This window comes from Microvirga yunnanensis, assembly GCF_025460875.1.
Genome location: NZ_JAMXFI010000001.1, coordinates 57,672 through 173,014 on the forward strand (window position 1 = coordinate 57,672; position 115,343 = coordinate 173,014).

The window sequence follows — 115,343 nt, forward strand, 5'->3', positions numbered from 1 at the left end:
GGCTAATTTCGAAGCCGATGTTCGTGGTCCCGAACCATATGCTCGCCCAGTTCTCGCGGGAATTCCTCGAGATCTATCCGGCGGCGAACATCCTGGTGGCGGACGAATACAATTTCCACACCCACAACCGCCGCCGGTTCGTGGCTATGGCCGCTCTGAATAATCCCGATGCCATCATCATCACGCACTCGGCTTTTGGGCGGATCGGCATGAGCAACGAATTCTATAAGGAATTCATCGACGACCAGATCCGCGAGTGGGAATGGCTGCTACAGGACGTTGAAAGCTCCGACCGCCGCACCCGTAAGCAGATTGAACGGCGCATCGAGGCGCTGGAGCGCCGGCTGGAAGCTCGTCTCGCCTCGGACAAGAAAGATCAGGTCCTCACTTTCGAGGAACTTGGCGTCGACTTCATCAACGTAGACGAGGCACATACCTTCCGGAAACTGGATTTCGCAACGAACCAAGGAAATATCAAAGGCATCGACCCGGCTGGTTCTCAGATGGCGCTCGACCTCTTTATGAAGGTCGACTACCTCCGCCGGAACAACAAGGGCCGTGCCTTGGTCATGGCATCCGGCACCGCGATCACCAACACCATGGGCGAACTGTTCACGGTGCAGCGGTTCTTCCAGCCCGCTCAGTTGGAGGCCGATGGATTGGGCAGCTTCGATGCCTGGGCGGCTCAGTATGGCGACATTGTTGCCGGCTTCGAGCAGAACGCAGCTGGTGGCTATGAGATCGTGAGCCGCTTCGCCAAGTTCTATAACGTGCCGGAACTTATGCGCCGTGTTCGTAGCTTCATGGACATTCTTTCCAGCAAGCAGCTCGGCGAACTGGTCGAACGACCCCTCATTGAGGGAGGTCAACGACAGATCGTCGTGACGCCAGTCCCCACGGGCTATAAGGAGTATCAGAAAGAGCTCGAAGCCCGTATCAAGGCGATCCGCAACCGCTCCGGCGCCCCGAAGAAGGGCGACGACATTATCCTGACCGTGATTGCGGACGGGCGTTTCTCGGCCATCGATATGCGCTTCGTCGATCCGAACTGGCCGGCGGACCCGGACAGCAAACTCAATCGGATCCTCAGTGACGCCATCGACGCCTATCACGAGACCGCCGACTTCGAGTTCTTCGATCCGGTGACCAAGAAACCCGAGCCGCTGAAGGGGGCAACCTCCATCATCTTCACGGACATTGGCTTGGGTGAGCAATCCGCGATCAATCGCGGGTTCGACATGAAAGCCTGGATTCAGCAGCGACTGATTGACGGTGGAGTCCGCCCGGAGCACATCGCGTTCATGCGCGATCACAAGCAGCATGCCAAGAAGGAACGCCTGTTCGCAGAGATGCGCGAAGGCAAGAAGAGGATACTAATTGGCGGACGTGATATGGAAACAGGAGTGAACGTCCAAAAGCGCCTCTATGACCTCTTCCACCTGGATGCTCCGTGGTTCCCGGCTTCCGTCCAACAGCGCGAGGGCCGCATCGAGCGCCAGGGCAACCAGAATAGCTCTGTTCGTATCCGGGCCTATGCGACAAAAGGCTCTTATGACTCCACGATGTGGGGTATGAACGCCCGAAAGGCACGCTTCATCGAGCAAGCCATGAACGGCGACGACACGATCCGCAGCATGGACGACGTCTCCGAAGCCTCGGCGTTCCAGATGGCTGCCGCCTTGGCCTCCGGCGATGAGCGCTATATGCGCGTCGCCGGCCTGAGGGCTGATGTGGAGCGCCTTGAGCGCCTTCGCCAGGCCCACAACTCTGAACAGGGTAAACTGCGCTCTGAAAAGCGCTGGGCTGAGAAGACCATCGAGTCCTCTACCTCCACGGTCGATGTAATCAGGGAGGCCATCAAACAGCGCCAACCCGTCCCGGCCGGTGAATTCAACGGCACGGTCGAAGGCATCGCCTATGACAAGCGCGAGGCGTTCGGCAATGCGATCATCAAGGCGGTTGCACAACATGTGAACCGACAGACGGTGGGTAACCGCGAAATCGGCAACCTCGCCGGCTTCAATATCGTGTTCGTGGGCATCCGCCCGACGAATTTCACGAAATACGGCGCCGAGGTCTACATGGACCTCCCGGGAGACCCTGATCCGATCGTCACATACCCATTCGATCAGGACCTCGCCCCGGGCGGTATCGCAACCCGTGGCTTGAACCAGGTCGGTGGCCTGGAGCGCCTTCTTTACCGGCATGAGGACGAGATCCAGCGCAATCAGCGCAAGATCGAGCAGATCCGAAACCGCCTTGGCGTACCGTTCGCCGAGGAAGCTGTCCTGCTCGAAAAGCTGGCTGAACTCGATGCCCTTGAGGCAGAGCTCGCCGCCGAGAAAGCGGCGGAGGCCGCAGCCGCTGGAGATACTGACGAAGGCGAGGAAGCAGAAATCCCTGAAGCCGTTTCTGATGACGCAGTTCAAGACGGCATTGAGGAGGTTGCCTTAGAAGTCCCTTTAGTCTCATCGGACCTCAACCAGTTCGAGGAACCGCCCCAGCCTGCCAACGATGACCTCTCGTTTACCCAAATGGCGGTTGGGTATGCACTTTAATTCGGACTGCTGCTATAAGGTGCAAATCGGGCGAACGAAAGTTTGCGAATCGCAACATGAATACATCGATGATTGACGACAGGACCGTCTCAGCAGCAATTGAGGAACGGGTGGCATTAGCACTGCTGCTCGTCCTCAACCTTGTTGGTCTCGCCGGATGGCTCACCCTCGCCATCTTGGCGCTCCTCGGAATCGCCGGGATGCTTCGCTCTCCGGGACGCCGACCCCTCCTGCAGGCCGTCGGTCTGGAGCGGATTACCTGGAAGCAGGATCTCTATAGAGCGTGGCGAGTCCGCTATACCCAAAGCCGAATGGCCGCGAAGGGCAACTTCAGCAAACTCGATACCCTCAAGCGCTTCCGTCGCAACCTGGAATTCTACCAGAACCGCACGTTCTACATCCTGACGTTCATCCTCGCCGCCGTCCCTTACGGCTTCAACATGCCTCCGGTTTTCGCCGTCGGCATTCTCATTATGCATACGTTCGTCGCCACCTCACGGTGGCTCGCTGTACGCGAACATGAGCGGAATGTCGCTGCGCGGAACGTACTTGGAACCGCCTAATCCTATCTCCCAGTGGGAAATTGCCAGAGACAATCTGAAAACCCCAAAAAGCGTTCCATGAACGCTCGACATAGCCAGCTGCTCAACAATTCCCCGCAGTTGCTATCCCGGCTTCAACATTGACGCCGGATCATCTCCTCCAACAGTCACACTGAGGTTGACATGCGTTACCGTCCTTTCCTTTCGCTCGCCGCCTGCGCTGCTATGGCGATGTTCGCAGTGCCCGCATCTGCCGCGGATCTTCCTTTCACGTCCCAACCCGTTCCGGTGCCGGCCTTCACGGCTGTCGGCTCGGGCTATAACTGGACCGGCTTTTACGCTGGCGTGAACGCCGGGTATGGCTGGAACAACAGCGATGACGTGACGGTGTCCGGCTCGGAGGGCTTCTTCTTCAACGACGCAGCCTTCGGCGGCTTCGATACGACTGGCGGCGACGGGTTCACTGGTGGTGCCCAGGTTGGCTACAACTACCAGATTGGCAAGTTCGTGGTCGGCGCGGAAGCTGACATCAACTATGCCGACCAGGAAATCAGGTCCTTCGGCGCCCTCGACTCCGCCTTCGTCAATGAGTCTCTGGAGTTTCGCTCCGATCTCGAATGGTTCGGCACTGTCCGCGCCCGCGTCGGCTTCGTTCCGGTTGACCGCTTCCTCGTATATGCGACCGGCGGTCTTGCCTATGGCTCGGTCGATGTTTCAGCAACTGACACCCTGACCCTCCCGCGCCTCGGACGGACCGAGATCTGGAGTGGCAAGGACTCGGACACGAAGTTCGGCTGGACCCTGGGTGCTGGCGCTGAATACGCGATCACAAACAACCTCACCGCTCGCCTCGAAGGCCTTTATGTGGATCTCGAGGACACGAAGGTCGCTGGCGCTTACACTGGTGACACCGCCGTTCTCGCAGAAGACACCTTCACGGCAAAGGCCGACAACAAGTTCACGGTCCTCCGTGCAGGTCTGAACTATAAGTTCTAATCCTCAAACGCGCCGTTTAGAGGAAAAGAGAAGGCCCGGTGCTTCACACCGGGCCTTCTTTATGCTCGCGCACAAACTCCATCTAGCGCACGCCGTCCATTTCTTCACATCTTGGATTGCCTGACAGAACGCACATTCGCTTAAAGAGCAAGTGGAGTTCTGACCTCCAAGTGTCGACGAGCCGATTCACCTGCAACGGTCTTAGGCAAACATCCTCCCCTTCCTGTGCGGGTAATGCCTCCGCCCGAATCCGACACCCCTCAAGGAAGCTGGTTGGGATCGTAGCTACATTCTTGATATCCCTGAGCGCGCACGTTTGACGTAATACCACAGGTTGTCGCGTAGTGCCGCCGCCCCCGATCATACGAGGGCTTCCGTCTGCCACTAAACCGGGCGGACAAGACGGGCTAGTGGAATCGACATTTTCGTTGTAGGTCAGTGCACAGGCCTTCACTCGCACCTGTACGCATTTGTGGTCAACAACGAAAATATCCCTCGGATCGTTTGTGAGTTCAGCAAAAAACTGGAATGCTTCGACATGGAGCGCATCGCCTGCTCTCAACGAAACAAACTGCGACGCTTCCGCCCTGGTACGAAGTGGCACTCGGCCGAAAGCAGGATCAGCAAGAAACGCCTGCCGTAGAGTATAGGCAGCTTCTGGATTATTCTCGGTTAATGTCTGAGCCGCAGTTGCAGTGACACGATCGAGAAGTCTGTCGCGTATATCAAGCAGTGCACTCCCGCTATTTGGCGTATCAATCAGATTCAGTCTTAGCGCTGATGCACTCGGAAGCGGCACCAGCAGCGGAGAGCCATCGCTTTTCACGAGTTTCAGGTGCCAGCCATACTGGTCGCCGGCCGTGACCAACTCCAGAGGAAGATCCGGGAATAGCTCAATTAGGGCCGCTGGATGCCTCAGCTTAACGGCATGGTCATACTCAAAGAGCCCGGCACCTTTTGCGCGAAGCCCAGCCGCGATGATACGGTCTATGACATTGCGCTCAAATGCCGGATTATCACTCAGAAGACACGAGAGCACCAAATACTCGTGCTTAGCCCACTCTTCTTTCTTGAGGCCATCATCTGGAGCTGCGCCAGCTCTCGGCACGCAGCGCTCGGCGACGAACCTTTTTACCTCGTCGCTTTTGAAGTCAACCAGTGTCCCGAATTTCAGGGCCTTGATCCGCTCTCCGAGCCTCTCAGCAACCAGCCCTCCACTATGCAAAAGAGTTTGCGCATTTGCGATATTAACTAAGTCTAGGTATCTGCGAGGCCAGTCGGTGGCCATAGAACGGGGTATGTTCCTGTCGAGTTGCCCCGCTGCCAGCTCCTCTTCAGTCGCTAGGCGATGACGCGGCGGCCGATTCCGATCGTTCTGAATCAGCTCCCAGTACGGAGCGATGAACATACTGGTTTCAACAATTTCGCGGACTACGCCCGGAGCCAAGGTATACTCAAGCGCGTCACTGGCGTTGATGGGTGCTCCTTCGACGTTAGTATAGCCTGCATAGGAGGGGATATCAGCATCGGCGCAGTTCAATTTTACATCCGGAATGTCTGCGAATTTCCTGGGCGCCGCGCTCAGCACGGATAGGAGGCGATTCTGGCAGTTTGGCTTCTCGGATATCCCCAACGCATAGTAGGTTACATCGCGCATCCTTCGCTGGATCCAAGGATACAAGCTTCTGTTCCCAACGTCTTGGTGCTCAAAGCGAAATGCCTGGTGCACCATCATCACGAGATTTGCCTGCTCCGGCCGAGTTTGCGGGGGCTCGACGATCTTCATTTGGTCAAGGAGCGTGGAACAAGTGCTAAACGTCGGCGTGTCCCGTCCCTGATCAGCATCGAAGTGACGCCGTCGATCCTCAAAACTCTGGAACATTCCGTTTCGCATCCGATAAGGTTCAGCTTGAGCTGTTCGGACGAACTCCGTACACGCGCTAAATGGTTTCCCAACTAGCTCATACAGTAGCTTCTCATTTGCTAGATCTACCTTTGACTCTACCTCTTCCAATCGAGCGAGGATGGCTCGCGTGCTCATTTGGATCTGCTCGGAAATTTGTTCCAGACGCCTTAACGTCTCGATTTGCAAGTCGATAATTTTTTTCAGAGTATCCATTATCTCAGCGTGCCGGCTCGCCGCCGCTGCATCAGGATCTGCACCTCCCCCACCAAAGAGACCGTTCAGGGACTGCGCTGCGCCATACCAGTTTCCTAACGCAATATTGGAAATAAGATTAACAGCAGAACTAGCATCGTTGATGTTCTTCTGCAGGTTGTAGTTGTCTATGGGGATACCAATTCCCTTTGCCAAATTACCAAGAGTACCAAGGCCTGACAGTCCGTTCAAAACAACGTCGCGCCTGTCCATAATGGCGGTGACGTTTCTTAGCTTCGCCCGTAAATCCTCACGTTCGGGTCCTTTGAGTTCGGGTAGGAATCCGTCATCCAATGCTAGTAGCTTTTGATGAGGCGTCATCTCGCGCCACATCGCTGACTGAACTGCGACTGACGGATCGGGAGCGGACATCTGTTTTTCTAGAGCGGCCAGATCAGCTTCTATGCCTTCCCGCAACGCACTAACAGCCCGTGTAGAATTGTCGAGCTCCCCTTGAAGAGCATGAAGGCCCTTGCCGAGTAGGGACATCTCATCCTTCATTGCCGATAAGGAAGCATCTGTATCGACACGGAGTTGATCGAGCTGGGACTGGCTCTGTTCGCTCAGAAAGATGACCGCGTCATTGAGTAGGTCCGTCCGTGCTCCGAGAATGTCTGTTTGGACCTCGACCGGCAACCCAGCCAGAATGCCTCTCGACATCAAATCTCCGGCAGCCCCAAACAGTTCTCGACGCGCCTCAACTTGATTATGAGGCGAGATCCCAACAGATCGCCATTTCGCAAGCACCACCGGATCAGCATCGGCAACGACTCTTCGCACTGCCGATGTTACGGCCGATCGGTATTTCCTTTCATTCGCCTCGGTCAGAGTTTGAGCTATATCGCCGCTATTGGTTGAAATTGCTTGAGTGCCCAATTTCCCTGCTAACTTCGAACCGACTTTTGACGCTGCGGTGCCGCCGCCTGGGATCAGCGAGAAAACAGATGTTAGATCTGCGTTCCCCTCCTTAAAAGACTCGATTCCATGCCGTCGTTTCAAGTAATCCTTCCTCGCGGTGTCGATGCTTTGCATCATGTCGAAAACCGGTTTCGAATACGCGGGAGTGAAAGGAGCGGTCTTGGTTGGTGATAGTGGATTCGAGATCCGCTCTCGATGAACTTGGGTGGCGGCATCCCGTGCTAGAGAGGTGTCGGTTCGGAGCGTCCGAGGGCCGTATTCAGCTGCTAGGATCGACTGAATGACTGGCGAACCGTGCTCAACGCCATGAGCCCGGATCTTAATCGAACTAGTCGAAACCGCTGCTGGTTGCTGGGCCGCCGTGGGTGACACCCATATAAGAGCAGTCGCCGCAACACTAACTCGACTTAAGAAGCGGTACCCAGGCATATCCGTGGCCTCCCTCTTATTAATGGAAATAGACTAGCACATGCTCCACGAGTGCGTTTGATGCTAAAGAGACTGAAATTAATACCTAAGAGATACATTCGGTTACTTGATTTATGATATTAGGACCGATGGCGTCTGAACATTGGGCAGGAGGCATCCCTTGCGCGGTAACCGGACCCTTACATGTTCAGTTTTATTCTTCTTGATTTGCGTGGACCCTTCTTTGGTCCGCAGTCAGGAAGTAATGGTCGTTGATCAGCAGTGTGTCGAAAGCAAAGTGCTGGCTTGTATGAAAGAGTGGAAACTTGCCGGCAAGTCTGCACTATCACCCAGACGCCCAACGTGTCCGGCGGGAACGAGAGTCGTTGAATTAGGTAGGCGAGGAGATTTCACCGATTACGAATGCCACTTCGAAGCGCCGGCTTTTCTTTCCCAAGGTCGCGGCTCCGTGACGGCCGAAGAACTAAGAACATTTCACGAAACTCTGCGGCACTGTAGCACAATAGCGGAGGCCTTTCCGGGATCGTTATCTTATGTGCCGAACGATAGCTGTTTGCGTCCGCTTAGGGCCAATGAGCTTGTAGGAATTTGGCGAGACGAGGTGCGTGCCCTCTTCAAGCAACTCTGTGCCGTTTCAGGCAGTGCTAAGTGTTTGGAGTTAGACACGCCTCGTTAGGTGTTGTTAGAGTTTGCACCTATTTGGTATCGAACGACGCTGAATACTGAGTCCAACGGATCGGTGAGATCGCCCTCGAGAGCAGGAAGTGACCATCGTCTATCGACCGTATGTTAGCCTGCTAGCCGCGCTTTAAGGGATTACCTACCGAGCCTGCGCGGCTGCGTTGACTTTATTTAAGGGTATTCCACTAGGCCCAGCGATAGCTGGGCCCAGGTAATGTAGGCCTCGGCTATCGAGATATCCCATGATCGCGGCCACGGACTGGACGACCAAGATCGACGCTTAGATTAAGCGGCGCCATATTCATAGCTTTGGCCTGGTCCAGCACCTTATCGGCTCCCGTCGGCTCCATCCCCGCAGGGAAGTTCGAGGGATCGGCAGCGAACGCTCCGATCTGGTGTACAACGCTCTTCGGAAGCGTCTCAGCGCCGGTTTCCGGCGAAACCGAAATCCCAGGATCCTTCAACTCGCGGCTGGATATAGGCTTGCCGCGATCGTCCAATTGCGAGAACACAGCCCGGCCATCGGAAATTTCCACCGCGCCCGCCCCGCCCCGCCCGGAGAACCGGGCCTCCTTGCTGACGCGTCCGTCCTTGTTGAGCATGGTCGCCACATCGGTTTCACGATTGCCGACGCCGACGATCTGTTCCAGCGAGCTCTCCCCCATCGCTTTGCTCCCGATTTGGAGAGCCTTGTCGGCCTGGGAGGACAGATCGACTCCGTTCTCCCCCAGTCTTAGCGATCCTTCCGGCAACTCGCTCACGAAGTTGCGCTTCCGTACAACACCGTCCTCGGTCTTCTGGGCATAAGCCGACATGGTTTCTCGGCCGCCCCCCGTGGAAAGTGCGATAACGCTCTGATCCTCTTTACTCCCAGGGTCCTTATGCCCAAGGACGAACGTCTTGGTATCCGTTGGCTCCAATGAGGCTAGCTTTCCTTCTGAGACTAGCCTCCCGCCCTCTGTCTGGCTTTGTCCAGGAAGGTTGATACCGACCGCGCCAGCGACTTCCGCAAGCTTACCGTTCGCCTGCTGCATCCCTGCCTGGTCGAGCCGAACCGCCTGTTCCGCCCACTCACCCTTCTGCGGGGCGACTCCCGCCGCCTTTGCCTGTTCCGCAGCCTGTGGAGTGTCGGGATCAACGCCTGTCAGGTACTTCACCATGGCCCGGCGGGCGAGAATGACCAGTTCCATAGTTCCATATGCAAGGCCAGCATAGGCGCCGAACCGCGCTGCACCCTCGGCGAGTCCCGAAAGCTTGTCGTTCCGTTCCGCCCTCTTCAGAAACGAATTGGCTACATCGCCGATACCGTCGTTGCCATCCCTGCGCGAACTCCGCTCTGGGTGGCTGCTGGATCCAGGCGTTCTCGAATCATCAGACCGGTCGTGGGGCCTCTGATGGGCCGACGGGCTATCTAAATGTCTGTCCGACTTTACCCCGAATCCGTCGATATGTGGTTTCTTTCCTGCCATCGGGCACTCCTATGAACCCACCGCTTTTAACACGAAGTCCGAATTAAAAACACATTTGTACGCTTTGCGGTTCAGGAAAGCCGATTTTAATGGTATGATCAGGAATCGTAGTTGCGTTTGGTTCCCATACTCCCAGTTTCGGATTCTCTGATGCCCGTTGATCACGAACTCCGGCAGGCGATGCAAGATCGCGTGACCACCCAGGCCTCGGAACTCTTGGCAACCGGCCAGAATGTCCTGGTTGTCTCGCCTACAGGGTCCGGCAAGACCAATATGTTCACGGACGTCATCAACAAGACGCTCCAGCGCAAGCCTGATGCCAACATCCTCGTCATGCAGGATCTGATCGCGGTCGCGCAACAGAACAAGCGGCGTGCTGAAAGCCTTGGGCATAAGAGCACTTCGCTCGGCATAGACGGGAAACTCGACCAGACCGGTCAGATTGTCTACGCGCTCCCTGAAACCGTGATGGCAAATATCCGGTCTTTGAAGCCCTATGACCTCCTGGTTGTCGACGAATGCCACCACGCAAGTGAGAATGCCGACTCCCAGCACTCCGCCATCATTAACGCGGCTCGGGCCATCAATCCCGACTTAGTGGTGATGGGAGCAACCGCTACCCACGAGCGACCTGACGGCAAGGAACTCCATCCGGATCTGGCGAATGCGAAGCTCCTGAGGGTTTCCTATCAGGAAGCCCTGAAGATGGGTGCGATCGTACCGACGCGAACGGTCACCCCGTATATCGCCCTCAAAGACGGATCCTCGATCGAGGCTGCGGTCAGCAAATACATCGATCCGAGAAATCCGATCGAAACACAGTCCGGCATCCAAAGCCATGTCCGAAACAACCGGCCGGCGGACTACCATAAGCGGTGCGTTCAGGCATGGGCTAAGGAGGGGGGCTCCACCATGCCAACCTTCGCCTATACCGGCACTATCAAAGACGCCGAGAGTCTTGCCAAAGCCTTCAAGGATGCTGGCTTCGCGGCCCAGACCGTCCATTCCCAGCTGTCTCCCACTCAGATCGACAAGGCTTTCAGCGATTATCGTCAGGGTGCCGTCCAGGTCCTCTGCAGCGTCGATATGCTCATCGAAGGGGTGGACGAAACAAAGACCGCCTGCATCCTTAACGCAAAAGAGATCACCAGCCGCGCCGAGAAGCAGCAAATGGAAGGTCGCGGCATGAGAGCCCACACGGAACGAGACGGTTCCGGGGCTGTAACCTTCGACAAGAAGGAGTGCTTGGTCATCGATATGGGAGCCTCGACCGTCCTTCACGGACGAATGGAGGATTATATTGAGATTGAGGCCTATGTCGTGGAAGGGCCGAACGCGAGCAACTATCGCCCGTGGCGGCGTCTGACCAAGGAGAGCGATCAAACGGAGGTTCTTGGCCTCCATACAGGAGACAAGAGCCTGTTCGCCGTTCGCCCCCCGGGTTCACGCTCATATCTTCTATATGAAAAGACGGAGAACACTGGAGGGCGGAAGCAGGGACAGGTCCGTGACATTAAACCTGCTCGGCCCAGCGCCGTCACAAGGATCGATCTATCTAAGATTGGCCATGAAGCCGTGCGCCGGAACATCTCTCTGTTCACGGTTCTTGAATCAACCCGCGTCGACAAGGGTGACGGCAAACGCACCCGGAAGATGACGAAGATCCTGATCGACAGTTTCAGGGAATCCAGGGGATCGCTGATGACCTTTACCCGCTTGCAAGTCCAGCACGCGAGGAACGCACAGGCTGTTGCAAGATGAATTGAGTGGTTCAGGAGGGCGACAACGCCCTCCTAGAATGATTACGCCGGTCCCACCTGACTATTGGCGTAGCGTGATGCTGAATTGGCCGCGCGAGGGGCTTCCCTTCACGGATGTTCCCACGTCACCGGGCAAAGCTCTTAATGATTAGGAATGCCGCCGCTATGCCGATGATCCACTGAAGGCGATCCAACGCGAGCAGGATCTTTTCAGCGTGTTTGGATGTTTCGCGCGGCTTCGCGTTTCCGAAGATGTCTGGAACAGCCCACTCCTCGCCGACCCGACCTAGGCTCTGGTCTACATCGATGCTCACCAGTTCGGCGAAAGTGGCTTTCTCGCCCGGGATCACGCCGTACCTTTCCAATCCCGATGCGAAGCAAGGCATGTGGAGGGTTAGATAGACACTTGCCGGAGCCGAGTTAGTCCAGAAGTTACTGAAGAGTGAGTCAAATAACTCCCCGCTGAGCCGGACAGAGATGGCTGCGATGTTCTCGTCCGTTGGTAAAATAATTACTTCGCCTCCCCGTTCCAAATCGGGAGAATGGTAGAATGCTATTTCGATCTCACGCAGTTCTCGACGTAATATCCCACCATCGTAGGGGAAGATCTTCTTGTCACATTGTACATTGCGACACACGACCCTTCGGTTGAGAGTGTGCTCGTCGACCTCAAACTCAATTTTGCCTGGAGTCTTCTCAACGTAAGGCCATTTTTGGGTCACGCCCTTCAACTTATTGCCGTCCTTGTCACGCACTACGCTTTCAAAATAGCCCGCGTTTCGAGTGCTGACATCGTGGGAGATCATGCGCAGATGGAGATGTGTTCTGCTTAGGCTGTCAGGCTGCTCCTTCTTCCTATGCAGGATAAGCTTGGTCTCGCCTTGTGCCTCGACTTTGGTGACGTCTTCCAACAACCTTGCGCCCCGTTTGGATCAATAGCTGAGCGAAATCATAGGCATAACCTGCTCGAATTAAAGGAATCAAAAGGCGGTTTCCCCAGGTCTTGGCATACTCTTCCGACTAGTCTGCTGGCGAAGTCCGGCAAAAGCAGTGTTGACAAGCAAGAGTAGGAGCAAATGGTCGGAGTATCCGCCCCTCCGCAAACCATCCTTCTAACCAAAGAAATATCAAATTGATCCCAATGTGTTCTTGAAATTACACATTGAAGCAATCCCCAATGTCCGAGATCGGCGAACAAAAATCATCCCTTATCAACCTTTTGGTCGGTCTCTACATTAAGAAGACCTACTTCCGGATCACACGCAGCCGCGGCGGCGTGTTCTTCCCCAGCCAGGACGAAGTCGCTGACCAGTTTCGTGGCATCTTGGCGGAGGCTCTTGGGCCCCAGCAGGCGCAAGCGATCCTCTCCAATTGCATCGACGCCGCCCGAACCCTCGTCCACAAAGCGATGGGCCAGGTAAGATTCGATCCCGCCTCGGAATGCCATACTGGCTTCTGCAAAGAACTGACCGACCCTGCCAATGCCGACGATATAGAGGCGCTTCGCGAGCGCATGAAGACCGCCAACGATCGGGCGCTCGCCGACGCTATCAGTGCCTTGGCCCAAGCCAACGCTACCCTGCCCCACCAGACCCCACTTCAGGAGCCCGTCACCGACCTTGTGACGACGGCAACTCCGCCCTCTCTCAGTTCGGCGCCGTCAGGCGGTTATGAACCAGTCGGTCGGCTCGCTCTCGACCGAGAGATCCTCTCGAGCGGTGACCGTCTGATCGAAAAGGCCACCAGCGGCAAGTTCCGGAGCCTTGAGAGCGTCTTCAGCAAGCTCGTTGAGGCCGACCGGATCGCAATCTCCAAACCCGCGATCGCACCCTCAGCCCAGATTGTCCCGGCTCACGGCAGCTATCCAGAAGGGCGCCCACACCAGGTCAAAGCCGCGGATCTCTTCGCGGATGCGCTGCGCCACCCAAGCGACGCCGACAAGCTGGATTTCCCCGTTACCATTTTTGAATGGTCCGGCCAGCATCCACGCGTTCCGAACATCGATCATAGTCATCGCTTCGACATCGAGCAGCTTCGCCTCATCCTCTGGGCAATGGACAGAGGGTACAATTCAGTTCTCACTGGCCCGCCGGGATGTGGGAAGACCACGGTGACCAGAGAGGTTGCCGGCAGGCTACGGCGCCCCTGGTACCGGATCCCCATGCACGGTGACATGGGCAAACGTGACATGCTCGGTGGCTTCAAGCAGATCAGCACCCACCAGGGACCAGAAACCCGCTGGTTCGACGGGCTCCTCACTCAAGCGATCACCCAGCCGGCCGTCATCGACGTAGACGAAATCGACCGGGCCGATCCGGATCTCCAGTACATCGCGCACCAACTCTACGAGGGCGAAGGCATCACCATCCTGGAGGATGAAGGTCGCTTTGTGCCTCCCCATCCCAAGGTGGCGCTGCTGGCTACGGCGAACACAAAGGGTCGGGCCGACAGCCTAAACCGCTATCAGATGATCAATGAGATGTCGGAGGCCACCCGTGACCGCTTCTCTGTCTGGGTCGATATGGACTATGCGCCGCCCGATGAGGAGGCCGAAATCCTAACCGAACGAGGCATCATCAAGAGTCCCTCGGCCGCGACCAACATCATCAAAGTGGCGAACCTGATCCGGGCCGCCTACAAGAAGGGCGAGATCAGCACCACCTGCAGCTTCCGTCAGCTCGAAGCGGCTGCCGACCTCGCCTCGTTCTACGGTGACGAATGTGAGGCCGTCCGGCGGATCCTCTATGCCCGGGCCCCTACGCTGGCCGATGCCAAGACAATCTATGAGCTCGCTCATCAGATTTACGGCCCGTCCTGGAATCCTCCGGCTCCTTTCTGACCAGCACCATCATGACCACCATTCCAGGGTACATCCTGCGCCGGGAGATTGCCTCAACGCTCTCGGCAATGGGGAACCGCCGCTTCAACATAACGTTCAGAGGAAGCCGAGCTTTCACTGATGGCGTGCACATAAATCTACCGGCGATCTGGCCGCAGAGTGAATACAGCGACGCAGATGCCAAGGTCCTGAGAGGATATGGGAACCATGAAGTGTTCCATCCCCTCTACAGCACCCTTTCTCGCCGCCTCCCTTGGATCGAGAAGGTCATTGGGCTTCCTGTGGCCGAGATGGACAAATCCCAGGAGCACCGCCTTCGAGTCTGGCTCAAGACGGAGAATTGTCTGGAGGACTGGCGGATCGAGTCCATTGGAGCGAGGGAGTTTCCCGGCTCTCACATCAATATCGGCTATACCCGCAACCACATCGTCTCCCGCGAACTCAACCACCTCCAAGCCCGGGATCCCTCTGTTCCCCCGCGCCTGATCCCCAACGTTCACCAGGTCCTCACCTGGTTCGGTACAATCGCCAATGCCTATCCCTGTGCACCGACGGCACAGGTTGCGATCGAGTTCATGCGCGAGCATGTGGATTCGGAGGCAGTCGAGGTCGTCCAGCATTATTGGCCTGTGATTTCCCGCTGCAGGGATAATCCTGAACTCTACCCAGTTGCGCTCCACCTCTCCGACCTGTTGATCCGCCTTTCCCGTGAGCGAACCCAGGCTAATCAACCGCAAGACAGCCGACAGGAGAGCCGGGGCGACACACTCAACCCGCCCGGGCCCCAAACCGGACGAAACGCACCTAGTGAGCAGGATTCCGGATGCTCCACCGCCCACGGTGGGACAGCGAGCGTCCCTAAACCGGGTCTCGCCGATGACGGTGGTCAGCCTGATTGGCAGGGAGACGACGCGGACCAGTTGAACACGCCTCTGCTCGACATCTCCGATGTGGTTACGAGGATCGTCAGCCGAACTCAGATCGATGTACGGACGTACAACCGATCGGTTGCCCGCGCCGAGGCCTCCGGGCGTTCGCCCAGCCATTATCGGAGAGCATTCTCCAGCCCCCTGATCATCGCTCCAGAGACCCGGCAACCGGAGGACGGAGATGCATTCCGGTCCATCATGGAAAACGCGAGCAGGGATGCTGAAACACTCGCCGCCGCGGTTCGGTCACTCCTTATCTCGCGCCAGCGGAAGGTGGTCCGCCGCCACCGTCTAGAAGGAGAACTCGACGATCAGAACATCATGGGCATCGCCATGCGCGATCCGGATATCTTCCGACGCACTGAGCGCCGTACCGGGACAAGCGCCGCCGTCCAGTTGATGCTCGACGCCTCAAGATCGATGCTCACGTCTGAGGAGCAGCCCAACGGAGGCCAGTCGGACCCCAAAGCTCGAATGAGCCGTCGCGATGTTCTCCTGCGGGCCGCCGGAGCGGTCATCGAGGCTATCGGCCACCAACGCCAGATTGACCTTGCCATCGACAGTTACACCACCGACGATCAACTGAATCCGACGATAGTTCGCCACAAAGCATTCGGAGAGCCCCCTTCGACGATGCGGCCAGCTCTCGGGTCCGTCCTGCGCCGAAGGAACGGCGGAACACCGACGGCCGAGGCCATTCTCGAGGGAGCCCACCAACTTTACCGGTTGAAACACGACAAGAAGGTTCTCATCCTGATCACCGATGGCGAAGCCAACGATCCCATCGCCGCCGAAGAGGCGGCAAACGTCGCCATCTCCTGTGGCGTTCATCTGATCGGCATCGGGATCAGCCAGCAAGCTCCATCCATGAACATCCCCGGGTGGCTCGTCATAAATGATGTGAGTGAGCTCCCAATCCAACTCCTTGAGGCTGTACGCAGGTTTCTCTGGCCCTCGCCTTGGATTAAAAGCGAGGGATAACGCGGCGAACCTGCAATTTAATTCGCGATTCGAGAACGGGTGCTTCCCGGATCGCTGCAGCAATAAGGAGCACAAATGGCCCCCCAGCATACCTTCGTGATCTCGGGAACGCTCAATGAGCAGACCTCGCAGACCTCTGTCTCGCTTACGGGGACCATCGTCCTTGAAGGGGTGACCTTTGAGGTTCGGACCCAGCAAAAGGTGTCCAGGGATAGAAAACGGTATCAGGCGGTATCCGGAAGGAGCGCTGCCGGAGAACTGCTTAAGGGCGCGATCTTCACGTTCGCCCTGACAGATGCCGACAAGAAGGCCAAGCGCCCCTGCTTCAAAGGCAAGCTCAATCGAGGAAGCAAGGTTTACCACATCGCCGGCTGGTACAATTCAACACCAGATGGGGAGGTCATCCGAGTGGGAGAAAACAAACGTAAAGCGACCCCTGCCTCTGAAGAGCGCGCCTGCCCTCCCACGGCCCAAATGGGTGCATAAGGGACACAAAGCCCATCATTCCAGATTTTGCCCTCTCCCCTTTAGAGGGCAAAAACCCCAATAAAATTAAAAAGTTGAACCCGCCAATGCCTGCATCCGCCCCCCAGAACCAAACGGTCGAACGCTTCTGGATTGCTGATACCGAGACCACCGGTCTCAGCGTCGAAGATGGCGACCGGATCATCGAGCTCGGCGCTGTTGAGGTCGTGAACCGCGTCCGGACTGGGCGGACATTCCACTCCTATATCAATCCCGAAGGGCGCCGGATCTCCTATGGCTCATTCGAGGCCCATGGGATCCATGACACAGTGGTTCAGGATGCTCCGCTGTTCGGCGAGGTCTATCCGAAATTCTGCCGCATGGTCGGTGACGCTCCTTTGGTCATCCATAACGCTCCGTTCGACGTCGGCTTCATCAATGACGCCTGTCGGCGGGATGGGTTACCGCCACTCCCGAACCCAATCATCAATTCCATCGACACCGCCTCGCTCATTTGGCCAGGCCGGACGGTGAACCTCGACGCAGTGGCTGGGCGCCTGGGCCTCTACGATCCCGAGCGTGCGAAGAAGCACGATGCGATCAAGGACTGCACCCTCTTGGCGGAAGTCTGGATCAGAATGCTGGCCCTGCGGGAGAACCCGCAGTCTCAGAACGATCTCTTCGCCGGTTCCCAAGCCTCCAAGATTACCTCGCCTGCCGTGGCTGTTCGCGGCTGGTCCACGAAGCTTCTGTGATCTCTGATGCCGAACAACCTTAAAACCGAGTCCTACTACTCCTTCGGCCGGTCTTGCTTGTCGCCGGAGGCTATTGTCAGCCTCACCAAGGCTGCAGGGCAGAGCACCGTCGGTCTTTGTGATCGCAACTCGATGGCAGGATCATATGAGTTCTGCAAAGCCGCCAAGAAGGCGGACATCAAGCCTGTCCTTGGCCTTTCTGTCGAATCCAGCATCCAGGGAGCCGAAGCAAACACGACCCTTACTGGGTGGGTGACCCTCTATGCCCGCAACGAGGCCGGGCTGAAGCATCTCTATAAGGTGGCTTCAAACTGCCATTCAGGTCCGTTGCCCTTGGAGCTTCTGGTCGAGGGACAAGCGGATACGATCTACTTCCTCACGGGGCCTACTGCGGACGGCCTCCTGCCGAACGCGACCCGATCCAGCAACGCGCGAGCCTACGTCCGAACCCTCTTTACCACCTTGGATGCCAGCGGCGTCACCTACGCCGTCGAGCTGGAGCGTCGGCAGAGACCGGAATCCGTTGAGGCTCGTATCCTCGACCTGTTGGACGAGCTCGGCCTGGAACCGGCTGTGGTCGCCACCAGTGAAATCCGTCACGGGACCGCTGCAGACCGCGAGGCCCTTGAGATTATCGACTTCGTCTCCCGTCGTAAGGAGACCGGGGTCGCCGAGGCCCTAGCGGAGAAAGGCAATCTGACTGCTGGGGTGACCTTCAAGACGCCGGCGGAACTTGAGACCCTCTTTGAGGACGTACCTCAGGCCCTCATCAACGCCGATGCCATTTCCAGCCGGTCGGAGGCCTTCGTTCATTCGAGCCAGCCGCGCATCCCTCATATGCCCGGTCTGACCGCTGAGGATGAGATCGAGCAGATCAAAACGAGGGCCCGGGAAGGACTGGCCGCACGGATCTCCCAAAATCCCTACATCGAAGAGAAGAAGCAGGCCTATCTCGACCGGCTGGAATTCGAGCTCGATCACATCACGCGTCTGGGCTTCTCTGGCTACTTCCTCATCGTGTCCGACTTCATCACCTGGTCCAAGCAGAACAACATCCCCGTAGGGCCTGGGCGTGGCTCCGGTGCAGGCTCACTTGTGGCATGGTCTCTGTCGATCACCGAATTGGACCCGATCCGGTTTGGTCTGTTCTTCGAGCGGTTCATCAATCCCGAACGAATTTCGCTGCCGGATTTTGACGTCGATTTCTGCAAAGCTCGGCGCCCGGAGGTCCTTGACTACGTTCACCGGCGCTATGGGGCTGATTACGTGGCGCATATTGGCTCCTACGCCACGCTGGCAGCCAAGGGCGCCTTCCGGGCGGCGGGGGCATCCCGAGGCATGACCCCGGGTGCGGTGGAATCCTTCGTCAGGCTCATCCCTGATGATGCCAAGACCCTTGCTGATGCAGCCCAACTCCCTGCGGTAGCCCGAGCGCTGTCACAGCCGGAGGCCTCAGAGGCTTTCAAGGCCGCCCAGGTCGTCGAGGGATCGGTCACCCATGCCACAAAGCATGCTGCCGGTATCATTATCGCAGACCGCCCGCTGATCGAGACGTGTCCACTTTACCCGCCAGACAAGAGCGACCTCAAAGTCGCTCAGTTCGAAATGGGAGCCGCCGAGGCCACCGGACACGTCAAGTTTGACTTTCTCGGTCTGGAAACCCTCACGGTCATTGAGAACACCCGCCGCCTCCTGAAGGCCGAGGGAATCGACATCGATCCCTATGCGCTCCCATGGGAGGACGAAGCGACCTTCACCATGCTCAATCGCGGCTGGACGCTTCGCGTGTTCCAGATCGAGAGCCCTGGGATGACCAAGGCGCTCCGGGAGATCAAGCCGAGCCGGTTTGAAGACCTGATCGCGCTTGTGGCCCTCTATCGCCCTGGCCCGATGGAGTACATCCCGCAGTATGCCGCTCGAAAGGCTGGCCGTGCCAAGGTGGCCTACCCCCACCCGAAGCTGACCGAAACGCTGGCAGAGACCTACGGGATTATCATCTACCAAGAGCAGATCATGCAGATGGCTCGAATCGTGGCCGGGTACAGCCTGGCCGAGGCCGACGTTCTGCGCAAAGCCATCGGTAAGAAAATCCCCGAAGAAATCGCTAAGCAGCGGACGATCTTTGTCCAAAAATGCATCGAGCAGGGCGAGACGGAGAAGGATGCCAACGAGCTCTATGACTTCGTCCTGCCCTTCGCGGCCTACGGTTTCAACAAAAGTCATGCCGCAGCCTATGCGCTGATCACCTGGATCACAGCCTACCTAAAGCGCCACTACACCCATGAGTTCCTCGCCGCCAACATGGAGCAGGAGATTACCAAGGTCGAAAAGCTCATGCGGACCGTGGACGAGGCCAAGAAGATCGGCATTACGGTTCTCCCACCGGATATCAATGTGTCCGGCGCAAGCTTCCAGATCGAGAGACGGCAGGACGGCTCGAAAGCCATTCGGTATGCTCTTTGCGCTCTGAGCGGCATCGGCCGGGATCTGGCAACTCAGATTGCAGCCATCCGAGAGGACGGACCCTTCAAGTCTCTCGAGGATTTCGTCGACCGGACCTTGGGTACCGTCAAACAATCTGACATCCTGACCCTGATCTTGGCCGGCGCCTTCGACCGTCTCCAGACCCAGAATACCGACATGCCTGTGGCTCCGAAGGACAGCCAGGCCCGTATCGATCTGCGGGCCAAGCACCTCTCTGCTACGGAAGCGTTACGGAAGCAGGCGACAAGCCGGAAATCGGCAGGCGTGAACCAGGGCGATCTCTTCGGCAGCTTTGCTCCGGTACCGCTTAAATTCACGGTCGACCCTCTTTCCACAGCCGATGCAATTGCTGGTGAGGAGAAGGCTTTCGGCTATCGATTTGCAGCGCACCCCATCGACATCTATGCCGACCTGATCGGAACGAACGGGATTGTCTCCCTGACGACGGCCCGCCGAACCATGCGGGAGATCACACCTGACCAGACCTCTCTGAAAGCTCTGGTCGAAATCGTCAGCATCCAGGACCGCAATGTCGATGGAACGGTGATCACCGAGATTCAAGTCGGTGACGCCTGCTCAGCGATGCGGGCTCAATTCTCGAATAAGGTCGTTCCGCCGATTCTTTCTAAGGAACCGCTGATCGCCGTGGTTGAGATCGACTGGTCTAAGGGCAGCCCTGTGATCACACGCTGGTCGCCCGCGAATGCCGAACAGCAGAAAGCAGGCTATGGCGCGGTAGTCCGCTGTGCGGATCAGACATTGGCCGTTCAGGTTCTCGGTCAGATCCGCTCCCATAATGCTCTCAGAACCCAGGCTGAAAATGGTTCACGCCTGTTTATCGCAATTGGGAGCAACGCACCCAAAGAGACGAGCCTCACCATCAAGACCGATGATGTAAGCCTTGGAGCCATCAAAGCCATGAAAGGCGTCATCGGAATAGAAATGACGGGATAGGACCCATGAACCCGACAAGAATTGAGATTCGGCTCTCTTCCACTTGCGGAGAATCCGGCCTCGCCCAGATCCGAGACGTCATCCGGGAGAAGGCACTCCGCCCTCCCGGAACCTCCGGTCTGGTATTTATCGTTCCCACGCCCGAAGCCGACGTTACGATCGACACTCAGGTGCGCCGGATCAATTCCTCACGCGAGCTCATCGCGGCCCTCGAGCGCCTGGATGTGGTCGACGCCGCGACGCTTGTGGACGATCCTATTCAAAACGTCGCCTGATTTTGGAATAGAAGCCAAAACCAAGCACTAGTCCTTTAAAACTGCTCGCGACCTTAACCCCGCGCAGGATATTCTATCGTCAGGCCATGCACGAGCCCCGAATCTAGGTCGATCAATACAAACCGGCGGCTGCTTAATTAGGGTCCGGAACAATCGTCGGGCTATCGGATGGCGGCAAGTTTTCAACCGGAACATTATACTCTCTGAGAATGAAAATTGCCTGTGTCTCTACGTTGTTCGAAATGTTGCTTTGAACGCGGATTTCTTCCTTTATGAGATCCGAACTGGACTTTGCGCGTTTGTTGATCGCATCCAGTTCTGCCAGAACACCATCCCTTGTCGATTGGGACCTTACCGCCGACTGGTCGCTTGCCGACAACCCCTCCGAAGCCCTCTGTACAAAACTCGCAAATGAGGCGCCCTTATAGAGCAGGTCCAAAACCACCATGCTCTCAGCCGATTGCCTCGCTCGTTCGAGTTCTACTCGCAGTTTTTCATTTAACCGGTTCAACTCCGTCAATGCTGCTGCTCGGCTAGAGGCCATCTCCTCAAGTTTCGATCTGACTTCAGCCTTGTCTACGGATGCGGAGAGTTCCTTCACGAGCCTCTCCAGCTCACGTCCTCTCGCCGCAGACCAACTATACTTCGCTAGATTTCGCTCCGCATGGAGACCAAACATCGCTCGGCGAAGCATGCTCAGCGGTTGATGGGTAACAGTAATAGATCCGTCTGGATTCTTTCGAAACCAATAGGCTAAGCTCGCCTCGGCATCCAATCGTTTCCCCTGGTCCATGACGTAAAACGGGTCTGGGTGCTCAGTATGAGAGAGTTCAGCGTCCGCCGGTGTCATACCGATTCCAACATAGTCAAGACGGTCGCTAATTAGACTGCGGTAAACTCCGGAGTCAGTTTGTACCGACTGTAATCGAGCAACAACCAGAACTCCGCCATTTCCGGCATACTTAAGATCATTGAGTATCTTTGGCTCAAGCTTCGTCATCTGATCGCTGATTTTTAATCCCAAGCCATACTCATTCAGCATCGGGAGCCCCATTTTCAAGAAATCTGCGACGCCCTTTGCTGTTTGAGGGCCGGATGGAGGTCCGGGAGGCAGGGTTGGAACCTGCTGAAGCGGCGTAGTCTGCAATCCGTCCTGCGCTTCTGCGACCGGGGGAATTGCAAGTATCCACAACAGCGGCAGAGTTTGATGTATTCTATACAGATTCAATTTGCTTGAGTTGGTCATTGTCGCACCGCATCGGTAAGATCGACCGCAGGGAGGGTCTGTTTCATTCGTCGAACCTGACTGAGGTGCTCTACGACATGCGAGAGACATGCCGTGGCATAGGCGCGCTTCAACCTCTGTAGATTAACTTGATCCAATATAAGCTGAGCATCTTTCCACGCTTTGATTGATGTCACTTCTTTCCAAAGCGTCCCGGATCCAGTCCTAACGTTCTGAAAGACAACGGGTGCAAGAACTTTCCAGCTCCGAAGGTCGCTCGGATTCGTGGATCGGGCTACTCTGACAAGATGATTGTAATCGATTCCGTAGAGAGGGAGATCTTGCCGCACACACTTCGATTGATCTATCTCACCGATTTTCGGATGAGCGAGCCAGGTAGTCCCGTCTGGATTCAAGTGATGGTATATATGGTCGACGTCTTTAATGTTCTCCAGGAAAGCTGCGCCACTTTTGTCGACGACGTCCCTTGTGAACCTCGCGGCGAGGATTGATTTCGTCACTCCCGTTCTCATCCACCCGCGCCCATCCTGGGCGTAGCTTTCCGCGTCCATGTTGTAAATGACACATACATCAGCGGGAGATCCAGAATAGACCTTGTATGCTATATAACTCGCGGCATCACCCTCCTTCTCGAACCTCTCTTTTGCGTCTGAGATGATCTTCGCTTCGTTCACCCCGGCAATCCGAATAGCCTCTGCTACCGAATGTTGCTGCGCAGGATCAGACATTCGATTGAGCCAGTTTACGTGGTGGTTCGCCTCGATAGACAACTGAACGTCTGTGATGATGCCCCAGCCAAACGCCGCACAATCGATGGCGAAGCAAATAGAGCAAACTGAGGAGGGAAGCGTTGATCGTCCCTCGGGCAGATTGACCAACTTGTCTCTCGCAATATCGAAGTTTTCGTACCTGGCCTTGAGACGGTCTACAAAATCACCTCTGTTCAGGTTATCTGCGGCAAGAGACACACCCCGGGTCTTCGCCTCAACCATCAAGTCTTGGATCCTCTGTATGGCCGTGACCACTTCATTGTGGATTACGTATGCTGCTTGCTCGCCTAGAGCATCAAAGATATCCTTCCGAAGTTTTGCAATTTCAGTGACGACGTACTCGATGGATTTTTGAATTGCTGCAAGCTGACGGATCGCTACATCAAGCTTGCCGTTCAATGTGGACAAACTGGCGCCAAGACCGCCATCGCCACGACTTGCATCTGCGATAGTTTTTATTACGCCGATTGCTGCTACTATCACTTCGACGTACTGAGCCTGAGCCGGTCTGGTTCCTAAAGCTGGGACAAGAGGCACAGATGCCAGTCCAGAAACGGCTGTAGATGCAATCAAGTTACGTATGAACTCTCGCCTATCCATAGTTTCGAGCTCCATTTGGCTCTCATGGATAGTGGGGGACAGCGCCATTTTTCACAATTCTATATCCTTTCAGGGGCATTGCTCAAAAGGATTAGGTCACGACCGCTGTCCAGACTCTCGGTCAGGCTAGGCACACAATCCGCATCCAGGGCTTTGGGACTCCGAAATAACACGTGCATCGGCAGAAATAGAACGTACTGTGCGACTCCGCTGCTCGCGCCCTCAAACCCTGAGCGTGGTTAGCCTTTTGATTCCAGAATGATGGCAGAACACGCCATTCATGCCCTCCGTAGTCATTTGCGAAAAACCATCCCAAGCCCGTGACATCGTCACGGCGGTTGGAAACACCTATGGGCAGGTGCTCGCCGCCTAATGACACCTGCTCCGGCTGCATCTCCCAGGTGAGATCAATCCCGCCTGGGAGAATAGCGCGACACGGGTCATGAAATTCGCGTATTCATAGCAGATCCGTCAAAAGGACAGTTCGAGAGAGGATCTGCTCTCTTAGCGATTAGTGAAGCTAACGGACTTCGAGCACGCCGCCGCTCCCGATTTCCGGCAAGCCGAGCCGTGTAGTTCCAGGGTAAAACTGGCCTTCCCACCGCGATTCACGACCTTATACCCGCGGACGTACTCGTTGAACCTCTCAGTCCATTTGTTTGGACCCGTCGAGATAAGAACCTGGGTGAGGCTTCCGGCACTCCCGCTAAACATCGAGTGCATGCCGTCACAGACCAAGTCGCCGTAGTCGATGATCCAGTCCTTGAACCCGTCCCCGTTCAGGTCATGCTCATTCGTGGCAAATCCCTTCCGGAGCTTGAAAACATCACAGGAGTCCAGGTTCCCCTTGAAGGCCTCGACTACGTCCGCCGGGTAGCCGGAAATGTCCGATGATTGCTCACGCGGCGGTGGCGTCGTGCTCGCCTTGATGAACTGCGTCGGAACCCAGCCGCCGTCATCGTCCCCCTGGCTCACGTAGCAGAAGCGGGGGAGGCCCCGTGATGCCGGGTCCTCATCCATGATGACCTTGCCGGCCGCGTTGACGTTATTGCACGCGCTGACCTTGAGCCACTTGGCATCGTGTGAAACCTCGCCGACCTTGTGCGACTTGGGATCCGGCCAGCGTTTCAGAATGAGCTTTTCCCCCGGTGCAATGCCGGTCACGTCGACGATCTCCGGATCGGCCGCCAAGGCTGCTCCGGTTCCGATGATTAAAGAAAGTGAGAAGGCGAGTAGGGTACGCATGGTTGATTGATCTCTGTTGGTGCCGGCCTTGTAACAGTTCCCAAGCGAAGCGGTAGATGTGGCGTCACCAATCCACTGCTTCCTTGATAAGGGGGCGTGGGCACGGCGCGCCTTCTTGGTCTGTTCAAACATCATTAGCAGCCGAGTTTAGTAGCGCCAATCCGAAATAAAATGTAGTCTGCGACGCCCATGCTCTCGTCCCCAAACCCCGAGCATGGTACCGGTTGATTCCAGAACGATAGCAGAACACGCGATTCATGCCCTCCGTAGTCATTTGCGAAAAACCATCTCAAGCCCGTGACATCGTCACGGCGGTTGGAAACACCTATGGGCAGGTTCTCGCCGCCCAAGGACACCTGCTTCGGCTGCAGCTCCCAGGTGAGGTCAATCCGGCCTGGGAGAAATGGACTGACGATCTCCTCTACCCGCAGGGAGGCCGCTACGGCTATGTTCCCGGAGAGGGTGGCGGCAAGAAAGAGGCACTCGACAAGATTAAGCGAGCGCTCTCGTCCGCCGACGAGGTGATCATCGCCACCGACTGCGATCGCGAAGGCCAGGGTATCGGTCAGAGCCTTCTGGAATTTCTCAAGTTCAAGGGGCGCGTCCGCAGGGCCATGTTCACGGCACAGGACCCGACTACCCTGCAAACGGCCTTCAAGTCGCTCAAACCCAATTCCGAATATCAGGGCATGTACGATGCCTTCGTCGCCCGTCAGCAGGGCGACCAGATCTACAATCTCTCCCTGACCCGCGTTGCGACCAACAATCTCCGCCCTGAGGGGAGCAAGAAGCCCGTTGGGATCGGGCGCGTCCGAAGCCCTACCCTCGGGATCCTCTGCCGGCGCGAACTCGAGATTCGGAACTTCCTTCCGAAGGAGTATTTCGAGGTTCGGCTGAACGTCTTTGGGGCCTCGGGCAGCGCGGACCTTTTCTATCGTCCCTCTGATGAGAACCGCATCTTTATCCGAGGCACTGCCGACCAGATCGCGGGGGCGGCGAAAGCCTACTCCGGCCCGGTCCACGTGAAGACCGAACGGAAGGAACGGTCGCCAGCCAAGCCGATGGACCTGCCGACGCTTCAGAAGCGGGCCTCTCAATGGGGCTGGACGGCAAAAAAGACCCTCGACACCGCTCAGGACCTCTACGAGACCTTCAAGATCATCACGTATCCACGATCCGAGTCCCGCTACCTTAATGAGAGCTTGATCCCACAGGCAGCTCCTCTCCTCGCAATGCTCAAGGAGGTTTCCGATTATGCCTCCTACTCGCTGAAGGCTCCGGTGATCCGGAAAGGCAAGAGTGGGGTGTTCTCGGACAAGCAGCTTGAAGGCATCTCTCACCATGCCATCATTCCGAACATCAACTGCCCGGGCGGCTTCGCCAAAACGGTCGGCCAGCTCAATCCCGACCAGAAGCGCCTCTTCGACCTGATTGCCCGGACCTTCCTCGCAGCGATCGGCGAGCAGCACATCTACGACCAGACCAAGGTTTGGGTCGACGTGCAGACCCCTCTGGTGCCCCCTGGCAAGTTCACCTTCTCGGTGACCGGCTCGGTTCCCGTCTTCGCTGGCTGGAAGGAGATCTTCGAGGACAAGTCGGACGAGGACGAGGAGGAAACCAAGCTTCCTCCCCTGAAGAATGGCGAGCCTGTGAGGGCGCGTGAGACGGAAGTTCAGGTCAAGATGACCAAGCCGCCCCCGCGCTACACCGAAGGCAGCCTGATCGAGGCCATGCAGGAAGCGTGGAAATTCGTGGACGACCCCGCCGAGCGGGAGCGTCTCAAGGAAGCCAAGGGTATTGGAACCCCTGCTACCCGTGACACCATCATCGAGGGCCTTAAGCTTCAGGGACAAATTACGGTTCAGAAAAAGAACCTCGTCCCGACCGAGCTTGGCATGCAGCTCTACCAGATCCTGGCCTCTGCAGCGCCGGTTATCGTCGATCCCGGCGCAACGGCCCGCATGGAGGCACGCCTCGACGATATCCTGAGCGGCAAAGCAAGCGCCGACCAGGTCATCAAGGAAATCTCTAAGGTCGCCTATACCCTCATTCCGAGCATCAAACAGAAGAAGGGGTCAGTCACCGCAGCAGTGGCAACTCCTCCAACCAAAGCAATGGTTCAATTCGCCCAGACCATCGCCGGCCGGAAGAATATCCCTCTCCCCCGCGAGGTCACAAAAAACTTCAAAGCCTGTAAAGCCTTCATCGACCAGCACAATGGAACACCCCAAACCGGGGAAGGAAGCGGCGATTGGCTCCTCGACAAAGCCCAGAGACTTGCCCAGGCCACGAACACGCCACTGCGCGATTCCATCAAGCAGGATCGCGCCGCCCTCAAAAAGTTCGTCGACGAGGCTGACAAAAAGCGCGGGTCGGAGCCTGCGAGCGACAGCCAGATGGCCTGGGTCAAGAAACTCGTCGATCAGGGCGCCACTCCGCCAGACGGATACCCGGACGCCGTGTCGAAGACCACAGCCAGCAAGTTTCTCGACGCTGCGTTTGCCAAGAAAGCCGCCAATGGTGGACCCGGCGCGAGCTCCAGTTCTAACCGGCCAAGCTCGGGGAAAAGACCGGCAGGGAGTCCGGCTCGACGCTCCACAGGAGCAAAGGCATAAGAGCCGCTTGTAGCTCACCCGATTCTACCTGGAGTAACGGCATGGCCACTGACCGTGATGACTATGATGTCTTCCTTGATACCTGGGAGCCAAGCAAGCGCCTAAAATATGCTACCCTTCCCTCCAACCTATTTGACTCCATCGCCAATCAGCGACTGGTCGAAGACAGTACGGGGCAGGCTGATGTCGAACGTGAAGCTTGGGCTCCAGGCACAAAGGGAATGACGGACCAGGAAGTCCGCTTGAGAGGCTCCGGGTTCTTCGAGGCCCATCAGCCAGAGTGGTCTGCCGATTTCCGAGATCGCCTAATCAGCGAAGGCCTCGACCCTACTAAGGTTGATCACTTTTTGAGGTGCTTTGCCGAAGTGTGGGTCGACGGATTGAAAGATCGACAGAACTCCGACGCAATGATGGCAATCAAAGCATCAATCCGGGACCACGACATACGCTATCATCCCGAAACAGCTGGCAAATTCGTTATTAACCAAGTTCCATCTGATATTCAGCCTCTCTTCAGGCCAGAGGAGATGAAGGCCATATTTCGGGTGAATTCCAACCTCCTCGAGGTACACATCGCTCTTTACCACGACCACATTCATGGCGAAGGCGAAGGCTCGATTAACAGAGAGTATGTCCGGCGAGGGGTCTTGATGGGTCATCCAGGCCAGGTGCGCCGAGAGCTACAGTATCTGAGCTCCTATTCGCTAGCAGTGACGCCGGTTGAGCAATTCTCACAGACCAGAGCCTCCAAAACTGCAGCCAGCGACGTTCCAACCATATTCTCCGCTCCACTGCCTGCGGTCCAAACACGAGTGGTGGCTTTCGCTCCTCACATTTCGGGGATGTCCCTAGGCCAACTCGAATTGGTTGTAGCCCCTCCAGTTCAGGCGCAGCCGCTTAAAGATCTAGAGATCCACAGAGGTATCCATGAATTCTGGTTCGAATAAAGAATTGCGGGAGGCTGATAAAAAGAAGGCCGGGGAACCCCCGGCCTTTATTCTTTAGCTCTCGCTTGGAAGGGTAAACATGCCCTCTATTTCGCTTTGGGCTCGGGCAAATACATCATACGGGTGGGCGTGCTCCGCCGTGATTTCCTCGAACATCGTCGCCATCAATTGCTTGTTGCCGCAGAGTGCAAACAATGTTGCCGCATCGTTGACCGCCTGGACTTTGCCCTCGTAATCCTGATGATCCGGGCGGCTATTATAGATCTGGACCGACGCACCGTAGATTGAGGACTGGATTTCCTTAGGTGTGAAGCCTTCCGGAGGCGGCAAATCACTTTCGGCCGGGGCCAGCCTCTCTGCAACGTCCTCTGGGTACGCTGGAGCCGGTTCCTCGTCCCCTGTGGCGCTTATCGGAACCAGGTCTTTGACATCGCTGAAGGTCTCGTCAGCCATTCGCTACCTCCTTTTTGGCTGCTAACTTTAATTCGGAATAGCACATTAAAAGGCATGGCGCGACACCCGTAATGCGCGATATTGGCGTTCCTCTGAGCCAAAAAAGGGCAGAACAAACGCCATGATTCGAGAGACCTCCCGTACCCCGTTCCTGCGATCCAGCTTCGAAATCGTCTATGACCGAGGGGTTAGTTCTTCTTCAGATGGCAATTACGAACCAGCGCTCTTGAGCGCCCGTGCCGCTTCAGCTGAGATCCTTGCGAGGTCCATGAGCCTCCTCGTCAACCGAAGTGCCACTGCCCAGAACGAAAATGACGTTCTCGATATGCGCTATGTATATGCGGGTCTGGCGCTATCCGACGAGAGCAAAGTCGCCAACGCTGCCCAAACGCAAATCATGCGCCACGCACGGTCCGCACTGTTGGCCGCCGATAACACAGACGGCGTCCTCGAGCGCACCCAGTTTGCCCTCTCGTCGCTGTCCCTTCCCGGCAAAAGACCCCTCATGGTTGATCTGCCACCAGCAATGTCCGGCCTGAGGGAACTCGTCTGGGATTCCAGTGTACGAAAGGCAGCAGCAGGAACGGCCCTTGATCCAAACCTTACCGCAACTGCACAAGCCCTCGCATTCGCTGCAATCTGCAGGCCATGCCAATGGTTTAGCCCTGATACAGGCATCATCGTACGGGCCGGCTGCTCGATCCGCCCCTCAGGGCGGGGGTTCCGCCTTACCCCTCCTTGGTCCCACTCCCTTCTGCGTCTGTCTCATGAGGCGAGCACGACCGTCATCAAGGCAGGATTTGAGCGTGGGCTGACCGAAATGGAGCTTCTGGACACCCTCATCACTCTCAAGGATGTGGCCAGCCAGTCCAATCCCCAGGAAAGCCAAACCGCTGCGACGGAGCGCGGACGTGACTATGTCGTCTACGATTATGCGGTTGAGGCGTACGCCGCCGTCGAGCAACAGAGCCAGATATTCGCCGACCCAGTCCTGACCCTAGCGGCAGCCACGGCAGCGGCACTCACCGTTAACCATTGGAACGCTGAATAAAGGCTCCGCCCCCACAAAAAACCGAGTTGTCGTGCGGTAAAAAGATATAAAAGGAGGGCAACAGCAGTTTAATTCGGCGAACACGAATCATAATGGAAATCGGATACGGCTCATGAAGAAGAAGAACGCACTGTTTTTGGGAATTGCAGCCGTATCGGCTTCCTTCGCTTTCATCATCTCGAACGCCATGACGCCGGAGCCGCCCGCCCCGGCGCCTGTGAACGCCGTTCAGGCTCCGGCTGCGCCCGATCCTCGAGAGTTGACCGAGGTTCTCGTCGCCAGTGAGGACATTAAGATTGGTCAGCAGATCAATCCGGCTCTGATGACTTGGCAGTCCTGGCCGAAGACCAATATCCCGCCGCACGCGATCACCCGCGATAGCCAGCCTGACGCCCTTACCGTCTATGAGAAGGCTACTGCCACGGCGAACGTGATGAAGGGTGAGCTCATCGTCGAAGCCCGCTTGATCCGCACGGACAAGTCAGGATTTGTCGCAACTTCCCTGCCCGAAGGCTATCGCGCCTTCTCAATCCGCCTCGATGCGGGCGGCGCCAATGCGGCCGGCGGAATGATCCTGCCCAACGATCGGGTCGACATCTACGTTACCGGTCAGGCTCCCCTCCCGGGTCGGACTGATATCGATTCCACGGTTCTCATGGAGAACATCCGTATCATCGCCATCGACCAGAACATTGAGAAGGCCGAGGGCTCTCATGCGATGATCGGAAGCACGGCGACCCTGGAGCTTACGCCAGAGCAGATCGTCTCGATCAATAAGGCGCAGAGGAATGGAACCCTTACCTTTGCCCTCCGCCCGATGCAGGAAAAGCAGGCGCAGACCCTGCGAGCCTCCGCCGAGGCAGCCCCGGCAAAGCCGGCCGATATCCAACTCATCCGCTTTGGCGTTGCGTCCACGCTGAACTGATACCGCTTTTCAAATTCGGATAACAATAATGACAATTACCAGGAACCCGAGCGCACGGAACTTTCGAGGCGCTCTCACTCACGGTGCCGCATCACTCATCATTGCCGGACTTAGCTTCGGACTGTGCGGTCCTGCCAGTGCTGCCGATCCAGTGGCGGATCCCCTGGTAGGGGCTACCGCGGTGAGGGTGGCCAAGAGCTCCATCACCGTCGGGATCGGCAAATCCACCTTTCTCGATCTGAAGGCCGATGCCCGGGACGTGATTGTCACCAACCCGAGCGTCGTTCAGGCGACCATTCGCTCTGAGCGCAAGATGATGCTCCTAGGCCTTGGTGAAGGTGAGACCCAAGTCTATGTCATGGACGCCGAAGGGCGCCGGATCACCAGCTACACGGTGCAGGTTTCACGCGACACAGGCCGTCTCGAGGAAATCCTGCGGGAGGTCATCCCAGGATCGACTATCCGGACCAAGATGATTGGAAACTCTGTCATCCTGTCCGGAGAGGTGGATTCCGACATTCAGGCCAAGCAGGCGGTCGATGTGGCAACGGCCTACATGACCGCCGGGGTTCGGTCCCCGGACTCGGCTGCAGGCGGTGCCGGCATCTCCTCCGGCGCAGCCGGGGAAGGATCCCTCGGCCCGGTCATCAGCGCCCTCACTATCAAGGGGCGCGATCAGGTCATGCTTAAAGTCACGATCGCGGAGATCCAGCGGAACGTGCTCAAGCAACTCGGCATCAAATGGACTGGCTCCTGGAGCCTGCAGGACGCGACTATCAATGCCGCGTTCTCGCCTGCCTATCCAGTCGCCGGTTCATCCCTTGCAAAGGCCACCCTGGGAGCCACCTGGCCGGGCGGTGACACCATCAACCTTGAGGCGATGGAACAGGCTGGCGTTGCCCATACCCTGGCCGAACCGACGCTGACGGCGATCTCGGGTGAGTCTGCCAGCTTCCTGGTCGGCGGCGAAATGCCAGTTCCAAGCGGAACGTCCTGCAGCGGCGACGGTAATTCAAGCTGCCAACCGACGATCACCTATAAGAAGTTCGGCGTGAGCCTGAACTTCACTCCGGTTGTACTCTCCGCAGGAAAGATCAACCTCAAGGTCGGAACCGAGGTCTCCGAAATCGACCCCAACAATCAGATCATCGTTCCGGCCGGGAACAACCAGAGCCTTGCCATTCCTGGCTTCAAGGTCCGCAAGCAGGACACCACGGTCGAAATGCCGTCAGGTGCCGCTTTGGTCACAGCTGGTCTCATCCAGCAGCAGACCAAACAGGCGGTCAACGGCCTGCCTGGACTGATGGATCTGCCGATCCTTGGGACCTTGTTCCGCTCCCGCGACTACCAGCGCCAGGAAACGGAACTCGTCATCATCGTGACCCCCTACCTCGCAAAGCCCATCGAGCCTCAGAAGATCGCTCGGCCCGACGATGGCTTTGCCCCAGCCTCCGAGCCAAACGCTGTGTTTCTCGGCCACATGAACCGGAAGACGACCAGCAAGAGAGAGGCCAAGCCGATCTTCAAGCAGCCTGGTTTCATCATCAACTGACGCCGCCTGACCATTCCCGAAGGATTTCCCATGTTCAAGAAACTCACCGCGGCGGCATGCTTCTCCCTCCTGGCGGCTGGCTGCGCCGACCGCGAGCTTCCCGCCTACGCCCTTCCTTACGCTCCCGACGTGCGGGACCGCCACCCGATCGTCCTGAAGAACGAGCTTACGGACCTCGACATCTATCCGACACAGATCAGTGGCTTGGACCTTCGCCAGAAAGTCGATCTGCGGGACTTCGCACGCTCCTACCTTCCGGCAGGAAAGACGAATCTTATCGTCTCGTCGCCGTACAAGGCGCAGGCGGCCGACAACGCTGCCGTCGACAGGTTCGCCAGCGTTGTAGTGAAGGAACTCGTTTCGGCGGGGGTGCCCCGCGCAGCCATCGAGATGAAGAAGTATCAGAGCTTCAACGAAGACCGCATTGAGCCCGTAAAGGTCGCTTTCGTGCAGGTTGCGGCGGGCGTCCCCCACCCCTGCGGGGACTGGCCGGAGGACCTCGGCGCGGGCAGCCCAGTGGTCGACATGGAGAACCTCACGTCCGCGAACTTCGGCTGCGCCCACCAGCAAAACCTTGCTGCTCAGATGGCGAACCCCATGGACGCGGTTCGTCCCGCCCGCGAGACCTCACCCGACTCTACCCAGCGTGTCCTGATGCTGCGCCGCTACGTCGCCGGCGAGGCCACCCCGTCCAAGCAGACTTCGGGCGGGTTCCAGGACAGCGATACGTCGTCTTCAGGCTCGAACTGATCTCGGTAAGGACCAAGTGATGAACCACATGAATCCTCTCCTTAACCACTCGATGGCCACTCCGCTGGCACCTGTTCCGCGGATCACCATCGATGCGTTCTGCCAGACCAAGCCTGTTGCCCGCTTTGTCGCCGATGCCTTCAAGGATCCTATCCTGACCCGCGCCAAGACCGATCTCCTGGAAGGCGGTCTGCACGATGCTATCGCGTACTATTCCACCGGAAGCGGCACTCCCAGCGTGATTGTCCTGGAGATTGGCCCGGACGAGGACAACTTCCTGCCCGTCCTGGACGAGTTGGCTACTCACTGCGCCGAAACCACGAATGTCATCGTAATTGGCCACCGAAACAGTGTCCGTATCCATCGGGCTCTTCAAGACCGAAATGTGCGTGACTACCTCGTGGTTGAGGAGCTCGACCGGTTTGACATCATCCGGGCGATCTCGCGGATCTATTCCGAAGATTCCGGCGTGGGGCATGGGCATGTCACCGCTGTCATCGGCAGCGTTGGGGGCGCCGGGGTGACGACGGTAGCCTCCAATTTGGCGGCAAGCCTGGCCAGCATTGTCCCGTCATCGGTGCTCGTCGACCTGAATTTTGGCTTTGGCGCCTCTGCGTTCAACTTCAATCAGGAGCCGAAGCAGGACATCTCCGAGGCCTTGTCCACCCCGGAGCGGATCGACGCCAACCTACTCGAGCGTCTCCTCGTCCAATGTGACGACAATCTTGCCATCCTGCCTGCCCCTGCAACTCTCGATAAGACCTGGGACGTTCGTGAGGATGCTGTCTCCCGGATCATCGAGACACTACGCCGAGACAACACGAACCTTGTGCTTGATATGCCGCGCGTCTGGACGAACTGGACATTGCTCGCGCTGCAGGTCTCTACCGAGGTGATCTTGGTTGTCACGCCATCGCTTCTCAGTATCCGGAACGCCCAGGAGACTGTGGCAGCCTTGGATCGTATCGGAAAGCGCCCTCGCCTCATCGTTAATCGGCATAGCGGCCCGAAAAGCTCGGACCCTTCGATCGCCGACATCACCAAGGCGTTGAGCGGATTGGAACCCGATGCGGTGCTCGCGTATGACCGCGATTTGCACCATGAGGCTTCTGAGAACGCTCGGATGCTGGCCCAGGTTCAGCCAAACAACCCGACAGCACAGAGCCTTAAGGAGATCGCACGCTCTCTGGCTGGTGTTGTTACATCAAACGCCGTTGAGCAGGCCGCCAGTCCCCCTTCGTCAGGACTTTCGTCGTTGATCGGGCGTCTTTCCAAGGCTCTCCCGAGCAGAGCCAAGTCCAACTGAATTGAACCAATCGAATTGAGATCGTCATGGCGTTCGGCACCAAGAAATCTGAACCTCGCTCCGTCAACGAAGTTGCTAGACCAATAGCGCCCGTCGCCCCAAGGACAGCGCCGGCGGGCTTCGGCAGCTCAGTGCCTCGTGCGCCCGGGGGCTTCGGTCAAACGCCCAAGCCCGGCTCGGGCACCGTTGTGGCTATCCCCGCGGCAGCCAACCCACAACGTTCCCCTGCCCAGATCAAGTCGAGCGTCTCGGCCTTGCCAGCCAACACGACAGTGATGTCGGCAAATTACTTCGAGTGGAAGAAGCGGGTCTCGGATCAACTCTTCGGCAACCTGGATCTAATGCAGCGTCTTGGAGCCCTCGATAGCTCCCAGGCAGCAGAGGAAATCCAGGAAACGGCCAGGCAGATCATGGCCGAGTTGGAGATCGCAATCTCGAAGGTGGAACAGGACCAGATGCTTCGCGATCTGGTCGATGACATCCTCGGCTTCGGCCCCCTCCAGCCGTTGCTCGATCGGCAGGATATCGCCGACATCATGGTGAACCGGCCCGACCAGGTTTACATCGAGGTTGGCGGCCAGATGGAGCTCGTGCCGAACTGCCGCTTTATCGATGAAAGCCACGTCTTCAACATCGCTCAGCGACTTGTTGGTCAGAGCGGCCGCAGTGTCGACGAAGCCAATCCTATCTGCGAAGCCCGCCTCTCAGACGGCTCCCGCCTTAGTGTCGTCGTTCCTCCGATCACAAAGTACACGACCATCACCATTCGTAAGTTCAGAGCAGAACGCCTGACACTCAACGACCTGATCAAATTCGGGACGATTTCTCCGAACGCGGCTGAGTTGCTCAAAATCATCGGCAAGTGCCGGCTCAATGTCATCGTCTCGGGGGGCACCGGTTCCGGTAAGACCACTCTCCTGAACTGCCTCTCGGCTTTCATCGACGACAAGGAGCGCATCCTGACAGTCGAAGATACGGCTGAACTCCAGCTTCAGCAGCCCCACGTGGTGCCCATGGAGGCACGGCCGCCCAGCATTGAGGGTGTGGGGGAGATCAATATCGAGAAGCTTGTGAAGACCACTCTGCGCATGCGCCCAACCCGCGTTCTGATCGGTGAGGTCCGCGGCGAGGAGATGTTCTTTCTTCTCCAGGCCATGAGCTCGGGCCACCCTGGCTCGATGGGTACTCTTCACGCCAATGATCCGAAGGGTGCACTGACAAGGATGGAGTCATTTGTGGTCATGGGGCGGCCGAACCTCAATAAATCCGACGTTCGCAAGATGATCCATGAATCTGTCGACGTGATTGTTCAGGTCAACCGGCTGCCCGACGGCACGCGTCGCATCACCCACATCACAGAGCTTACCGGGATGGAGGGCGACGTGATTTCGACCCAGGATCTCCTGGTTTACAAGATCGAAGGTGAAGACGAGCGCAGGCGCATCATCGGCCATCACGAGTTTCAAGGCGTGGTAAAGCCGAAGATCTACGAGAAGGCGGCGTTCTATGGCGAAGGCGAAAGGCTGATGAAGATCCTTTCGGGCGCGGCATAAGGTCGAGTTCTCATGCAAACATCTCAATTGATCATCGGGCTCTGTAGCTTTGTTGCTATCGGTTCCCTATCGTATGTCTTTCTGTCACCGAAGATCTCAGATGAGTCTGTGGCGGCCACCCGCCTGTCCAAACTCACCAAGGACGGTGCTGCCGTCAATGCCAAGGCAGTCCTTGACCGGCGGCGCCGGCGCGCAGTGGTTCATAACCTTGAGGACCTCCAGGCGGAGGAGAAAAGCCGGAAGAACATCCCGATGGATGTTCTCATTCGGCAAGCCGGCTTGGATTGGACGACCCAGCGGTACTACCTGATGATGGCCTCCGGCCTGGCTATCACGTCCATCGCTGTGTACCTCCTTTCCATGAGCCTCTTTGCGACCGCCATTGCGGCTCTCATTGCGCCTATGATCTGGCCCAAGATGTACGTGTCTCGGCTCCGGGAAAAGCGCATTCAGAAGTTCCTTGATCAGTTTCCAAGTGGCCTTGATATCATCATCCGCGGCCTCAAATCCGGCCTCCCGATCCGGACCTGTTTGGTCACCATAGCGACGGAGGCTGAAGAGCCCCTTCGGTCCGAGTTTCAGGCTGTCATGCAAGCCCAATCCCTTGGAATGACGATCGCTGACGCGGTTGCCCGGATGCGTCTGACGGTCCCTTCGCCCGAAACTAATTTCTTCATCACCCTCATCGAGGTGCAGCAGGCGGCCGGCTCAAACCTCGCTGAGACGCTTCAAACCCTGTCGAATATGATGCGTGCCCGGAAACAAATGCGGGAGAAGATCAAGTCTCTCGCGGCCCAGCCAAAGGTGTCCGCATACATCATTGGGGCTGTGCCAGTCGTCGTGATGGTCGCTGTCCAGTTTATTTCACCTGAGTACTTGGAGCCGTTATTCTACACGACTCTCGGACACGTGGTACTTGGCGGCTGTATCCTCTGGGCTGGCTTCGGTGCCCTTCTCATGAAGTCGTTCATGAAGATCAAGATCTAGGAAACGCTGCCATGCACCAATTGATCATCATTGGATTGATTACGATTGCACTTACGACCGTCGGCATGGTCGTCATGCAGATGTTCGAGCCGGAGAGCGTAGGCAACGTTCGCCGGCGCCGCCTTGAAGAGACTGCGCCGGATAAACTTCGGTCGGCGGGACAGACCGACGGCATGGGTCGTGTGAAGTTCATGCCCGGCCGCCAAGTTCGGACCATCGTGACCCGGCTCAATCTCGCTCGATATCTCGGTACGGAGGACGCCCGGGATCGCCTCGTCCAGGCGGGCTACCGCTCCCCCGCCCACGAAGTGAGCTTTCTGTTCGCCCGGTTCATCGCGCCTGTTTCCTTGATCGTCCTCACGACGTCCTACCTGTTCCTGACCGGGGCCCTTGCCGGGAACCTGCTGCAGCAGGTGCTGGTGATTATGTTCATGGGATTTGCAGGCCTAAGGCTCCCTGAGATCTTCCTCAGCCGAACGATCCGGGCGCGCCAGGAATCGATCAGATTGGCTTGGCCGGACGCGCTCGACCTCCTGAACATTTGTGTGAGGTCCGGCATCTCGGTCGAGCAATCTATCCGCAAGGTCTCGGACAAGATCGGCCACCAATCATTCCCGCTGGCGGAGGAATTCAGGATCCTGCTTGCTGAAATGGCCTATCTGTCTTCCCGCCGTCAGGCATACGAGAACCTCTATAAACGGGTCGAACTGGGTCCGATCCGCAACTTTGCATCAACCCTGATCCAGGCTGAGTTGAACGGTACACCCGTTAGTGATGCTCTGAAAACGTTGGCCGACGAGGGGCGTCTCGAGAGAATGAACGAGGCAGAACGTCGGGCAGCCGCGATGGGGCCGAAACTCACGCTTCCGATGATCCTGACACTCCTTCCGGTGCTCATCACGATCATTGTCAGCCCATTGCTCATCAAGGTCTTGACCGGCGGTCTCTGACTGCCCGCTTCACGGCCGGGACCTTGCACATTCCGCGGTTCTAGAGGGGCTTAAAGCCCCTCTTTCCGCAATAGAGTGGCCAAATAGCGTTTCATAATTCGTTAAACTTGGCCTATAATCCCATCGAACAAATCGCTGGCGAGTGACCTGGCCGGCTCTGACCTCCCAATGACTAGGACAAGCCATGGATATCCGCCGCCTTTCAGCGGGGTCGGGAGCTCGCGCGATCCGATCCTTCGCTAACGACACCCGGGGCAATGTCGCTCTGCTTTTTGCCCTCACTCTTCCCGTCCTCATCCCGGCGGCTGGAGTCGCCTACGACTATTCTCGTATTTCCGCCCTTCACAACGATCTGCAGGGGTCGGTTGACTCGATCAGCCAGACGATGACCCAGCGGATCAATGCCTGCCTAGACACCATCCGTACCGACAACGGTGCTGGCGGTTACACCCTCGACAACGGATGCCTCAACGCGGGCCAGTACGGAGCTGATCGCCGTGCATTCGACCCGCAGTCGGAGGCCGAGAAGCTCCTTGCCTCGAATTTCAGCCAGAAAGGCTTCGACCCAGCTAGTCCCCCCAAGGTTGTGGGATCGGTCGAGATCGACAAGTATACGGGCCGCTACGTGGTCAACGCCCAGGTCGGGTACAAGTGCGTGTTCATGTCACTCCTCAAGAAGGATTGCACGGTTTCGGCCTCATCTTCTGCCGTGACTTCGAACGCCTTCGCCCAGGCCGACCAGCTGACCCTCACAGGTCCTGCGACCGTCGAAATCTGGGCTGGGCAGACCTCGCCTGGACTACCGTTCAATTTGCAAGCGGCCAAAGGCTGGCCCGGCTATACCTATAGCGTGGGTGCGAACATGCCGGCGGGCCTAGGGGTGAACCCCACCACGGGTCAGGTGAGTGGGCAGGCCCAGGCCATTGGTTGCACTTCGCCGTGCAACGCTCAGACCCTCCCGCCCACCACCTTCGGTGTCACGGACAGTGGCGATCCTGCTCGGGGCGGCATCAACAAGCAGACGGCGTATCACAATGTCGTCTTCACGCTGATCCACCCTCTCAGCCTCTCTTATACCGGCGACAACTTTCAGACGATCGTTGCCTCCGGCCAGTATACGTACACCAAGACACCCGTTCGCTCGGGCGGAAAGGGGCCTTACACCTATTCCTGCTCTGGGCTTCCTGCGGGTCATCCCAACAACCCGTTCACGTGCGACGCCTCCACTGGCGTGATCAAGGGTCAGCCTCTTCTTACGGCCGGGCAACAGGCGATCGGCGGGACCATCACGGTGACGGTTCGTGACGGCCGGGGCCTGACCGCGACCACTCAGCTTCCCTACAACTTCAGTCTGCCGGCTCTGTCGGGGCGGGCACTTAAGGTGATTAAGGGCGAACTCCAGGACGACATCAACGTGACCGGAGCCTTCGAAGGGACCGGTGGTTGGGGAACCCTACGAGCCTACTGCTCGGGCCTGCCTGCAGGTCTTGCATGCGCCGGAACAGGCACAGACAGTCGCTTTGACGGCACCGTTTATGGACGCCCGTCAGATAAAAACAGGATGTCTGGATCGTTCAACGTCACGATCGTCGACGACACCGAGCGTACGGTTACCTTCCCGGTGTCGTTTTCGTTCAGCCCGAATGACAAGGTCTCGCGCTACGACTGCGGGAATGAGAAATGGATCGCCTGGGTAGACGTCATCTACAATTCAGTGCACTGCAAGTACGGCTGTGGCTACCAGCGTCGGGTTTACGTTTCATGTGGATCTCAGACGGACCTCAACATCATGGGCGCTGGTCCCTATAACGAGGACGTTGGTCCTTATGGCAAAGCGTTAAAGTCGCGGTACATCTCCAAGGCACAAATGGACGACGCGCGCCAGTTTGCCCGGTCGGAGATGTGTGAGTTCGTCGACTATCACCGCGACGTCTTGTGGGGGGGGCGCCAAGGCTCATTCTGCGGCAGCGTCCAGCTCAATGATGTCTCGAGCATCGCAGAGTTCAACAATAGCGCTCCTCCTCCCCCCGCGCCGCCCTACTGCGCACATTGGAAGCGGGACAATGGGTGGGGTATGACACGTGCCCAGGGCGTACAATGTTTCGACGGAAATGGTAATCCCACGAGCTAAGTGACAAGCGAAGGGACACGCAACAGAGGGGAGGTCTTCGGACCTCCCCTTTTTTATTCGGATAGATCACCCATGGCTCTCGATCATCATGAGCATCAAAGATCCTCTCCGATAATCCTCCGGCGCCGGTCCCAGTTCCACCCTTTGACTTATTCCTGAACCTCAGTCCTCAACCTGCCAGCCGTCTATTCCATATAACGAAGGCATTCAGGAATCCGAGTGCATGAGGCCAGCAAGAGAATCTTAAAGCTAAAGCCCAACCATCCAACTCGGTCCGCATGGCCACCCAATATGCGGGGTGCACCGGCGCCCTCCAAAACCGATATGTTATCTCGGCCGCTAACGGGAATGAACCAGAATAAGGGCTGGTCTGAGCAGCTGTCGGCAATTGCTCCGGAAGCGCTTATAATGGAGTCTCGAACATGCCGAGAGCCTCTCATTAAGCCGGCTCCGACCCTGATCCGATGATTGAGGGAAATCCCGCATTTCTTCTCGCGTTGGGATGCCTATCCTCACGGTTGAAAGGAGACATAAGCATGAGCATCCTACCACTGAGCAAAGAGCCCCAGCCCGACCAGGCCGAGTTCAACGCTTTCTTCCCCTCGAAGTTTTCGCTGAAGCAGTTCACCAGTTCCAAGAGCGATCTGGACGGCGCCACCTATCCGCAGCCCTACCGTGGCACGCGCCGTATCCTCGTGATCGGCACCGACGAGCGCTACGTGAAGATGGAGAACGGTACCCTATTCTCGACCGGAAACCACCCAATCGAGACGCTCGTGCCGATGTACCACCTGCACGCAGCTGGATTTGAGTTCGACATCGCCACCGTGTCCGGCAACCCGGTCAAATTCGAGTTCTGGGCGATGCCCGACGAAGACGAGGCGATCACCGGTCTTCATCGAGCCTATCTCGAGCAATTCCATAAGCCACTAAAGCTGTCGGATGTCGTCGCCGGACTTGGTCCGGACAGCGACTATGTCGCCATCTTCATCCCCGGTGGCCACGGCCCGCTTGCCGGCCTGCCGTTCAGCGAGGATGTTGCGGCGGTGATCCGCTGGGCCTTCAACACCGATCGGCACATCATCTCAATTTGTCATGGTCCCGCGGCTTTCCTCGCCTGCGCGCGGGAGGGGGACACCGGCAACTTCCCCTTCGGAGGCTATACGATCACGGCGTTTCCGGATTCAACCGATCGCGAGACGCCGGAGATCGGCTACATGCCGGGCCAGCTCACTTGGCATTTCGGCGAGAAGCTGAAGGCGCTCGGTGTCACCATCGCCAATACTGAACCGGACAAGTCGACGCACAAGGACCGGAAGGTGCTAACAGGCGCGAGCCCGTTTGCCGCTAACGAACTCGGTAAACTTGCGGCCGAAACGCTGCTCGCCGAGGTCACGGAGGGCTGACCATGAGCCAGGCGGCGCTTGGTCGAGTGGTAACGACAATCGCCGCAATCGAGCGGAGCGCGGACATGTCCACGCTCCGCCACGCGGTCCGGGCTTTCGCTGGCCCGCTCGGCTACGATCGCTTCGTTCTTTATGCCGCTCCGCCGCCGGGCGACGGCATCGTCGAGCGGCTTCTGTGGCTGGAGGGCGATTGGTTCGGCGGAGGGGACGAGGTCGACCCCGAAACCTACTTGGCGCGATGTCCCGTCAACAGGCACGTGCTGGAGACCGATCATCCGTTCTTCTGGACGAAAACCAGACGGGCGGGTCACGAAACCTATCGGATTGTGCGGCAGCCTCATGGTCCAGGCATCCATGGGCTTCAGGTGCCGGTATTCGGTCATGTCGGGCTTGTTGGCGCGGCAAGCTTCGGGGGAATGTCGATCGATAGTTCAACTGATGCACGACTGGCTCTCACGCTCATCGCCACGGCCGCCTTTCGGACGGCATTATCGCTAAGCAATTCGAATACATCCCCATCCTCACCAAGCCTGTCCGCCCGTGAGTTGGAGGTAATTCGGTGGGTCGCCTCCGGTCGGCGCCAGTCCGATATCGCGACACTCCTAGGCCTGTCCGAGCGTACGATCGAGAACCATCTGCGCCGCGTCCGTAAGCGTCTGGGCGCGGCCAGCACGGCGCAGGCCGTGCACATTCTGGTGCGCGCGGGCGAACTCGAAGCGTAAGATTTGGCTCGGACTGGGCTGAGTCGTGGCCGGAGTATTCGGATACGCTCGAATGAAAACGGCGGCACCATCACTGGCGCCGCCGCACAGGAGAGTTCAGGTAGATTTGGGTCTACCGCCCGAACCCTGCGGGTTTAGCCGCATCGCCCAGGTCTACACGGCTCTGGTGTTGTTGGTGCCATGTTCGGCCAGGCGACAGTGAACGTCTTCGACAACCCTCTGGAATCACGTACTGTAATAGTGAAGTTGTGTGCAGCAAGGTTATCGGAATACACAAATGTTTGTGTACTCGCACTGCCTCCAGTGGCCGAATGATTGCTAGTGATATTGGTTATCGTAACGGCCTCCGAGAAGATGATCCGAAGTGACTCCCCAGCTGCACCGGTGCTGACGATCGTCACGGTCGACGCCGCTGGCGTGAAATTGTAGGAGATCGGCTGCGAGCTCGCCTGTCCGGCCGAGTCGTAGATCGTCACCCAGATCGTTCCCGATCCTGCTGCTGACGGCCTACCTGTCACCCATGCTGTGCTCCCATCCCAGCCCAAGCTCATGCCAGCCGGGATGCCCGACGCTGACGGCGACTTACCACCCCAGCCTCCACTCGAGTACACGTAACGGGTATAGCTCGTCGTGCAGCAGACAGCGGTGCCAAAGTTTCCATTGGTCGACGTGTAGAGCGGCGGCGGATTGTAGGTGAACCACATCCCAACCGAGACACGCTGCCCAGCATCATCACGGATGACCACGGTAATCGGTCCGCTGCCCGGATACGGAGCCGTGCCGTGAATGGCCCACTGCCAGTAGCCGACCAGTTGAGGGTAAATCCCAGCCGGCCCGGAAACGCTCTCGACGGTCAGATTGCCCCAACCACCCGATGCGGCGACATCGCCTCGGACGTACGAGCCCGCCTGACCAGCTTGGTTGCTCACCAGCCATGCATTCAAGGCCGGCGGCTTTACGTTCCAGTACATCTGGAAGGTGAAGGTCTGGTTGTACGAGTCTCTGAACGTGATCGTCCCCCAACCCTCGCCCAACTGCTGCGGAACGCCGTTGACGCTTCCGTCATAAGGGGTTGCCGCGCTGCCAGGACCGCAACCCACACCGGCCGGGAAGCCAGAGCAGGTGACCGTGATAGTGCCCCAGCCGCCACGTGCGTGGATCCCCATCGCGCCATAGGAGTTGCCCGTACCGTAGAAAGAGCCATCACCCCATCCACTAAGCGCCGGCGGCTTAATATCGTAGACGAAGGCGTCATCCGTCACGACCGTCCCACGGGCATCACGCACTGTGATCGAAACCTGATCGTAGACACCAGGAATCTGCGGGGTGCCCTCGACAATCCCGGTTGACGCGTTGATCGCCAGGCCCGGAGGCGCGTTCGCCATCGAGTATGTGTAGCCCGGCTTTCCGCCCTGCCGCTGCGGGGCGGGGCTCCTGAAGTATGTTCCCACAGTTCCGACGGCACTGGGTACCGTCAGGCGCAGGGTGTGAATGAGATAAATCTGGAATGTCTTCTGGGAACTGGTGTTTGCGCTCCCTGCCCACAGGTCACTACTGGAGTCCTCGGCCTCAATCGTGACATTGAGCATTTCGGGATCGCAGGCGCCAGTGGTGCATGTCTCCGTGATCGCGCCCGACACATCCGCATCAGCGCTGTTCGGAGTAAAGTTAAGACCCGGAGGCAGGGTCGATTTCAAACGGATCTGGTATGCCGGAATCCCATCTTCCGCCCGCACCGTGAAGCTGTTGAACTCTCCTACTGCGAACTCAGTGACCGCGGGGCCGACAAGCCGTACAACTCCGGACGCGCACGTGACGCCTGGGTTCTTATGAACTGTGACACCTGCCGACGTGGCACCCAGGCTAAACACCGATGGGACGATACCGCCCGAGTCTGAAGCGCCTGGGGTGGCCGCGGCAACGCTGTTCACCACACCCCAGAAGCCAGTATTGAAGGAGTAGCGAGCCGATGCCTTCACGGTGACGAGGTTATCCACGTCGGGTGCGCTTTCCGAATACTGGATCATCTGCGTCTGGCCGTCGACAGACTGGGGCGCCAAGAACTGGCCCATTAGATCCTTGGCACCGCCGGAGGTGTGGAAGTTGCGGACAAACGCGCGATAGCTGCAGTAGTCCCTTGGGTAAGGAACCAAGTTGTTGACCGCATAAGCGGCTGTCTGAAGCTTTTTGCTCAGTGAGGCGAGTGTCGAGACATAAGATCCACCCAAGTAGATGAAGAGCATCACTGGCAGGATCAGCGCGAACTCTACGGCCACCGACGCCGTGTCTGATTTCAGAATTCTACGGAGAGCACGAATGGGCATCGGGAAACTCTTGAGACCGCCGTGAGGCTTAATGGATGGCGTTGTTGTATTCAGTGAGAGCCCGCATGCGGAACGCAGACGCGGCCATCACGACACGCTTTCCTGAGTCCGTTGAAACACCCGGGCCGACCCACGCCAGGTTCGGCACTTCGAGCGCCGCGCGAAGCATCACGATTTTTCCAGGAGTTGCGCCTGACTGATCGGTGAATGCCCCTCCGTTCACGTTTCCATTTGTGACAAGGGACGGCATAGCGTCGGTCCCGTCTCCCTTCAGTACCCTTAGGTCGAGGAAGAGAGCGCCGGCCTTGCACTTTGCTTCACCGACCAAAACGAAAGGGGTTTGCTCACACAGACGGTCCTTGAGACAGGACTGGTTGTAGGGAGAGGCAGCTCCAGGAGCCAGCCCACACAAGGGGCGCCCCTCATACATAAGCTGAGCCACCTTCTCTAAGCCCTTATCCAGCGTAGCGCTCGTCCAGTAGAGCAAGCCTATGTAGATCAGGCCGAGGATAGACATGAAGAATGGAAGGGCGATCAACGCGAACTCGACCGCAACAGACCCACCTGTTTCTCGAATCATACGGGACGATCTCAGCGATCTCGCCAAGCTTTTCATGGTCATGCCTGCTCCTGCTCGCGACGGCTGTCGGTGATCATTGCGCCTCAGCGGAGACCCCTTCCATCTTGGGCGCGGGCCGCGCGGGGATGACCTCCATCCCGTCATTGCTTCGGCCTGGACGCGGGCTCGACCCGGAGGGTTTTGCCGGCGGGGAGGAAGCCGGAGCCGAAGGGGCAACGGCGGGAGCGGAGGCTGCGACTTGGGCAATCGGGCTCGGAGCCGAGCCTGCCGAGGATTGCGCCGCCTGCTGAGCGTTGCTCGTCAAGGTGCTGATCTGGCTGCTGACCCCGGAGAAGGACCGCTCATCGTCTCCGATGACTGCGATCGGCTGGCACCTTGGATCACACGACACTGTCACCTTATTCGACGTTCCGGATTGGACGCTCACTAGCGATTTGCGATCGTCACCGACGATGAGGTCGGTCTGAGCGATAATCTCGCTATGCTCATTGAGAATGATCAGATTGGTCTCACCAAAGCTCCTCCCGGTCACCACAGCCAGGCCGGACTTGTCGAAATTCACGTGGGCAACGGATGGGTTACCGATCACGACCGTCCGCATACCCTCAGGCATCTTCACCAGAACCGCCCGGTCCATCGAGGCCCGCAGGGTTGGCCCCAGTGCAGGAACCGCGAGACGGTCCTGGGCCTGAGCCGCCCCGACTGAAACGCAAATCAAAAGTGTGCTGGCGATGATTCGAGTATTCGCGAGAATTCTCATCAATTGGTGCCTTTTGCTCAATGAGGACTGTGGAGGGATCGCCGCGTTCAAGCAGCGATCAGGCTAAAGTCCTTCTACACGACGAAATATAAGGGGGAAAGGGGAGCCGTAAGGCGGAAATCCGAAATGAAACGCTAATCTTTCTTGCGCGGGATTCGGTGCAGGATTAAAACGAATGGTGAGCCGGTCACAGAAGCCAAGAGCAAGCGCTGCGGCGTGACGGCGGCCAACCCAACTATCCCCAGCAGGGAATGATTCCCGTCGATAGCGGGTAATGACTCCCCAAAACATCAACAGGACGTCGTAGAACCATGAAGAACATCATCTCGCGCACCGCCGCTGCCACGAAGCGTCTCGTAAAGGACGAAGATGGCTCCGCCATCATGGAGTATGGCCTTCTCGCAGGCCTCATTGCTGTCGTGGCCATCGGTGCGGTCACCACCATGGGCTCGCAGCTCAAGACCGTATTCACCAACATCGGCACCGCTCTGACCACGGCCACCGGCAACATGAAGGCTAGCTAATCGAGCCTCGTTGCGGATGAAGGCCTATAGGTAGCCTTCTGCCTTGGATGCAAAAACCCGGTCTTTGAACAAAGGGCCGGGTTTTCTTTACCCTAAAGGTTTCAGGACCATCGATATGCTACAGAACATGCAGGTCGGCACCTTTGTTATCCTGATGTGTGCCGCAATCTTCACCGATGTTCACCGCATGAAGATTCCAAATATCCTGGTGGGGCTTTGCCTCGCCGGGTTCTTTGTTTTCGCAATTCTGAATGGAATGGCCCTGAAGGACATCCTCCTGCACGTAGCGGCCGGGTTCATTATTCTGCTTGTCGCAACCATCCCGTACAGCTTCCGAGCCATGGGGGCCGGGGACGTCAAACTAATCGCCGCTGTTGCGCTGTGGTTTGGCCTCGGCGAGGAACTGATTACGTTCGGGATCCTGTTCTCATTCTACGGAGGCCTTCTGGCACTTGCGATCCTGAGCTACCGCCACATGCCCCTGCCAGCGTTGGTGAAAAGCTGGAACTGGGCGGCCAACCTCTACAATCCTTCCAAAGGCGTCCCCTATGGAGTGGCGATTGCAGCAGCGGCGATCACGTTGCGCACAGCAGTTCTTTGATTCGAGAACGGATCTGGCTCGCCAACCAGACTGAGACGTTCCGCTCCCGCATCACGGTGTAGGTTTAGACCCTACCAAATCCCCAAATCCAAAGAAGAAGGGCGGCCCATAACTTGGAGCCGCCCTTTTCAGTTTCCGCTGGTAGCTGCGTCGATCATTTCCTGAGGTATTCCTAGAGGCTTCCCTTCCATCGACATCAATCGCTCCTGTGGAGTCGGCGGATGTTGCTCGGAGATCCTTTTGAGCTCACCAGGCAGAAGCCTTGTTCTGACCTTGTAGTGCTCGCTGACATACATCAGTGCCCGTGCCACAAACCCGTGCCAGCGTTGGTCGAGGGCATAGGTTCCCTTCTCCCGGTCCACCACCACATCACAGCCTGCAACGGCGGAAACGGGCTTCTCGATAGGTCCCAGCTTGAATCCATCGAGCGCATCAGCGACCGGGGCAGGGACGACAAAGACCAAGTGCGGGTCGGCCAAGGCGCTCCGGTATGCAGGATCCTTACGGCAGGCCGAAATTCCTTGCTTGAAGCAGGGCATTGTTGCGGCCAGCTCTTCCTCCCCCACGATCCGCACCACCTTGAGGATTGCGGCATCCTCGGTAGCCGCCTCAATCACCGGCCTGCATTCAAGTGGCTGACCGACACGCCCCTGCCGGCTGTCGATCTGACACCCACATGCCATGTCCTTTAGATGGCCCTTCACATCCTTCCGCTTTGTGATCCGATCCATGATTGAGAGAGAGACCTTCAGCGGGTCAGAGGCAGTCCGAGAGACACCCTTCCACTCGCTGCGGGACGGCGCCACCTGAGCATAGGAGGGTCCCGCGGCCGCAAAAGCAAGGACGAGTAGTCCGATCCTGGGGCCGGGCCTTATCCCTGCTGACCCTTTGGCTCTCGGCATACGGTGTTTCGAGGTCGCCGGCATAATGTTCATCACGAGTTAGCTTCCGAACTGCCGTCACCAGAGTCGATCTCGGGGAAAAGCAAACGGTAGACCCTCAGGTTGTCGCGAGCCTCCTGGATCCTGACCTCGAGATCGCCCAGAGCCTCCATGCGCGAAGCCAACGCCGATCCGTCGAACCCACCAGGGCGGATTAGGGCCTCGCCACGACCGACATAAAGGTTGTCGACCTTAATCCTGGCCGTGAGTTCCGGAGCCATCGGGGCCAGCTTCGGATCGGACAATGCAGGCACTCGGGTAAGGTCAACCTCCATCACGGTCTGCACGGCTGGAGCGAGCGCAATGGGTGGCTCATGCTTGACCCGCCCATAGGCCACGACTTCGCCCTTTCGGTTCACCAGGTCCACGGACACCTCAACTCCCGTCATGGGAACGTCGAGAACGTTGAAGATTGAGAATCCGATGTAGGGCTTGCTCTTGGCCGTTTCTGACCAGAAATAGCGGGTGCGGGCCAATGATACCTTTCCGAGGAGGTTCCGCCGGCGCTCTTCGTCAAATTGCTGGCTGCTGACGTCCCGGCGCTCCCGCCGACGGTATTCGCGTATCCAGTCGAGTTGCTCCTTGAGAGCGCGGGAGTCCTGGGCAACGTACACCGAGACGATGGCAGCAGGGCTCATTTGGTCGAACTTGCCCACTCCGCCTTTGAGGATCGCGTCCAGGTAGGCAGGAGTGCCGAATGATGGCTCGGTTCCACGATCGGACACGAGACGCAGCCCTTCCTTGCCATTGAACTCGTCCGGCGGGGCCTCAAACGAGACCGGGTTAGCTGCCCGATACAAAGCCTTGAGAAAGGCCTGAGCCCGCCCGCGACCGTCCTTATCCTGGGACGCGAGATCCTGAGCGACCTCGTTAACACTCTTCGAAAGCTCCTCGTGATTTGTCCCGGTAATACCCGGATCGCCGCACCCCGACAGTATCGCCGATGCGAGGCAAACTGCTAAAATCCGAACTGCACTTCTTGATTTGCGAATCATAAGTGTAGACCACTTTCTAATGCGTCTCTTCTTTAAGGGCTGTATCATGCGTATACCCACCAGTCATCGCACACTAATTCGCGCTGCCGGTTTTTCGGTTGTCGCCACCGCACTTGCTCTTGGGGGATGCCAGACCCAATCGGTCTCGCTTCCATCAAATGAGCCGCTTGTCACCACAAGTCCGAAAGTTGGAAATATCGGGCAAAGCCAACTGCCGGCGATCGCAGCGGCCACGGGTAAACGCGAAATCGATGTGGCGAGTAATTCGAATTCTTGGGTGTTGCGCCGTCTGAATGCCGATAAGCAACAGAGCCCCACGGGCGCCCAGGCAGCTCCGGCCGTTAACCCAGCGCCAAAGCCGAAAGCCGCTCCTGCGCCCGCCTCCTCGACCCGCAGCAAGGGGCTCCGTGACGTCTCCCTCGCCGAGATCCCCCTCTTGGATCCGACCCACTACGACCCGAAGCGGCTACGATAACGAGAGGGAGCTTCCCTCCTCGAATCCAATTCTCCGCGCAATCCCATTACCAGGTTCACAGCCTCCCGCGCATTTCCGAGCGACTTCATCCTGATATTCACGACGCCGCTCGTATCGAGCGCGATGTCACCATACCCCATCATCCGACCATCAATGGACTGGTTAAGCTCCGCGCCAATGATCTCTCTCAGTGAGGCAGATTGTGCGTAGCGGCGGATGAAGCCCGAGCGCGCTACCACACGGTCCGGATAGATGATGAACTGGGTGGTATGCCAACGAACATAGACAAGCAGGACTGCTATCACCCCGGCTGCCACACATCCTGTGTAGATCAACGTCCATGTCGCCGGGCTGAGAAGGCGCCAAGGCTGCGTAAGTGCCTGAGCATAGGCAGCTGCGATTACCGAGACACCCCCCACCACCAGCGGACTAATGAAGACAACCTTGGACAGTCTAAAGACCCTCAGAGGCCTGCTTTTGTCGTGGAACTCCTCCGACATCCCTTCGTGGAGATCGGCATCCATGCGGCTTTGCATCAGTGACATCTTTCTCAGTGCGGCTCTGAAAGTTTTGCAAATCGACAGAACGATTGATCGTTCACGCCGAATTTAAGGTGTATTATACCGCTTGCTAAATCGGGAACAATATTGAGATTCAACGTCATGAAGCGCCTGCAGAAACGCAAATCAAACTCGCTCTCCCCGCTGATCGGGGCCAGTTTAATCGTGCTGTCCATTGTGAACCCAGTTCACGCCGTCGAAGGTTCAGGCCGCTTTGGGACAGGGCCGAGGATCGCGCAAGCAGCAGCCGCGGGAGAGCCGCAGGCGCGAGCTCAGTCAAGGACTGCGGACGCATCCCTGTGTCAGGATACCCTTGGCCTTTACCTGGACGTCTCTACCAGGAAATTTGAATCCAAGGTCGCTGCCGAAGTTCTTCTGGAGACGATCGCCCGTCATGAGTCCTTGGCCAGGCTCATTGCAATGGCGACGGCAGCTGGCTGTGAACTGAGACCTTTTCTTGAAGAAGAGGTCAGGCGCAGCAGGCACTGACCACGAACCATCAGATCCCGCAAAGGATAATTCCAATGAAGAAGCTTTTAACTCTGACAGTGGTTGTGCTCGGAACAGCCACTTTGTCGGCTTGCGCAGACCGCACGCAACTTCCGAACTATGCCCTCTACGTGCAAGCTGGGCCATACGTTGACTACTGCTGGATGTACTACGATACGCCGGAAGATTGTTTGAAGCCGACGGTAGCAAAAAAACAGCCGGTGAAGAACACCGGCCGTCGTGACAAGGTTCTGGTTCGCAAATACTGAAGCAGGCCGGACTAAGCGTTGCGCCCGCTCAGGAACCGCGACAAGAGCGATACCTTCGCCTCTTGCCGCGGTTCTTCTGTTTCCGCTGTACGTACCTCGAGCTTGTAGATCACGCCAATCGGCGCCCGTTCATGCACAACTTCGTAGATCGGGATCGGCGGCTGGGCACGGAACGCGGACTTTGGTTTGGCAGCAACCGGCTCCGGCGGCACCACCGCCTTCTTAGCTCTGGGCTTATGCGGGCGCTCCGGAGCGGCAGGCACGGAGGATACTGGCTCTACCTTCGGACCTGCTCCGTCACCTTCATCCTCGAAGATGTTGTGCTGCAGCCGGTAACCGGACGCGATTCCGGTATCCACCTTCTCATCCCGATACCTGTCCGAGTATCTTTTGGCGGCAGCCGTCACATCCCTCCCTAAGTCGGCGGCAGTGAACGCCCGAACAATAAGCCCGCAGGCAAACCTTGGTGTCATCCAGTTACCGAGCCGGATTACATGCTGAGCCTCGGGCTTGCGAACCTTCCCTCGGCTGATCCGAAAGTCGGCTTCGTCGGCCGAGACCCTCGCGACGCCCATCATCTCAGAGCGCCACATCAGAGCCGTCTCAACAGCAACCCCGAAGTGGCCGAAGGGAAGAATGGTGAGGCGCGAGAGCGCCCCTCCCTGTCGATGGACCTCGATCGTCAGGGAAAGATCTGATCCGCTCTTCTTCACGTAATAGGACGCACCGGCCGCCTGGTCCCGGCACATGGCGACGTCGGCTTGAGCATCAAGAACCCAGTCCTGCATGGCTGCCCCTTACCTCATCATCCGAACGGCGCCGGAGCCGAGCGACATCGCGCCCGACCCCATCAGTTTTGCGCCTCCGCCAGCGATGCTCATACCCGAGCTTGCCTTGTCCTTCAGGTCGGCTTCAGTCTCCTTGCCCGCGCCGGTCAAGCCACCCTGGAACTGGGTAATCTCTTCCGCAAGCTGGAACACGATGCTGGCCGCTTTGGTCGCGAGGCCCCAAGCCCCCATCAGATAGAAGAACGACAGCCAATTAGCCTCATCCCCACCGCTGCCGGTGCCAACGAACCAGTTGAACCCACCCTGGGACATGGCGTTCAGGAATGCTTGGCTTCCGTCTGCCGTGACGCTGGAGCCGAGCGCCTTCGAGAACCCGAAGTTCATGATTTCATTGCAGATCACGAACACGAAGCCTGAGGCGGCAAACACGGCTCCCATGTAAAGGAGTGACCGCAGACCCGCATGGGCGATGCTCCGAGTGGACTGGAAGATCCAAAAGAAGAGGAAAACGGGTAGGAGCGCCAGGGTCAAACCCGCACGAACGAGTGCGTCCAGGTACCGTAACCCGAAGGTGATGGTGAAAAACAGGAACGCCACCGTCATGACGAGGCCGGCGACGATGACGGCACCAAGCGCGCCCCAGGACGGATTGTTCATGGACCTCGGAGCCTCGGTAATGAGCCAGGTGCCGGAGGCAATCCCCGCGACGCCCATCGAGTGGAACGACCAGAGCATTTTACAGGCGATCTTCAGGTGCTCCCTCGCCATGTCGGACAGCGACCCGGATCCAGTTGTGGGGTCAGCACAGGTCCGATCCTGCAGTTTCGCCTTTGTAATTTGCCCCGTCTCGTCGACGAGCATCTTCCCGACCTGGGTTCCGAGCAGAAGCGGCCCGTCCACGAAGAGGACTTTTGCAGGATGCTCACTTCCAGATCCGGTGTTCGTCTTAAAGGCCTGTGCTGTCAAAGGCGTCAGGAAAAGAAGAAAAATAACCGCAACGCGGCCTATGTACTTGAAAACGTCACCATACGCCGAATTGAAATCTTGAGCCGCGGGGGCGCTGATGATCAGGAAGACCTTGATTACCAGAATGATCTGCGTAACGACCACGGCGAGCGCCACGATCTCTCTTGTTTCGACGAAGAAGGAGAACGTCTCGCCTGCAAGCCCCATCAGGGCGCCGAAGATTGCGGAATAAGTCTCGCAGGACCAGCAGCTTGCATCTAGCTTCGAGACCACCTCCCGGACCCAACTGCCGGAACTCGCGAGTTCGTTCTGCAGGTTGGTCATCATAAGCTGATTGGTGATCTTATCGGCCGAACAGTCCGATGATCCACTCATCACGCAGCTACCGTAAGCGTCCACGAAGTCCTTAAGCTGCTTACCCTTGCTGAGCAGCGCTTGGCTGTTTTCGTTGAATTTCTGCTGGAACCACTCGGTCGTTCCCATCTGAGGGGGCTGCCCTGGTGGCGTTTCAGCGTATGCGGAACCGAGCCCAAATGCTGACCCAAGCCCAATTACGAGGGCCATCACTGTCAAAAATCCCCAAAACGTCATGCCGCCTTTAGCCTGATTGCGCATCCGCACGGTCGGCATGATGGAGTTCCTTCCGAAATACATTGACGATTCGCGTTTTAAAATGGTCACAGGGCGACCTATAATACATGATTGCCGAAAGCGAGAGAGCTAAAAGCCAGCACGGCGGTGGTTCAGCGGAATTCCGTTCGGCATCCCAGCGACAGAGTCACTGCTCCCTTCTGCTTCGGTTCCCACTCATTCATCGGTAATGCCGCAAGCTCCACTCCACCCCGGCCAGTATCCCAGCGAGAATGACGCCCTGCAGCGCGCCTTGCAGGCAGGGGATGACCTGCCCGCGGTCTACTCTGCCGGCGAATGGAACACGGGTAAGAACTATGGAGCGATCCTGCTCCTGGATGGAGAAGCTGACGACGTCACCGCATGGAGGGTCCTTCTAAAGTCGCCCCGCTTCTCGCCGCTCGCTCAGACTCTTGGGCTCAAATATGACCCACAGCGACTTGCCTGGCGCATACCTACTCTTCGGGAGGTCGGCCTCCTGTGCGGCTTTGCCCCTGAGGCAGACCGGCGCAAGCTCATGGCCAAATGCCCTCACCTCGACGTCTTGGAAGAGCCGATCGCAGCGCCCTGCGTTCACTATATTAGAAGTCGTGACCTTTTCATCTTCGTAGGGGCCTTCAGCCATCGCGGCTGGGCCAAGAACACTGGCTGGGCATTCAGCGACAGCGGATCGCTCTGGTACACCGACTCTGCTCTCAAGGCGGCTGGCCTCTATAAGCTCGCCACAGCCCAGGCCCGGGCGAAGATCGAGGATGAACTGGCAGGACTGAAACTTCTCGCCGCCGTCAAGAAGGGCCTAACGTTTGGCCGCCCCTGGATGACGTATGATCCCCGAAAGGAGCGTCTTGTTGTCCATGGGGAGGAGGATCTGCAGTCTGCCCTCGGGCCCTGCGGGTTCAGGGCTCGTATGTCGCTGGGTACACGCAACGCCTTCAGCGGCAGGTTCACGACCCGAAACCTCCGGGCTGCATGCGACTTGGCCCAACTTGCCGATCCAATCCTAGCCACCGGGCTGGCAGCGATCGCATCGAAGCTCCAGTTCCTCGATATCGGCACTATCGACATCTCGGCCCTTCTCGGCCAAATCGTCTCCACCGACAGCAGCGACAAACAGAAGAAATCCGAGGCTGACCGGGCCCTCAAGATCGAGCTCCGGTATGTGAAAAAGCAGAAGCGCTTCTTCACGACAAGGGTTGAGGCAGCCAACGACAATGCTTGGACCGTAGCCAAAGACGCTGTCTGGATGACCACCGACCCGGTGGCGGCCTCCAAATACCGGAAGTGGGGAGACGACGAAACTGAGATCGCGATCCAGACGTTGATCGCGGAGGAGTATGCGGCGGCAGCGGCAGCAAGAGTTCCGGCGCCTGTCCCGGCTCCTCTCAAGGGCCAGAGCTATACGCCGGATCAAATCGCAGGCATCAACTTCGCCACAACCCGGCCTTGGGCAGTCCTCGCGGACGACATGGGTTACGGGAAGACAATGCAGGCGGTCGGCGTCATTGACGTGCTTCGTCCCCGCTATGTGCTGATCCTCACTCTTGCTTCAGTCACACCTTCATTCGCGAGAGCGGTCACAGACTGGGTGTCCTACCAACCGCACGTTAACCTGTTTACCAATCTTACCAGAACGCCGGTCCAGCCAGGTGTGACGGTTGCTTCGTACGAATCCATCCTTAACAATCCGGAACTCCTCGATTACCCTTGGGACTACGCGGTCTTTGACGAATTCCATAAGCTGAAAAACCAGACCGCAAAGCGTGCTAGAGCCGTCATCGAACGGCTCGGGTACAAGCTATCGGGCGGCTTGTTCCTGTCCGGAACGCCACTTACCCGACGGCCTCAGGACCTCTTCACGCCCCTCCATCTGTCTCTCCCTCAGGCTTTCGACGACTATGGCCGCTTCTCGAAGGTTTATGGCCTTGGCGATCTGGACTCCGACAATGAGGAGCGGCGTGAGAGGCGCAAGACGCTTGGCCGCATCGTAATGGGCAGCATCATGCTGCGGCGCCTCAAGAAAGGCCTCCCGCCCAAGCGACGACGGCCGATCGAACTCGACCTGATGGACCCCTCCCTTGTGGATCTCCTCAAGGAAGAGAACCTGATTTTCGACTCCTATAAGAACACCGAGAACAAGGTCGAGAAGAAGAAGATTATGACGAAGCTCAATGCGCTCCGGCGCAGGACGGCTTCGTTTAAGATTCCCTATGCTGTCGAGTGGGTGATCACCAAGTATGAGCAAGGCGAGCCGGTGCTGGTGTTCGCTCATCACCAGGAGATCATCGACCAGCTTGCAGACATCATCTCGGCATTCGGGCCTAAGGTGGCCAAACTCCACGGTGGGGCTAACACGCCCCGCAAGCGTCAGAAGCTCATCGACCAGTTCCAGGCAGGTCAGATCGACGTCATCGTCGCAGGCATCCAGGCTGCGGGAACAGGGTTAACAATGACCCGAGCCGCTGAAGTTCTCTTCGTAGAACTCGATTACGACCCGTTTGCCTTGTTGCAGGCAGAGGATCGCTCCCACCGCCACGGCCAGACCAGGCCGGTCAACGTCTGGTACATGGTCATCAAGGGGTCGATCGACGCTTACATCTGCAGCATCGTCGACACCAAGCTCCGCATCGCCAATGAGATCTATGGTGACGAGGAGAAAATCTATAGCGCCGTCGGCAGCGATCTCGCCATGGCGGCTGCCGCCTAATTGCCCCCGAATTAAACCGCTGATAAAGTCCCCGCTAATTCAAAAGACTAAGAGCGGGAATTTCGATTCTCGAATCATGTCACCAGGACGATCCATGCTTAACCGCCGCCAAATCCTCACCGGTCTTGCTGCATCGGCAGGCCTCGCCCATAGCACCCTCGCCCGTGCCCAGGTCGCATTCCCCGTCGGCACTCAATTGATCCCGTCGCTTGCCGGGCCTGAAACTCTCGAGATGCCCTCGTTTGATTTTGAGCCCTCTGCAGAGGCCCCCGCTCTGCCGAATGACATGAAGAACACTGATCTTGCTGCGATCACCGACAAAGCCCCGTTAACCCAGGCAGGGCTTCCCGCCCACCGCGGGCTCTGGCTGGTGAACTACAACACCAATGAGGAAGTTAAGACCGTCTTCTGGAAAGAGGGCGTGTACGATAAGCCAGCCTACTCCCAGCTCTGCCACATGCTCAGGGATTGGCGGGAGAAAGTGACGATGGCCATGGACCCCAAGCTGTTTCACCTGCTCTGGGCAGTCCAGCATCGCATCGGCTTCCAGCAGCCGATCATCGTCACGTCTGGATTTCGCACCAAGACGACAAACGAGATGCTTCGCGCTGAAGGATCAGCGATCAACTCGCTTCATATGCACTCACAAGCATCTGACATCGTCGTAAATAAGGTTTCACCCACCGATATTGCCAAGTATGCTCAATCTCTGGGTGTAGGTGGTGTGGGTTTCTACTCTAAATTTGTGCATTTAGACACCGGCCCTATCCGTACATGGGAAGGATAATGTCGCGTCGCGCATAAGTTGCGACCATGGACGCATAAAGTGCGACCAGATAGCGAGCTTATCTCACGCTGTTCCCGCAAAGACGCGTCCCTCGTGCCGGTCGCGGAAGCGAACGAGCCCCTCGCCTTTCCCCTCTGCGCAACCATCGCGCGTGAGTGATCCCGGGCACCCTTGCAATTACCGACGAGCTAGCCACCTTCATGCCGACGAGGCTTGCGGCCGGTCTCGCCCGCAACTCGCCACAGGACCGGGAGAGGAGCCTGCGTGCCGATGGACAGCTCCTCACCACTTTCGTCGCCGCCGAATGCCGTCACGCCGGGCATGGCGCTCAAAGTCCAGATCGCTGTTATCGGAGCCGGTCAGGCGGGGCTCTCGGCGGCCTACCATCTCAAGAGGCTGGGATTGGCGCCGCACAAGGGGTTTGTGGTGCTCGACCAGTCTCCAGGGCCAGGTGGTGCCTGGCAAGACCGCTGGCCCTCGCTGACCCTGAGCACGGTCAATCGCATTCATGACCTGCCAGGGATGCCCTTTTCGGAGGTAACCGGCACGAACAGCCCGGAGGTGCGGGCGAGCATCGCCGTCCCAGCGTATTTCGCGGCGTACGAGAAACGTTTCGACCTGCCGGTCTACCGCCCAATGACGGTGAAGGTCGTCTGCGACAGGCACGATCACTTCAGGGTCGAGACGGACCGGCTCCAGGTGTCCGCACGCGGGCTCATCAATGCCACGGGAACGTGGGAAAGCCCTTACGTTCCCGACGTGTCCGGAGCCGACCGGTTCAAGGGCAGGCAACTGCACACGAAGGATTACCGCAGCGCCGAGGAGTTCACGGGTCGACATGTCATTGTCGTGGGGGCTGGCATCTCGGCGATCCAGTTGCTCGACGAAGTGTCTCGCGTCACCGCGACCACCTGGGTGACCCGGAGAGAGCCCGAATTCCGGGATGGTCCGTTCGACGAAAAGGCCGGCCGCGCTGCCGTCGCATTTGTGGAGGACCGGGTGCGCCGCGGCCTGCCACCTGCGTCCGTCGTCTCGGTGACCGGGATTCCTGTCACTCCCGCTGTAGAGGCCATGCGGGCACGCGGGGTGCTGACCCGGCGCCCCATGTTCAGCGAGATCACGGAGGACGGGGTTCGCTGGTCAGATGGGACCGCGCTCCGCGCCGACGTGATCCTCTGGTGCACCGGCTTTCGCAGTTCCCTCGATCACCTGGCGCCGCTCATGCTGCGCGAGCCTGGTGGGGGCATCGTCATGACCGGACGGCTGGCGACGCAGGTCGCGAAAGATCCGAGAGTACATCTGGTGGGGTACGGCCCCTCCGCCTCGACCATTGGGGCGAACCGGGCCGGCCGCGCCGCCGCGGACGAACTCATGGCCTTTCTCGACCTTGCGTGAGCATTGCCGGCCAAGCATCCGATCCAACCCCTCGCCGTGCATTGGCGACGAGCCTGATCTCAACTAGCGTGTTCCCTACTGCCCCAGGCCAAAGAGCGTTCCGTGAGATTATCGATCCGACTCGCATCCACCATTGCCGCCGCCTCCCTTCTTGCATCGACAGCAGGTGCCAGCGAAACTGCCATGGAGTTGGTAGAGGCGTTCCAACAGACCCTTCCTGACACACAGACATCCGCCTCTTTAACCAGTGCTGAAGTGCCCCTCATAGGCTGTCCTCAGGATGGACAGATGGGGTTGCGTGAGCCGCCTGCCCTTCCAAAAGCGGCAAGGCTCCTCATCCCCGGCGGAACGGCTCAGAAACTGGCCTATTACACAGCCAATCCATCGGGGCGTGGCGGCGTTCTCGGTCCAAGGGGATGGTCCTGCAGAGCCGTGTCAGGAAGTGACGGAGACGTTTTATATGTCACCCCTCCCGAGGCACCTGCGAACTTCGACGACCCCTGGATGGGACCGCAGATCGTCCGCCGGTTCTCGGAAGGCGGGACCTCAGGACGGTTTGCCGTCGCACGGGTCATCGCCCGGGTATTCCCGCAGGCCCGCTCATTTGCTGAAGGCGTCCGCGACGAAGGGATGGATGATGCGAACGCCTATGTCTTTGCACCCTGGCCATCGGACAAAATTCGCCACCTGGCTCAGGATGTAGTGAGCTATTCAACTCCAGCCGGACAGAACGGGCTCGGCACGGATGGCGAGGAGCCGGTCTCGCCGCTCGCCACTCAGGGTCTCGTGTTCCTCATCGGCGATCCTGCTGTCGAGCCGTCCGTCCGCCTCCTGAAGATCCGTCTTTCTGGCAATGATGCCGCGCTATACCCAGCGATTGCCGCCGAGATGCTTGCTGCATGGACACCACCGGAGACACGGGGATCCCCGGCCCCCGAGCCGACGACACCTGGATCGACAACGGCTGTGGCCCTGGTGAACGAATTCTATGGAGCACTCGAGCGCGGGGACGGTCGAGCAGCGTCGGCTCGAGTGATTGCAGAGAAACAGGCGAGTGGCCCATTCACAGCTCAAGCCCTGACAAAGTTCTACGGCACCCTCGACGAGCCACTGAAGCTGCTGTCGGCCGACGAGGCGGGTCCAATGCAGGTAAAAGTCCGGTACCGCTATCGAACTGGGCGGAAGCCGTGTAACGGCGAGGCAACGGTGAGCCTTGTCCAAACCTCCGAGGGGGTCCGGATCGAGAGGATCCGATCCGCCTCTGGGTGTTGATGCAGACTACTGCCAGTGCAGCCGAGCCGCCTGCCCTAACCCTGACAGCTATGCGGAATGAACTGGTACTCTTTGAGCGGCCCGCCGGTGAGCTCCTTCACGATTGGCGAGTCGTTCCGTAGGTCAAACACGAACATCGAGGCGTTCGAAGTCGTCACGAACGGTAGTTTGTCTGCTGGCAGGACCGCATCGTCCGGATTGGCTTCTTGAGTCTCCCGAGACCCGGTTGCCTCCGCCGGGCTTCCATCCATCCACTCGCGGGTAACTGTATAGGTCTTCCCGGCCAACTGCCCTCTGACTAGGACTTGGCCGATGACGCTCGGAGGTCCCTTTCTCAAGGCGCGGGGCCGGTCTTCGACCTTCTCATCGGCCGCATCCAGATACACGAAATGGAAGCTGTAGTTTCCGCCGGCGGCTTTTAGCTCTTCTCCCTTTTCTGGATCGCGGAAAATCACCCGATCCAAGCGGCAACGGAAACGTTCCGGCAACCGGATCTCGACCGTTGAGGTCGCATAGCAAGGAATCCCGGTCAGAATGTGCTCGGCATATTCGAAAACCCCAGGGACATAGTTTTCGATCTCCTTAGGGTAAGGCCGATCGAAGAACGCTCGGCGTGCTTCCTTGCGCTTTTCGGCTTCCAGAAAATCCAGCCTCTCCAGCTCGCAGGTCGCATCAACCCAGCCCGGCTTGTACCGGATACGCCCCTCCTGCTTCGGCGAGCCGGCCTGCCCATAAGCAGGAAGCGCTCCAAGAATGGCCGCCACCGCTATGATCAATACCCTGGCCATCCGAACTCCACCCATCGCCCCTGAGCCTGGATTTCATCACAACAGGCATTGGATTGCCTAGCGCCAACTTTCGCAGAGGCACCCTACCCTTTGCGGCCGGCGGAAGACCTCACCAGAAGAACGATGCCAACGATCGCCATCCCCAGCCCGACTCCAAACGCGAGATCCGTCTCGACCGTCCCAGTGATCGTATCAACCCGGGAACGGCGAACGCCGCTTAGAATGTGATAGCCGCCTGTCCCCAGTCCACCAACGACAGCGCCAATGAGCAGCCCAAAGACCGGGTCCGGTCCCCTATCTTGAGACGGTTTTTTACTCATAACCGATACCTGGGCGCGATACTACTTCCGATAGATACTATCTAATTCAAGTTTATCCAATCTTAATTCGGGAGCCATCAATCTTAGGTACGGCTGCGAGCGTTCTTTCGCGTGCGGAGCGGGAGACCCCTGCCGAATTTCGAGAAAACGACATGCAGGATCTTTGCCTGCACGGGGAGCAATACAAACCCCAATAACTTCATTCCTGGGCACCCGCTCTGAAATCAGATGCCCACACAGGAAATCCACATCCTAAGTCGATGTGCACATCACGAGATTTCTCAATCCCCAAAACTAGAGAGCACAACATGAACGACAAAATCCTGGCTCTTGTCTCCCAGGGCGAACAGTCTCACATCGCCGTCATTCTTGCTCAGCGCACGCTGGACAGGCTGCAGTTGGAAATGGAAGCCGCTCGCTCTGCCCTGATTGTCGCCCAGACGAACTATGATGACCTCGCAGTTTCCGTGACCGGCGAGACCAACCTTCCGCGTCCTGCATTCGATGACATGATCCAAAAGCGTGTCGGAGCGCTTATCGAACTCGGTCTCGTCGGAGGTGACATCGACCTATCGGCGGCCGCCCCTTCCGTGCAGCCCGCAGCGCCGCTCTCCGAAGCCGCTCCCGCCGCTCCGGTCTCGTCAACGCCCGCACCCAACAACCCGTATGGGGATGACGTTCCCCGCTCCCGCTCGGCCTATCAGAAGGGCTATGACGACGGGATCACCGGCCAGGTAAAGGACATCAACCTCTACAAGCGCCCCTCAGCCCAGACCGCCTACGCACAGGGTTATGATGCCGGCGCCAAGGACAAAGAGGGTGAGGCCGCCCAGGATGCAGTCGCTTCTGCTGCGCTCCCTGACGAAACGCCGGCCACTGTCGATGCCGCAGAGATTGACGTTCAGAGCGACATCGAGGCTCCCGCCGAAGGCATGACGGACCTGCAGGAGCAGGCCGTGTCCTCGCAGGACGAGGCGGTGACCGCGGCAAGCTCCGAACCGCTCGACACTGTGAACACCCAGACAACTGCCCCTGTCGCCGATGGCTCGGTCCAGGAGGGCGATGAGATGGTCACCTTCTCGCCTGACGGAATCTTTCTGACAAAGGCTCGGGATGAGGGTGCTCAGGCAGCCCTTGCCAATGAACCCAAGAGCTCTTGCCCCTATGCTCCGGGGCCGCTGCGCCAGAGCTGGGAGAATGGCTACGAAGAATCGGTAGACCAGCGGCTCCAGCAGATGAGCTCTCCCGAGGCTGACCTGAACCTAGCCCAGGATGCTTCCGTCATCGTTCTTGACACGGCATCTAGCCTCACGGCCAGCCAGTTCGCGCATTCTGACCAGCCCGATGAGAGCATTTTTGATGATGACGGTCCTTTCGGCGATCATGCCGAGATGGCCGATCAGGTGACCATCGTCAGCGCAGACAACTTGGACATCCCGCCCTTCCTGCGTCGTGGCGCGGAGGTTCACTGAGCCCCAATGCGAAGAGCCGGAGCCCCTAATGGGCCCCGGCTCCTTTTTTCTAGGACGGCAAACCTGACTGTCTGATAGAGTGTGGTAGTGGGGGTCTTCTGTACCTGATGGGAGGTGCGGGATGACCAGACTCTCAGGGCGCCCGCGGCCGGAGCGCGAGCGCGTGCTGCGGCCCGCCTGTCGGCTGTGCCCGGCCTGCAAAGCCCCGATGCGCATCCGCTACGAGAACCACCGCACCCTTGTGACGCTGACCGGATCGATCCGCTTGCGGCTCAAGATCCGCTGGTGCGAGACCATCGGCTGCGACCGCTTCCACAAGCCCTATCGGCCCGAGAGCGAGGGCGCCTTGGCCTTGCCCCAGCATGAGTTCGGGCTGGACGTCATCGCCCTCGTCGGGGCCTTGCGTCACCGCGAGCATCGCAGCGTGCCCGAGATCCACGAGGGGCTCACCACCCGCGGCGTGGCGATTGCCGAGCGCAGTGTCACCAACCTGCTCGACCGCTACGATGAGCTGCTCGCCACCCGGCTGATGGAGCGCCGCCCCTTGCAGAAGCTCCTGGCCCAGCAAGGGCGGGTCATTCTGGCGCTCGATGGCGTGCAGCCGGATGTCGGCCATGAGGTGCTGTGGGTGATCCGTGACTGCCTGTCCGGCATCATTGTGCTGGCCCGCAGCCTGCTCTCCGGCCGGGCCCAGGATCTGGCGGGGCTGCTGCGCGAGGCCGTGGACGCCGTGGGCGTGCCGGTCGTGGGCGTGATCAGCGACGGTCAGACCTCCATTCGCCACGCGGTCGCCCAGGTACTGCCGGGCGTGCCGCATCAGCTGTGTCAGTTCCACTTCCTGCGCGAGGCGGCGCATCCGATCTTCGAGGCCGACCGGCATGCCAAGAAGGAGCTCAAGAAGCAGGTCCGCGGCATCCGCGGGATCGAACGGGCCGTGGAGGAGCGGGAGGATCCCGAAGCGGCCATCGTGCAAGGCTATTGCGCGGCCGTGCGCAGCGCAATCACCGATGACGGGCGGGCGCCGCTCGCCGCCTCGGGTCTCAAACTGAAGCAACGGCTCGAGACAGTGGCCGGCAGCCTGGATCGGGTGCCGCAAAAGGGGGCTTCGCACCGGCGCTGACGCGCTTGCACCAGATGATCGTTCGCGCGCTGGAGCGCACCGCCTCGCTGTGGCCGGATGTGGAGTACGCCTACCGGTTCGTGCACGCCGTGGCGCATTGGCTTGGCAACCCGCACGAGGAGAGCGCCGCGATGGTGCGGCGGCGGGTGAACGGGGTTCTGGGCGCGATGCAGCGGCATCGGGCCAGGGCCGGGACGCTGGCCGGCGCCTTCGATCATTTCCAGAAGGTCACGCGCAGCTATCGCCCTGGCCTGTTCCACACCTATGCGATGCCGGACCTGCCGCGCACCAACAACGATCTGGAACAGCTGTTCGGCTCCCAGCGCTATCACGAGCGGCGCGCGACCGGGCGCAAGACAGCGTCACCCGGTGCGGTTCTGCGTGGCTCGGTCCGGCTGATCGCCGCTACCGCGACCCGCGTGCAGGCTCCGACAGCCCGCGACTTGGGAGCCGCGAACCGCGAGCACTGGAGAAACTTGCGCCAACAGCTGGAAAAGCGACGCGTCGCGCGAACGCTGCGCACCCGCTTTCGGCATGATCCCGCCGCCTACCTGGCTGCTCTCGAACAGCAGGCCTGCCAGTTAGCTTTGCCATCCTAGCTTTTTTTAACCGCATCCAGCAAAACCACGCCTGTCGTCGGACAACCAGGCTGAAGAGGGCCCAAATCCCTCTCCTTTCGGCCTCTGCCCGATCCCGCGCCGCGATTAACCCTTTGGCGCTTGTGATCCTGCCTTTACGGGCCAGTGTGACCAGATCGGGAAGGCTGATGGACACTCCGAGAGGGTCGGAGAGCGCCGCCGGCCCAACCTCCTGTTTCGCCTGCCGGATCACCTCGATCGCCCGAAAGGCTGCGCCAAGATCAACGCCTGATCCTCCTGACGCCCGACTAGCCGTCGCCGTCAGCCTAGAGAGAAGATCGGGAAAACGCTCAACCATCAGTTCCCGATCCTCTTCCGGCAGCTCCTTGATCACAGAAACGACTTGGTCGCTTCCGCCCTCGAGAACCGCCTGCTCTAGGAGATGAAGCAGAGAGCGTTCCCGCTCCCTGCACATCTGCTCGTGACGGACCAGCGCTTCCCGATAATCCCGATCATGGCTCTCGTAGAAATCGTTCACGGGGTCCATCGGGCGATCAGCCATTCAAACTGTATTCGTCCACAGTCTTGGCGACAGCCAGATCATCGGGCACCAGCTTCGCTTCACGGAATGCGCTCACTGTCTCGGTCAGCCAGCCCGAAAAGTCCTTCTCGGCGGCCGATGCCATGAAGGAGCTAATCCCAAACTTCGTCGTATAGTCACGGAAGTCGAGCTCCTTCATCGCCTTAAGGGAAATGCAGTTGCCCTGGATCTTCTGCCACACTGAACTCTTGCAGCGCCCGAGTTTCACCACCGTCACGTTGTGGTCGGTCACGAACTTCATGAGATCGCGGTACTCAGATGTTTCTGACAGGCTATCAAACTTGCCTTCGTGCTCATTGAATACCACCACATAGCGGGCGATCGGCAGGAACTTGCGGTTCGTCTCGGCAAGGCGGATCAGGTCCGCAGCGTCTACCAAGCTCTGCGCTTGGGCTGTGACGGGGATGATCAACCAGATTGGGGGAGCCGTCTCGAACACCCGGCCGGCATCAATCTCCAGGGCCCAATTCCAGATCGACGGCAGGACGTTTGCGCCAACATCAACCAGAACATTACCCTGCTCAAGGGCCTGGCCCAGACGCTCCCAGTACTGGAGGCCCGCGGCTTCATCAGAGCGGATGGACGTCAACGAAACGCCGATGCCGAGCTCCTCGACCGTTTCTTGCCCTTCCAGGAACCGTGCAAGCTTCGACTTCGTGGCGCTGCCCTCATCTCCGGCCGTGTCTGCAGCCATCACGCGCAACGGCTGCCCGCGCCCTTGGAAGATGTACTGGATTACCTGAGAGATGAGGGTCTTACCCTGGCCGCCCGTGCGGGTGCCGACAATGAAGGAGGGTTTCTGACCGTTTGTAAAAGCAAGGGTATCCATAGCTAGCCTTTCGTGAATGTTTGATCGTCTCGGGATGGGGCGCTAGTTTTCGTCGACCCACGCCAACAGGTTCTGGAACTCGAGAGGATTCTCTGTCTGATTGTAGATCAGCACGTCGAGGAACTCGTGCGCCCTACAAACCTCTAGAAGCTCCGGTTTCGGGTCGGGGCATTCCGCAATCAGCACGGTGCCCTCGTCATAGCTTTCGTCCATATAGTGCCGAACGAAGATCCGCATTCTGCTTGGGGCGGGGGACAGAATTAGCCTTCCGCCCAGCAGCGATTCCTCCGGCACATAATCGCCGAAGAGAATGATGGTGAACCGGCCATCTACCCTCGTCTGGATTTCGACCCGATCTGTCACTCTATAGGGAGCGAACTCCCGCTTAAGCAGCGGCCCGACGGGATCAGACATCCCACCAGACTCCAGGGCCTGAGCCGTCATTGAGGACCTCCGCTTGCTTGCTGGGCCTGAGCCGGCGCCCTGATGCGTGTGCTGCCAAGACGCATCATTCTCTCGACATGAAGGCGCTGACGCAGAGCCAGGGCTGCCTCATGGGCACTCTCCCGGACATCCTTCCAAAGCCGCCGGAATCGAATATCGTCTGGCTCTACGGCATCGGAAGAGGTGACGTGGGCGAGAGCCATGAAGTCACTCGTTAAGCCACCCTCTACCGCGGCGTCGGGCAGCCCACCGAGGGCAAAGTGCTTCGGAAGCTCTGACGTCTTCTGCCGGCGCGAAAGCGGTGTCGCATAAACCCGGTGAACGTCAGGTCGCCTCAGGCATCCTGCGAACATCTCCACCAGACGGCTGCGCCTTACCTCCAACGCCTCCATCGTCTCTGGAGTCATCAACATTCGTACTCTCCAAATTCTCGAATCCTGGACAATTACGATTCGTAAAACGTCCTGCATTCTATCCCGTGATACCGCACTTTAAAGCGGTAAAAAAGAACTGCAGCTCGCAAATTGCTAAACCATCCACTCTGGTCTAATTCATAGACAGCAACCCTATAGGAGCCATCCGATTATGCCTTGCTTCATTATCAGCGCCGACGGTGAGAAAACCGCCTTGGCCGCTGCTCCCCGAGATCTTGATGAAGCCTGCTCTGCTTTGAACTCCAGCGGCATTGAGATTGTTAGCGGCGTCGATGAGTACGAGGGCGAGCCCGCCCAGATGATCGTGGACGAAGACCACGCCCATAAGAAGCTGCCGTTGAACCCGTCGGCAATCGCCATCCGTGATGTTGCTTATGCAGCACGGGGTATCTCTTCGGGTGACCCCATCTTCGGATCGGCATTGATCCTGACGGGACCAGACCGCCTGCGCTGACCAGGAACTGCACATAAGAAAGGAGGCGCCAGATCTCTCTGGACGCCTCCTATTGCCGGGAAGAGAAGCCTTTTTAGGCGGCCATGCCTTGCTGCTGCTGCTGCGCGCGACCCCGCAAAGCCTGCATTTCAGCAAACTTCAGGCGGCTTGAGTCGATCGCATCCTGCAGAGCCGAGGACATGGCATCGCGCTGCGCGGCCTTCGAGAGAACCTTGACGTTCTCCTGCAGGACCTTGGTGTCGAAGTAGATAACGCCGCCGTCCTTTTCATGGAGAGCGTCCTTACCCGTCGTATTCGCAGTGCGATTGACCGCTGCATTCATGTTGAATGCAAGGAAGCGAACCTTGGAGGTCGGCTTCTGCCCCTCCGGAAGCTGCTGTTTGGCCGCGATCGTCTTGGCCATCTCGACCTCGCTCTTCGCGTAATGCAGCTTCAGATCGCCATCCTTGGTCACCACAGTCTGGAAACCAGCGAGGCTCTTAACACCAGGGGCACCCTTAAAGTCCCGCTGGTAGTCGAGCTTGTCACTGATCACCTTCGCAGCCGCTTTCCGGCCTTCAAGGCCTTCGGGACTACGATCGGACATCAGCGCAGCATGCGAGGTCGCACCTTCGAGGATCTCCGAGACGGTGGGCTTCTTCACTTCCGTGTTCTGGTTGTCAGCCATTGCTGGACACCTTTGGCTTTGACCGAGCATTGGGCTCGGTAGGTTGCACAGGACGCACCCAGCGGACGAACCTCCACACCAGGCGTACAAGTGCACTCGTCAATGACGAGCAAAGGAATCCTAGCATAAGTTTCATGAAGCACAATTCGGAAAACAGCATATTAATGCAGAAATGCGCTTTTTAGTGCGGCAGCACCAGCGTCCGTTGGGGATCAGCTCAGACCAGCGGCCCATTTCACCGCCGCCCGCTTAACGCGAGCCCACGTGCGATCAGCCCGCACAAGAGGCACCGCCAGGCCCTGTCGCCCGCGGCGAAGGATGCGCGCGTGGACGCGCCGGTAAGTAGAGCGAACCATTTTCCAGTGGACGCCGCAGATCCACTCGCCCCAACCTTTTTCTTCAGGGACTGTCTTGGCGACCATTCGGCCGCAGTGAGGGATGCAACAGGGAAATCGGTCGCCGAGGCTGACCGGATCCCACAGCATTGTTGCACCCCTCTTCTTAGATGACCGACGGTTACGCGGCGGGCCGTACCTGCTGCTCATCCCCTGAGACCTTCTCCAGGCCGCGATCGAGCTCACTCGGTTTCATAAGCAAGTCCGGCTGTTCAATGGCCTGCTTTGCGGAGAAGGCGATGCCCATCCCCGCCTCTACGTTCCCGTGAACCATGATGAAGCGCATCCGGACCTTCTCGGTCTGCACCTCTGCAAGACTGCCGACCTGGGTTCGGGCCTGTTTGAGCGAGATTGCCATAGAGTTCGACCTGCAGAGCAGCATCTCGGCATCCTTGACATACCAGTCGTTGCGGTTCTGTCCGTAGATGAAGCAGAATGCGTAGGTGATATCCTTGGTGCGGTAGATTGCCTGAGCCGGGCCGGTTTTCGGTCTCGTCAGGACCGTCTCGGCGTCGGTGACCATTTTGTGGTTTCCCGCATTCTTCTTCTGCGAAAACACCTCAGCCAGTAGGCTGATATGAGCCTCGATGCTGTCGCTCGTCAGGTTTGCATCTGCCTGCTTTCGCAGTTCCCGCTTCTCCACAGCATGTTCCTCACCAAGCCGGTTGAGAGCGGCCATCTGGGATTCCAAGCTCGCCAGCAGAGCACTCTTCGATTTGCCGTCGATCCGGTAGTTTTCCACCTCCTGCGCAGAACGGAGTATATTTGCGAAAACCTCAGCGGCATCCTCCCCGCCTGAAAGCAGCATGTTCTTGAGGCGCGTTTCTCCTCCTCCCGAGAGCGTGACCCGGTCCTGGAGCGACTTGGCTCTGGCCAAAGCGTCCTGCTTGAGAGCCATCACAGAGTCGTACAGGGGATGGGTCGACACATCCGTCTGCCGGCGCAGGGATTCGATCATCACCCGCTGCTCGAGCGTCTTCACCGATTTGGCGACGGCGATGAAGCCGTCGAGGAGGTCACGGTCGTTCTGATCCAAGCTCGATGCTAGGACATGCCCCATTCCCCTCTTGATCGAGCCCGGGTCGATCGCATGCACGCCAGTCAGCTCGGTCACCACCGGGGTCAAGGGTTCAGCGTAGACCCGCCCCGAAGCCTCCAGGTCCTTCCGGAATCGTTGAGCCAGTTCGTTCAGGCTTGGCACAACCTCGCCGAAAGCCTCGGTGAGGCTTTCAAGTCGGTCCCTGCAGCCAAGGAGGAAATCGTAATCATCTTTCGTGTCGATACCCGCATTAAGCTTCTCCTCGACATCCATCATGAACGTTTCCGTCTCTCCCTGGACGAGAGACGAGGTGAAGCGTACTGAACAGATGCTGCGGCGGATCCCGACCTTCTCGTATAACTCATCATCGACACGCTCTAGGACGGTCATGAAAACCCGCTGGAGACGCGGATCCCCTAAAACCTCGCTCCAACGGGCCCGCAGCAATGCCCCGACCCGGCCGCTGAGGAGGCTGAGCGATTTTGGCCGGAAGTCATAGCCAGCGATGGCCCGCAAGCCATTCTCCAAGAGGTCTTGATCCTCCAAGATGGATGACACGAGGCTCTTTTCGTCCTCAGTAAGGTCTCCATCAAGCAAGGGCGTCGGGATGCTCGGCTTCTCCGGCTCCTTCACCGCCACATCGTCCTCCTCGGTCGGGGGCACATGGGAAACGGTAACCACAGCCGCCTCCTCGGGTTGCGGCTCCTCGACCCCCGGGGCATCAATAACGATCGTTGTCCCCATTTCCCATTCCGGCGGTCCGGCGACGTTCACCACGGGCTGAGTAGAAACCGCTTCGACACTGTCTAAGACCGGCGTTGCGAACTCATCCGTCGGCTCCGCCGCTGGGCTCATGAAGTGGTCGTAGATCTCACGTTCGATATCGGCGTCTTCGTTAAATGTCGCGGAGAGGATCCACCCGTCAATCACCTCAGGATGATCGATTTCCGTCAGACAATCGCGCGAGAGCTGGGTGGTGTTCGTAATCATGTCGGCCAAGGTGCCGACCGCCTCCCGGACTGAGACCGGATCGTCGCTGATCGCCGCTTGCTCGGACAACAGGTGATAGGCATCAACCAGTTTGCGAGCATCCATGAACGCAATTCGACGGGCGTCCCCGTCCACGGTCTCTTCCGCACCGAAGTTCATTTCGCTTGAAACCTCATCCCCCAATGGACCTGCCTCAGATCCAAGTCCATTATCGCTCGCGAAAAGCGAGTCATCGAAAGCCAAATCCTCAGGCTCCCCGGAACTGTCGGCCCCTTGCCCTTGATCCTCGCCCTGACCGTGGGCCTCAACCTCCGCTTCATCGCCACCGTCCTCGTCCCAAAGACTGGCGTCAGGAGTGAGCTCGATGTGTTCCTCCACGGGAGAAGGCTGCGCAGTTGCGGCCCCAGCGACCGCCTGTGCACCTGGCGCGGGAAAGGGTGCGGCGGTCAGAGGTGCCGCCGCCGGTTCAGGGTCCTCATCGTCAAACACGAACCGCTTCGGGCGTCCGGATTGTCCGAGGGCCGGGACGTTGATCTCTCTAACCTGCGTCCCGCTTTGCCTCGTCTCCAATGCCTCAATCTTATTGTCTATCGCCGCCGCACTCTTGAGCAGTCCGCGCCTGAGAAAGTTCATAACCATGCCGATGATCCCTGCGAAAATTGTGGAGCCGATCAGAACGGCACCCGGGGTTTGCGGCGCCGCCCAGCTGAACGTGAAAACAGTGGCGGAAGCCACGAGCAGCGGGAACTCGATCAGATCCCGCTGAATATGCTTGAAGAGGGCATCCAGGCCCTTCGACCCGGGGAAACCGAGGACAAACCACGCGATTGGGGAAGCAAGGAGGGGGATTCCAACTTCCCTTAAGACAATCCCATCGGCTTTCCAGACCCCGACCAGAACCAGCCAGAACTCGCTGTGGAGCGGTAGAAAGTACGATCCGGCTTGAACCCAAAACGACCAGACGAGAAACCAGATTGTGGTCCAGGCCACAAAGTTTCTACCCAGCCAAAGACTTTGGTCGACAATCAAAGCCAGGACCAAGCCCCACAGCAGGCCCCAACCAGTTCCAAGCAACAGACAGATCGGGACCGCCCCGACTGCTGCGATCGCGATGCCGCGATACAACCGGCTCAGCCCCCCATGCCCTGGAACCCGCCGTAGAACTGTTCGCACGGCCGAGACCGCTGAAAATGGACCCGCGAAAAGCCGGCTGTCGGCAGGTTTAGCCACCGATGTCATGACCGTCCCGGACCCGAGTACGGTCATGACCGTGGGCCATGCGCGAGAACACCTCCTCCGCGCCCCGCAGCGCTTGCTTCTCGAAGTTCGGCCCCATGAGGGCATCGAGCCCCTTGGAGCCTGCCTTTGAGAGAACGCTATCAACGTCCTTGAGGCTGGCTGGTGCTGTACCGTCGGCCCCGTGGAGATGCATGCGACCGGAGAATGCGTTTAAACCCTCGGGGGTCACGAGGTTCACAGCGCCCTCGACCGCCTGCTTGCCGACGTCGGACAAAGTCCCCTTGATTGAGCTCAACAGGCCTTTTGAACCCGATGCCTGGTCGGTAGTATTAGGCCTGTTGGTGGGTATCAGATCGTTGTCCATGGAAACCTCGGAAACGTTGCGTGCGCGGGCTTCAGGGCAATCCGGCTCCCGAATTATGATTCGAGAACGGCTGTGCCGAGTTACGCGGGTAAAATACCCCCGCCTAATTCGGTTTGCTATCTTAATATGTGTGCTCCACACCCCCAGGGCCGGCCACGCGGAGGTCACAATCCCCTTCCGTCTCATCGAGCCGGACCCGCAGGTTCAACTGCGCCATATATTAAAGGAGTACGGAGTTCCCCTGTGTCGAGCGCTGCATGCTGCCGAAGCGGACCGGTGCCGACATCCCGCTGCCCTTAGTGATGTCATTGAGGTCAGGGGTCTCAACAATGTCGGATCTGCCCATTCTATTCTCGGGGCGGTCATCGATACCGACCGGCTTTCGATCAGGAACGGTCTCACCCCAGTGTCCCTGCCTGAGCCTGGGTCTCCAATTCGCGTCCAGGCGGTGCCCCAGAGCGTATGGGACGGAGATACCATTCTCGGGCGTTCCATCATCACGGTCGTTCCGGTGCCCGGATCCGGAGATCTCACAAGAGATAAGATCAGTCTCATCGAGGCGCTCGTGAGAGCGCTAGGAACAATCCCCCACGTCGTGGCTCCTCGTCCTTCGTCCCCGAACTCCAAGTCCCCACGCACTGACAACGATAAGAGAGCAGGGCAGCAGGATCTCTATTTCGGCATGCCCTGGTGAACGCTGACCCTGACCGGTTCCGGTCAGGGAGACACTTCTTGAAGCTATGGCTTTGAGGTGAACAAGGGGTTCTCTGAAACCCCAAAAAAGAACGGCGGCAAAAGCGGCCGTGCCAAGAACAATAATAAGAACCAGCACGGACTAGACGCTAGCCTAGACATCCCCGCGCTGGATCCAATAAAAAGAATAAGAAACGGATCCTGCCATGACTTTCAAGGAAGCTCTCCGGGTCGAGCTCAAGGCCCTGGCCCCCACTGTCGCCTTCATCGTGATCGCTCATGCGATGATCATGTGGGTCTATAACGAAGGCGTCTTTGGCGCCCTCGGGGTCCTGCTGGCGCTCGGCGCCGTCAAGATGGCCCTCGTCCTCGGCTGGACTGTCGTCAAGATCGGGGTGTTCCTCGCCGCTCTGGCGGCAATCGCCTACGTCTTCACAATGGTATTCTAACCGGGAGAGACGGTTTCTCGTCCCTCCCCGGCCGATACAAGAAAGCCCGCTCTTCTCCGAGCGGGCTTTTTTTATTTCCTTCGATTGTAGGGGCGTTTCGTGCGCCCGTCGTCTTTGGAAGGACTGGCCTTCTTTACGCTCTCATGCCCTCGGGATTTTAAGGCTGCCTCGCGGGTCGTCCGGCTTGCGGCTTCGGCTTTAGGCGGCCGGCCACGGCGCTTGGGAGCCTCAGGAGCGCTCCGGTCGAACAGGTCTCCGTCTGGATCCGCGGTACGCCCACTTGAGACCGTCGCGCCAGCGCTGGAACGGGCTGCAGCACCCCGTCCGCCCTTGCCTGACTTGGACGAGGTCTCCTCCGAACCCTTCCGCCCTTTGCGCGATCCCTTTGCACCGCCTCCTGAACCGGCGGCTTCACTCTTGGCCGCAGCCGCCGACGTTGCCTGACCTCTGACCGCGCTGGCCAGGTCCTGCATCTGCTCGGCCAGCTTATCGACCTTGGCGTCCGTCCGGCTCTGATCCTGTGTGAGCCGCTCCTGTACATCGATGAGGCGCTGGAAGATCCCCTCCATTCCAGGAGGCAACGCTGGCTCTTCCGGTGCTTTCGTCTCCTTCTTCGCCTTGCGCGAAGGAGCCTCACGCGACGAGCGAGCCACCGGAGCCTCAATCTCGTCGCTGCTGATGTGCCAGGGCTCCTGCTGGAGCTCTTCAAGGTAGTTGCCGCCAGAAACGTGGCCCCTGACCACGATCCGAGTTCCTGTCAGGCGCTGGAAAGGAATTCCCAGACCCTCGGCAATCTTCTCGAGGACCAGAACAGTCACATTCGAGGTCATCCGAAGCAAGCTATCGAGATGCCGGTCGCTGATGCCGATCTGCTTCGACATCTCCGTGGTTCCCCACCCCATCAACTTCTTGATGGTCTGAAGGTTTGCGCTCACATTCTGAAGCGTTTTGCTTTCAGAGAAATCGTCTTCCGAAAACGACCTACGGGTCATCCGTTCCCCCAAATACCACATTCAAACCCAGAACCGTCACTGGCCGGGTTGGATTAACAAATCCCGATCCAGTACAAGTTACGGAGCGATCTAAAGTTGCGCGCTCGCTGGCAATTTCCGAAGCTCGCAAGTTTACCGCTTTCTCGTTCCCTTTGTTCCCATTTCGAAAATCCGAATTTTGATTTGAGAACGGGTTTTACGAAGCACAAGAATTCGGAAATGGCAAGCTGCCACGCTGTCAACTATCCCGAATCGCAGTCGGAATTTCAAAACAGCCTATCCGGAAAGATCGCAATTAAGAGGCGGGCTTTTTAACTCTAATTCTGGCAATCCGCGTTTTAATTCGTTTGCCCTTGACTCAACCCACCTTGCCGGTGTGAATCCACTTGGCCCATCAGATTCGGAATTTAGGCGTTGGCGCGTCTGGAGCAAGAGTCCCGGGTCGGTATTCACATCTAAAAGTCGACCCGAAATGCTTGGCGGCATTTTCTCGGATCGATCCAACACACGAGGACATGAACGGCTTGAAGAAGGCCTAAGAATCAAAAACCCCGCCGTTGGCGCGGCAGGGGTTTTGAAGAGGCCGGTATCGAAAGGACTGAACCCAACGGGACCGGACTAAGAACTAGATTGGCGTCAATGTTCTTAGACCCCCCCGACATCCCTGTCAACTGGAAACGTCGTTTCGGCGATCGGTCTCGCTTGTCCAAAAACAATCGGGGTCAAGACCATGAATCCGCAAGGATTGCGGCCGATGTCGGCTGCCCACGCCCGTGTCGAACGGGCCGTGACAGAGAAGTTCGTTAACGAAAAGCCAACGACCAAGTCGGCAGTGCTCTACGCTCTTAAAAAGGCGGCTCCGGCCCTTAAACTCCGCCCCACCACTTGGCGGCTCCTCAGCGTCCTTTGCGATCTCTCACATCCGATTGACTGGGAGGATCGCAAGATCGGCCCCGTCGTATGGCCGTCCAATGCCGCCCTGGCCGATCGCGTCGGTGTCGATGTGCGCAGCATTCAGGTTCACCTCAGACGCCTGGTCCAAATGGGCTTGATCACCCACAGCGACACCCGCAAACGCTTCGGTACGCGCGTCAACAATCGCATTGTTCAGGCTTGCGGCATCAATCTTACTCCCCTGATGATCCGTCGGGAGCAGTTTCTTGAGCTGGCCGAAACTCATCAGGCCGAACTCGCGGAGCGGAAGAAGCTAGCTCAACTCATTTCTGAAACCAGGATCAGAGTCATCCGCCTGATCGCCGGCGGCCAGGACAGCCAGATCGCCGGTCCCTGGGTTGAACTCGCCGCAACCTTCGCTCGTCTCGGGGAGCAGTACGGCATGACGCTGAGCCGCCCCACCCGGACCGTGAAGGCCTCGCTGGCTGACCTGCACACTCTGCTGTCGTCACTCATCACACTCGAAGTCTCGGCTCAATCGGCTTGGAACCAGCATCTCGATGCAACCGAATTGGTCGAAGATTCTTCGCCCGCAGGCGACAAAGGATTCACCCAGAATCCTAATCTGATTCATAAAAAGGATGACTCTTTGAATCAAAGGGCTGCCGAAGATGTGAATGGCATCAAGGCTGCGCCCTACGCGCCAAAGTCAGAGATCCAGCAGGAGCGTACCAAAGGCCTACCCTTGGACCTGAATCAGGTGCAGCGAGCCTGCCCCGCCCTCTCCCAGTATTATCCTGACGCCTTCTCGTCGGTTCATAAGCTGGCATCTAGCATTCACCAACTCAGAGGGCTCCTTGGGATTTCTGGAAAGCTATGGGATGAAGCCCAGCGGTCCCTCGGCCCGATTGAGGCTTCCTTGAGCCTTCTGGTCATTCTTCAGGGGCATGAAGATGGGCGGATCTCGAACCCCGGCGGTTATCTGCACAGCATCGTAAGCAAGACAGGCTCGCACCAGTCCAGCATGGGGGACGTCATCGCGAGAATGGCAGCAAGCCGGACGCACGATCCCAGGCCTTCTGTTGTGTTTCCGCTGCTCGGTAAAAAAGAGGCGGAACGACATGCCGGATAAAATCAACGGCTGTCAGTTCCGCCCAGTCAGACGGGCGTAGACCCGCTTCGACAATGTTGGCTCACCAGGAAGAGGCGACATTGCCGGGTTCCCCATGAACATGCCACCGAGATCGGGAGAGCGCAACGTCTGTCAAATCCAAGCGGAAGTCAGGACGACGGATTGAATAGGGTTCAATCGTAGCGGGTCAGCGCGAAGACTTCCGAGAGCACAAGATTGAGTTCACGGTATACTTCTTACGACGGGACAATATCTAATCCCCTGTCGGGATCAGTCTCAAAATGTTGCAGAACTGCCTTTGTGCATACTGTCTCCTAATCGAGCCGCAAGTAGACGGAAACGATACTCCACTTGCCAGCCTGCTCTGCCAAAACTCGCGCCCGAGACTTCAGATCTTCGTTGGTTCGTTGTCTGGCTCAGTCCGAAATAAAATGCGGGATATACGAAGGGGAATGGGCTAGTTTTGAATATGTATAAACAAGCTCGGAGCCTCGCCATTTATCGCTTCGGCTTGCAAGTTCATCAAGTGTCGACCCGCAAACAAAAGACTTCATCGGCGTTCAACGACAAACAACCTGACAGAAAAATATTTCTCTTAACGTGTTGAGAGCAGGTCAAGGCGACCGCCGAAACCCACGATTTACCCGTCCGACAACAAGAATCGCCACCAGGACATTCTCGAATCATGCTCACATATCTAGTCGCCGTTCAGAACGCAGCGGGTGCTGTTCCACTCTTTGCTTCTCTCGATGGAGCGGCCGCGCAACGGGCCGCCGTGGGTCTGAGCCAAGATCACCCGGAAGCGCTCATCACAACGACCCCGGTCGAGTTTTCTCAATCATGCTTAATCGGCTCATCGCTCCTGATGCTCCAGTCCCAGATCCGGCTGGATCAAGTCGATGGCTTGGTTGAACTTTTGGCCTCTGGGTCAGACCCAGATCCTGCTTCCGATGCTCGGATCGACTTCCACTTCTTGCCCGACCAGATCGCATTGCCGCCAATTGAGGCTGCGAATTAGCGTGCGGAGCGCTTTGGACCCGTTTCCCTTCGCACGTGAAAATGCGAAAAGGGGCGAAATAGAAAAACACGAATCGTAGGTTTAACCGGGACATTGTTATGAGACACAGCCTCATCCTCCGTGCTGCGCTGATTTCGGCCGCTGGGCTTTTGGCCTCCGCATGCACCACAACCACCGGGAGCCTCGGCCTTTCGGGCCAGCCTTCCCAGGGCCAGATCCGCTCTGAAGCGGAGCGTCTGGGAGAGGCTTACCGTTCCCAGCCGGACAACCCGGAGGCTGCTCTGGCCTATGCCAAGGCTCTCAACTCCCTCGATCGCAATGAGGAAGCGGCTGCCGTTCTCCAGCAGACGGCTCTCCGCTTCCCGAACGACAAGGGGGTGATCGCGGCCTACGGGAAGGCCCTGATCGCCGTTGGCAAGACCCAGCTCGCCTCGAATGTACTGGACCGAGCCCATACCCCAGATAACCCTGACTGGCGGGTTCTCTCGGCTCAAGGCGTGATCGCCGATCAGTCCGGCGACCACAATCGCGCTCGCTCCCTCTATACGGCTGCACTGAAGATCCAGCCGGAGGATCCGATGGTCCTGACCAACATGGGCCTCTCCTATGCTGTGACCGGCGACATGGCCTCTGCGGAACAGTATCTCCGCAAGGCTTCCGTTGCGCCTGGTGCTGACCAGAAGGTCCGTCAGAACCTCGCTGTCGTCCTCGTGATGACTGGCAAAGAAGCCGAGGCCCGGGACCTCCTGAAATCGGACGTCGCGGCCGCCGAGATCGACTCGCATATTGCCTATCTCAAGAGCCTTGGTTCCCCGAATGCCCGTTCTGAGGGCAAGGCTGCAAAGCGGGCATAAGATCATGAACCTGACACGCTTTTGGCCCTCCAAGTCTGGCGCCGCCTCTAAAGATGCCCACCAGCCGCAGCCGTCGAACCCAGCTGGGTCCGATATGATCGACGATTCCTTCATTCTACTCGTCGGCGGCCAACTCCAACCGACAGCCGAAGATCCAACACCTGAGCCGGATGAGGACGACACCCACGCAAACGATTTCGTGGTCCTGGCCGGAGGCTTCACTGGCACGCCATTGGGCGAGTCTGGGCAGAAGGTCGAGGCTCCTGCAGAGGGTGACAGCGCCGACGACGTGGTTGAATCGGTGGTCGACGCCGACCAGGCCGAAGGGGGCGCATCTGCCGAGGGTGCTCCCGCAGAGTCCACCGACCCGGATAACCCGGTCATCGACGTCCACGATCCTTATCTCGAAACCTTTGCTCCTCTCCCCGACCAGGTTGCTGCCGACGCCGCTCCTGCCCTTGCTTCTGTCACAGGGAATACCCTTCCTGGCCCATACCATGCACCAGAGGCTCGCAACGCGCGTCGGTGGCCGTGGAGCCGAGCCGCTGCCTCCGAGGTCAACGTCTCCTACGATCACGACTGGGGAACAGGGATCTCGGTGAACGAAGAAGAGGCGCTGCGACAGCGCCTGATGAACAAGAACCAGCCGCCGAAGAAGCGCCGTGGCTCCCTTGTTCTGATCGGAACCATGGCAACGGCCGCAGCCCTCGTTCTCGCCGCAGGAAGCCCGACAAGGTTCCTCGAGGTCGTGCCTAGCGCCAAGAAGATCGTCACGCGGGTTCAGAATGATCTGATTTCGCGGGTCTCGCTAACGTCAGATTCGCCTGCCGAGCAGACCCGCGACAGTTCGATGTGCGCGCAGCAGCCGTCTATGGATGGATGCTTCACGAACAACGTCATCCGGGCTGCCGCCTTCGTCTGTCCGACGGCCATGCATCCTGTTGCCGTAGAGTTCGCCAGCTCGCCCGTCCGGGCCGCCGTTGGACTCTCGCATCGCGCCTCTATGGCGCCGTCGACGGGGTTCGCCACGATCCTGAGCGCTGAGACGACCTTCGACTTCATGACGCGGGATCTCAACTTCGCAGTGGATCTCATCTCGTTCCGTCGAAACGGCAACATCGCAGGCATGCTCAAGAACGTTCAGCCTCGCCAGCAACTTCCGGTTCAAGTGGCGAAGGCCGACGGCATCATCGCTCTTCGCGGGAATGAAATCGAACGTCTCGCGCTTACCCCTGACTGCCGGATCGCGATCTTCGAGAATGGCATCCCCCCAGAGTATTTCGCTCAGGATGCAAAAGTGAATAACTCGCCTGTTCGCATTCCTGTGAAACCTCAGACCCAGGCTCAGGCGGATTTAGGTCGACGCTGACCTAATCCGCAGCCTACCCCTCTCAATCCCCAGAAGAAGCCCGCCACAGGCCAAGGGTCACTATGAATTTTGCTCTTTATCTTCTCGCAATGTTATCGCGTGTACTGCCGAAGCAGGTGGCAACTAAGAAGAAAGCCACCGCACTGCACCGAGAATGGTCGAGCCGAGCTTTAACCGATCACCTCTTTGTCGCCGATCTGAAAGCGATCGAGCGGCTTTCTCTTATTGTCAGCGATGGGAAGCCGTCTATTCAGTGGCCGGTCTTAACGATCCTGATGGACCGTCGCTATCCAGCATTCGCCGAGGTCCTCTCCGCCTTCACAACGGAAGACCGCAAGGTTCCGTTGTTCCGCCCTGCTTCCGCTGACGGCGCCGAGGCGCAGGGCATTCTTATCTCGGCTCTGGCCTTTCTGCAGAATTCTATCGATGCCGCCAACTGGGCGACTGATGCTAATGTTCTGGCAGGCGAGCTCGCGTCCCTGCCGTGTGCCATGCTGAAGATCCTCACGATTGAGGACGGAGCGATCAGCCTTCAGCACAACCTCCATTCTCTGTCGATCGCCCTCGAGAACGCAGCTACACCTCACACCGAGCCTGCGACGGCCACGCAAGACAAGCTGGCATCCGCTCTCCTCCGGTATTATGCCATTCGCCGCCTCGCCCCGTCGTCCATTCCTGGTTTTGTCTCGACCTACCATCCCGGCGAGGATCTCGACTATGCGGCAGCACGGATCGAGCACGTCCTGTCATCTCACGGCATGCTCCCGCTGACGATCCAGCGCCACTACCGAGAAACCCGCGACGTCATCATGGACATCGCTATTCTCGCCGCAGCCTATGCGGATCTTCCCGCTGCTATCCTCGTCCCGACCTATCCGGCGCTCTTCGAGGCCTCCCTGTCGAACGAGCCTATGATCAGCCCCGATGATCCCGAAGTCGTCAAGGGATACGACATAGGGCCGAACCTCACACACCTGATGCTTGGATCGATCATCACTCACGGCAAGACCCCAATCATTGGTCCAGCCCGCTCTCAGATCCCGCTGATTGCGACAATCGCAAATCGGCTGACCCTCGCCTATCAGCCGCCCCAGCCCTCCTACGAGGAGCGCATCGCCGAGATCAAAGCCGTTGCCCAAACCCTTCCGGGGCAGGACATGCCGCAGACCGATATTGCGGCCATCGCACGGCTCGACCTGACTCCAGCCCAGCGGCGCCAGGCGGTCTACTCGACTGTGATGACCGGCTCGGCCCAGTCCGCCCTAGAGGTCATCGCCAGATCCTCGGCCTCCGTCACGCCCGCGATCGCAATCGCCGACCTCGATATGTCTTTGTACGTCTGCAAGCAGGACTTACCGGATCTGATCGAGAAAATGACCACAGCGCCCCGCGGGCGCATGCCGGTCCTGATCGACGGGGTGGCCGGTACGGGCAAGAGCGCCTTCGGCCGCTATGTCGCCCACCAGATGGGCTACCAGTCCAAGGTCTATCGCTATTCGGATCTGACAAGCCGCTGGCTCTCTGAATCCGAGAAAGCCGTCGACAAGATGTTTGCCGATGCCCGAAAGCACAACTTCGCCATTATCATGGACGAAGTTGAAACGATGTTCTCTGACCGGGAAACGGCGACCCAGGATTACCAGAAAACGCTCACCAATGCTTTCCTGACCCACCTCGACAGCCATGATCTTCCGGTCTTCTGCTCGACCAACCACAAGCGGGACATCGACCCTGCCATCCTGCGCCGCTTCGTGTTCAAGCTCGAATTCGAGGCCCTTACCCCGGAACTTGCGGCGAAGGCCTTCAACCGCTTCTTCAACATGCCAGCCCCGGCCGACATCCTACAACTCACCAACCTTACCCCTGGTGACTTCGACGTGGTTCTGCAGAAGGCTTCGGTTCTCCGAATTAAGGATGACCCGAGCTGGTTTGTCGCAGCTTTGCAGGAGGAGCTTTCCCACAAGAAAGCGAAAAGCCTCAGGATGGGCTTCATACATCATTGAAGTTGAACATATTTTCTTGCTAGACGGGTGTGTCCTCTAGGCGACGCACCCGTTCGGATCGGCTCGAATCATGTGGTTCAGGGGTGCTTTATAATTCGGGCGACCTCTTACTAATTCGTTTCTGCCTTGACGGTTCGAGGCCCGGACGGCATAATTCGGCCACATTGGAGCTACGGCAAGCCGCTAGATGATCCGGCGGTTTTGGCAAGCTTACCATTCTATGACGGAATGGGAGTCAAAGGCTGAGCTTCTCCTGTGAGACTAACAAATAACAAGCTCACAGGCTTCACCAGGATCAGGCCTCGCCCCGCGCGCAGTTCATGATCATCGATGCACGACACAGACGCCCGTCCTAAGCGATGGAATGCGAAAGCGGACGTTTGCGTAACCAAGGTCGATATGATGAAAACGTTGCAACCAACGGCTCTTCACAAAACCAGCGGCTTCTCCGCGGTCATCGCCTCTCAATCATCGGGCGCTCCAGCCAACCAGATCAAAGTTAATGGTATCTGGAACGACGAAACCGTCGAAAAGATAAAGCAGCTCGTCGGCCGCAAGCTCACAGCCGAAGCTATCGCGGCCGAGATCTCCACGCCCGAAGTTCCGGTTACCCGCTCCCAGATCCTCGGCATTTGCTGGCGCCGTGGTTGGCAGGTGGGCCAGAAGCGTCCGTCACGCAACCACATTCCCAAGCAACGCACGATTGGGAAGCGCATCCTGAAACGCGGCCAATCTGACGTACAAGTCATCCTGGCCCTGCCGGATACACGTGAGCCCCGCTCCGTTGAAGAAACGCGGATCGTCCGGAAGGCAAGCACCCGGAAGCCGTCGGGCAAAGCTCTCCTCACGCTGCCACTGTTTGAGGCCGCTGCAACTGCCGATACTAAGCTGAATACGTCAGGCGCGGACTTTATCCGGCACTACAAAAAACGTGCTGAGAAGGCCAAGGCGCCTGCCAAAGTGGCAGAAGCGATCCAGACTGTTGTTGCTGAGACTGCGCCAGCCCCAGCACCCGTCGCCGAGGTTGTCAGCATCCCAGCCGTTGTGAACGCCGCGCCCGTACCAGCCTGCGTGCTGGAGAAGGCTGCTCCCGTCGCTGAGGCCAAGCCGGAACGTGACCTCTCGAAGTGCCTGACGATCTTTGATCTTCGGGACCGCCATTGCCGCTACCCGGTCAGCGGCACCGGCGTCTCCATGCTCTACTGCAGCGAGCCTGCGATCAGCGGCAAGCCGTACTGCGAGCATTGCGCCTCCATCGCATATGAAAAGCCCGAGAAAGTTACCGCTTCGAATAAGCCTCCCAAGCGCAAGGTGTCCGCTTTCTCGATGCGAAACGGGATCATTTTTCGCTGAAACCTCAAAGCCAACAGAAGTTGGTCAACGCCTAAAGCAATCCCCAAAAGTCTCTCAATCCGACCCTAAAGTCGAAACCTAGGAAAGACCCTCCGATGAAGTCCATCAATGAAGCCCAGCTCCTCGGCAATGTTGGCCGAGATCCAGAGATCCGCACGCTGGGCAACGGCGAAAAGGTAGCCAACCTGCGTGTTGCCACGAACGACACCTGGACGCAGAACGGCGAGAAGAAGTCCAAGACCGAGTGGCACAACGTCGTCATTTACAATCCGAACCTCATCGAAACCGTCGAGAAGTATGTCAAGAAGGGCGCTCCGATCCTTCTGAAGGGACTGAAGATCCAGTATCGCACCTTCACCGACAAGGACCAGGTGGAGCGGCAGGTCACCGACCTCGTCCTCCAGCGTTTCGGAGGCGACCTCATCCTGATCCCAGCCGGCAACGGCAACGGCTCCGACAACGGCGGCAGCACCGATGGCTTCGGTGGGAACGAGGACGATCCCTGGAAGGACTAGAATTTCATTCTCCCTGAAGCGAGGAGCCAACTTAGCCGGACGACACCCGTCCGGCTTTTTTCATGTCGGGATCTGGTTGAGCAAACTGAGTACCTGACATGAAATCTTCCGAAGCCACTGCGGCGCGAGCCCGCGCCCGACGCGTCGAAAAGGGCATCCAAACCGAGGAGTGTGCCCGCGCCTTCACCGCGCGACCCTCGCTTCAGGGGCTATTACAACTTCCCTTGCTCGAAGAGCTGGAATCCCGTGGCGGACGGGCCAAGCCGAGCGATCTCTATGAGAGACTTGCTGATCGGCTTGATGTTCCTGACGATTTACGCTCCCAAAAGCGCACCTGCGGGGATGGACAGACCTATTCCGTCTTTCCGCAGGCGGTGCGATGGGCTCGCCAGAACGCCGTGATGGCTGGCCTGATTCACAAAGGCAATCGTGGCATCTGGGAACTTGCCGATCCCGGATATGCCAAATTGAAGAAGGTTCGCCGCGGCGTTGCCGTCCTGATCTACTCACTCGATGACGGGGTGGCACTTTGGGCCCATGCCGAGGATGCAGCGAGAGCGATAGAGCCCGGCTCTCTAGCCCTCGTGTTTACGTCCCCGCCATATCCGACCGTTTCTCGCGAATATGGGAGTTTCTCCGTTCCCGATTGGCTCTCCTGGATGCGGTCGCTCCTCGCAGTGTGGAAGAGCCTCCTAGCCACTGACGGGACAATCTGCCTGAACCTTATGGATACGTTCGTCAGCGGGACGCCCAATCTCTCGCCATACGTCGAGCGGCTTACCCTCAGCTGCGTCGACGAACTCGGGCTCCATCTTTCGGGCCGAAGTGTTTGGCACAGCCCAACGAAGATGGGGAACATCCAGTGGGCCTCGAAGACGCGCCTCCGTCCACGCAACACCCTCGAGCACCTCCTGTTCTTCAGCAAGAGCCCTAACCCCAACTGGGACACCCGCCGACTGCCGGTCGAGCCCTATGCCGCCTCGACCGTCGCAGCTTGGGATCGGGCGCAGAAGCGGCCGTCGAGCAAGCGGCCCTGCGGCTACAACATCAATGAACGGGCCTTTGCGCCAACCGGTGACGGCCCACTGCCGGGCAACCTGATCGTCGCCGCGGGAGCGCCAGGTAACGATCAATTCAGCCGTCGGTGCAGAGAGGCCGGACTCCCTCCGCACCCGGCGCGGTTCCCCGAGGCAATTCCAAAGCGGGTGATCCTGCTTACAACCGAACCAGGTCAGATTGTCTACGACCCCATGGCCGGATCGAACACGACCGGAAAGGTCGCCCTCGATCTCGGCCGGCGTTTCATCGCTTCCGAGCCATCCCTGACCTATCTCGGCGCCTCCGCCCTCCGGTTCGATCAGCGGCCAGATTTCCGTCGCCACCCTCTCCCTGAGGGGCTTGCAGTCCCGACCGCCTGACGCACCCCCTTTATCGCTTGTCTTCAGAAAGGCAGCCCATGTTTCCCAAGTTCCCGCTAAACGGCGAGTTCGACCTGAACGACGTCGCCACGATCCTCGAGGCCCTTGAGCGATATGCCAAGAGCCCCGAGGCCAAGGCTCATGCCTTCCGCCGCGACATCTTCCCGGCGGATTACGGCGGGGCTGGCGCAGCGGTGACGCCGCTTCGCATTCCCCAGATCATGGAGATGGTTCGGATCGCCGCTGAATCCGCCACCAGAGTGGATCGCGAAATCGCTGTCCATCACTTCTCGGACGCGATCGAGAAAACGGTTCAGCGCCAGCCAGAACCGATGAAGGCTCTGGCCGAACAATCGCAGCTGGATGTCGACCATACTGGGGGCGGATGCCTTGCCTATGCCCGTCACTATGAGGACGGATGGTATTTCTGGCTCACTGCCGAAGATGGGGCGTCCCTCCCCGACAACCCAGATGATCCGACCTGTCTGATCGGCGCATATCATCCCACTGACGAATGGTGGCTGAATTCGACCGCTACGCCGCGTCAGGCCTTGACCGTCATCGGGACCTTTGTGGCATTCGCTAAGACGCGCTACGCCGCCGGCCAGGACGCTACAATCGCGACCTTGCGCGATATCCTGACCACCGCCCGGTCCTCGGGCTACTTCGTTCCCGAAGAGGCCGAGGCCATCGCGGCAATCCTTGCCGAACCGGAAGTGTCCCAGGCGGCCGAACTGCCCCAGTGGAAGCGGGAGTTCCCCGGATTTCAGGCAGCCTGGATTCCCGAGCTTCCACCGTCATTCGAGGATTACTCCTGGCACAACGATGCCTGCCCGAGGTTCCACGACATTATGCGGGATCTCGTCTTGTGGGTGGATCATCCCAACCCCCAGGATCGTGAACTTCCAGAGAACCTTCGTTTTGGTGTCTGCCGTGAGCTCGACGACGGAACCATGGAAGACCTCTACGCGGCTGACGAGTGGATCTTGGTGAGGGAATTCCTGGACGGCTATTCCCCGCCTGCAGGGACGGCGCCGAACTACAATACGCTCCTGATGCTGGCAGAGGCCGCGAAGTGCAAGACCGACGACGATTGGGGGTCCGAGCGGCAGATCGACGCCGAAAACCGCTTCTTCAAGGCAGCCCTGCAGCGCTTCCCCGATCACTTCGCCGACACCAATGACGACTGGCAGGAGGCGATCCACAAGGCAACCTCCGATGAGATCATCGAGGAAGCGATGAGCCGGATCGTGAAAGAGGTTGTCCGCCAAAACCCGAAGCTAGCCTCCCTGCTCGACAAGAAGGACTAACCACACTCAATCAGCAGCAGCATGGAGCGCCGTACGAAAGAGGCTTCCGCTCCGGCGGCACAGCCTGCCAACACGGAGGACAGGACAAGGATGGTTCCACAAATCGACTTAGCCGACCTAATCGCTAAGACCGGGGGTTACGGGCTGCGAGGTGATCAGTACGACACAGCTACAGTCGCCCTTGCCACCTGGCACCAGGTCGAAACCAACCGCGCCGGCGTGATCGTCGACCATGAAGAGATCCTCATGGCCGAAGTCGGTCAGTCTCAGGCGAAGGTCAAAGTAGCCCAGACCGGCCGCGGCCATTGGCTCACCGGCTATGACTTTCGCAACAACATCGGCGGTGCTGGCTGCGCCCCCGGAGTCTGGGATCGCATAGCCTTCAACGAGAAGGATGACGCCATCAGGTTTTACGCCAACAGCGCCAGGACCTGGTTTCAGAGGCAAATTGAATCTGGGAACAGTTGCCTCTCAGAGCGGGCCCGCGACGAGGCGGCCAAGATGATCGACCTCCTGATGCGCGTGATCAATCCGCCGCCGCCTGCCCCGATGCAATTGAGCCTGTTCTAGGACAAAGCAGGATACTGCCGATGACATCACCAATTCCTCGCTCTAGCCGGATTGAGGTACGCAACCCGATCCTGGCGCTTCCTGCCTTTAAGGCAGTCTACAGCCTCCCCGACGATACAAAACTCGTCCTGGCGAGCCTCCTGGATAACCTCTCAAAGGACGCGGAAGCCAAAGCCCAGACCTCTTGGCTCAAAAAGAAAGGGCCTATGGCGGCATATTGGAAAGCCTGTGCCGTCTACGCCAAACATATCGCACGGGCCATCAGGAAGTCCTGCCGCGCCGGCGACGTCCACAGTTCGCCAAATAGTGAGAAACTGACCCCAGAAAATGAGAAACTTCTCAAAGATAATAAGAAGTCTGGGGCATCGATCAGCAAAAAACACTCCTTTGAGGCTCACAATGAAAACCAAGTCGATCCCGCCCGTGCAGCTTAATTTCCGCGATGAGGCCTACGGATTACTCTGGCGCCCGTCGCGTTTCGCTTCGGCTACATGGGTGAGTTTTCTGAAACCCGTCGCAATAAGATTCAAGCGAAGGTCCGCAAGCACGGGTTCTCGTATAATCACCACCGGGAGGCGTGGGTGAAAGAGGATGTCGCGGACCCTGCTGCAGAAGCCCAGAGACTTGTCACGGCTCTCGCAAGTGCCGGATTCGTTGTAGAAACAAACCAGTTTTTTGCTGGATTGACCACAATAAGGCAGCCTCCCGCTCAGGATCTGGCAATCCCGGCCTAAAAGCTCAAACGAGCCGCGGCGCAGGCTGATTCATTGCATTTTAATTCGGTTTGCGTTATTCATAACTCGCCAATAGGAGCGCAGATTATGGATTTAGCTATGGTCACCAAACCGAAGCATCTGGAAGCCGCCCAGATCGCGTTGCTTCAGCAAAATCAGCAGACGCTCCAGGCCGCCCAGTTCGCCCACCGGTCCGCCCTTAATGCCGTCGCCGCCCGGACGCCCTTCGGACGCGACATGCTCCGGCATCTGGCAGCCGGAAAAACGATCGAGCAGGCTTTTGGGCTGGCGGCTACCCACTATGCCAAGCTTCATGCCCGTGAAGGCCTTGGCCGGGTGTGCAACTCGATCTCGCAATTTGCCAAGGATCTCGGCCTCTCCTTTCCGAGGAACAAGATGGAGAACCTTGCCCGTAACGTGAAGACGGTCGTCGAACGGGAGCGGGAGGCTGGACGCCAGCTGAACTAAGGCCTTCCGCCCTTTTCTTAGTCCAGATCACCCTTGTACTTTCCAGATATCCCGGTCGCAGACAGAGAATGTCCAAACTGCTCCCACTCCTCGTCGCCCTCACGATGGCAGCAGGATCTGGATATCTGGTGTTCTTCCGTTCATAGGCGGAGATCTCAAATGCTCCTTGAATCTTGCCTCTTAGGCCTTTCCGTCGGTTTCGCTCTTTGGGTCACACACAGGGCTGTCCGGCCACCGCGCCAATTGCAGCCGGTGCGGATCACCCGACACCAATAACCCAAGAGATCCGATAACGCTGGCGACATTTCATAGCCCCCAACCAATGTCCCGCGTAGGAAAGGCCGCTCCTCACTGAGCGGCCTTTCTTTTTGATGTCTTGGCCTCGCTACTACCCAGCGGGCGAAATCCGAATTAAAAGTGGTGACAACGACAGAGCTTTTGCGAATCCATGAAACATCTCCTGCTGCTTATCTACGCGGCCCCTCTCGTCATCGTCTGGCTTTGCCTTCGCATCATGGGCATCGGCTCGATACGGTTTCTCAAAATTCGCCTTCGCCCCAAGGCTCCGGGGGTAAAAGCAAGCGCCCCGAAGCCAAGCGGCCGCCGTCGAGCACGATCATCATCGTCCGGCGGTGGAGGTGGAGCCATTTCCGGAAAGGGTGTAGCAGGTCTCAATGGCTTGTCCGGCTCCTCGAAGCAAAGATCCGCCTTTGCTTCTACCGCCCCAGCTGTTCAGGACCGATCCGCTGATATCATCCGAAAAGGGCTGAACACCCAGATTGCTTCGGAACGCACTCAAGCCGAGAGGCTTCGTGGAGAGCAGCGTCGGCTCCAGGAAGAGAACCTCCGCACCCAGGAAAACACCCGTCTCCAGGAGGAGGCGCGCCTCCGCGAAGAATTGGAGCGCGCCCAGGAGGAACGGCGCCGGGAAGAGGAGCGCGTGGAAGAAGAGAGAGGACGGGCGTACTCCTAAACACAACAAGGCTTCGGGTGCGCACAACCTAGCGAGGCAGAAATAAGGGAGGCTTAAGAGTTGGAGCTTAAGTCTCTGTATTTAGATCAATCGAAGGCTTGGGGTATCAAATGCCGAGAATACTTGAGAAAAAGTCTATCACCCTTCATTGGGGAGGCTCGTTGGGCAATTCAACGTCCCGCGGGACGGCGAGCTTCGGCACGATCACTCCTGATTACGACGTTCTTCCTGCTCAAGTGGAGAGCGCAATCGAGGAGCTCAACGACGATGACTGGGACATCAAGTCCATCACGCCTCTCACGGAAACGGCCTACTCTTCCACGATCCTTCAAAACAACGCTGACCCGCTCGGGATGGGTATGCTCAAAGCCAATGCTGGCTCCGAGACGATCACTGGCACCTACACAGCGGGGGTGATCATCGTAGCCCAACGGTGGCGGGAAATCACGGAGGCCGAGGCAGCCGAACGACAGCGCGAGAAGGCCGCACGACGTTCGGCCGAAGATGCGATCCTTGCTGCCGAAGCCGAGGAAGCCCGGCGGAACGCAGGCCCAATTGCATATGATCGCATCATGAGCCTGCCGATCGAGCGCAGGGGTGGCATCATGTCGAATACTTGGCTGTTCAACGGCCAAGAGTACCATACAAAAGGAATGGCCGAGGACGCCCGTCGGAACATGGCCCACAGCGCTAAAATTCAAGCAGAGCGCGACAGAGACGGAGTTGCCTAAGCGCCTGCAACTTAGATCTCACTCTCTAAAACGCGAAACACCCGCCGACGGCGGGTGTTTCGTTACTTGTAGCTTGCCAGAAGTCTCGCAGACGAGACTCAGAGGATGAAGTACGACTTCGCTAAGCTGATCGCGTCATCAAGGTGGATCGAAAAATCCGCCTGGCCGTCGCCATCCACGTCTCCGTAGATGTAGGTATCTGAAGCGGCTCTATCGAACCGCAGTTCTCCGGCCTTGTTGCTGAAGGCATTACTGCCAATAAAGCTGAAGGCTTGGTTTCCTTCGCTGGTGAGGTCGGCGTCGATGGCTCTCAGATCGATACGGTCCTTCTGAGACTTGGAAAAGTCAAAGATTGTGTCCCGGCCGCCGCTGTCGACGGTCGAGTCCGTGATAGACTTGAACACGAACGCGTCCTTCCCGGCTCCGCCATACAGCCGGTCGCTCCCTCCGGAACCCGTAATTATGTCATTCCCTGCGCCGCCATTGATCTTGTCGCGGCCGTTCCCACCGGACAGACGATTGGCGGCAGACGTTCCGGTGATAGCGAACCCGAGCTCAATCGCGATTGTGTCTCCGTCGTCAAAGGCCAGACCGTCAGCGTTCACATAGAGCGCATTCTTCGTGAAGCTGACGTTCTTTCTGGTAATCTCCAGCGAGGTATCCGCCGCGACAATGTCGACTGCATAGAGCGACTTGCTCTTACCGTTGCCAAGCGCATCGAACTTCAGGCCGTATCCGTTGAACCCGCCCCTATCAGGCACGTCTGTAAAGGTACCAGAATAGCCGCTGATGACCTTGTAGCTGAAGCGACTTCCAGAAATATCGAATTGGGCTGGGACGACATTATATATGCTCCCATTCAATTCGTAGAACTTCGAATTGTTGAATTCGATCTTCCCGGCAGAGATCTTGGTAGTCGCCGGCTTGGTGATCGGGTTGTCGCGCTCCGGCGAGTAAACGGTCAGCTGTACTTTTGTTCCATTAAGCATCTTCAGCCCCTAGGCACGCTTGTGATTAGCCCCCCTGCCCAGATAGCTGAAATCCAGTCTGTTCTCAATGAGATTTGGCTGATGCAGCAGGCCACACAATCAAACCCCAAAAGGTAAATCGTCATGCGCAGCGGTCTCACTCGTGTCGAACACCAGCCCATCCCTGACGCCGATGCCGTCACTGCACTCGCACGCATTCTCACCGCGATGAATGGCCCTTCCCCATCAACGTGCGACACTACAGATGCACCCGAAGGAGAGGACGAGGAGGATCTCGGATACCAAATCGCAGCGAACGCCATTCTTGACCAGCTCGCAGCGAAAGGATTTGTGATTTCACGGTCCGTTAAGGACACGACCCTCGGCCCAAAAGTTCGTGATACGGCAGTAGCGCGGTTCAGCCTTTTGTAACCGTCCGATCCCAATCACGACTTTTCTTTCGGCATTCAGCAAGACCCGATCCGTTTTTAGCTGCCATTCCGGCGCGAGCCGCATTAAAAAGCGGAAGCGCGAAATAGGAATTCTCGAATCATGGCTGCCTTTTTCGATTCAATATACTCACTGGTGCTCGCCCTTCCGTTGACCCTTGCCGCCTTCATCTTCGTGCTTGGCGTCGTGATTGCCGTCCACGAAGCAGGGCATCTATTCACGGGCCGGGCATTTGGCATCAAGGCCGAGGTCTTCTCGCTCGGGTTCGGCAAGTGCCTATGGGCAAGAACTGACCGGAAAGGGACGGAGTGGCGGATCTGCCTGGTACCCCTCGGCGGCTACGTCAAGTTCGCAGGCGACAAGAACGCCGCCAGCCAGGTGTCTCACGAGGCAGTGGCCACTATGACCGAGTCCGAGAAACGGGCTACTTTCTTTCACGCCTCTCTTCGTGCCCGTGCCTGCACCATTGCGGCCGGTCCACTCACAAACATTGCTCTCGCGATCCTCGCCTTCGGGGCGATCGCATACATCCAAGGAGCGCCTACGCTGAAGGGGCAAGTCGGCAGCCAATCCAGGAACCCCTGCAGAGAGATCCGGTATCAAGCCGGGAGACATCGTAACAGCCGTCAACGGGGCGCCTACGCCGGCCGCAGAGGACATCATCGCTGCCGTCCAACAGAACCGCGATACTCCAATGGTGATGACGATCCGGCGCGGGTCGGAAACCCTGGATGTCGCTGTTACGGCCGTTCTCAAGACCAAGCGAAACGCCGATGGATCGGAAACCGAAACCTATCCCGTCGTAGGGTTCAGCTTTGCTACAAGCCCGGACAATGTATTCCATGTCCCGATGAGCATTGGCGATGCCGTCCTCCATGGCTTCACCATGACCTATCGGGTAGCCGAAGTTACAGCCGTGTCTCTGAAGCGGATGGTTACCGGCGAGGACGGGATCGAGAACCTTTCTGGCCCGGTCAGGCTGGCGGCGGTCTCAGGCACCTATGCTGAGGATCACGGAATCGAGGGGCTCGTTCTGCTCATTGGCTTCGTGTCCGTATCAATTGGCTTCATGAATCTTCTGCCGATTCCGGTCCTGGACGGTGGGCATCTTGCCATGTTTGGGTACGAAGCAATCGCGAGGAAGCGGCCAAACAAGAAGGTCGAACAGTTCAGTTATGGCGTCGGGTTGGCCTTCGTCTTGTCACTGATGATCTTTGCGACCTTGAACGATGTCGCTCACCTGTTCTTCAGGTAGGAGTCCTCCGATGGATCCTAACGCAACATTCGTCGCGGCCTGTCGATCAGGCGACGCTGCCCTAAGCGAGATCGATCGCTGGGTCGAACGATGGCATACCGGCTCAAATGATCATGAGCTCCATGAGTTCCTTGGACTGTCCATCGAAGAGTACATTCGGTGGGTGAAAGAGCCGGACTCGATCGATGCTATCATCTGGCCTAAGCACGGATAACTGAATTAGACGGAGTGAGGGCTTGAGACGTTGTGGTCTCGCCCTCCTCGGCTCTTCAGGCACTCGCGCAACGCCGGCGTCGTCTAGTGCCATCAGGCAGGTCGCCTGCCACCTCATGACACCACCTCCGAGAAGCTGCTCGCCATGATCCCATGACAAGGGAGGACCACCCATGCCTGACAACAAGGCTCTACTCGAAGCCATTGATGTCCTGAAAGACGCTGCATCGGGTTATGCTAACGCCACAAAGGTCGAAAAGGCCTCAGATGGCCTCCTTGACATTCTTCTGACCGACCGAGCACTCCCGGCAAAAGTTCGCCTGTACCTGGAGATCCAGGAGATACGCAGAGGCTTCCACGATCAAGCCCGTATCCGTGGGCTGTTGGCCCTATTCGGCCGGCTCAACGATCCGATCCCGCGACGACGCCGATTGCGATCGCGCAGCCGCAAGAGGCCAGATCCCAGACGATAAAACTCAAATCAAAATCGCTCTGGTAAAAGCTGTTCGGGCTTGTCAGCCCGGCCCATTTCGAACGGGGATATGCATCGAGAATGAGTAAGAGCCCTCGTGGTGGTACTGCGGTGATGGCCCACCGCCTCGGCCAAGACGCCGACCACGCCCTACCCGACGCGGAACAATGGAGGAAGCTCGACCTCTTCCCGACGCCGCCGTGGGGAACAAGAGCCCTTTTCAAATACGTGATGCCCGCGCTTCAGCTCCCGCCGCGCATAAGAACCGTATGGGAGCCGGCCGCGGGATTTGGCCATATGAGTACCCCGCTTGCCGAATTCTCGCAGATGACGCTGGCCACGGACATTTTCCCCTATGGTCCGCACCTCGACGCCCAGATCGATTTCACAAAGGCTGATCCGAACACAGCACTGGTCGATTGGGTGATTACCAATCCGCCCTTCGATCACGCCTACGAATTCCTTGAGCAGGCGCTGCGGACCGCCCGAAAGGGAGTAGCCTTCCTCGTCCGCCTCGCATGGCTGGAAAGTCAGGGGCGATATAACAGCCTGTGGACGCAGACCCCTCCTTCTGTTGTCGCAGTTTTCACCGAGCGGCTTCCAATGTGCCTTGGAGGCTGGGATCCAAAACTCTCTACTGCGACAGCCTACGCCTGGTACGTTTGGACGCGAGATGACCAGGGCCAATGGCCGCGCGTGCAGACTCAGCCATTCTTCATCACGACGTTCCTCATCCCGCCGGGTTGCAAGGAAAGCCTGACGTTGCCGACAGACGTTGTGCTTGCCGAACGGTTTGTGCCCGGATGGATCTCCCCTTCAGAACGCAAACGGCAAGAAAAGCTCCAGAAGCAAGCAATACGGTTAATTGCTGCGGAGTGATCTCGTTAACCAAACAATGAATCCAGCAATAGAAGGCAGTTGATAGTCTGCCGCGGCGATAGATTGCGCGGAGTAAACGGGGGATAATGTGCCTTAGAAACTGTAGTCAACGTGTGAACAACTTTCGATCTGGACCGGTGATCTGAAACAGGGACTAATCCCCAGGAGCATCACATGATCGGACGTCTCGCGAGCCGCCGTATGTCACTTGAAGCGACCCTCTCCGTGATCGGGACTGCCGGTCGCAAAGATGATGCCGCCCGCATGTCCGGGTATCTCTACGAGCTCATGATGCGGGAAACATTTCGGGCCATAAACGACTTCGACATCCGGCATGGAATTTCCGGTGGCGCAGCCTGGGCCGATCACTGCGCGGTCACTTCGTTTCTGCAGGGCGCGCTCGAAAGCCTTACGCTCTATATCCCGGCCGAGTTCGACGGTCGCCGCTTCATCCCGGATGCCAGCATCCAGTTCAATCCGGGAAAGACGTCGAACTACTATCATGAGATCTTTTCCCGCACGTTGAACCGCGACACGCTTCGGGACTTGGCGGTGGCGCAGGAGCGGGGCGCCCGCTTCATCGTGAACCCCGGCTTTAAGAATCGGAACAGCGACGTCGCGAGATCGACCGCGATGCTCTGCTTCACCTTTGGCACATCGGCAGCCGCTGCCGTCGATTTCCGCCCCGGCGATGCTGGGTTCAGCGATAGCCGCGCTGGCGGCGTGAAGGACGGCGGTTCCGCCGATACCTGGACGAAGGCCACGTCGCAGTCCGTGAAACGCCACGTCAACCTGTTCAGGTTGGCGCAGGCCCTTGTTGCGTAAATATGAGTGAGAATTTCGCTATGACACAATCAGCCGATTGGACCATCTTCCGACGCCCGATGTGGGAAAACGAGACCATGCATGTCTTGTGGTACCGGGGCGAATCCCGCATCGCGATCTCAGAAGAGGAGAAAGCGCCGGGGAACAGTCTGTTGGCCAATGTGATCGTCGACCGACTCAACTCAGGAGCTGAGATCGACGAGTATCATGAGAGCGGAGACTGGATCATTGACCGCCCGGTGGGCACAGATCCTGACGACAACGGTGTCCTGATCCTGGACATCGACGGCGATGTCCGGATCGAAATTCTCGACTCAGAAGACGGAGAAGACAACGTGCGGCTCGCCATGCAAGTCGCGATGATTCTGAATACAACCGACTTCTCCAACCTGGCCTCTATCCCTCTCGTCCGCATCCCACCAACAGTACCCTCTCCCTTTGGCGAAACGCTTCCAATTCGAAATCACGGATAAGGCTACGGCGAATGCCGTGGTTAGGCAGCTACACCGGCATTCGTCCGAGATTGGCGTGTCGGTGCGGCAGGTCCTTATCCGGGACAGAAATTCCCAAGAGATTCTCGGCGTGGGCATCTTAGGCCGCCCTGTCTCCCAAATCCTCGACGATGGTCTGACCCTCGAAGTCAGTCGGACAGCGACGGACGGTACGCCGCACGCCTGCTCGGCGATCCTCGGGGCTCTGGCTCGTGAAGCGCAATCGATCAGGATTCGAGGTCATGCGGTTTACCGCCTAACGACCTATACCCGCATATCCGAGACGGGAGCCTCACTTCGGGCAGCTGGCTGGCGACTGGACATTCAGCACCACTCGCGGTTCGTTCGCCACGGGCTTGGGGTCAAACGGACGATCGTCCCCATCGAGCCTAAATCTTGGGCGCACAAGTCACGTTCCCGTCCCGCGCGACCTCTCGGTGAGCCCCGCCTACGATGGATCAAGCTTCTCCCGACGGCTCACAATGACAACGCCGCTTTCGAAATGGGACGTGCGGCGGCTTCTGCCCGAGCAAAGATCTCAGCCAATCCGTTCTCGTTCCCGGTTCTGCGAAACGACGGCGTATCCCAAGTTGACTTCATCGGCGCCGATCTTTGGGAAATCTGGCGGGAAGGCTACCGGATGATTGCGTCGCCTTAAGATTCTGGCTTCGCCTTGGGCGAACGAGCGCAACACTCACCAGCGCGGGCTGTAATCTCCCCAAAGCGCCACCAAGTGCGGCCAAGCAAATTGAGCAAGCGATCACTGCCGACGAGGCCCGCCATTCAAACCAAGCAACCCCATAAAGGAGGATCGCGAACCATGACGCAGTCCAGCCGGTTCACCGCCGATGATGCCAGCCATAGTCCCCTCTCCTGCCCTGGATGCAAGAACAGTGGTCGGATCGATATCGCCGCTTTAGTCTGGGTCCGGCAAACGCCGGACGGGACTGATCCCGATGCTTCTGAAGATCAGAGCCATGACTGGGACGATGGCAGCCAGTGCGTCTGCCGATGCTGCGGCCACACTGGAACCGTAGAGCAGTTCAGGATATCGACATAGCTTCTGATTTGGCCCGTGGATGAGGCTCCGCCAAATGGTGATCCTCATCTGCGATCACGCTATTGATCCCTCCTCGTACGATAAACCCGCAAATCAAAAATGCTCAGAACCTCATTTGCTCTTACGGCACTCGTTCTATCCGTCAGCCCGCTTATGGCTCAGTCCGTTACTGGCCGAGCCAGCGTGATCGACGGCGACACAATCGAAATTCGGGGTGCCCGGATCAGATTCCACGGTGCCGACGCCCCGGAAAGTGCCCAGACATGCCAGGGAGCAGACGGGAGAGCCTATCGATGCGGTCAACAGGCCGCGCTGGCTTTGTCTGACAAGATCGGGTCCTCGAATGTGACTTGTCGGCAAAAGGATATCGACCGGTATCAACGCATTGTGGCTCAATGCGCGGTTAATGGTACCGACCTCAACGGGTGGCTGGTCGAACAGGGCTATGCTCTTGCCTATCGCCAATACGGAACGGACTACGTTCCTCAGGAAGAAGCCGCCCGGAAGGCGAAGCGCGGTCTCTGGGCTGGATCCTTTACCCCGCCATGGGATTGGCGCCGCGGAGAGCGGGAAACCTCAACCCCTGTGCCGGCTCGTCCGACAACCTCTAGCCCAGGTTCAGTTGCCGGCGGCTGCAAGATCAAAGGAAACATCAGCGCAAAGGGCGAGAAGATTTATCATCTGCCAGGAAGCGGCAGCTATGAGCGAACCGCAATCAATGAGGGGGCAGGCGAGCGCTGGTTCTGCTCAGAAGATGAAGCAGTCGCAGCCGGCTGGCGGGCCCCCTGAGGATAACTATCCTTTCTCGTCCGCAAATCAGCAAAGGAAGCGGGCAAAGACTGCGGTCTAACTCGGGTATAAAACGTGTTATGATGCCTCAAAGGGCGACCGCACCTAAAAATGCGGAAAAATTGTAGTTGGGGCATTAACCGTGTTGAATTTCAGAAACTCCGGGAAGGTGGCCGTAGCCGCCTTTATTCTCTCGTCCATTTCAACAGCCGCGCTGGCGGTGGAGATCCGTGAGCCCAGCCCGAGCCATGTCTGGGAAGCCGCCGAGGACCAAATGTCTGCCGCGCTCGGAACCCCGGACACCGATGACATCGTCTTGACCCTAGCCTGCAACCAAAAAGGCTCCATTGACGTCATATTCGCCAATTACGCGCCCATGCCAGAAGGCAAGCAGGGCGATGGCGGTCCCGCAGGAATCACGCTCCGACGCGGCGGCAAGGAAGTGAGCCTCAAAGGATCGCTTGTTGAGAACGTTAGTACCGGCGAATGGGACCTCTCGGTTCAGCAACCCGTAAGGCATGCCCTCTTCGACCTACTCAAAGGTGACCTCATTGCTGAGATCGAAAAGGATGCTCAGTATCAGAAGCCTGGAGGGCAACGAGACTGGATCACGCTTAAAGGCGCTAAGGCAGTCATCGAGAAGGTCCAGGCTCGCTGCTCCGGTGCAACGCCACCGAGTGGCTCAACCATGTCCTTGAGTGCCGCCCCCAAAGAGCAGGTTGCGCCCAGCCAGAGTTCGGCAGCCAAAGCTCCTGGCAATGCGGAATTCGGCCGCTATGCCCTCGCGGACTCCTACCGCGGACCGGTCAAATTCCCCGACTTCAAGGGCCGGGACCGCGACGCCAACAGCTACAGAACCAGGATCCGGGAAGGCATGAAGGATGGCGCGAACTTCGCCGGGCGCCTCGCGATGATCGAGATCGGATGCGGCGCCGGCTGCCGCTTCGCGTACGTGGCTGATGTCGCTACGGGCCAAGTCTACAACTTCCCACTCGGCGGAGAGGACAACATGTACCTCGACCTGCATTATCGCCTGAACAGCCGCCTGGTAGTTGCTTTTTGGCAAACCGGCGGCCGCTGCATGAGGGAAGACCTGGAATGGGCCGGACAAACCTTCAAGCGCCACGGTGAACGGGACATCGGGCCCGAGGACGTCTGCTTTCAAATGCAGCAGCAATAAGCATCCCTCCCAGCCGCCACTCCAAACGAGCCTTTCGCCATGAAGCTTCTTTTCAAATCGGCAACCGCCGTTCTTCTCCTCGCCTCTACCTCTGCCCTGGCACTCTCCGATGCAGATCGGGAAGCCGCCATCAAGGCTGCAAAAGCTGGGTCGGTCGGTCGCTACATCGAATGCGGTATCGAGATGGGAAGCCCGGTCGAGCTCGACGTCACGCCGATGGATCTGAACGCCGACGGGGTGGAGGAGGTCATGATTACGGCCAGCCACGAAAATGGCGGCGCGGCATGCTTCAGCCATCTTGGAAGGAACAAGACCCTGATGATCAGGAACCGTAAAGGCGAATGGATCGCCAATCTCGGCTTCGATGCAGAAGACATCAAACCTCTGCCTGACCGGTCCAATGGATACCAGGATCTCGAGGTGGCCCGTGCGGGCGATTGTCGGCCTGTCTGGCGGCACAATGCCACTGAGTACCACATCTATAAGCAGTGCCAGAATGGCAAGCTCGTCATAGCCTCATCATGGAAGGCCGGAGGGTCACAGCCCAAGCGCCTTGAAGATACACTTGGCTGGGATAACGACGAGTTTTATCTGCACAATGGCTCGGGGATGTACGTCAGTATGGGAACCGGGATAATCCGGTACTCTACCCCGAAAGCCTCGATTGCCGGCACCGTTCAGGAAGGCACCGTTCTGTTTCGTGGCGAGTTCAAGAACGCGCCGGGCCTTGAGGCCCGGGGAACCGTCAGCGGCACTGCCTACGTGTTCAAGAAGGGGTGCGAACCGGCTCCATATCCCGTTTCCGGAACGTACGATGCATGGTCAGTGACCATGAGGGGGGCCGCGCCACGCCGCGCCAAAGATTCCTGCGCAATTTTGGAAGCGACAAAGAACAGCCCCCATTCGGTCCTTAGGTTTGAGGCACCCTCGGACTACTGAGGGACCCTCATGAAATCGACCTATCTTCCCCCAGCAGCATACTTGGCCTTTGCCGTCTATGTTTGGATTGATTTCACACACACGGCTCCGGATGGGTTAGGCAATCTCGGTCTGCTGCTGGCGACCTTTCCCGGAGCTGTGATGGGGGTAGCCCTCACATGGGCTCTGGGCCAGACCGGCTTTGTGCTTATTCCAAGTGGATTGGGCTACTACACCGCACACGCAGTTTACTTCTGTCCGGCGGCTCTGGTTACAGCTTATTTGGTCTACGTTGTCTGCTCCGCGCCAGGGTGGGTTTGGCGACGGGTAGTGCGCGCACGCCGAACACGGACTTAAACCGGCTACGAACTCGGGCTTTCCGTAGCGATCACCACTTCTCGCGGATCCTTATCCTCTCTCAACCCCAGAAACGCCGGATGACGCAGGATCCGATCCCGGGTCCATTCGGTGAACTCGACTTGCGCAAGAAACTTAGGTTTTACCCAGTGCACCTTTGCACGCATGTAGGTGCCCTTTGGCAATGTCGCCGTAGGTTTGGCCTGTTCTATCTTCCCTAGGCGCTTTTGGAAATCGATTAGGAATTCCCGGGAATACCCGGTGCCAACCTTCCCGGCATACCGGATCTCACCATCGGGAGTATAGTAACCGACGAGCAGCGCTCCGAAGCCGACACGGGACCGCTGCGGCTCAGTGTACCCGATGATGATGAACTCCTCGGTGTTGAGGCACTTTACCTTCAGCCAATCATCGCTCCGCGTCCCGGTATAGACCGACTCCCGCCGTTTGGAGATGATCCCTTCCAGGCGCAGCTGGCACGCCTGCTTGTATAGCGCCTTCCCTCCCCCGACCCGATGCTCGCTGACCCGGATTGTTCCGGGCGCCTTGGCTAAGAGCTTTGACAGTCTGCGCTTACGCTCCTCCAGCGGAAGGCCTCTCAGATCCTCGCCGTCAAGGAACAGCAGGTCAAACGCCACATAGACCAGATCCGCAGTCTGCTCCTTGGACAAGGCATCCTGCAGGGCCGCAAAGGAGCTGATCCCGTTATCGGCCAGTTTCACGATTTCGCCGTCAAGGACAGTACCTGACCGGCCAAATCGGGTGAATTCCTCAGCGAGTTCTGGGAACTTTACCGTCCAGTCCTGATCATTCCGGGTAATCAGACGGGCCCTTCCGTCATCCAGCCGGGCCAGCATCCGGTACCCGTCAAACTTCACTTCGTGAAGCCAATCGTCCGTATCCGGTGCCTCTTTTTCAAGGACGGCCAATTCTACTAGGATACGGCTCGGCAACGATGCAGCTGCCCGCCTTGATGTCTGTAATGAGGAGCGCGACTTGACCATTTGGTGAATCCAACAGTCGCCGCGGTCAGAGGTTCCGCGGTAACAATCCTGAAAGCCGCAGAGCATTACTGCCTGCGGCTTTTTCTATGCCTGCGTCATCAAACCCGCCTAACTGGAGGGCGGCAGCCCCTCTGAGACTCCGCCTATCCGAATCCTTTAGTGGATTTTGCCCTGGCGACCCCCGTTACGGGTCGGGAAGACATCGTGTTGAGATAGGTTGTTCTTGAGCGACTGGATACTGAAACCCATTCGAAGGTCAACGGCACACGACCAATTCCCCAAAAACGTATCCCAATTTTTGCGCTCGACCTTCGTGCTGCCCCTGGACAAGATGCCACGGACGTCCCTTCGCATCGTTTGCAGTGGAAGTTATCGCCACAGCCCTACCGTTCTTAAGTCGGGTTGCGATCTTGCCATTCGGAGAGTTTCGAACACTCACACCCGTATCTTCGGCATCGTGAACGACGCAGCTTTTTTGCTTCAGATCCGACGTCCTAGCGCCGGATGTTACCGTCTCGGAAGCCGATGCTTCTTCTGGCTGATCTTTATCTCCCTTGAAGCGCACACGACGCGGTCGTGCCGGATCCATTTCCGCAAGCTTCTCGTCAATCCAATCAGCATGACCGGCGATGTCTACAAAGGTCGTAGCACGCGCACATTTAGGAATTTCGCTTGGGCTGCCCCAATGGGCGATGGCGGCTTGCAGGTCGTTCGGCATCCATCCAGACAGAGCGCCGGTAACCTGGATTCCAACAAGGTAATGATTATTCTTCCCCTCCACTTTTTCGTCCGCGGCGGAGATTGTGATCGGAGAACCCGAGTCTCCCTCACAAATCAGAACCCCTTTTGGGAGGGAGACTCTATACCAGTGTGGCGCGTTCTGATGGCGAATAACGAGATCCAATGTGGCGAATTGGTAACCAGGTTGCTGGACATAGAGGCTGTCACGGATATGCCCAAAGTTGTAAAAGGTAGGCGCGTTTTTGGCAAAACTATCCGGCACGAAGTCTCTTGGAGCGGCAGTGACAGGAACGGCGTACTTCGAGCGTGAGGCCAGCAATATGACCGCGATATCGTGGTAGCGGTCTGTCTCCACCATAGCGACATCCCCAAGAACGGCATTCATCAGTGGATGAACCCTCCACGACTTGGCAGCGATGACCTCGCCCGCGAGCGGAGAAAGGCTGGTTATGAACTCGACTTCCACCCCCTTCACGTCCCTAAGACAGTGTCCCGCAGTGATGATGACATCCTTTGCGATCGCGGCCCCCAGGCATAGTTTATGGGTGGTGGTGTGGTTGTTTACGTACCCTCTGACGGTAACGAGGAACCTTTGGGCAGAGCCAAGAGGGTCCTTACTCAAGTCGGTACCGTTCACGATAGCGAACGCTGGATTGCCGATCACGAGGAAGCACACCATAAGGCAGAGCATCCTCGCGCGGGACGCAGTCAACTTGAACATGACACTCCTAAGACCAAAACGCGAGGCCGATAAACTTTTGCGACCATAATGACCGGTCGAAGTGATTGAAAGCATCTCGTGAAGCCGATCAATGGCTATTCAGTAGTGTCGATGAAGATCTGCATCCCATTCGTAGCGCGTGGCCGCCAGGTACGGGTCGATGCTTAGGGGCACGTCCGTCTCGTGCGGCGCCTCCAAGGATTCGTATCCGACTCTACCCCCGAATCTCGAAACCCGCCGTTTTGTCTCAGGAGGTCTGTCGTTCAACACTAACGGGCAGACTTCGGCAGAAACTGGAGAATCCCCTCGGGCCGGTCGATCGTTGGCTGCTCAACCCGATCCTGAACCTTATAGCCCAACGTCCGCGCAAACTCGGCGGCCCCTGTCATCATGGAATCGAAGATGCGGCCGTGACACACGGCAAAGTATTGAGCCATCGAGATCTCGTTGGCGTGACCGTAGCGGCCTTCATCATCCAGGGTCAGGAAGTCGACGAGATACTTGCCCTCAAAGGGTGTAATGACGGCCGGCACCTGCTTTGAGCAGAACACGAAGGTCCTGCTCGTCCCTGGCGCCCGGGTCTTCTTCTTCGGATTCTGCATTGAGTGGGACCAGGTTTCACCCTCGATACGGAAAAGCACCCCAGCCGAGTGGAACAAGATCGGTTCGGAATACTCAATCGTCGGGGTCATGCACTCGCCGTGCTGGCACCAGTCCGGCAATGGTTTTGCGATGGGCTTGCCAGGGAGACGAGTAGGCGATTGCGCGCCAGCCCCAAGGGACATCCCGACAAGGATCATGATGGTCAGAAGCAGTCTCATTTCAGTATTGAACCCCTGCGATGAATTTATACATGCCTCTTAGGCAATCCCGAGTTCCTTAAGTGCATCGGCAAGTTCCGGATGCATCTCAAAGCGCATGTGCCCCGTCTCCAGCTCTTTATCGCCAAGCTCTTTCACTAAGGCGCTCATATAAAACTCGCGGCCGTCCTTGTATCGGTCGAACTCCAATCCGATCGCTCTCCCGACCCGGGCGCCCAATTTGCCGTACAGACTATTCGTTGTTCTGAAGACGTCATAGCCCGCTGCCGCGGCAATCTGCGTAGCCGTTAGCGGCTCAGCGGCGTTCGCTTTAAGCATACTGACCTCGTACGGCCGGAGCGGATTGGATTTGAAGTAGCGGAGGTACTGCTCTGTCGTACCGACCCATGGCATTCTCCGCTTCTGGGCCTCGCCGCTCTGCCTGGCATCAACAAACGCCTGAGCGAACCCGAACGCCTCATCCAGCGTCTCACCATCCACAATACCGAGGCGGTCCTTGCCCTGCAGGATCGCCACTTCCGGCTTCCCACGGATTGTCGTCCCCTTCAGGACGCATCCTTTGTATTTCTTTTCCATGCCTATCCACCTGCTTGTTCAAAACACTTACCAAATCCCCAGCGTCTCAACCGCTCCCAAGAAGCAGGTGATCGACGCCAGAAGGACAAGCGCCATGCCCCTCATCTCTTGCACCCTGACAGGCGTCGATCAACAGACAGATCTCTCACAGGTCGCCAGTCTTTCGGCTAGTTTCCCAAGAGCAGAATTCGCGATCCTCTTTTCCCCCGAACGTTCAGGACTCCAGAACAGGTTCCCAAGGCTGCCGTCCATTCTGAACATGCTCGACGCCGGTCCAATACGATGGGCCATTCACCTCTGCGGAAGGGCAGTGCCAGAATTCATCGAAGCGGCAATTTCCGGGAAGGCTAAGGGATTGAACCAGGATGCTTTTCGCCTTGCCGTTCATCCCAATGTTTCCAGGATCCAACTGAATTTCGCATTTCGGAGATCGAAATTTGCGCTCACGGACCTGGATTCAGCTATCCATTCCATTTCCATTCCGGTGATCACCCAGGAGCATCGGGCCAACGCAGGGGTTTCGCTCTCAATCAAAGCACCGAACCACCAGGTTCTCTTTGACGCCTCAGGCGGACGAGGGATCGAGACGTCACAATGGTCACCGCCCGTCGATGGGAAAGTGTGCGGTTTCGCTGGCGGCCTGGGCCCCGAGTCCCTCTCCCGTGCTCTCCCAGCCATCAAACAGGTTTGTAATGGCCAAGTCTTCTGGATCGATATGGAATCGCGCATCCGGGACGAAAACGACTGGTTCGACTTGGATGCATGCGGGCGGGTTCTGGAGATTGCCCAAACCGCATAGTGCAGCGGGTCCAATGTCGGACGCCTGACCAAGAACGTGAAAAGGCGGCGGTCGCTATGACCGCCGCCCATTTTTATAAGGGGCTTGGCAATCCCGGGCGTCAGTTAGATGCTTCGACGGTTTGCCCAGATTGGATCAAGACATCATCCATCCCTGGCCCGAACCACTTGTCTTTGATCCCTTCAAGAATGTTCGAGTAATCGTCTGTCCAGGGTGCCCGGGACAAGTCCGGCTGAATCAGTTTCCACGTCTGGGCGATGGCTCCCAAATCCTCGCCCCTATGGCCGATCGCGAGCGTAATACTCGCTCCAGTCGCCTCCCCACTGGCCTTCGTCGCACCGGCATAGGTAACCAGGCCCGCCTCGGCCGCAGCTCGTGCAACGATTGCTCGCAGGTCCAGGTGCCGGTTGGAAATGTGCATCACGACCACGCCATTCGGGCTCATCCGATCCAGATAGGAGCGGATTGCCTCGACAGTGATCAGATGAGCCGGGATCGAGTCCGACGAGAAGGCGTCCAAAAAGACGAGGTCAAAACGATTGGTCTCTTTTTGCAGCGTAAGCCTTGCATCGCCATGGACGATCCTCGAATTGGGCGCACATTTCGCCATGAACGCGAATTGGGACGGATCGGTCGCAATCTCCGTCACCACTGGGTCGATCTCGAAGAAGGTCCAATCCTCTCCCGCCTTGATCGAACAGGCAATGCTGCCGCTTCCCAGCCCGACCGCTGCGACGCGATTTAGCTGTCCCCCCTGGGCACGTCGAACCGCCTCGATTCCAAGGACGTTCGATCCAGCCGAAGCGTAATAGGTCAGGGGCTGGGGCCGGCCGGCTACTGGCTTGCCGTCCGAAGTCCGAAGCCTCATCGCCCCATGGATCGTGCTGCCGTGGCGAATGTACCGGAACTGCCCGTCCGGAGACTCATAGACCTTATTGACGCCAAAGAACGACCGGTATGAGGTTGTCCCAACCACCAGATCCGACAGAACCGTCACGGTAAGAGCGCAGGCAGTTCCAACAAGGACCGCACCGACGGCTTTTCGCCAGGTGAGGATCAGGAGGATGATCAGCAACACCCCTGTGATAAACAGGATTGTTTCGCTCAGCCGATCGACCAAAAGGAGCAAAACGCCACATCCCACCAGCAGGATAGCTGCAGCGATACCCGGATAAGCCTCCTTAAAGGTGAGCTCCCTCCAAGCAACCTTCCGCCCGACGAAGAGAGCGGCCACCAGGAGGATTGGGTACTCAAGAACCCCGGAGAACAGGAATGGCGCCAGCAGGCCGCTGAATACGCCACCCAGCACCCCACCGGCGGACATCCAGACATAAAACGAGGTCAGGTTCCGGGCCGTGGGGCGACGCTCGTAGAGAGCTCGATGAGCGATAAAAGCGCTGATGAAGAAAACCCCTAGGTGGAGCCCCGCCAGGGCCAGTGTCTCCGCACCTTTCAGCAGCATCAAGAAAACGAAGGCGATCCCCCAGACCTGAACTGCCTTCAACTTTCCCGACGAGGCGAACGACCTCTCGCGGAAGGTCATGATGAAAGTCAGCAGGAACAGGGCCAAGGGCAGGACCCAAAGGAAGGGGGCAGAAGCCACATCGGTCGCAATATGGGCCGTGACGGCGACCAGCAGACCGGACGGCACCAGGGCAATGGCCATCCATGCCAGACGGTCCGACCATCCCACTGTGGCTCCCTCAATGTCATCCGTGGCGACAATCCCGCTAATCACTCGTCCCCGGCGGATCAGGTAAAAGCCACAAAGAGTGACGCCCGCTGCCAGCAGGCCATAGAGCGATGCCCAGAGAAGGCTTTGCTCGCCCAGCCGCAGCCACGGCTCGATCAGGAGGGGATAAGACAGAAGGGCGAGGAAAGACCCTGCGTTCGAGGCGGCATAAAGGAAGTACGGATCCGCAGATTGCTTGTCCCCGACCTGGCCAAACCACGCCTGGAGCAACGGGCCATTTGCCGACAAGGCGAAGAACGGCAGCCCGACCGACGCAGCGAACACGCCCAGTAGCCAGAACGCAGTCGCGCCTGACGGCTCCGGGTTTCCGAATGCGATGACCGTAATCGGAAGCCCTGCCATAGCCAGGGCCAGCAATTTCACATGGACCGCGACAGCAACGCCCCGGCGCATCCGCGTCACCAGCAGGTTTGCATAGGCATAGCCTGCCAGCAGCAGAGCCTGGAAAAAAACCATAGCGACGGACCAGACCGACGGAGAGCCCCCCAAGATCGGGAGCACCATCTTGGTGAACATCGGCTGCACACCGAAGAGCAGGAAGGAAGACAAGAAAATGGTGGTGGCAAAAAGGGGAAGCATCGTCGAGGCGCCCGCGTGGCTGGAATTGCGTTTATCAAGAAAAAGGCCGAGCGTAATGCCCGGCCTCCTTTCACCATCATGAAGTGACGGCAACTCACCATTTGAAGTTCACGCCGGCACGAACGACGTTGCCGGTGTTGTCGCTGCGAACATGGTAATCAGCGACCTCGCCCGCGGCTCCGACATCATACTTCGACGTGCCGAGATTGTAGTAGAGATACTCGAACTTGCCCGTCAGATTGTTCGTAATGGCATATTCAGTGCCTGCGCCAACCGTCCAGCCAGTGCGGGTCTCATCACCATTGCCGCTAATGGGCTCGAGAGGAGTCACCACGCGGCCAGTCGTCACCGTACCCTCAACGAGAGCGCTGTTCTTCACGTCGCCGAAGGCCAAGCCACCAGTTCCGTAAACGAAGAACCGATCCGCCGCCACGCCAAGGCGGCCGCGCACGGTGCCTAACCACTCAAGGCTGTTCTGGACCGTCACCGTTCCGTTGACAGTATACCCCGTGCCCTCAACCGTCCGCGGCATGGACAAGGCCTTCACGTCATCGAGGTAGCTGATGTCGCCTTCGATGCCGAACACGAGCAGACCCGTCTGCCAGTTGTAGCCAGCCTGGGCGCCGCCGATAAAGGTCTGGAAATCGTCCTTGGGACGAACCCAGCCGCCGAGCTCCGACACCGCGGTGTCGCTGCCGAATTGGCCCTGACTCTCGCCATACGCCAGGCCCGCATTGCCGCCGACATAGACACCGGTCCACACGAAACCCGGCTTCAGACTCTGAACAGCGGACGGCAGAATGGACGAGAACGACGGGGCAGAAAGATCAGCGGCCATCGAGGAAGTGCTGGCAAGAGCAAGCGCGATTGCAGCGGCGAAACCCTTCAGATGATTGTTCATGATTTGCGAAACTCCTGGTGTTCGATAGGCCGCTGTTATCCGATCGCCCCGCCCCTGTCTGCAATAAAACGGGCGAAGCCGAATTAAAAAGGGGGAAAGCCGATCGGTTTGGTAAAAGGCCTCACACCTTCCCTGAAGAGCCATCCAAATCTGGATCAATCCTCCTCAAAACCCCTGAAATTCCAGGGAATTCCTCTCGCGCCAGGAGGCGCTCCTATGGAGACATTTACGGTCACCGTCGCCTTCTATGATGCCTGGAGGGTCCAGACACTCGTGACGAAGGCAGAAACTCCCCTGAAGGCGGGGGAGAGCGCTATCCGTCTAGCCGACGGCCGACGGGTTGAACGCTACAAACTCGAATCGTGGGATCCCAGTGCCAGCTTCGTTGCCGGTATCCGTCCTGGCGGCAAACTGTCGGACAACAAGTTTGAATTGGATCCGGTACTCCAGGGCCCCATTCCGTTCCGCCTATCTGAGGAGTTTGCCACCGGGAGCCCGTGCTCGCGTGAGACGGCGCAGGGTTTGGTCGAGACACTGGCGATGCTGCGACTTTGGGCTGCCGACCAGCTCGGCGGCGCTGCGAGATGTACCCGCCTGCCTGATGACCATCCAATCAAACGAGCTTCGAGAGCACTCCAGGCCGCCAAGCGAGAAGGGCTGACCCTGTGAGCACGACTGCAACGCCGCCTTTTGGCGCTCCGGCCCCGGGCTCTGGTCGCAGGATGCTTGGGTTTCAACTCGCTGATCCGTCCGGGCACAACATCCAAGGCGACGACGAGGACCCTCTCAACCTCACGTCGTTTCAGATCATGACCCCCGCCTATGCGGTCGCCGCTATAGCAAAGCTTGGAGGCGATTCCCGGTATCTCCTGATGCCCATCTTTGAGGGAGACATCGAAGAACCCAGCCTCATCGGCCCTAGTGACACGGAGATCAGCGAATGACCAAACTCTTGAACCTCGACGAAATGCTCGACTGCGCCAAGGAAATCGGCCTTCCGCAAGCTGACATCTGGGCGGGTGAACTCGAAACCATCGGTTCGACTATGGCCGCTGCCATCGCGGATAAGCTCGGGGTGATTGCCGGTGATGCCTCCGCCGAGGGTGTAGCCTTTGCTGGCACCTGCGCACCATTCAATCCGGCCTTTGAGGGGCAGCCATGCCCCGACGCTCTGGACCAATTTGATCCGGATGGTGACTGGAGTACCGGGGGCGCGACGGACGAGGGAGACGGCGAGAATGCTTGAAGACCATCTCAATAATGCCCGTGCCGTTCTGAAGGCCGCTGGCTTCTCGAACTATCACAACTATCGGCCCTATGAGGATTTCGACCGCTGGCTCAACAATGACCAAGCCGTTGTGATCACGCTCAACCGGGACGATGGGACATTCTACGCCCTGTACCGGGCTGCCACAGTTCCAGGGGGTGAGCTTGAGACGTCTCCGAACCCGGTCCAGAGCGGCGACCTCCAGTCACTGACTGCCGAGACGATCACTGAGATCGTCCGAGGTTTCGACACGACATTCGTCTCTCCGCCCAAGCCCGCGCCCGCTCCGCCGAAGCCACAAAGGCTCGACCTTAAGAAGGGAGCCCGGTACCGGGTTTCCAAAGAAGGGTCCCATTTGGGACGCTGGGAACCGCATCCAAGCGGAGGCATGATAATGAAACAGGTCGAGCTGCCCGTTGGCGCGGAAATCACCTTCCTTGGGCAAAACCAAGGTCCTGGGTCCGACCCAGGATATGTGCAGACCTTCTCCCATGGCGAGGAAATCGGAGACTTTTGGCCAACAACGGTCATGGGCCTCGGCATTGAGGCGGAGTGGCTTGAGGCGATTTGACGAGATTTCGGTAGGTAGATCTACCTTTCGCCCGCAACAGTAATCCCTTGTCCACCGATTGCTGCTCGCCATCCCTCGACAATTCACATGAGGTCTTCAATAAGCTCGCTGCAGTCGGTTTAATTCGCTGCACGACGATCAAAGGTGTAAATCATGAAGTTGAAGTTTGGCCTCGCTTTGGCCGCTCTTACCATCGCGACCTCCCCTGCTATGGCAAGAGATCCGTTCGCAGGCGGGTATGGAGGCAATGACGATGTCTGCGCAAAGAATGTATCGTGCAGCTTGGAAATCGATCCAGTCGCCGGCGGGAAGTCGTACACTGTTGTCTTCGAGGCGGAACAGCAGGGTCGCAGCCCAGACGGTCTCATTACCCGCAAGACCCTCTGCAAAGTCACCGCGCAGCTGGCGCGGGACGGTAAGCGGCTCAAAGGCGCATTCCCGGATGGCAAGCCGATCGAGATCGCCCTGGCAGGGCCTGCCACTGTAGCGGTCAGCAAAACCTCAACCCGTCCTTGCGGCGTGCCGTTTCCGATTAGCGGCAAGTACGAAAACTTCGTGGATTACTGAGCTTCGGGTCGGTCACCTGATCGGGTGGCGCTTCCATGTAGCCAACGTGACTATCAGGCGAGGGAGTGGAAAACACCCCTCGCCTTTTCATTTCCGCTGAGTTGAACGTTCCTCAGCGAAGGTCTGCATCTCCCAAAGCCCTGATTGGCTGAGAGCGACAATTCAAAACCCCAGGAAATCTCCATGACCTACCCTGTGTTCAAACCAGCGGTGGAATACCCGCTGCGCGCCTTTTTGGACCTGTCCACCGCGCACCTTCGGCCAGAAACGGTTGCACATCTGAATACGCTTGAGAACGACGAGTTGCCGTTCTCGGGCGGGGTCACCCAGCACGGCTGGCTGGTCTATGCCCCACACGAGGCGGACCTAAAGGCCTATCCCAAGTGCCCGCCAGAGATCGTCGACGCCATGAAGAAGGCCCGTGAGCTCGGCGCCGATTACGTTCTCTACGACAACGAGGCTGATCCGGATCCGAACGTTCTTCCGGTTTTCGAGCACTGAACCGTCCTACTCCTCTTTCGAACGAGGTGCTTTCATGACGCCCCGACATGTTCAATCCGCCGCCGACGCACTGGCGCAGCGCGGAGCCATTATTGCCCATCACGACGAAATCGCCGCATCGCTCACCGTTGGTTCCAGAGTTCAGATCTTCACGCCTGATGCGACCAATCAGACGTGTGAGCTTGTGATCGAGACCAGCGATGATCTCCAAGCCGTTTTCACTGCCCTGCGCGGGAGATTCCAGACCCGGCTTCAATCCCTGGATGCGCGCCTCCATGACCTTGGCGTCGACACCTCGCAACTCTCCTCCATCGACTGAGCTACGTGCCGCCAGGAGTTATAGACCATGTTCCAAGAACAGATCGCCAGTCGATCCGACAACCCCTTCCTGATGCTGCGGGCAAAGCTGCATGACCGTCTCGGTCCCCAGGGCCGCGAGACAGTTCGGGCAAAAGCCACTCAGGCCGTGTTCGATGCTGAGCTCCGAACCGAAGTCGATCCTTGGGTTGAGTTCGCACATGAAGGTTACAAATTCCGCGTCCGGAATGCTGGCGACGATCTCGAAGTCGAGTTGATTGGTGAGCCGACCCTGAATGAGGCCCTCGCTGCCCGCGGGCTGTCTCATAAGCGGGATGCTCTAACCGGCGCCGACGGGCGGCACACGATCAAGGACGCCTCAGGCACTGTCGTCGGCCGCTACACGGCAACAGAGGCCTGGGCCGAGGTAATCAACGACACCAAGCGTCCTCTGCCCGATTTCGATCCTTCCAAGGTAAGGATCGAGCGCCACCGGATGAGCGTCACGCAAGGCGAGGCCTCGGTGTTCTATGATGAGCGGCTCCTCAATCGCTACGGCGACCAGATCAAACTTCTTGAAAAGGAAGCCACCGCGCCGGCTGGGGCCCAAGTGATTGGCGGTTACCACGGGTACGGCGATCAAGAGTGGATCGATGCGGCTCGCCGCGTGATCACGCGCGGCTCCTGGTAGGGGCCTGCCCCATCCCTCATTCACACTAGGCTATCGATGCCCCGGATTTCTGCTACCGTCCTTCAGACAACCTTCGACTTCGATCTCTTCATCGCAGATCCTGTTGTCGTAACGCCTGCGGTTCAGTCTCCGATCTTCGGGGTTGATGCAGCACCGCTTATTCCTCCCGTCAATGACAATCAGGTTGCTCTCACGACCGAAGCCCTGTTGGAGGTTTTGAAGCAGAAGCTAAGTAGGTCGCCATAAGACTTGCAACGCGAGAGCCTCGGGTGTTTGCTGGGGAGCATGCAACACCATGATCACTCTCCCGAGACGTGGCTCGATGAGGCGGATCGCACGCGGCTGGCTGCCGCGCTGGCTGGCGCCCGCGAGGCTCGTGTGTATCGCCGCCTCGAGGCGCTGCTGCTGGTGGCCGAGGGGCATCCCGTGGCCGAGGCAGCCCGCCGCTGCCGGGTCAACCGCTCCAGTGTGCATCGCTGGCTCGTCCAGTACCGGGCCGAACATGAGACCACGGCCCTGATCGACCGGCCGCGCAGCGGACGTCCCCGCCGTCAGCCGAGGCTCACGCCGCAGCGCCTGGCCGCCGCCCTGGCGCGCGATCCGCGCCGCTGCGGCTATCAGGCCACGAGCTGGACGGTGCCGCTGCTGGCCCACGACCTGGCCGCCAAGGGCCTCGCGGTCAGCCCGCGCACGCTGCGGCGCCGCCTGCACGAGGCCGGCTATCGCTGGAAGCGGCCGCGCTATGTCTATGTCGCGCGCGCGGCGCATCTGGCGCAGAAAAAGGGGGGATCACCCGACGTCTGAAAGCCGGCCGGCACGGGGGAGATCGGCTGCTGTGCCTCGACTGGTCCCTGCTGCGGCTGTTTCCGCCGCTGCGCGCCACCTGGGCGCTCAAGGGCACCCAGGCTCTCGTGCCGATCACCGGGCGCAATGCCAAGCGGGTGCTGTTCGGGGCGATTGATCTACGGACCGCTCGCCGGGTGGTGCTGATCCGCACCCGCGCCGGTCAGGCCGATGCCCAGGCGTTCCTGCGCGCGTTGCGGCGCCGCTACCGGGGCGCCGGCTGGCTCTGGCTGCTGACGGATCGGGCCAGCGCCCACACCGCCCCGCAGACCCAAGCCCTGGCCGCCCGGCTGCGCATCCGGTTCGTGTGGTTGCCCCGGCAGGCGCCCGAACTGAGCCCGATGGATCAGCTCTGGCGCGAGCTCAAGCGACTGGTAGCGGCCAACCGGCAGGCCGCGTCCATCGATGCTCTGGCCGCCGAGGCCGCTGAGTGGGTTCTGAGGCTGACGCCGCAGCAGGCGCGCCGCAAGGCCGGCATGCTGTCCAAACGCTTCTGGCTCAGAACGCTGTTGCAGGACTTTTGGCGACCTACTTAGTCATTTTCGCATCTGGGATGAGCCGCATCGGCGATCTGGAAGCGGGAGCGTTCGTCTGGAAGAATCTGAAGAGCCGCGGGATCGGCGTTGAAGCAGGAGAACTGTCGAGCACTGCCATCGAGGCAATCGCCGAAGCGGTCATTCTGCACAAAACCCAGATCTTCGTGGACTCTGGTGCTTTCAGTGAGTTCAAACGCTCCCTCAAAGGTGCTTCGCGGCCTCAACCCATAATCTGCGACCTCTTTTCAGATGAGACCGAAAGACTCCTCGCCGGATGCCCGACAGTGGACTTCACCCGAGTTTGGCAGCGATATGAGTGCATTAAGGCGACAATCGCCTACTTCCTCAATGGTGACAGCGGCATCGACGGGTCGGCCACACCCGACGAGCCTGACTACCCTCGTCCTCTATTCGTAATGCCGGATGTAGTAGGAAATCAGAGCGTCAGCATCGCTCTGGTGGAGCGGTACCGGTCCTGGATTCTGGAAGAGATCAACCAGGATCAGTCTATCCCGATTATCCCGATCCAGGTCGGCGACCTGACACTCGCTCAGGCATACGCCAGAATTGTTGAGATTCTGGACAGCGACAGATGGGTGGTCGGAATTCCATCGAATGAGAAGGCGGTTACACCCGACGAACTCCGGGACTTCATTCGGCAATCAAGGCCCAGCCGCGTCCATTTCCTTGGCGCAGCATCATCGAAGACCCTTGAGCCGAAGCTGCGGATCCTAGCGGATGTCGGCCATGATCCCTCTCACTTGACCGCGGACGCCAATATTTGCCGGTCCTCTGTTTACGGGAAAGACATCGACAAGAGCCGATTCCGTGCCATCGTCGAAACGCTCTACAGGCGCTCCGCTGAAGCTCAATCGATTGCCGGCGAGCATCCCACCTGGAGGAAGACTAAGCCAGGCGACCGCCTTCCGGATGGAACGTGCCTAGTCCTGAAAGGCCTGAGGTGTAGCCTTCAGGCCAAGCAGATCGCCACTCAGCACAAGGGCGGCAGAGTCATTCCCGACGGCCCGCTCCGGTTTGCCGTCACGGCCGCGTAGCCCCTTTTAGCACCCTCGTCGACACGGATCATCTCATGTCCCGAAACTCTCCCGGCGCCAGCCAGATGGCGTTCGACTTCGATGCCTTGTTCTCCCCGCAGCCAACGATGCCCGAGGCTGTGAAAGAAGCAGTTAAGGACGCAGTATTTGCCTACAGGAATCCGATCGAGCCTCCTTCCGGAGACGCTCAATCCAAACCGTGGGCTGACCGCTTAGAAGGTGTCGAGGACAAGACCCCTCGGATTCTCGAAATCGACGGCATCCGTGCCATCTGCACTCCCGACCGATGGATGTGCTTCTACGCCATCGACCCGGGCAAGCCGTTCATCAGCGAAACCGGCTTCATGTCCGGCTGCAGCAGCCGCAAAGGATCCTCAGAAGAAACCTTCCTGGCCCTGCTCACCGAGCGACGCAAACAGCACAAGGGCAAGCTGCCGATCCCGGCGACGACCTATAGATTGCCCGAACCAGGGGAAGATGGCCCGCAGCCCGCAACCGGTGCACTCCTCGCGCTGAAGAAGCTCAAGACCGACCCATACAATGCCGCCTTGATTATCGAAGGGAACGGTCAATGGGGCGATGGCAAGTGTTCCGAGCACGGAAAGCCCGACCTTCTGAAAGAAGGTACCCTAGGCCTTCTGCCTGACGGCTTTGATGTCGAGGTCGATGCCAAAGGGCACGGGTTCGCCCTCGTCGCTCCGAACGGTCGCCGGTGGCCAGATGCAGGATCCTACTTCCCAGCTCTGCATAACATCCGGTGCGCCGTCACACGCCAAGCCCGCGACGATGCGGAAACCGGAGCCCCCTTCTTCTACGAAACCCTTCCGCAAGCAGCTTGAACGACAGGTCCTCGATGCAGACTGATATCACGCTCAACACACAAGCCAATCTGCTGAAGACCGGCGATCAAGTCACGGTCCAAGCCGAAGGGCTGACCCTTCTCATCAGACGTCAGGATGAGGGTATTAGCGTTTATACCTATGGCTCCGGCGCCGAGGCCCTCAAAGAAGATTGGACCCTGTTCACGGAAGCCGAACCAGCCGACAGTGCATACGAGGCAGCCGCCCGGGCTGCGGGATGGTCGCAGGTTTCAGCCCAGGACGAACACGACGAGGCCTTCGTCCTGCAGGTCGAGGGTCAGGATGACCGCATCGAATACTACGGCGACTGGGAAGAACTCTGCGTTGCCGAAGGGATCGAGGTGAAGCCCGCTGCATTGCCGTCGGATTCAGCCGCGCCAGCACCCGCCCGTGCCTCGAGTTGGGCCAGCCGGCCGGATCTGGCACAGGCCGAAAGCGAGGGCTGGTGGATTGCGGAATGCAGCGGCCTCGAAACTGAAACCGCCCGCCTGGAGCGCATCGATGACGCCGGGATTTTCACGGGCGATGCTGCGGCGTGGGTTCATGTCTGGGGCCAGGCCCAGAGCGGTAGCGCCTATCATCAGAGCGTCCTGAATTGGCTCAAGGAGAATGCTCCGGTCGAGTTCAAGCGGATCAGCGACCACCAGGAGGCCCTTGCCGACAAAACCACCTGGGCGATCGTCAACGATGCTGGCGATTTCTGGTCCAACGACGATGGCTGGGTCGACCAAGAATCCAAGACCCTCTTTTACGCCCACGAGAAGGTCACGATGAACCTGCCGATCGGCGGCAAGTGGGCCCTGATCGGCTAGAACAACCTTCCTTTGTTATTCGCCTGCTAAAGAATACCCCTTATGGGACTGGCCCATGAGCCAAAGTGCAAAGTCTGTGAGCTACTCAGCCAAGTCTGTTCCTTTATAATCCTGTAAAAGGCTGGGAGCATATTCCGCGGCTCAGGGGGAGAACATGGGGGCAAAGAGAACGCAGAACCTGGTTGAGCCAGAGGCCCATCCCGCCGCCAACGAGAATAGAAGAGGGTCAAAGCCTGCGCTGTCAATGCAGGAAGCTCTTGTTCTCCGGCTTATAGCCGGCGGGGTCCCAACAAGTGACATCGTAGCCCAGCTCGCTGTCAATGAACCAGAGGTCAAACAGCACATCAAAGCTTTGCTTCTCAAGGCCAGAGCTAAGACCAAGCGTCGGCTGGTTACTGCGCCGACAAACGTCTGATCAGCCCCGCTCCCGGCTCACTGAGGAGGATCGCGCTTCACCACGCGCTCGATCAACCCGATCATTTCCGGCAGCCGATAAGGCTTTGGAAGAAACGGGACACCCGCAGATGCACACATCCCGTGACAGGCGCGGGGGCGACCGGACGTAAAGACAATCGACAGAAGCGGTTGGAGCGTCAAAGCTGATGCCGCCAGATCAAATCCATCTCGGCCTCCGAGATTGATGTCGGTAAAGAGGACGTCCACGGAAACGTCGGCCAAGATCACCTCGGCTTCTTCGGCGCTCGCTGCGGTAAACACCTCGAAGCCGGCCTCGGTCAGGGCTTCAGCCGCAATCTCGCCGATGATCAACTCATCTTCGACCACGAGAACGCGCTGGCGCAGATTCTTCGGACGGTGAGCTTTAGCCGGGGCTGGGCGGCTCCAAGGGGACAGGATCGGTGTCATGTACGCAACCTCACTGAGCTAGTCCTCGTGGTTAACGACGCGCCTGCCCAGCGGT

General features: G+C 58.3%; 104 protein-coding genes and 2 pseudogenes (1 of these 106 only partly in view). 75 read left to right on the top strand and 31 right to left on the bottom strand.

Annotated elements, in window-relative coordinates:
- The 3 genes from NF876_RS00270 to NF876_RS00280 all read left to right on the top strand — a co-directional run.
- Positions 1-2,558: the 3' portion of a helicase-like domain-containing protein gene (locus NF876_RS00270; protein WP_262267016.1), read on the top strand. Its footprint begins 3,583 nt before the window's first position; only the last 2,558 of its 6,141 coding nucleotides appear in the window; its start codon lies beyond the left edge, outside the window; its stop codon occupies positions 2,556-2,558.
- 110 nt (positions 2,559-2,668) lie between these two features.
- A complete protein-coding gene (locus NF876_RS00275; RefSeq protein ID WP_262267017.1) occupies positions 2,669-3,121 on the top strand; it encodes a hypothetical protein in 453 nt (150 codons plus the stop codon).
- Between the two features lie 162 nt (positions 3,122-3,283).
- Positions 3,284-4,096 (top strand): outer membrane protein, encoded by an 813-nt coding sequence (locus NF876_RS00280; RefSeq protein ID WP_262267018.1) that lies wholly within the window; start codon positions 3,284-3,286, stop codon positions 4,094-4,096.
- An 82-nt stretch (positions 4,097-4,178) separates the two neighbouring features.
- Here NF876_RS00280 and NF876_RS00285 read toward each other — a convergent pair whose 3' ends face one another.
- Entirely contained in the window at positions 4,179-7,289 is a 3,111-nt protein-coding gene (locus tag NF876_RS00285) for a hypothetical protein (RefSeq protein ID WP_262267019.1), read from the bottom strand.
- A 1,220-nt stretch (positions 7,290-8,509) separates the two neighbouring features.
- Positions 8,510-9,751, bottom strand: a complete 1,242-nt coding sequence (locus NF876_RS00290; RefSeq protein ID WP_262267020.1) for a hypothetical protein — start codon at positions 9,749-9,751, stop codon at positions 8,510-8,512.
- Between the two features lie 150 nt (positions 9,752-9,901).
- On the opposite strand from NF876_RS00290, the gene NF876_RS00295 reads away from it, so the two are divergent.
- The gene (locus tag NF876_RS00295; protein ID WP_262267021.1) at positions 9,902-11,512 is read left to right on the top strand and encodes a DEAD/DEAH box helicase; all 1,611 of its coding nucleotides are present in this window, start codon (positions 9,902-9,904) and stop codon (positions 11,510-11,512) included.
- A 124-nt stretch (positions 11,513-11,636) separates the two neighbouring features.
- Here the strand turns inward: NF876_RS00295 and NF876_RS00300 are convergent, their stop codons facing one another.
- Entirely contained in the window at positions 11,637-12,422 is a 786-nt protein-coding gene (locus NF876_RS00300; RefSeq protein WP_262267022.1) for a hypothetical protein, read from the bottom strand.
- A 266-nt stretch (positions 12,423-12,688) separates the two neighbouring features.
- On the opposite strand from NF876_RS00300, the gene NF876_RS00305 reads away from it, so the two are divergent.
- Positions 12,689-14,350: an AAA family ATPase gene (locus NF876_RS00305; RefSeq protein WP_262267023.1), complete on the top strand. Its 1,662-nt coding sequence runs from the start codon at positions 12,689-12,691 to the stop codon at positions 14,348-14,350.
- A gap of 137 nt (positions 14,351-14,487) precedes the next feature.
- Here the strand turns inward: NF876_RS00305 and NF876_RS00310 are convergent, their stop codons facing one another.
- On the bottom strand, positions 14,488-14,850 hold the full coding sequence (locus NF876_RS00310; protein ID WP_262267024.1) for a hypothetical protein: 363 nt from the start codon (positions 14,848-14,850) through the stop codon (positions 14,488-14,490).
- A gap of 75 nt (positions 14,851-14,925) precedes the next feature.
- Between NF876_RS00310 and NF876_RS00315 the strand changes: the two genes are divergently transcribed.
- From NF876_RS00315 to NF876_RS00335, 5 genes are all read left to right on the top strand, one after another.
- Positions 14,926-16,260, top strand: a complete 1,335-nt coding sequence (locus tag NF876_RS00315; protein ID WP_262267025.1) for a vWA domain-containing protein — start codon at positions 14,926-14,928, stop codon at positions 16,258-16,260.
- Positions 16,261-16,335: 75 nt separating this feature from the next.
- Entirely contained in the window at positions 16,336-16,746 is a 411-nt protein-coding gene (locus NF876_RS00320) for a hypothetical protein (RefSeq protein ID WP_262030211.1), read from the top strand.
- Positions 16,747-16,832: 86 nt separating this feature from the next.
- A complete protein-coding gene (locus tag NF876_RS00325) occupies positions 16,833-17,480 on the top strand; it encodes an exonuclease domain-containing protein (RefSeq protein WP_262267026.1) in 648 nt (215 codons plus the stop codon).
- Between the two features lie 6 nt (positions 17,481-17,486).
- Positions 17,487-20,918: a DNA polymerase III subunit alpha gene (locus tag NF876_RS00330; protein ID WP_262267027.1), complete on the top strand. Its 3,432-nt coding sequence runs from the start codon at positions 17,487-17,489 to the stop codon at positions 20,916-20,918.
- 5 nt (positions 20,919-20,923) lie between these two features.
- Complete coding sequence (locus NF876_RS00335) at positions 20,924-21,193, top strand: hypothetical protein (protein WP_262267028.1); 270 nt, start codon at positions 20,924-20,926, stop codon at positions 21,191-21,193.
- Positions 21,194-21,326: 133 nt separating this feature from the next.
- Here NF876_RS00335 and NF876_RS00340 read toward each other — a convergent pair whose 3' ends face one another.
- From NF876_RS00340 to NF876_RS00350, 3 genes are all read right to left on the bottom strand, one after another.
- A complete protein-coding gene (locus tag NF876_RS00340) occupies positions 21,327-22,439 on the bottom strand; it encodes a hypothetical protein (RefSeq protein WP_262267029.1) in 1,113 nt (370 codons plus the stop codon).
- Positions 22,436-23,824, bottom strand: coding sequence for a hypothetical protein (locus NF876_RS00345; protein WP_262267030.1), 1,389 nt, complete (start codon positions 23,822-23,824; stop codon positions 22,436-22,438). Before NF876_RS00345 ends, NF876_RS00340 begins: the two co-directional genes overlap by 4 nt.
- A gap of 489 nt (positions 23,825-24,313) precedes the next feature.
- The gene (locus tag NF876_RS00350) at positions 24,314-25,054 is read right to left on the bottom strand and encodes a hypothetical protein (protein ID WP_262267031.1); all 741 of its coding nucleotides are present in this window, start codon (positions 25,052-25,054) and stop codon (positions 24,314-24,316) included.
- 257 nt (positions 25,055-25,311) lie between these two features.
- On the opposite strand from NF876_RS00350, the gene NF876_RS00355 reads away from it, so the two are divergent.
- Both NF876_RS00355 and NF876_RS00360 read left to right on the top strand, forming a co-directional pair.
- Positions 25,312-27,669, top strand: coding sequence for a type IA DNA topoisomerase (locus NF876_RS00355; protein WP_262267032.1), 2,358 nt, complete (start codon positions 25,312-25,314; stop codon positions 27,667-27,669).
- A 41-nt stretch (positions 27,670-27,710) separates the two neighbouring features.
- Positions 27,711-28,616: a hypothetical protein gene (locus tag NF876_RS00360; protein WP_262267033.1), complete on the top strand. Its 906-nt coding sequence runs from the start codon at positions 27,711-27,713 to the stop codon at positions 28,614-28,616.
- Between the two features lie 54 nt (positions 28,617-28,670).
- On the opposite strand, the gene NF876_RS00365 is transcribed toward NF876_RS00360, so the two are convergent.
- Positions 28,671-29,069, bottom strand: coding sequence for a hypothetical protein (locus NF876_RS00365; protein WP_262267034.1), 399 nt, complete (start codon positions 29,067-29,069; stop codon positions 28,671-28,673).
- A 268-nt stretch (positions 29,070-29,337) separates the two neighbouring features.
- Here NF876_RS00365 and NF876_RS00370 point away from each other — a divergent pair, with 268 nt between their 5' ends.
- The 11 genes from NF876_RS00370 (at position 29,338) to NF876_RS00420 (ending at position 42,402) form a co-directional block, all read left to right on the top strand.
- A complete protein-coding gene (locus NF876_RS00370; RefSeq protein WP_262267035.1) occupies positions 29,338-30,120 on the top strand; it encodes a hypothetical protein in 783 nt (260 codons plus the stop codon).
- Positions 30,121-30,232: 112 nt separating this feature from the next.
- Entirely contained in the window at positions 30,233-31,045 is an 813-nt protein-coding gene (cpaB, locus tag NF876_RS00375; protein ID WP_262267036.1) for a Flp pilus assembly protein CpaB, read from the top strand.
- Positions 31,046-31,073: 28 nt separating this feature from the next.
- Positions 31,074-32,597 (top strand): type II and III secretion system protein family protein, encoded by a 1,524-nt coding sequence (locus tag NF876_RS00380; protein WP_262267037.1) that lies wholly within the window; start codon positions 31,074-31,076, stop codon positions 32,595-32,597.
- Between the two features lie 30 nt (positions 32,598-32,627).
- On the top strand, positions 32,628-33,347 hold the full coding sequence (locus NF876_RS00385; protein WP_262267038.1) for a CpaD family pilus assembly protein: 720 nt from the start codon (positions 32,628-32,630) through the stop codon (positions 33,345-33,347).
- Positions 33,348-33,366: 19 nt separating this feature from the next.
- Positions 33,367-34,653, top strand: a complete 1,287-nt coding sequence (locus NF876_RS00390; RefSeq protein ID WP_262267039.1) for a CpaE/TadZ family protein — start codon at positions 33,367-33,369, stop codon at positions 34,651-34,653.
- A 26-nt stretch (positions 34,654-34,679) separates the two neighbouring features.
- The gene (locus tag NF876_RS00395) at positions 34,680-36,206 is read left to right on the top strand and encodes a TadA family conjugal transfer-associated ATPase (protein ID WP_262267040.1); all 1,527 of its coding nucleotides are present in this window, start codon (positions 34,680-34,682) and stop codon (positions 36,204-36,206) included.
- A 12-nt stretch (positions 36,207-36,218) separates the two neighbouring features.
- Positions 36,219-37,193: a type II secretion system F family protein gene (locus tag NF876_RS00400; protein WP_262267041.1), complete on the top strand. Its 975-nt coding sequence runs from the start codon at positions 36,219-36,221 to the stop codon at positions 37,191-37,193.
- A gap of 11 nt (positions 37,194-37,204) precedes the next feature.
- The gene (locus NF876_RS00405; RefSeq protein ID WP_262267042.1) at positions 37,205-38,143 is read left to right on the top strand and encodes a type II secretion system F family protein; all 939 of its coding nucleotides are present in this window, start codon (positions 37,205-37,207) and stop codon (positions 38,141-38,143) included.
- Positions 38,144-38,327: 184 nt separating this feature from the next.
- Entirely contained in the window at positions 38,328-40,274 is a 1,947-nt protein-coding gene (locus NF876_RS00410; RefSeq protein ID WP_262267043.1) for a TadE/TadG family type IV pilus assembly protein, read from the top strand.
- A gap of 464 nt (positions 40,275-40,738) precedes the next feature.
- Positions 40,739-41,680, top strand: a complete 942-nt coding sequence (hchA, locus tag NF876_RS00415; RefSeq protein WP_262267044.1) for a glyoxalase III HchA — start codon at positions 40,739-40,741, stop codon at positions 41,678-41,680.
- A gap of 2 nt (positions 41,681-41,682) precedes the next feature.
- Positions 41,683-42,402, top strand: coding sequence for a PA1136 family autoinducer-binding transcriptional regulator (locus NF876_RS00420; RefSeq protein ID WP_262267045.1), 720 nt, complete (start codon positions 41,683-41,685; stop codon positions 42,400-42,402).
- Between the two features lie 134 nt (positions 42,403-42,536).
- Here NF876_RS00420 and NF876_RS00425 read toward each other — a convergent pair whose 3' ends face one another.
- The 3 genes from NF876_RS00425 to NF876_RS00435 are packed head-to-tail and all read right to left on the bottom strand — an operon-like array spanning position 42,537 to position 46,117.
- Complete coding sequence (locus tag NF876_RS00425) at positions 42,537-44,726, bottom strand: TadE/TadG family type IV pilus assembly protein (RefSeq protein ID WP_262267046.1); 2,190 nt, start codon at positions 44,724-44,726, stop codon at positions 42,537-42,539.
- A gap of 28 nt (positions 44,727-44,754) precedes the next feature.
- Positions 44,755-45,348: a TadE/TadG family type IV pilus assembly protein gene (locus NF876_RS00430; RefSeq protein ID WP_262267047.1), complete on the bottom strand. Its 594-nt coding sequence runs from the start codon at positions 45,346-45,348 to the stop codon at positions 44,755-44,757.
- Between the two features lie 31 nt (positions 45,349-45,379).
- Complete coding sequence (locus tag NF876_RS00435) at positions 45,380-46,117, bottom strand: pilus assembly protein N-terminal domain-containing protein (protein ID WP_262267048.1); 738 nt, start codon at positions 46,115-46,117, stop codon at positions 45,380-45,382.
- A gap of 260 nt (positions 46,118-46,377) precedes the next feature.
- On the opposite strand from NF876_RS00435, the gene NF876_RS00440 reads away from it, so the two are divergent.
- Together NF876_RS00440 and NF876_RS00445 are read left to right on the top strand one after the other, a co-directional pair.
- Complete coding sequence (locus NF876_RS00440; RefSeq protein WP_262267049.1) at positions 46,378-46,590, top strand: Flp family type IVb pilin; 213 nt, start codon at positions 46,378-46,380, stop codon at positions 46,588-46,590.
- A 115-nt stretch (positions 46,591-46,705) separates the two neighbouring features.
- On the top strand, positions 46,706-47,191 hold the full coding sequence (locus NF876_RS00445; protein WP_262267050.1) for an A24 family peptidase: 486 nt from the start codon (positions 46,706-46,708) through the stop codon (positions 47,189-47,191).
- Between the two features lie 128 nt (positions 47,192-47,319).
- Here NF876_RS00445 and NF876_RS00450 read toward each other — a convergent pair whose 3' ends face one another.
- The 3 genes from NF876_RS00450 to NF876_RS00460 all read right to left on the bottom strand — a co-directional run bounded on the left by NF876_RS00450 (position 47,320) and on the right by NF876_RS00460 (position 50,138).
- On the bottom strand, positions 47,320-48,129 hold the full coding sequence (locus NF876_RS00450) for a hypothetical protein (protein ID WP_262267051.1): 810 nt from the start codon (positions 48,127-48,129) through the stop codon (positions 47,320-47,322).
- Entirely contained in the window at positions 48,126-49,187 is a 1,062-nt protein-coding gene (locus NF876_RS00455; protein ID WP_262267052.1) for a hypothetical protein, read from the bottom strand. Before NF876_RS00455 ends, NF876_RS00450 begins: the two co-directional genes overlap by 4 nt.
- 390 nt (positions 49,188-49,577) lie before the next feature.
- A complete protein-coding gene (locus tag NF876_RS00460) occupies positions 49,578-50,138 on the bottom strand; it encodes a PH domain-containing protein (RefSeq protein ID WP_262267053.1) in 561 nt (186 codons plus the stop codon).
- Positions 50,139-50,264: 126 nt separating this feature from the next.
- Between NF876_RS00460 and NF876_RS00465 the strand changes: the two genes are divergently transcribed.
- Complete coding sequence (locus NF876_RS00465) at positions 50,265-50,651, top strand: hypothetical protein (protein WP_262267054.1); 387 nt, start codon at positions 50,265-50,267, stop codon at positions 50,649-50,651.
- Positions 50,652-50,686: 35 nt separating this feature from the next.
- The gene (locus NF876_RS00470) at positions 50,687-50,920 is read left to right on the top strand and encodes a hypothetical protein (protein ID WP_262267055.1); all 234 of its coding nucleotides are present in this window, start codon (positions 50,687-50,689) and stop codon (positions 50,918-50,920) included.
- A gap of 11 nt (positions 50,921-50,931) precedes the next feature.
- On the opposite strand, the gene NF876_RS00475 is transcribed toward NF876_RS00470, so the two are convergent.
- The gene (locus NF876_RS00475; protein ID WP_262267056.1) at positions 50,932-51,708 is read right to left on the bottom strand and encodes a hypothetical protein; all 777 of its coding nucleotides are present in this window, start codon (positions 51,706-51,708) and stop codon (positions 50,932-50,934) included.
- A 9-nt stretch (positions 51,709-51,717) separates the two neighbouring features.
- Positions 51,718-53,304, bottom strand: a complete 1,587-nt coding sequence (locus NF876_RS00480) for a hypothetical protein (RefSeq protein ID WP_262267057.1) — start codon at positions 53,302-53,304, stop codon at positions 51,718-51,720.
- Between the two features lie 190 nt (positions 53,305-53,494).
- On the opposite strand from NF876_RS00480, the gene NF876_RS00485 reads away from it, so the two are divergent.
- The 4 genes from NF876_RS00485 to NF876_RS00500 all read left to right on the top strand — a co-directional run bounded on the left by NF876_RS00485 (position 53,495) and on the right by NF876_RS00500 (position 59,462).
- Positions 53,495-56,008, top strand: coding sequence for a DEAD/DEAH box helicase (locus NF876_RS00485; protein ID WP_262267058.1), 2,514 nt, complete (start codon positions 53,495-53,497; stop codon positions 56,006-56,008).
- Positions 56,009-56,102: 94 nt separating this feature from the next.
- Complete coding sequence (locus NF876_RS00490) at positions 56,103-56,795, top strand: YcbK family protein (protein WP_262267059.1); 693 nt, start codon at positions 56,103-56,105, stop codon at positions 56,793-56,795.
- A gap of 270 nt (positions 56,796-57,065) precedes the next feature.
- Entirely contained in the window at positions 57,066-58,190 is a 1,125-nt protein-coding gene (locus NF876_RS00495) for an NAD(P)-binding domain-containing protein (protein ID WP_262267060.1), read from the top strand.
- Positions 58,191-58,694: 504 nt separating this feature from the next.
- Positions 58,695-59,462 (top strand): hypothetical protein, encoded by a 768-nt coding sequence (locus NF876_RS00500; protein WP_262267061.1) that lies wholly within the window; start codon positions 58,695-58,697, stop codon positions 59,460-59,462.
- A gap of 35 nt (positions 59,463-59,497) precedes the next feature.
- Here the strand turns inward: NF876_RS00500 and NF876_RS00505 are convergent, their stop codons facing one another.
- Positions 59,498-60,250, bottom strand: coding sequence for a hypothetical protein (locus NF876_RS00505; protein ID WP_262267062.1), 753 nt, complete (start codon positions 60,248-60,250; stop codon positions 59,498-59,500).
- Positions 60,251-60,878: 628 nt separating this feature from the next.
- On the opposite strand from NF876_RS00505, the gene NF876_RS00510 reads away from it, so the two are divergent.
- Positions 60,879-62,042, top strand: coding sequence for a ribosome modulation factor (locus NF876_RS00510; RefSeq protein WP_262267063.1), 1,164 nt, complete (start codon positions 60,879-60,881; stop codon positions 62,040-62,042).
- A 208-nt stretch (positions 62,043-62,250) separates the two neighbouring features.
- Positions 62,251-63,761 (top strand): transposase gene (locus NF876_RS00515; protein WP_262267139.1). Its coding sequence is split into 2 segments (ribosomal slippage): positions 62,251-63,133 and positions 63,133-63,761, totalling 1,512 coding nucleotides; the frame shifts between segments, so codons are not numbered across the junction.
- Between the two features lie 533 nt (positions 63,762-64,294).
- Here NF876_RS00515 and NF876_RS00520 read toward each other — a convergent pair.
- Positions 64,295-65,170, bottom strand: a complete 876-nt coding sequence (locus NF876_RS00520; RefSeq protein WP_262267064.1) for a MinD/ParA family ATP-binding protein — start codon at positions 65,168-65,170, stop codon at positions 64,295-64,297.
- 42 nt (positions 65,171-65,212) lie between these two features.
- Complete coding sequence (locus NF876_RS00525; protein WP_262267065.1) at positions 65,213-65,584, bottom strand: hypothetical protein; 372 nt, start codon at positions 65,582-65,584, stop codon at positions 65,213-65,215.
- Between the two features lie 615 nt (positions 65,585-66,199).
- Here NF876_RS00525 and NF876_RS00530 point away from each other — a divergent pair.
- On the top strand, positions 66,200-66,502 hold the full coding sequence (locus NF876_RS00530; protein ID WP_262267066.1) for a hypothetical protein: 303 nt from the start codon (positions 66,200-66,202) through the stop codon (positions 66,500-66,502).
- Between the two features lie 73 nt (positions 66,503-66,575).
- On the opposite strand, the gene NF876_RS00535 is transcribed toward NF876_RS00530, so the two are convergent.
- The 3 genes from NF876_RS00535 to NF876_RS00545 form a co-directional block, all read right to left on the bottom strand.
- Positions 66,576-67,169 carry a hypothetical protein gene (locus NF876_RS00535; RefSeq protein WP_262030793.1) on the bottom strand — a complete coding sequence of 198 codons (594 nt, stop codon included), beginning with the start codon at positions 67,167-67,169 and terminating at the stop codon, positions 66,576-66,578.
- A 516-nt stretch (positions 67,170-67,685) separates the two neighbouring features.
- Entirely contained in the window at positions 67,686-70,718 is a 3,033-nt protein-coding gene (locus NF876_RS00540; protein WP_262267067.1) for a hypothetical protein, read from the bottom strand.
- Positions 70,719-70,815: 97 nt separating this feature from the next.
- Positions 70,816-71,196 carry a hypothetical protein gene (locus NF876_RS00545; protein WP_262267068.1) on the bottom strand — a complete coding sequence of 127 codons (381 nt, stop codon included), beginning with the start codon at positions 71,194-71,196 and terminating at the stop codon, positions 70,816-70,818.
- Between the two features lie 899 nt (positions 71,197-72,095).
- Here NF876_RS00545 and NF876_RS00550 point away from each other — a divergent pair.
- Positions 72,096-72,338, top strand: coding sequence for a hypothetical protein (locus NF876_RS00550; RefSeq protein WP_262267069.1), 243 nt, complete (start codon positions 72,096-72,098; stop codon positions 72,336-72,338).
- A 71-nt stretch (positions 72,339-72,409) separates the two neighbouring features.
- On the opposite strand, the gene NF876_RS00555 is transcribed toward NF876_RS00550, so the two are convergent.
- Positions 72,410-73,219: a hypothetical protein gene (locus NF876_RS00555; RefSeq protein ID WP_262267070.1), complete on the bottom strand. Its 810-nt coding sequence runs from the start codon at positions 73,217-73,219 to the stop codon at positions 72,410-72,412.
- Positions 73,220-74,060: 841 nt separating this feature from the next.
- Between NF876_RS00555 and repC the strand changes: the two genes are divergently transcribed.
- The 14 genes from repC (at position 74,061) to NF876_RS00625 (ending at position 88,672) form a co-directional block, all read left to right on the top strand.
- Complete coding sequence (gene repC / locus NF876_RS00560) at positions 74,061-75,356, top strand: plasmid replication protein RepC (protein WP_262267071.1); 1,296 nt, start codon at positions 74,061-74,063, stop codon at positions 75,354-75,356.
- Positions 75,357-76,041: 685 nt separating this feature from the next.
- On the top strand, positions 76,042-76,374 hold the full coding sequence (locus tag NF876_RS00565; protein WP_262267072.1) for a hypothetical protein: 333 nt from the start codon (positions 76,042-76,044) through the stop codon (positions 76,372-76,374).
- A 98-nt stretch (positions 76,375-76,472) separates the two neighbouring features.
- The gene (locus NF876_RS00570; RefSeq protein WP_262267073.1) at positions 76,473-77,228 is read left to right on the top strand and encodes a tetratricopeptide repeat protein; all 756 of its coding nucleotides are present in this window, start codon (positions 76,473-76,475) and stop codon (positions 77,226-77,228) included.
- Between the two features lie 94 nt (positions 77,229-77,322).
- Entirely contained in the window at positions 77,323-78,597 is a 1,275-nt protein-coding gene (locus NF876_RS00575) for a DUF192 domain-containing protein (RefSeq protein WP_262267074.1), read from the top strand.
- A gap of 275 nt (positions 78,598-78,872) precedes the next feature.
- Positions 78,873-80,600, top strand: a complete 1,728-nt coding sequence (locus NF876_RS00580) for an AAA family ATPase (RefSeq protein WP_262267075.1) — start codon at positions 78,873-78,875, stop codon at positions 80,598-80,600.
- 330 nt (positions 80,601-80,930) lie between these two features.
- Entirely contained in the window at positions 80,931-81,953 is a 1,023-nt protein-coding gene (locus NF876_RS00585) for a GcrA family cell cycle regulator (RefSeq protein ID WP_262267076.1), read from the top strand.
- A gap of 95 nt (positions 81,954-82,048) precedes the next feature.
- Positions 82,049-82,468 carry a single-stranded DNA-binding protein gene (ssb, locus tag NF876_RS00590; RefSeq protein WP_262267077.1) on the top strand — a complete coding sequence of 140 codons (420 nt, stop codon included), beginning with the start codon at positions 82,049-82,051 and terminating at the stop codon, positions 82,466-82,468.
- Between the two features lie 98 nt (positions 82,469-82,566).
- Positions 82,567-83,886, top strand: coding sequence for a site-specific DNA-methyltransferase (locus tag NF876_RS00595; RefSeq protein WP_262267078.1), 1,320 nt, complete (start codon positions 82,567-82,569; stop codon positions 83,884-83,886).
- Positions 83,887-83,924: 38 nt separating this feature from the next.
- Complete coding sequence (locus NF876_RS00600; RefSeq protein ID WP_262267079.1) at positions 83,925-85,196, top strand: hypothetical protein; 1,272 nt, start codon at positions 83,925-83,927, stop codon at positions 85,194-85,196.
- Between the two features lie 90 nt (positions 85,197-85,286).
- Positions 85,287-85,766 (top strand): hypothetical protein, encoded by a 480-nt coding sequence (locus NF876_RS00605; protein ID WP_262267080.1) that lies wholly within the window; start codon positions 85,287-85,289, stop codon positions 85,764-85,766.
- Positions 85,767-85,786: 20 nt separating this feature from the next.
- Entirely contained in the window at positions 85,787-86,200 is a 414-nt protein-coding gene (locus NF876_RS00610) for a hypothetical protein (protein ID WP_262267081.1), read from the top strand.
- A gap of 387 nt (positions 86,201-86,587) precedes the next feature.
- Entirely contained in the window at positions 86,588-86,968 is a 381-nt protein-coding gene (locus NF876_RS00615; protein WP_262267082.1) for a hypothetical protein, read from the top strand.
- Positions 86,969-87,416: 448 nt separating this feature from the next.
- Positions 87,417-87,941: a hypothetical protein gene (locus NF876_RS00620; RefSeq protein WP_262267083.1), complete on the top strand. Its 525-nt coding sequence runs from the start codon at positions 87,417-87,419 to the stop codon at positions 87,939-87,941.
- Positions 87,942-88,039: 98 nt separating this feature from the next.
- Entirely contained in the window at positions 88,040-88,672 is a 633-nt protein-coding gene (locus NF876_RS00625) for a hypothetical protein (RefSeq protein ID WP_262267084.1), read from the top strand.
- Positions 88,673-88,770: 98 nt separating this feature from the next.
- Here NF876_RS00625 and NF876_RS00630 read toward each other — a convergent pair whose 3' ends face one another.
- Entirely contained in the window at positions 88,771-89,661 is an 891-nt protein-coding gene (locus tag NF876_RS00630) for a M10 family metallopeptidase C-terminal domain-containing protein (protein WP_262267085.1), read from the bottom strand.
- A 123-nt stretch (positions 89,662-89,784) separates the two neighbouring features.
- On the opposite strand from NF876_RS00630, the gene NF876_RS00635 reads away from it, so the two are divergent.
- The 12 genes and pseudogenes from NF876_RS00635 to NF876_RS00675 all read left to right on the top strand — a co-directional run bounded on the left by NF876_RS00635 (position 89,785) and on the right by NF876_RS00675 (position 98,193).
- Positions 89,785-90,072, top strand: a complete 288-nt coding sequence (locus tag NF876_RS00635; protein ID WP_262267086.1) for a hypothetical protein — start codon at positions 89,785-89,787, stop codon at positions 90,070-90,072.
- Positions 90,073-90,192: 120 nt separating this feature from the next.
- Positions 90,193-90,648 (top strand): annotated as a pseudogene (locus NF876_RS43305) (site-2 protease family protein); the annotation flags it as partial.
- Positions 90,649-90,664: 16 nt separating this feature from the next.
- Positions 90,665-90,793, top strand: a pseudogene (locus NF876_RS43310) (PDZ domain-containing protein); the annotation flags it as partial.
- Positions 90,791-91,345 carry a site-2 protease family protein gene (locus NF876_RS00640; protein WP_373371418.1) on the top strand — a complete coding sequence of 185 codons (555 nt, stop codon included), beginning with the start codon at positions 90,791-90,793 and terminating at the stop codon, positions 91,343-91,345. The pseudogene NF876_RS43310 and the gene NF876_RS00640, both read left to right, overlap by 3 nt.
- A 386-nt stretch (positions 91,346-91,731) precedes the next feature.
- Positions 91,732-92,031, top strand: coding sequence for a hypothetical protein (locus NF876_RS00645; protein WP_262267087.1), 300 nt, complete (start codon positions 91,732-91,734; stop codon positions 92,029-92,031).
- Positions 92,032-92,144: 113 nt separating this feature from the next.
- Positions 92,145-92,909: an SAM-dependent DNA methyltransferase gene (locus NF876_RS00650; protein WP_262267088.1), complete on the top strand. Its 765-nt coding sequence runs from the start codon at positions 92,145-92,147 to the stop codon at positions 92,907-92,909.
- Positions 92,910-93,083: 174 nt separating this feature from the next.
- On the top strand, positions 93,084-93,734 hold the full coding sequence (locus NF876_RS00655) for a hypothetical protein (RefSeq protein WP_262267089.1): 651 nt from the start codon (positions 93,084-93,086) through the stop codon (positions 93,732-93,734).
- Positions 93,735-93,754: 20 nt separating this feature from the next.
- Complete coding sequence (locus tag NF876_RS00660; protein WP_262267090.1) at positions 93,755-94,207, top strand: hypothetical protein; 453 nt, start codon at positions 93,755-93,757, stop codon at positions 94,205-94,207.
- The gene (locus tag NF876_RS43315) at positions 94,173-94,883 is read left to right on the top strand and encodes an XF1762 family protein (protein WP_373371411.1); all 711 of its coding nucleotides are present in this window, start codon (positions 94,173-94,175) and stop codon (positions 94,881-94,883) included. Before NF876_RS00660 ends, NF876_RS43315 begins: the two co-directional genes overlap by 35 nt.
- 585 nt (positions 94,884-95,468) lie before the next feature.
- Positions 95,469-96,074 (top strand): thermonuclease family protein, encoded by a 606-nt coding sequence (locus NF876_RS00665; protein ID WP_315974986.1) that lies wholly within the window; start codon positions 95,469-95,471, stop codon positions 96,072-96,074.
- A gap of 142 nt (positions 96,075-96,216) precedes the next feature.
- Positions 96,217-97,254 (top strand): hypothetical protein, encoded by a 1,038-nt coding sequence (locus NF876_RS00670; RefSeq protein ID WP_262267092.1) that lies wholly within the window; start codon positions 96,217-96,219, stop codon positions 97,252-97,254.
- 39 nt (positions 97,255-97,293) lie between these two features.
- Positions 97,294-98,193, top strand: coding sequence for a hypothetical protein (locus NF876_RS00675; RefSeq protein WP_262267093.1), 900 nt, complete (start codon positions 97,294-97,296; stop codon positions 98,191-98,193).
- A gap of 341 nt (positions 98,194-98,534) precedes the next feature.
- On the opposite strand, the gene ligD is transcribed toward NF876_RS00675, so the two are convergent.
- From ligD to NF876_RS00695, 4 genes are all read right to left on the bottom strand, one after another.
- Positions 98,535-99,533 carry a non-homologous end-joining DNA ligase gene (gene ligD, locus NF876_RS00680; protein ID WP_262267094.1) on the bottom strand — a complete coding sequence of 333 codons (999 nt, stop codon included), beginning with the start codon at positions 99,531-99,533 and terminating at the stop codon, positions 98,535-98,537.
- 256 nt (positions 99,534-99,789) lie between these two features.
- Positions 99,790-100,995 carry a trypsin-like serine peptidase gene (locus tag NF876_RS00685; RefSeq protein ID WP_262267095.1) on the bottom strand — a complete coding sequence of 402 codons (1,206 nt, stop codon included), beginning with the start codon at positions 100,993-100,995 and terminating at the stop codon, positions 99,790-99,792.
- Positions 100,996-101,264: 269 nt separating this feature from the next.
- On the bottom strand, positions 101,265-101,795 hold the full coding sequence (locus NF876_RS00690; RefSeq protein WP_262267096.1) for a hypothetical protein: 531 nt from the start codon (positions 101,793-101,795) through the stop codon (positions 101,265-101,267).
- Positions 101,796-101,855: 60 nt separating this feature from the next.
- A complete protein-coding gene (locus NF876_RS00695; RefSeq protein WP_262267097.1) occupies positions 101,856-102,392 on the bottom strand; it encodes a hypothetical protein in 537 nt (178 codons plus the stop codon).
- On the opposite strand from NF876_RS00695, the gene NF876_RS00700 reads away from it, so the two are divergent.
- Positions 102,376-103,191: a hypothetical protein gene (locus tag NF876_RS00700; RefSeq protein WP_262267098.1), complete on the top strand. Its 816-nt coding sequence runs from the start codon at positions 102,376-102,378 to the stop codon at positions 103,189-103,191. The genes NF876_RS00695 and NF876_RS00700 overlap by 17 nt on opposite strands.
- A 100-nt stretch (positions 103,192-103,291) precedes the next feature.
- On the opposite strand, the gene NF876_RS00705 is transcribed toward NF876_RS00700, so the two are convergent.
- Entirely contained in the window at positions 103,292-105,616 is a 2,325-nt protein-coding gene (locus NF876_RS00705) for a fused MFS/spermidine synthase (protein WP_262267099.1), read from the bottom strand.
- Position 105,617: 1 nt separating this feature from the next.
- Positions 105,618-106,424, bottom strand: coding sequence for an outer membrane protein (locus tag NF876_RS00710; protein ID WP_262267100.1), 807 nt, complete (start codon positions 106,422-106,424; stop codon positions 105,618-105,620).
- Between the two features lie 216 nt (positions 106,425-106,640).
- Between NF876_RS00710 and NF876_RS00715 the strand changes: the two genes are divergently transcribed.
- From NF876_RS00715 to NF876_RS00775, 13 genes are all read left to right on the top strand, one after another.
- Positions 106,641-107,093, top strand: a complete 453-nt coding sequence (locus tag NF876_RS00715; protein WP_262267101.1) for a hypothetical protein — start codon at positions 106,641-106,643, stop codon at positions 107,091-107,093.
- A 271-nt stretch (positions 107,094-107,364) separates the two neighbouring features.
- A complete protein-coding gene (locus NF876_RS00720; protein WP_262267102.1) occupies positions 107,365-107,670 on the top strand; it encodes a hypothetical protein in 306 nt (101 codons plus the stop codon).
- A complete protein-coding gene (locus NF876_RS00725; protein WP_262267103.1) occupies positions 107,663-108,262 on the top strand; it encodes a hypothetical protein in 600 nt (199 codons plus the stop codon). The genes NF876_RS00720 and NF876_RS00725 overlap by 8 nt, the downstream gene beginning before the upstream one ends.
- Positions 108,263-108,415: 153 nt before the next feature.
- Entirely contained in the window at positions 108,416-108,829 is a 414-nt protein-coding gene (locus tag NF876_RS00730) for a hypothetical protein (RefSeq protein WP_262267104.1), read from the top strand.
- Between the two features lie 183 nt (positions 108,830-109,012).
- Positions 109,013-109,330, top strand: coding sequence for a DUF5983 family protein (locus NF876_RS00735; protein WP_262267105.1), 318 nt, complete (start codon positions 109,013-109,015; stop codon positions 109,328-109,330).
- 34 nt (positions 109,331-109,364) lie between these two features.
- Entirely contained in the window at positions 109,365-109,649 is a 285-nt protein-coding gene (locus tag NF876_RS00740) for a hypothetical protein (RefSeq protein ID WP_262267106.1), read from the top strand.
- 27 nt (positions 109,650-109,676) lie between these two features.
- Positions 109,677-110,318, top strand: coding sequence for a hypothetical protein (locus tag NF876_RS00745; RefSeq protein ID WP_262267107.1), 642 nt, complete (start codon positions 109,677-109,679; stop codon positions 110,316-110,318).
- Positions 110,319-110,603: 285 nt separating this feature from the next.
- Entirely contained in the window at positions 110,604-111,122 is a 519-nt protein-coding gene (locus NF876_RS00750; protein WP_262267108.1) for a helix-turn-helix domain-containing protein, read from the top strand.
- A 29-nt stretch (positions 111,123-111,151) separates the two neighbouring features.
- On the top strand, positions 111,152-111,697 hold the full coding sequence (locus NF876_RS00755; RefSeq protein WP_262267140.1) for a transposase: 546 nt from the start codon (positions 111,152-111,154) through the stop codon (positions 111,695-111,697).
- The gene (locus NF876_RS00760; protein WP_262267109.1) at positions 111,682-112,752 is read left to right on the top strand and encodes a hypothetical protein; all 1,071 of its coding nucleotides are present in this window, start codon (positions 111,682-111,684) and stop codon (positions 112,750-112,752) included. The genes NF876_RS00755 and NF876_RS00760 overlap by 16 nt, the downstream gene beginning before the upstream one ends.
- A gap of 65 nt (positions 112,753-112,817) precedes the next feature.
- Complete coding sequence (locus NF876_RS00765; RefSeq protein ID WP_262267110.1) at positions 112,818-113,591, top strand: hypothetical protein; 774 nt, start codon at positions 112,818-112,820, stop codon at positions 113,589-113,591.
- A 14-nt stretch (positions 113,592-113,605) separates the two neighbouring features.
- Complete coding sequence (locus NF876_RS00770; RefSeq protein WP_262267111.1) at positions 113,606-114,424, top strand: hypothetical protein; 819 nt, start codon at positions 113,606-113,608, stop codon at positions 114,422-114,424.
- 154 nt (positions 114,425-114,578) lie between these two features.
- Positions 114,579-114,839, top strand: coding sequence for a helix-turn-helix transcriptional regulator (locus NF876_RS00775; protein ID WP_262267112.1), 261 nt, complete (start codon positions 114,579-114,581; stop codon positions 114,837-114,839).
- Positions 114,840-114,856: 17 nt separating this feature from the next.
- Here the strand turns inward: NF876_RS00775 and NF876_RS00780 are convergent, their stop codons facing one another.
- The gene (locus NF876_RS00780; RefSeq protein ID WP_262267113.1) at positions 114,857-115,288 is read right to left on the bottom strand and encodes a response regulator; all 432 of its coding nucleotides are present in this window, start codon (positions 115,286-115,288) and stop codon (positions 114,857-114,859) included.
- Between the last annotated feature and the right edge of the window lie 55 nt (positions 115,289-115,343).

Coding starts and splice junctions, on each gene's coding strand:
- NF876_RS00650 (WP_262267088.1), top strand. CDS start 92,145: ATGGCCCACCGCCTCGGCCAAGACGCCGACCACGCCCTACCCGACGCG.
- NF876_RS00525 (WP_262267065.1), bottom strand. CDS start 65,584: ATGTCTGATCCCGTCGGGCCGCTGCTTAAGCGGGAGTTCGCTCCCTAT.
- NF876_RS00730 (WP_262267104.1), top strand. CDS start 108,416: ATGAAGTTGAAGTTTGGCCTCGCTTTGGCCGCTCTTACCATCGCGACC.
- NF876_RS00645 (WP_262267087.1), top strand. CDS start 91,732: ATGCCTGACAACAAGGCTCTACTCGAAGCCATTGATGTCCTGAAAGAC.
- NF876_RS00710 (WP_262267100.1), bottom strand. CDS start 106,424: ATGAACAATCATCTGAAGGGTTTCGCCGCTGCAATCGCGCTTGCTCTT.
- repC (WP_262267071.1), top strand. CDS start 74,061: ATGAATCCGCAAGGATTGCGGCCGATGTCGGCTGCCCACGCCCGTGTC.
- NF876_RS00630 (WP_262267085.1), bottom strand. CDS start 89,661: ATGCTTAATGGAACAAAAGTACAGCTGACCGTTTACTCGCCGGAGCGC.
- NF876_RS00595 (WP_262267078.1), top strand. CDS start 82,567: ATGAAATCTTCCGAAGCCACTGCGGCGCGAGCCCGCGCCCGACGCGTC.
- NF876_RS00635 (WP_262267086.1), top strand. CDS start 89,785: ATGCGCAGCGGTCTCACTCGTGTCGAACACCAGCCCATCCCTGACGCC.
- NF876_RS00355 (WP_262267032.1), top strand. CDS start 25,312: ATGCCCTCCGTAGTCATTTGCGAAAAACCATCTCAAGCCCGTGACATC.
- NF876_RS00725 (WP_262267103.1), top strand. CDS start 107,663: ATGCTTGAAGACCATCTCAATAATGCCCGTGCCGTTCTGAAGGCCGCT.
- NF876_RS00775 (WP_262267112.1), top strand. CDS start 114,579: ATGGGGGCAAAGAGAACGCAGAACCTGGTTGAGCCAGAGGCCCATCCC.
- NF876_RS00420 (WP_262267045.1), top strand. CDS start 41,683: ATGAGCCAGGCGGCGCTTGGTCGAGTGGTAACGACAATCGCCGCAATC.
- NF876_RS00440 (WP_262267049.1), top strand. CDS start 46,378: ATGAAGAACATCATCTCGCGCACCGCCGCTGCCACGAAGCGTCTCGTA.
- NF876_RS00360 (WP_262267033.1), top strand. CDS start 27,711: ATGGCCACTGACCGTGATGACTATGATGTCTTCCTTGATACCTGGGAG.
- NF876_RS00340 (WP_262267029.1), bottom strand. CDS start 22,439: ATGACCAACTCAAGCAAATTGAATCTGTATAGAATACATCAAACTCTG.
- NF876_RS00295 (WP_262267021.1), top strand. CDS start 9,902: ATGCCCGTTGATCACGAACTCCGGCAGGCGATGCAAGATCGCGTGACC.
- NF876_RS00765 (WP_262267110.1), top strand. CDS start 112,818: ATGGCGTTCGACTTCGATGCCTTGTTCTCCCCGCAGCCAACGATGCCC.
- NF876_RS00430 (WP_262267047.1), bottom strand. CDS start 45,348: ATGACCATGAAAAGCTTGGCGAGATCGCTGAGATCGTCCCGTATGATT.
- NF876_RS00545 (WP_262267068.1), bottom strand. CDS start 71,196: ATGGACAACGATCTGATACCCACCAACAGGCCTAATACTACCGACCAG.
- NF876_RS00640 (WP_373371418.1), top strand. CDS start 90,791: ATGACGATCCGGCGCGGGTCGGAAACCCTGGATGTCGCTGTTACGGCC.
- NF876_RS00445 (WP_262267050.1), top strand. CDS start 46,706: ATGCTACAGAACATGCAGGTCGGCACCTTTGTTATCCTGATGTGTGCC.
- NF876_RS00520 (WP_262267064.1), bottom strand. CDS start 65,170: ATGGATACCCTTGCTTTTACAAACGGTCAGAAACCCTCCTTCATTGTC.
- NF876_RS00620 (WP_262267083.1), top strand. CDS start 87,417: ATGAAACATCTCCTGCTGCTTATCTACGCGGCCCCTCTCGTCATCGTC.
- NF876_RS00315 (WP_262267025.1), top strand. CDS start 14,926: ATGCGCGAGCATGTGGATTCGGAGGCAGTCGAGGTCGTCCAGCATTAT.
- NF876_RS00335 (WP_262267028.1), top strand. CDS start 20,924: ATGAACCCGACAAGAATTGAGATTCGGCTCTCTTCCACTTGCGGAGAA.
- NF876_RS00465 (WP_262267054.1), top strand. CDS start 50,265: ATGAAGCGCCTGCAGAAACGCAAATCAAACTCGCTCTCCCCGCTGATC.
- NF876_RS00390 (WP_262267039.1), top strand. CDS start 33,367: ATGAACCACATGAATCCTCTCCTTAACCACTCGATGGCCACTCCGCTG.
- NF876_RS00365 (WP_262267034.1), bottom strand. CDS start 29,069: ATGGCTGACGAGACCTTCAGCGATGTCAAAGACCTGGTTCCGATAAGC.
- NF876_RS00780 (WP_262267113.1), bottom strand. CDS start 115,288: ATGACACCGATCCTGTCCCCTTGGAGCCGCCCAGCCCCGGCTAAAGCT.
- NF876_RS00305 (WP_262267023.1), top strand. CDS start 12,689: ATGTCCGAGATCGGCGAACAAAAATCATCCCTTATCAACCTTTTGGTC.
- NF876_RS00290 (WP_262267020.1), bottom strand. CDS start 9,751: ATGGCAGGAAAGAAACCACATATCGACGGATTCGGGGTAAAGTCGGAC.
- NF876_RS00610 (WP_262267081.1), top strand. CDS start 85,787: ATGACATCACCAATTCCTCGCTCTAGCCGGATTGAGGTACGCAACCCG.
- NF876_RS00605 (WP_262267080.1), top strand. CDS start 85,287: ATGGTTCCACAAATCGACTTAGCCGACCTAATCGCTAAGACCGGGGGT.
- NF876_RS00750 (WP_262267108.1), top strand. CDS start 110,604: ATGCAACACCATGATCACTCTCCCGAGACGTGGCTCGATGAGGCGGAT.
- NF876_RS00480 (WP_262267057.1), bottom strand. CDS start 53,304: ATGCCGACCGTGCGGATGCGCAATCAGGCTAAAGGCGGCATGACGTTT.
- NF876_RS00285 (WP_262267019.1), bottom strand. CDS start 7,289: ATGATGCAAAGCATCGACACCGCGAGGAAGGATTACTTGAAACGACGG.
- NF876_RS00685 (WP_262267095.1), bottom strand. CDS start 100,995: ATGTTCAAGTTGACTGCGTCCCGCGCGAGGATGCTCTGCCTTATGGTG.
- NF876_RS00330 (WP_262267027.1), top strand. CDS start 17,487: ATGCCGAACAACCTTAAAACCGAGTCCTACTACTCCTTCGGCCGGTCT.
- NF876_RS00550 (WP_262267069.1), top strand. CDS start 72,096: ATGACTTTCAAGGAAGCTCTCCGGGTCGAGCTCAAGGCCCTGGCCCCC.
- NF876_RS00370 (WP_262267035.1), top strand. CDS start 29,338: ATGAGCCTCCTCGTCAACCGAAGTGCCACTGCCCAGAACGAAAATGAC.
- NF876_RS00350 (WP_262267031.1), bottom strand. CDS start 25,054: ATGCGTACCCTACTCGCCTTCTCACTTTCTTTAATCATCGGAACCGGA.
- cpaB (WP_262267036.1), top strand. CDS start 30,233: ATGAAGAAGAAGAACGCACTGTTTTTGGGAATTGCAGCCGTATCGGCT.
- NF876_RS00565 (WP_262267072.1), top strand. CDS start 76,042: ATGCTCACATATCTAGTCGCCGTTCAGAACGCAGCGGGTGCTGTTCCA.
- NF876_RS00600 (WP_262267079.1), top strand. CDS start 83,925: ATGTTTCCCAAGTTCCCGCTAAACGGCGAGTTCGACCTGAACGACGTC.
- NF876_RS00470 (WP_262267055.1), top strand. CDS start 50,687: ATGAAGAAGCTTTTAACTCTGACAGTGGTTGTGCTCGGAACAGCCACT.
- hchA (WP_262267044.1), top strand. CDS start 40,739: ATGATTGAGGGAAATCCCGCATTTCTTCTCGCGTTGGGATGCCTATCC.
- NF876_RS00485 (WP_262267058.1), top strand. CDS start 53,495: ATGCCGCAAGCTCCACTCCACCCCGGCCAGTATCCCAGCGAGAATGAC.
- NF876_RS00695 (WP_262267097.1), bottom strand. CDS start 102,392: ATGGAAAAGAAATACAAAGGATGCGTCCTGAAGGGGACGACAATCCGT.
- NF876_RS00460 (WP_262267053.1), bottom strand. CDS start 50,138: ATGCAAAGCCGCATGGATGCCGATCTCCACGAAGGGATGTCGGAGGAG.
- NF876_RS00535 (WP_262030793.1), bottom strand. CDS start 67,169: ATGGCTGACAACCAGAACACGGAAGTGAAGAAGCCCACCGTCTCGGAG.
- NF876_RS00505 (WP_262267062.1), bottom strand. CDS start 60,250: ATGGCCAGGGTATTGATCATAGCGGTGGCGGCCATTCTTGGAGCGCTT.
- NF876_RS00735 (WP_262267105.1), top strand. CDS start 109,013: ATGACCTACCCTGTGTTCAAACCAGCGGTGGAATACCCGCTGCGCGCC.
- NF876_RS00325 (WP_262267026.1), top strand. CDS start 16,833: ATGCCTGCATCCGCCCCCCAGAACCAAACGGTCGAACGCTTCTGGATT.
- NF876_RS00615 (WP_262267082.1), top strand. CDS start 86,588: ATGGATTTAGCTATGGTCACCAAACCGAAGCATCTGGAAGCCGCCCAG.
- NF876_RS00575 (WP_262267074.1), top strand. CDS start 77,323: ATGATCGACGATTCCTTCATTCTACTCGTCGGCGGCCAACTCCAACCG.
- NF876_RS00400 (WP_262267041.1), top strand. CDS start 36,219: ATGCAAACATCTCAATTGATCATCGGGCTCTGTAGCTTTGTTGCTATC.
- NF876_RS00675 (WP_262267093.1), top strand. CDS start 97,294: ATGAAGCTTCTTTTCAAATCGGCAACCGCCGTTCTTCTCCTCGCCTCT.
- NF876_RS00490 (WP_262267059.1), top strand. CDS start 56,103: ATGCTTAACCGCCGCCAAATCCTCACCGGTCTTGCTGCATCGGCAGGC.
- NF876_RS00655 (WP_262267089.1), top strand. CDS start 93,084: ATGATCGGACGTCTCGCGAGCCGCCGTATGTCACTTGAAGCGACCCTC.
- NF876_RS00745 (WP_262267107.1), top strand. CDS start 109,677: ATGTTCCAAGAACAGATCGCCAGTCGATCCGACAACCCCTTCCTGATG.
- NF876_RS00585 (WP_262267076.1), top strand. CDS start 80,931: ATGCACGACACAGACGCCCGTCCTAAGCGATGGAATGCGAAAGCGGAC.
- NF876_RS00475 (WP_262267056.1), bottom strand. CDS start 51,708: ATGCAGGACTGGGTTCTTGATGCTCAAGCCGACGTCGCCATGTGCCGG.
- NF876_RS00405 (WP_262267042.1), top strand. CDS start 37,205: ATGCACCAATTGATCATCATTGGATTGATTACGATTGCACTTACGACC.
- NF876_RS00495 (WP_262267060.1), top strand. CDS start 57,066: ATGGACAGCTCCTCACCACTTTCGTCGCCGCCGAATGCCGTCACGCCG.
- NF876_RS00770 (WP_262267111.1), top strand. CDS start 113,606: ATGCAGACTGATATCACGCTCAACACACAAGCCAATCTGCTGAAGACC.
- NF876_RS00530 (WP_262267066.1), top strand. CDS start 66,200: ATGCCTTGCTTCATTATCAGCGCCGACGGTGAGAAAACCGCCTTGGCC.
- NF876_RS00380 (WP_262267037.1), top strand. CDS start 31,074: ATGACAATTACCAGGAACCCGAGCGCACGGAACTTTCGAGGCGCTCTC.
- NF876_RS00410 (WP_262267043.1), top strand. CDS start 38,328: ATGGATATCCGCCGCCTTTCAGCGGGGTCGGGAGCTCGCGCGATCCGA.
- ligD (WP_262267094.1), bottom strand. CDS start 99,533: ATGGTCAAGTCGCGCTCCTCATTACAGACATCAAGGCGGGCAGCTGCA.
- NF876_RS00510 (WP_262267063.1), top strand. CDS start 60,879: ATGAACGACAAAATCCTGGCTCTTGTCTCCCAGGGCGAACAGTCTCAC.
- NF876_RS00690 (WP_262267096.1), bottom strand. CDS start 101,795: ATGATCCTTGTCGGGATGTCCCTTGGGGCTGGCGCGCAATCGCCTACT.
- NF876_RS00500 (WP_262267061.1), top strand. CDS start 58,695: ATGGGACCGCAGATCGTCCGCCGGTTCTCGGAAGGCGGGACCTCAGGA.
- NF876_RS00580 (WP_262267075.1), top strand. CDS start 78,873: ATGGACCGTCGCTATCCAGCATTCGCCGAGGTCCTCTCCGCCTTCACA.
- NF876_RS00280 (WP_262267018.1), top strand. CDS start 3,284: ATGCGTTACCGTCCTTTCCTTTCGCTCGCCGCCTGCGCTGCTATGGCG.
- NF876_RS00555 (WP_262267070.1), bottom strand. CDS start 73,219: ATGTCGAAGCAGATCGGCATCAGCGACCGGCATCTCGATAGCTTGCTT.
- NF876_RS00345 (WP_262267030.1), bottom strand. CDS start 23,824: ATGGAGCTCGAAACTATGGATAGGCGAGAGTTCATACGTAACTTGATT.
- NF876_RS00385 (WP_262267038.1), top strand. CDS start 32,628: ATGTTCAAGAAACTCACCGCGGCGGCATGCTTCTCCCTCCTGGCGGCT.
- NF876_RS00570 (WP_262267073.1), top strand. CDS start 76,473: ATGAGACACAGCCTCATCCTCCGTGCTGCGCTGATTTCGGCCGCTGGG.
- NF876_RS00425 (WP_262267046.1), bottom strand. CDS start 44,726: ATGCCCATTCGTGCTCTCCGTAGAATTCTGAAATCAGACACGGCGTCG.
- NF876_RS00660 (WP_262267090.1), top strand. CDS start 93,755: ATGACACAATCAGCCGATTGGACCATCTTCCGACGCCCGATGTGGGAA.
- NF876_RS00320 (WP_262030211.1), top strand. CDS start 16,336: ATGGCCCCCCAGCATACCTTCGTGATCTCGGGAACGCTCAATGAGCAG.
- NF876_RS00395 (WP_262267040.1), top strand. CDS start 34,680: ATGGCGTTCGGCACCAAGAAATCTGAACCTCGCTCCGTCAACGAAGTT.
- ssb (WP_262267077.1), top strand. CDS start 82,049: ATGAAGTCCATCAATGAAGCCCAGCTCCTCGGCAATGTTGGCCGAGAT.
- NF876_RS00720 (WP_262267102.1), top strand. CDS start 107,365: ATGACCAAACTCTTGAACCTCGACGAAATGCTCGACTGCGCCAAGGAA.
- NF876_RS00715 (WP_262267101.1), top strand. CDS start 106,641: ATGGAGACATTTACGGTCACCGTCGCCTTCTATGATGCCTGGAGGGTC.
- NF876_RS00740 (WP_262267106.1), top strand. CDS start 109,365: ATGACGCCCCGACATGTTCAATCCGCCGCCGACGCACTGGCGCAGCGC.